The sequence below is a fragment of the Actinorugispora endophytica genome (assembly GCF_004363075.1).
GTDB classification, from domain to species: domain Bacteria; phylum Actinomycetota; class Actinomycetes; order Streptosporangiales; family Streptosporangiaceae; genus Actinorugispora; species Actinorugispora endophytica.
This window is the reverse complement of record NZ_SNYN01000018.1, coordinates 1-100,551: the sequence shown is the minus strand read 5'-3', so window position 1 is coordinate 100,551 and position 100,551 is coordinate 1. Positions and strand designations below refer to the sequence as shown.

The window sequence follows — 100,551 nt, the reverse complement described above, 5'->3', positions numbered from 1 at the left end:
CGGTGGTTTTGTTGACGGTCGTGGGGGGGGTTGGCGGGTGGGGGGCCGGGCGGGGCCCCCCCCCCCCCCCCCCCCCCCCCCCCCCCCCCCCCGGGGGGGGGGGGGGCGGCGCCCCCCCCCCCCCCCCCCCCGCCGGCGCTTCTCGGTACAAGCCCTACTGCGCGATGTCCAACCGCAGCGCCTGGGCCCCCCGCAGGTACACGTGCTGCAGGTCCGCGCGGGGGCGGTCCGTCTCCACGTGGGCCATCAGGCGGACCACGCGGGGCAGAGCCCTCGGCACCGCGATCTCGGTCGCGCACATGAGGGGAACGTCGGTGAAGCCGAGCTTGCGCGCGGCCAGCGCCGGGAACTCCGAGGTGAGGTCCGGGGTCGCCGTGAACAGCACGCTGATCACGTCATCGGTGACCAGCCCGTTCCTGCGCATGACCTCCGAGACCAGTTCGGCGGTGGCCTCCAGGACGAGGTCGCGCTCGTCCGCCTCCACCTGGACCGCACCGCGGACCGCTCGTACCGCCACTTGTCATCCTCCCGATCGCATGGGCTACATCCCTGCGGCAGTGTAGAGCTCGCTGATCTCCTTCGAGGTCAGCGCCCTCATCGTGCCGATCTTCAGGTTGTTGATCCCGATCGGGCCGACCTGGGTCCGCGCCAGGTCCACCACCGGGTGGCCGACGGCCTCCATGAGGCGGCGCACGATGTGCTTGCGTCCCTCGTGCAGGCGGATCTCCACCAGCGCCCGGGGATCGGCGTCGTCCACCACGCGGAAGGAGTCGACCTCGACCGGGCCGTCCTCCAGCTCCACGCCCTCGCGCACCCGCTTGACGACCTCGCGTGTCACCGGGCCCTGCACCGTCGCGATGTAGGTCTTGACGACCTTGTAGCGCGGGTGGGTCAGCCTGTTGGCCAGCTCGCCGTCGTTGGTGAGCAGAATCAGGCCCTCGGTCTCGGTGTCCAGCCGGCCGACGTGGAACAGCCGCTCGTCGGTCTGGCCCGCGTAGTCGGCGAGGGTGGGGCGCTTCTCCGGGTCGGACATTGTGCTGACCACGCCGCGCGGCTTGTTCAACGCGTAGTAGAGCAGGTCGGGGGCGGTCGCGACGCGCATGTCGTCCACCCGGATCTCGGACTTCTCCGGGTCGACCCGCGCTCCGAAGCGCCGTACGATCTGGCCGTCGACGGACACCCGCCCCTCGGCGATCAGCTCCTCGCTGGCGCGCCGGCTGGCCACACCCGCCTGGGCGAGGGCCTTCTGCAGCCGGATGCCGCCGGGCACGTCGACGTAGCTGTCACGCGCGTCGTCGGACGCGTCGTCGTCGCGGGGGTCGTACTCCGCGCGAAGGGCGCGGAGCCGGGCCTGGGCCTTGGCCGACAGGTCGCGCTCGGAGCCGCCCTGGCGGACGGGGGACCGGCCACCGGTGGAACCGCCGCGGGGGCGGTCGTCGCGGCGCTCGAACGAACCGCCCGAACGCGCGCCACCCCGATCATCACGACGAGGACGGTCATCCCGACCGCCCCCAAAGGAACCGCCGCGCGGACGGTCGTCGCGACCACCCGCGCCACCGCGCGAGTCACGGTCGCCGTACCCGCCACGGGAACGGTCGTCACGACGTTCGAACGAACCGCCCGAACGCGCGCCACCACGCGAGTCGCGGTCGCCGTACCCGCCACGCGGGCGGTCGTCACGGTCACGGCCGTAGGAACCGCCGCCACGCGAGTCGCGGTCGCCGTACCCGCCACGCGGGCGGTCGTCGCGGCGCTCGAACGAACCGCCCGAACGCGCGCCACCCCGATCATCACGACGAGGACGGTCATCCCGACCGCCCCCAAAGGAACCGCCGCGCGAGCGGTCGTCGCGACCACCCGCGCCACCGCGCGAGTCGCGGTCGCCGTACCCGCCACGGGGACGGTCGTCGCGGTCGCTGGGGCCACGTGAGCCCCGCCGGTCGTCGCGACCACCGGCGCCACCGCGCGAGTCACGGTCGCCGTACCCGCCACGCGGGCGGTCGTCACGGTCACGGCCGTAGGAACCGCCACCGCGCGAGTCACGGTCGCCGTACCCGCCACGCGGGCGGTCGTCACGGTCACGGCCGTAGGAACCGCCACCACGCGAGTCACGGTCGTCCCGACCGCGCCCGTAGGAGCCGCGCGGGCTGTGGAGGTCGCGGTCGCCGTCGCGGCGCCCGGACTGGTTGGATTCGCCGCGCTCACCGCGCGGGGCGGACCGGCCGCGCTCACCGCGCGCGCCGTGGGGGCCGCTGTTGCCGCGGCGCCCGTCATCATTACGTGTGTTCACCGGTGTCGTCGAGACCTTCGATGTCGTCGGGCAGGAATGGTGCGAGATCGGGGAGTTCGTCGAGGCTCCGCAGGCCGAGCCGCTCCAGGAAGTAACCGGTGGTGCGGTACAGCAGCGCTCCCGACTCGGGATCGTTTCCGGCCTCTTCGATCAGTCCCCTCAGTACGAGGGTACGCATAACGCCGTCGCAGTTCACACCGCGCACCGCTGAGACCCTGCCCCGCGAGACGGGTTGGCGGTAGGCGACCACCGCCATGGTCTCCAGCGCGGCCTGGGTGAGCCGGACCTCGTGGCCGTCGCGCAGGAAGTGCTCGACGGCGTCGGCGCACTCGGGCCGCGTGTAGAAGCGCCACCCCTCGGCGACCTCACGAAGGTCGAAACCGCGTTCCTGCTCGGTGTATTCCCGCGCCATCGCGCGCAGCCGCTCCGCGACCTCCTCCACCGGAACCCCGAAGGCGCGCGCGAGGTCGTACTCCGCGACCGGCTGGTCCACGACCATCAGGACCGCCTCCAGGTCCCGGCGCAGCCGCTCTCGGGGCGGGTCCTCCCCGGTCCCGTCCGTGCTCTGGTTCACGCCGTTCCCCCGTCCTCGTCGTCGCCCGGCTCCCGGGTCCTCCCGTACTCGTCGGCCACCGCGACCTCGCCGTCCCCGCTGCCGGTCCAGGTGACCAGGAGCTCGCCGAGCGGCTCGGGCTGGTCGAAGCCGACGTTGCCCGCCCGGTACAGCTCCAGCAGCGCCAGGAACCGCGCGACGACCTCGAAGGTGCCGGCGCAGTCGCGGGTGAGCTCGGCGAAGGTCAGGCCGCCGTGCTCGCGCAGCGCCGCCACCACCAGCACCCCCTGCTCGGCGACCGAGGTCCTGGCCTGGTGGATGTGCGTGACCGGGACGCTCGGCGGCTCCTTCGGGGTGAGCGCGCGGGCGGCCAGCGCCGCGAACTCCCGCGGGCCGAGCCTGATGAACACGTCGGGGCGGGCCTCGGCGAAGCGCGGTTCCAGGGGCACCGCCCGCGGGAAGCGGCGCCCCTGGGCCGCCAGGCGCTCCACGAAGACCGCGGCGACCTCCTTGTACGCCCGGTACTGCAGCAAGCGCGCGAACAGCAGGTCGCGCGCCTCCAGGAGCGCCAGGTCCGCCTCGTCCTCCACGTCCCCGCGCGGCAGCAGCCGCGCCGCCTTCAGGTCGAGCAGCGTGGCCGCCACCAGCAGGAAGTTGCTCGCCAGGTCGAGGTCCCAGGCGTCCCCGTAGGCCTTGATGTGCGCGATGAACTCGTCGGTGACCCTCGACAGCGCCACCTCGGTGATGTCCAGTTTGTGCTTGGCGATCAGCCCCAGCAGCAGGTCGAAGGGGCCCTCGAAGTTGTCGAGGCGAACCAGGAAGCCGCCCTCGGGCGTCTCGTCGGCCGTCATCGCCGAGGCGGGGGTGGTGCGGTCATGTCACCCAGAGTGCCATCTCCGTCACGCCCCCGCCTCAGTTGTCACCGAGCCGTTGCACCAGCATGCTGGCCTCGCCGTGCTCCTCGAAGTCGCTCAGGAGCACCGCCACGGCCTCCCGCACGATCCGGCCGCGGTCCGCGCTCAGGCCGTGCTCGGCGCGCAGCGTCAGGCGCGCCTGCTCCAGGGCGAGGAGTTCCGCGGCGGAGATGTACACCGTGATCTTCTCGTCGTGGCGCTGGCGGCCGCTGGGCTGCGGCGCGGCGCGCGGCTTGGGCGCGGGTCCGCGGCCCCGCCCGGACGGCTCCCCGGATTCGGGCCGCGCCACCGGTTCGGGCGCGGCGGGCGCCGGTTCCGGAGCGGCGGCGGGCGGCGCGGACGTGGGCCGGAAGAACAGTTCGGCCGCGCCGGGCAGCGTCACGCGTCGTGGACGCTGAGAGGCCACCTGGCGAGCACCTCCTTGGCCAGTTCCCGATACGCGTTCGCGCCCGCCGACGAGGAGTCGAAGCGCGTGATCGGCTCCCCCGCGACGGTCGCGTCGGGGAACCGGATGGTGCGGTTGATGACGGTGCTGTACACCTTGTCGCCGAACCCGTCGATGATGGTCGCCAGCACCTCGCGGGCGTGCAGGGTCCGCGGGTCGTACATGGTGCCCAGGAAACCGTCGATGACCAGGTCCTCGTTGAGCCGCTCCTGGACCTTCTGGATGGTGTCCATGAGCAGCGCGACCCCGCGCAGCGCGAAGAACTCGCACTCCAGGGGCACGATCACGCCGTGCGCGGCGGTGAGCGCGTTGACGGTGAGCAGGCCCAGCGACGGCTGGCAGTCGATGAGGACGACGTCGTAGTCGTTGATCACCGGGGCCAGCGCGCGGCCCAGCATCTGCTCGCGCGCGACCTCGCCGACCAGCTGCACCTCGGCCGCCGACAGGTCGATGTTGCTGGGGATCAGGTCCAGCCCCTCGACGCCGGTCTTGAGCAGGACGTCCTCGATGGTGACGTCGCGCTGCATCAGGAGGTTGTAGACGGTCAGGTCCAGCTCACGCGGGTCGAGCCTGCCCAGGCCCACGGAGAGCGCGCCCTGGGGGTCGAAGTCCACGAGCAGGACCCGGCGGCCGTACTCGGCGATGGCCGCCCCCAGGTTGATGGTCGTCGTGGTCTTTCCGACCCCGCCCTTCTGGTTGCACAGCGCCACGACCCGCGCGGGTCCGTGATGATCGACTGCGACCGGCTCCGGAAAATCCGGCTTCGGTCTGTTTATCGTGGTCAGAGCCGCCCCCGTGCTGCGTGTTTGCCCCCACGGGCTGCTCGCCGACTCGGTCACCGCCGCGTTGTCGGTGGGCGCGGGAGCCCCCGTGTCCACCCCGTCGTATCCGGACCAGCTCACAACCCAGGACCTCCCTACGGACCGGTCGTCCGCACCGGTTCTCGCGAACCGGTTGACAGGCCGTCGGAAAAACTCAATTTGTCGACAGCGTTGCACCGTCGTTCGGCGACTCTAGAACGTCCGGTGCGGGTGAATCAACGCGACACTCGCGCCCGGGGGTGCGCCGCCGCGTACACCTCGCGCAGCCGGTCCACCGTGACCAGGGTGTAGACCTGGGTGGTGGCGACCGAGGCGTGACCGAGAAGCTCTTGAACGACGCGTACGTCGGCGCCCCCGTCGAGCAGATGGGTGGCGAAGGAGTGCCGGAGGGTGTGGGGTGACACATCACTCAGTCCGGCGCGCCCGGCCGCCGCGCGCAGCACCGCCCAGGCCCCCTGGCGGGTGAGTCGGCCGCCGCGCGCGTTCAGGAACAGCGCGGGCGTGCCGCGCCCGGCCGCGGCCAGCCGCGGGCGGGCGCGCACCAGGTACGCCTCCAGCGCCCCGCGCGCGAAGCGCCCGACCGGCACGAGGCGCTCCTTGCCGCCCTTGCCCCGGAAGCGCGTCACGTCCACCTCGGCGTCGCCGTGCCCGGCCGGACGCAGCCGCTCGATGTCGTCCACGTCCAGCCCGACGGCCTCGGAGATGCGCGCCCCCGTCCCGTACAGCAGCTCCAGGAGCGCGCGGTCGCGCAGCGCCCGGGGGTCCTGGCCGTCCCCCACCGCCGCGAGCAGCGACTCGACCTGGTCCAGCGCGATGGCCTTGGGCAGGCGCCTGGCCGGGGTCGGCGGACGGACCTGCCGCGCCGGGTCGTGCCCGGTGATGCCCTCGCGCAGTGCGAAGCGGTGCAGGCCGCGCACGGCGACGACGGCGCGCCCGGCGGAGTTCGCCCCCAGCGGGGGGTGGTCCGCGTCGCCCTCGCGCAGACCGCGCAGGAACGCCGCGACGTCCTCCGCGCGGACCCGGTCGAGGCCGCCGATCCCGCGCGCGGCCAGGAAGCCCAGGTAGCGGCGCAGGTCCCGGCGGTAGGACACGAGGGTGTTGTCGGCCAGGCCCCGCTCCACCGTCAGGTGGTCGAGGTACCCGCGCACGGCCGAGCCCAGCGCGGGCGCGGCCGGGTCCGGCGTCTGCTCGGCCATCGTCGCGGCCTCCCTCCCGCATTCGGGGAGATGATGCCATACCGGACACCCCCGCCCGCGCCGACGCGCCCGGGCCCGCCCCGGGCCGTCCTCAGCCGGCCGCCGGGCGCAGGGCGGCGAAGCCGTCCCGCGCGGCGGCGTGCGCGGCGAGGATCCCGATGACGGTGGCGGCGTTGTGCAGACGGCCCGCCAGGACCGCGGCGGCCGCGTCCTCCAGCGGTACCCACTCGATCGGCATGTCGGCCTCCTCGTGGATCCGGGTGAAGTCCACCTCCTCGTCCGGGACCTTCGTCAGGCCGCGGGCCAGGAACACGTGGATCCGCTCGGTGGAGAAGCCCGACGAGGGGAAGAAGTCGGCGAGCTCGTGCCAGGTGTCGGCCCGGTAGCCCGTCTCCTCCAGCAGCTCGCGCCGGGCGGCGTCCACGGGCGGCTCGCCGTCCACGTCGCGCAGCCCCGCGGGCAGCTCCCACAGCCGGTGCCGGACGGCGTGGCGGTACTGGCGCAGCAGCAGCACCCGGCCCGCGTCGTCCAGGGCCAGCGCGGCGACCGCGCCCGGGTGGACGAAGTAGTCCCGGGCCACGCTCTCCTCGCCGTCGGGGCCGGGCATGCGCACCCAGTCCGTCGCCATCCCGGCCTTGGGGCCCCGGTAGCGCTCCACGGTCCGGTCCACCGGCCAGGAGTCCGGCGCGTCGACGACCTCGCCCATCAACGCTCGACCGATCCCCTGGCGTACCCCAGCGCCGCCTCGACGAGCCCCGCGAACAGCGGGTGCGGGCGGGTGGGGCGCGAGCGCAGCTCGGGGTGGGCCTGGGTGGCCACGAAGAACGGGTGCGCCTCGCGCGGCAGCTCCACGTACTCCACCAGCTTTCCGTCGGGGGACAGGCCCGAGAACACCAGGCCGGCCTCCTCCAGCCGCGGCCGGTACGCGTTGGCCACCTCGAAGCGGTGCCGGTGCCGCTCGGAGACCTCCTCGGCGTCCCCGTAGGACTCCCTCACGATCGAGCCCGCGGCGAGCCTCGCCGGGTACAGGCCCAGCCGCATCGTGCCGCCCATGTCGCGGTCGCCCGCGATCACGTCGGCCTGGTCCGCCATGGTCGCCACGACCGGGTGCTTGGCCTTGTCGTCGAACTCGACGCTGTTGGCGCCTTCGAGGCCGGCCACGTCGCGGGCGTACTCGATGACCATGCACTGCAGGCCCAGGCACAGGCCCAGCAGCGGGATCCTGCTCTCGCGGGCGAACCGGATCGCGCCCAGCTTGCCCTCGATCCCGCGCACCCCGAAACCGCCGGGGATGAGCACGCCGTCCACACCGTCCAGCTCGCTGGCGGCGCCCTCCTTGCTGGCGCAGTTGTCGCTGGCCACCCAGCGGATGTTCACCCGGGTGCGGTGCGCGAAGCCGCCCGCGCGCAGCGCCTCGGTGACCGACAGGTAGGCGTCGGGCAGGTCGATGTACTTGCCGACCAGGGCGATGGTGACCTCGTGGTCGGGCTGGTGCACGCGGCCCAGCACGTCGTTCCACTCGGTCCAGTCCACGTCGCGGAAGGCCAGCCCGAGGCGGCGCACCACGTAGGCGTCCAGGCCCTCGCGGTGCAGCACCTTGGGGATGTCGTAGATGGAGGGCGCGTCGGGGCAGGACACGACGCCGCCCTCGTCCACGTCGCACATGAGGCTGATCTTGCTCTTGAGGCTCTGCGGGATCGGCCGGTCCGAGCGGCACACGATCGCGTCGGGCTGGATGCCGATGCTGCGCAGCGCCGCCACCGAGTGCTGGGTGGGCTTGGTCTTCAGCTCACCGGACGGGCCGAGGTAGGGCAGCAGCGAGATGTGCAGGAAGAAGCAGTTGTCGCGGCCGATCTCGTGCCGGATCTGGCGCGCGGCCTCGAGGAACGGCTGCGACTCGATGTCGCCGACCGTACCGCCGATCTCGGTGATGACCAGGTCCACGTCGGCGGCGTCCATCGCCAGGATGCGGGACTTGATCTCGTTGGTGATGTGCGGGATGACCTGCACGGTGTCGCCCAGGTAGGCGCCCTGGCGCTCCTTGGCGATCACGCTGGAGTAGATCTGGCCGGTGGTCACGTTGGCCGACGCCGACAGCTCGGTGTCCAGGAAGCGCTCGTAGTGGCCGATGTCCAGGTCGGTCTCCGCCCCGTCGTCGGTGACGAACACCTCGCCGTGCTGGAAGGGGTTCATCGTGCCCGGGTCGACGTTGAGGTAGGGGTCGAGCTTCTGCATGGTGACCCGCAGGCCCCGCGACTTCAACAACCGTCCCAGGCTGGAGGCCGTCAGGCCCTTGCCGAGGCTGGAGGCGACGCCGCCGGTGACAAAGAGGTGTTTGGTGCTCGCGGCGGATGCCAAAGTGGTTGCTCCCGTGGTCGTATGGCTACGGATCGCCTTCAAGTGCGACAGGCGACCGTGCGGTGTCCGCAGGCGGCGGGTCGGATCGCCGCCAGATGCCCTGGACTCCACGGGCCACCAGGATAACACCGTCCCTACCAGGTTCTGGCGCCACGCACCAGAACACGGCCTAGGAGGCGGGGAAACCCCCCGCCCGCCCCAGGAGCGCGGGGGGCTCCTTGCCCAGCCTGGACCCCAGCCAGGCGCCCGTCCGGGCGATCGCGCCCGCGTCCACACCCGTGGCGACCCCGCTCCGGTGCAGCATGTACAGCAGGTCCTCGGTGGCGATGTTGCCGGTGGCCGCGGGCGCGAACGGGCAGCCGCCGAAGCCCCCGGCGCTGGCGTCCAGGACCCGCACCCCGGCGCCGTGGGCGGCCAGGGCGTTGGCGTAGCCGGTGTTGCGGGTGTTGTGGAAATGGCAGCGCAGCACCGCCCCGTCCGCCACCGCGCGTACCCGCCGGACCAGGTCCACCACCTGGGCGGGGACCCCGACCCCGATGGTGTCGGCGAGCGCGACCTCCACCGCGCCCGCCTCCGCCGCGCGCCGGGCGACCTCGACGACCCGCTCGGGCGGGGTCTCGCCGTCGAACGGGCAGCCGAACGCGGTGGAGACCGTCGCGCTGACGGGCGTCCCCGCCTCCCGGGCCGCCGCGGCGACGTCCTCGAAGACGTCCAGCATCTCGTCCACCGTGCGGCCCTGGTTCCGGACGCAGAACCCGTCGGTGGCCGGGACCGCCACGTTCACCTCGTCCACTCCTGCGGCCAGCGCCCGGTCCAGGCCCCTGCGGTTGAGCACCAGTCCGATGTAGGAGACCCCGGCGCCGCGCCGGACCCCGGCCATGACCTCCTCGGCCCCCGCCATCTGCGGCACCCGCGCGGGGTTGACGAAGCTGACCGCCTCGATCCGGCGGACACCCGCCGCGACGGCCCGGCCGATCAGTTCGAGCCTGTCGTCGACGGACAGGACCCTGCTCTCGTTCTGCAGTCCGTCCCGAGGCCCGACCTCGACGACCTCGACGCGCTCCGCGTCCATGGCACCCTCCCCGCTCGCCGGAACCGACAGCCCCGCGCCCAGCCTATTGAGGTTCGCCGAAGCCGCGCGGACCCCCGCCGGAACGCGGCGGCGCGGACCGCCGGTTCGGCCGGTCCGCGCCGCCGGTACGGGTCAGCGCAGGGCCAGGGCCGGGCGGACCTCCCAGGTGGTCCACAGCGGCCGGTACCCCATCCGGTGCCAGAACGGGCCCGACAGCGGGTTCATCACCGCGTAGTTCAGCAGCGTGACCGCGATGCCGTGGGTGTCCAGGGCGTGGTGCGCCTGGCTGATCAGGGCCGTTCCGATGCCGCTGCCGCGCTCCTCCTCGGCTACCACTCCATAGCCGATGTAGGCGGCGGGCGCCGCGTTCACGAGCGGGGACACCCAGCGGGCCCGCTCGGGCGGGGACACCCAGATCAGGCCGACCGGGCGGCCGCGCCGCTCCGCGAGCCAGATCCACGACGGCGGGCGGCTCAGCGCCCGGGCCACCACGCGCCGGGTCTGCTCCGCGGTCTCGGGCTGGATGAACACGCCGCCGAAATGCTCCTCGTAGCGGTGCTCCTCCATGACCAGGCTGACCACCGCCGCCAGGTCGTGCATGTCCGCGAGTCTGATGGTGACGTCGCGCTGCGGCAGCGACGGGGGGACCCCCCTGCGTCGCCGGCGCGCGGCCAGCACGGAGAACGGCTGCAGGCCGTGGCGCTGCAGCGGGCGCACCCCGCACACGTCCCGGGCCGGCCAGGTCAGCAGCGCGGCCGACTCCGACCCGGTTCCGCTGGGCAGCTCCTCCAACTGGTCCCGCCAGCTGGTCAGCAGCGAGTCCAGCGCGCCCTCGGGATCGGGGCCGCCCACGAGCGGGGTGATCCAGTGCTGGTCCGGGACTCCCCAGGTCCGGCCGATCTCGCCGGGCTGGTACCAGGAGTAGCGCATGGTCCCGGTGGCCATCGGCCGGCCGGCCTCGTCGCTGACGGTCAGCAGCGGGTTGGTGTTGAGCCGTGGATGCGACGGTGCGGGCAACAGTGGATCGATCTCCGCCCAACGCCTGGCAACCGATCCCACGAGCAGGTCGAACTCGGCTGTACCGTCCGGCGGATCGTCATGCCGCACCCGCGCGACATAGCCGCTCATTCATCCCTCCCTGGCGGCAGCGCGCTCGCGCACGCACCGCTGGTCGCTAGCGCCCCGCCGCTAGGTCTCTCACCAATCACCCAAAGTGGTGTAATGACTACATAAAGAACAGTATCGTTTCGGGAACCCGCTCGCAGGCAATACGCCCGAAGTTTCCGACTTTGTTTTGAAATTGTCGCCGCGCAATCCCGCTTGAGCCGTCTCCCGATACTGAGCGAAACGGTCCAACCGTAACCGAACACCGACAGTGGCGACGGGGGCGGGGCCGGACACCGCCTTCGCCAAGCCTAGGGGCTTCTCCTTGGAATCCTCCCAGAACCGGAGGATGCCGATCGTACTTCGTCAGGCCGCTCCCGAAAACCAGCGCCACCCGACACGGAGCCAGGAATAGGGAAATAACCCTTATGTCCGTTTTGACGGATCATCCGTCGTGGCCCGATGGGCGGCCGGGCGGCCGGATGGTCCTTCCGCACCGGGCCCTGACGCCACGCGGCCTCCGGAGGCCGCCACCGGTCGGGGACGGGATCCCGTCCTCCGATCCGGCAGACGCTCCCGGTCACCGCGCTAGTTCGCCGCGTCCCCGCCCGACTCGACGGTGTTGTTGCTGCCGAGGTTGGTGACGTTCGGCTCCCCGGAGGCGTAGCGGACGGTGTTATCCGACCCCATCACGTTCACCTGGGCGGCCTCGCCCACGCTCACCTGGTTGCCGTTACCCAGGACGGTCACCAGGCCGCACGCGCCGTTGAGGGTGACCGTGGCGTTGTCCGCGGCCACGTTCGCGTCGCGCCCGCCGCAGTCCTCGGTGACCGTCCCCCCGTCCGAGGCCACGTTCACCAGTTCGTCGGTGACCACCGCGCCGCCGTCGGCCGCCCCCGGGCTGCCCTCCTCGCCCGAGATGCCGATCTCGGTGTCGCCGTCGCCGACCGAGACGTCCCCGTCCTCGCCGATCGAGATCCCCGCGCCGTTCTCGTCGCGCAGGTCGATACCACCGCCGCACCCCGCGGCCATGGCCGTGACCAGCACCGTCGTACCCGCCACGGCCAGAATCCGACTCCGCATCCCGACTCCTCCTGTAAGACCACGCCCACCGGCAGCCGGACCGGCTCCCGTACATGAGACTGCGCCCACGGCGGAAAAGTTCCGGAGACCCGGCCTTTACAGGGACCGCACGACGCGGCGGACCCGGCGGGACCCGGCTCAGCCGATCCCCGCCTCCTCCATCCCCCGCAGCTCGCGCTTGAGCTCCTTGATCTCGTCGCGCAACCGGGCCGCGAGCTCGAACTGCAGGTCCGCGGCCGCCTGGTGCATCTGCTGGGCGAGCTGGTCGACCAGCGCCGCGAGCTCGGCCCGGGGCATGTTCGCGATGTTCTCCGGGCGCCCGGCCGCGCCGTGCTTGGCCAGCCCCGGCACCGGCGCCCTCCCCCGGCTCTCCTTGCGGTACCCGCCGCTGAGCAGCTCGTCGGTGTCGACGTCCTCGCGGTTGAGCGAGTCGAGGATGTCCGCGATCTTCTTGCGCAGCGGCTTCGGGTCGATGCCGTGCTCGGTGTTGTAGGCGATCTGCTTGGCGCGGCGCCGGCTCGTCTCCTCGATGGCCGCGGCCATGGAGTCGGTGACCCGGTCCGCGTACATGTGCACCTGACCGGCCACGTTGCGCGCCGCGCGCCCGATCGTCTGGATCAGCGAGGTCCCCGAGCGCAGGAACCCCTCCTTGTCGGCGTCCAGGATCGCGACCAGGGAGACCTCGGGCAGGTCCAGGCCCTCGCGCAGCAGGTTGATGCCGACCAGCACGTCGTACTCGCCCGCGCGCAGCTCGCGCAGCAGCTCCACCCTGCGCAGCGTGTCGACCTCGCTGTGCAGGTAGCGCACCCGGATGCCCAGGTCGGTGAAGAAGTCGGTGAGGTCCTCGGCCATCTTCTTGGTGAGCGTGGTGACCAGCACCCGCTCGTCGCGCTCGGCGCGCACCCTGATCTCGTGGACGAGGTCGTCGATCTGGCCCTCGGTCGGCTTGACCACCACCTCGGGGTCGACCAGGCCGGTGGGGCGGATGACCTGCTCCACCACGTCGCCGCCGACCCGCTCCAGTTCGAACCGGCCGGGCGTGGCCGACAGGTAGACGGTCTGCCCGATCCGCTCGCGGAACTCGTCCCACTTGAGCGGGCGGTTGTCCATCGCCGAGGGCAGCCGGAAGCCGTGCTCCACCAGGGTGCGCTTGCGCGCGGCGTCGCCCTCGAACATGGCGCCGATCTGCGGGACCGTCACGTGCGACTCGTCCACGACCAGCAGGAAGTCCTCGGGGAAGTAGTCCAGCAGGGTGTTGGGCGGTGTGCCCGGCTCGCGGCCGTCGAAGTGCATCGAGTAGTTCTCGATGCCCGCGCACATGCCCATCTGCTCCAGCATCTCCAGGTCGTAGGTGGTGCGCATGCGCAGCCGCTGCGCCTCCAGGAGCTTTCCCGCGCCCTCCAGGTCGGCCAGCCGGGCCGCCAGCTCGGTCTGGATGTCCTTGACGGCGCGCTCCATGCGCTCCGGTCCCGCCACGTAGTGCGAGGCCGGGAAGATGTACATCTGCTCGCTCTCGCCCAGCACCTCGCCGGTGAGCGGGTGCAGGGTCAGCAGGCGCTCCACCTCGTCGCCGAACATCTCGATCCGGATGGCGAGCTCCTCGTACACCGGGATGATCTCGACGGTGTCGCCGCGCACCCGGAAGGTGCCGCGGGTGAACGCCATGTCGTTGCGGGAGTACTGCATCTGCACGAGCCTGCGCAGCAGGTCGTCGCGGTCGATCTCCATGCCCACCTTGACGGTGGCCATGCGGTCCACGTACTCCTGCGGCGTGCCCAGGCCGTAGATGCACGAGACCGAGGCGACCACGATCGTGTCCCGGCGGGTGAGCAGCGAGTTGGTCGCCGAGTGGCGCAGCCGCTCCACCTCCTCGTTGATCGAGGAGTCCTTCTCGATGAAGGTGTCGGTCTGCGGGACGTACGCCTCGGGCTGGTAGTAGTCGTAGTAGGAGACGAAGTACTCGACCGCGTTGTCGGGCAGCATGTCGCGCAGCTCGTTGGCGAACTGCGCGGCCAGGGTCTTGTTCGGCTGCATCACCAGGGTGGGCCGCTGGAGCTTCTCCACCAGCCACGCCACGGTGGCGGTCTTGCCCGTCCCGGTGGCGCCCAGCAGCACCATGTCCTTGTCGCCGGCCTCGGCCCGCCGCGTCAGCTCGGCGATGGCGGTCGGCTGGTCGCCCGCCGGGGTCATCTCCGAGACGACCTCGAACGGGTTCACCGCGCGCTGGATATCGGTCACCGGCCGCATGTCGCTTCAACTCCCCCACGTGGCGTCATAGCCGTCGGCCCCAACCTATCCCCGCCCGGTGACAGAACCCGCTCCCGTCTTCTCCCCACCCCCATCCCCCCCGCTGATCTTGACCTTTTCGGGGTCTCAGAGGCGGTCGAGACCCCGGAAAGGTCAAGATCAGCGGGGGGATGGGGTCACGCCCGTCCGGACCGCGACACACTACCCGCGCGGGGACGCTCGACCCGCTCGGCGCTCCAGCTCCGCCCAGACCTCGGCGACCCGCGCGTCCAGGTCGGCCTCGGTGCCGGAGTTGTCCACGACGACGTCGGCCGCCGCGAGGCGCTCCTCGCGGGTCGCCTGCGCCCTGATCCGGGCGCGGACCTGCTCCTCGGGCATCCCCCGGTCGGCCGTGACCCGCTCGACCTGGACCTCGACGGGGACGTCCACCACGACCACCGCGTCGTACAGTCCGGCGAGGCCGTTCTCGACCAGCAGCGGCACGTCGTAGACCACGATCGCGTCGTCGGCGGCCCGGTCCGTCAGCTCCCTGGTCCGCTCCCCCACCCGGGGGTGCACGATCGCGTTGAGCGCGGCGAGCGCGGCCTCGTCGGCGAACACGATCTCGCCGAGCCGGGGCCGGTCCAGCGCCCCCTCGGCGGTGAGCACCTTCCCGCCGAACTCCGCGACGATCTCGGCGAGCGCGGGCGTGCCCGGCTCCACGACGTCGCGCGCGATCCTGTCCGCGTCGATGACGAGCGCCCCGAGCTCGGCAAGGCGGCGCGACACCGCGCTCTTGCCCGCCCCGATCCCTCCGGTGAGTCCCACTTTCAGCATGGTGGTGATCCTACGGACCCCGCGCGACGGCGAAGGGCCGCCCCCCTGCCGGGGAGCGGCCCTTCTCACGCTGGACGCGCTGTGCTGCGGGGCTGTCAGCCCTCGCCGCCCGCGAGCTTCTCGCGCAGAGCGGCCAGAGCCTCGTCGGACGCCAGGGCGCCGCCGCTGCTCGTGCCGTTCGACGAGGACGACGAGGAGGCGGCGCTGCCGGCGCTCTCCGGCTCGCCCTCGTACGCGGGCTCCTCGGCGGCCTGGGCCTCGGCGGCCTGGGCCTCCTCGACCTGCTTGCGGTGCGCCTCGAAGCGGGTCTGAGCCAGAGCGTACTGCTGCTCCCACTCGTCGCGCTGGGTCTCGTAGCCCTCGAGCCACTCGCCGCTCTCGGCGTCGAAGCCCTCGGGGTACTTGTAGTTGCCCTGCTCGTCGTACTCGGCGGCCATGCCGTACAGAGTCGGGTCGAACTCGGTCTGGTCGGGCGTGACGCTCTCGTTCGCCTGCTTCAGCGAGAGGCTGATGCGGCGACGGTCGAGGTCGATGTCGATGATCTTGACGAAGATCTCGGTGCCGACCTGGACGACCTGCTCGGGGATCTCCACGTGGCGCTCGGCCAGCTCGGAGATGTGGACCAAGCCCTCGATGCCCTCCTCGACGCGGACGAACGCACCGAACGGCACCAGCTTGGTGACCTTGCCGGGGACGACCTGGCCGATCTGGTGGGTGCGGGCGAACTGCTGCCACGGGTCTTCCTGGGTCGCCTTGAGCGACAGGGAGACGCGCTCGCGCTCCATGTCCACGTCCAGGACCTCGACCGTGACCTCCTGGCCGACCTCGACAACCTCGCTGGGGTGGTCGATGTGCTTCCAGGACAGCTCGGACACGTGCACCAGGCCGTCGACGCCGCCCAGGTCCACGAACGCGCCGAAGTTGACGATCGAGGAGACCACACCCTTGCGGATCTGGCCCTTCTGGAGGGTGTTGAGGAACGTCTGGCGGACCTCGGACTGGGTCTGCTCGAGCCAGGCGCGACGCGACAGGACCACGTTGTTGCGGTTCTTGTCGAGTTCGATGATCTTGGCCTCGAGCTCACGGCCCACGTAGGGCTGGAGGTCGCGGACCCGGCGCATCTCGACCAGGGAGGCGGGAAGGAAGCCGCGCAGGCCGATGTCGAGGATGAGACCACCCTTGACGACCTCGATGACGGTGCCGGTGACGACGCCGTCCTCTTCCTTGATCTTCTCGATCGTGCCCCAGGCGCGCTCGTACTGGGCGCGCTTCTTGGAGAGGATGAGGCGGCCTTCCTTGTCCTCCTTCTGGAGGACGAGGGCCTCAACGTGGTCGCCGACGGCGACGACTTCGCCGGGATCGACGTCGTGCTTGATCGACAACTCGCGCGAGGGGATGACACCCTCGGTCTTGTAGCCGATGTCGAGCAAGACCTCGTCTCGATCGACCTTCACGATGGTGCCTTCGACGATGTCACCGTCGTTGAAGTACTTGATGGTCTCGTCGATCGCGGCGAGGAAGGCTTCCTCTGAACCGATGTCGTTGACCGCTACCTGCGGTGTCGAGGTGGCCTCGGTGCTGCTCGTCATGTGTGGGTGGACTCCGGATGCGGACATGGATAGAAGTTGGACACGCTGTGAGAACACACTGATTCGGATTCGACCGATACAGCCAGGTGAATGGTCGACCACGCCGAGGCGCCATCTCCCCGCGGCCCCGAACACTGACCGACCGACTCGCTCCCGGCACTCGGAGCGGACTCCGGGCCGAGCATGCGCATGCGAATCCACAACGCTCCGACCAGACTATGAGACGGAGGCCTCCTGGTCAATCGGAAGCGCCCCGAAACCCCCCGGAGAACGCCTGATTGTTCCCGATTTCGTCATGTTTGAGGATCGGCCGCCATGGGAAGAGCCCTCCGCAGTCTTGACCGGATACCGAACCGCGTGCTAAGTCCGAGCACTTCCCCCGGTGGTTTCTCCGCTGATCTTGACCTTTTCGGGGTCTCAGCCGCTTCTGAGACCCCGAAAAGGTCAAGATCAGCGGAGAAACCACCGCGGACCGGACGCTAGTCGTCGTCGCGGCGGGAGCGGGAGCGTTTGATGTCGGAGCGGCGGCGCTTGGCGCTCAGGCGGCGCTCCTTGGCGCCGCGACCGGGCTTGGTGGCGCGGCGGGCGCGCGCGGGGGGCGCGGCGGCGTCGGCCAGGAGCGCCGCGAGGCGCTCCCTGGCCAGCTCCCGGTTGCGCGCCTGCGAACGCGATTCCTGGACCGTCACCGTCAGCACGCCCGCGACGAGCCTGCCGCCGAGCCGGCTCAGCGCGCGCTGCCGCTCGGCGTCGTCCAGGACCGTGGTGGCCGCGACGTCCAGCGACAGCGCGACCCGCGTGTCGGAGGTGTTCACGTGCTGGCCGCCGGGCCCCGAGGAGCGGGAGAAGCGCCACACCAGCTCGTCGTCGCGCAGCCCGACGGTCCGGCCGCCCGGTCGCGTGCGGTGCATCGCCGCCTCCCCCCTCGTCGTCGTCCGGCGGCCCGGCCGCTCAGTGCGCGGCGTCGTGCCAGTTGGGTCCCACGCCCACCGAGACGGCGAGCGGCACCCGCAGATCATAGGCGCCGGCCATGTTCTCCGAAACCAGTTTCCGCACCGCCTCCAGCTCGCCCGGCGCGACCTCCAGCACGAGTTCGTCGTGGACCTGCAGGAGCAGCCGGGAGGAGTACCCGCCCTCGCGCAGCGCCCGGTCCACGTCCAGCATGGCGACCTTGATGATGTCCGCGGCCGACCCCTGGATGGGCGCGTTCAGCGCCATGCGCTCGGCCATCTCGCGGCGCTGGCGGTTGTCGCTGTTGAGGTCGGGGAGGTAGCGGCGCCTGCCCAGCATGGTGGCGGTGTAGCCGTCTTGGCGGGCCTGGGCCACGACCTCCTCCAGGTAGTCGCGGACCTTGCCGAACTGGGCGAAGTAGTCCTCCATGAGGACCCGCGCCTCCTTGGGCGTGATGCCCAGCTGCTGGGACAGCCCGTAGTCGCTCAGCCCGTAGGCCAGCCCGTAGTTCATCGCCTTGATCCGGGCGCGCGCCTCGCCGTCGACCTGGTCGGCGGCGACGCCGAAGACCCGCGCGGCGATCTCGGCGTGGAAGTCGTACCCCGTCTGGAACGCCTCGATCAGGGCCTCGTCGCCGGACAGGTGCGCCATGATGCGCAGCTCGATCTGGCTGTAGTCGGCGGTGAGGAGCCGCTCGTGGCCCGGGCCGACCACGAAGGCGCGGCGGATGCGCCGCCCCGCGTCGGTGCGCACGGGGATGTTCTGCAGGTTGGGCTCGGTCGAGCTGAGCCGCCCGGTCGCGGCCACCGTCTGGTTGAAGGTGGTGTGGATGCGCCCGTCCTCGGTGACCGTCTTGAGCAGTCCCTCGACGGTGGTGCGCAGCTTCGTCTGGTCGCGGTGCCTCAGCAGGATGACCGGCAGCTCGTTGTCGGTCTGGGTGGCCAGCCAGGTCAGCGCGTCGGCGTCGGTGGTGTAACCGGTCTTGATCTTCTTGGTCCTGGGCAGGCCCAGGTCCTCGAACAGGATCTGCTGGAGCTGCTTGGGCGAGCCCAGGTTGAACTCCCGGCCCACGACCCGGTGCGCCTCGTCCACGGCCTGGCGCACCGCGGCGGCGAACTCGGCCTCCAGTTCCCGCAGGTAGTCGCGGTCCGCGGCGATGCCGACACGCTCCATCCGGGCCAGCACCCCGGCCAGCGGGATCTCGATGTCGCGCAGCAGCGCGGCCGCGCCGCGCTGGGCGAGGTCGGTGTCCAGGGCCAGGGCCAGCTCCAGCGTGGCGAGGGCGCGCGCCGCCAGTGCCCTGCGGGCCTCCTGCCCCTCGTCCCCGGCCTCCCCCGAGATGTCGAGGGTGAGCTGGGCGCCGCCACCCGCCTGCTCTCCCAGCTCCTTGTTGAGGTAGCGGACGCACAGGTCGGCGAGGTCGAAGTTGCGCCGGCCCGGCAGCGCCAGGTATCCGGCGATGGCGGTGTCGGAGTCGACCCCGGCCAGCTCCCACCCGCGCGCGCCCAGGGCCAGCATCGGCCCCTTGGCGTCGTGCAGCGCCTTGGGGGCCGCGGGGTCGGCGAGCCACCGGGCCAGCGCCGCCTCGTCGGCGGCGTCCAGCCGGGCGGGGTCGACGTGGAGGGCGACGCCCGCGGGCAGCGCGACGGCCAGGCCCGTGACGTCCCCGCCACCACTGCCCCAGCTCCCCTCGACGGCCAGCCCGACGCGGGCCCCCGCGGGGACCTCGGCGGCCAGCCAGTCGGCGAGCCCTCCGGGTTCGACCTCCGCGAGTTCGACGGCGAAGCCCTCGTCCGGGGCCGCCTCGACGGTCGGCTGCCCGCCCTCGTCCAGCACCGCGAAGAGCCGGTCGCGCAGCGACGCGGCGAACTCCAGGGTGTCGAACAGCAGGTTGACGCCGTCGCGGTTCCAGCCGTCCATGGTCATCTCGGCGACCTCGGCGCCGACCTCGACGTCGGTGACGAGCCGGTTGAGCCGCTGGTTGCGCAGCACGTCGTCGAGGTGGTCGCGGAAGCTCTGCCCGGCCTTGCCGGTGACCTCGTCGGCGCGGGCCACCAGCTCGTCCAGGGAGCCGTACTTGGCGATCCACTTGGCGGCGGTCTTGGGGCCCACGCCCGGCACGCCCGGCAGGTTGTCGGACTTCTCCCCCACCAGCGCCGCGAGGTCGCGGTAGCGCTCGGGGGTGACCGCGTACCTGGCCTCGACCGCCTCGGGGGTCATGCGGGTCAGGTCGGACAGGCTCTTGCCCGGGTACAGCACCGTGCAGTCCTTCGTGACCAGCTGGAAGGCGTCGCGGTCGCCCGAGGCGATGAGGACCTCCATGCCCGCGGAGCCGCCCCGCACCGCGAGGGTGGCGATGACGTCGTCGGCCTCGAACCCGGCCACCGAGACGCTGGTGACGCCGATCAGGCCCATCAGCTCCTGCAGCAGCCCCACCTGGCCGTGCAGCTCCGGCGGGGTCTCGGCCCGGCCCGCCTTGTACGCGTCGTACTCCTCATGCCGGAAGGTGGGCTCGGAGCGGTCCCAGGCCACCGCGACGTGCGTGGGGCGCTCGTCCCGCAGCAGTTTGACCAGCATCGAGGTGAAGCCGTAGACGGCGTTGGTGGCCTGGCCCGCGCTGTTGACGAACTTGTCGGCCGGAAGCGCGAAGAACGCGCGGAAGGCCATGGAATGGCCGTCCAGCAGCAGCAGCCGCGGGCGCTCACCGCCTTCGCCGGTCGGGGAGGGGCTGGTCTGCTCGGGGGTCGCCTGTGTCTTCACCACATGAGGAATCCTAGGATGCCGGTGGGACATTTTCGCGTCCCCGGCGATCAGCGCCCTGTGCGCGCCCCTTTGCGACCACGGAGAAACCCCCATGACGATGAGCAACGAGGAATCCGCCGACGCCGCCGGCGTCCCGGGCGTCGGCGGCCTGGGCGAGCTGATGGGGCTGGAGATCCTGGAGGCCACCGCCGACCGCGTCGTGGGGCGCATCCCCGTCAAGGGCAACACCCAGCCGTACGGGCTGCTGCACGGCGGCGCCTCGTGCGTGCTCGCCGAGAGCCTTGGCTCGACCGGCGCGATGATCGCGGCCGGGCCCGGCCGCGTCGCGGTGGGCATCGAGATCAACGCGACCCACCACCGCAGCGCCGTGGACGGCCACGTCACCGGTGTGGCCGTGCCGGTCCACCGGGGCCGCACCCTGTCGACCTGGGAGATCGAGATCACCGACGACCGCGGGAAGCGCGTCTGCACCTCCCGCCTGACCTGCATGCTGCGCGACGCCCCCGGGGCCTGACCGGGAGACGTCAGCGGCCCCGGAAACATCGGAGGATCGGATGCCGGGTCTCGGCACCCTCGTCAACGCCGCCGCGATCGTCGTGGGCGGCGGCCTCGGCATCGCCCTGGGCTCCCGGCTGCCCGAACGCACCCGGGCCGTGGTCACCGACGCGCTGGGCCTGGTCGTCCTGCTGATCGCCGCGCTGAACGCCGCCGAGGTCCTCAGCCCGGACCTGGCCGCGGCGGTGGGCTCCGCCGCGCCCACCCTGATCGTGCTGGGCTCGCTCCTGATCGGCGGGGTCGCCGGATCCCTGCTGCGCGTCGAGGACCGCCTGGAGTCCCTGGGCCTCCTGCTGCGCCGCCTCCTGGCGCGCAGCACCGCCGCCGTGGGCGCTCCCCCGGCCGAACCCGGCGCGCCGGCGCCCGTCCCGCCCCCCGACCGCTTCGTCGAGGGCTTCGTCAGCTCGTCACTGGTGTTCCTGGTCGGCCCGTTGGCCATCCTGGGCGCCATCAGCGACGGCCTCGGCAACGGCATCGACCAGCTCGCCCTCAAGGCCGCCCTGGACGGCTTCGCCTCCGTCGCCTTCGCCGCGGCCCTGGGCGCGGGCGTCCTCGCCTCGGCCCTGCCCGTACTCGTCTACCAGGGCGCGCTCACCCTGCTGGGCGTCGCCCTCGGCAGCTTCCTGCCCGACGCCCACATCGCCGCTCTCACCGCCACCGGCGGCCTGCTGCTCGCGGGCATGGCCCTGCGGATGCTGCGCGTCCGCGACTTCCCCGTCGCCGACCTGCTTCCCGCCCTTTTCGTCGCGCCCGTGCTCACCGCCGTCGTGGCGCTTTTCTGAACCGCCCGGGGCCGCTTTTCCCCGCCTTACCCCTTCTTTGTATTTCGGCTAACCGAAGTTCGCGCCGAAGCGCGTCCGAATACGGCAGGGCGCTATTGGGCGACACTCCGTAAAGAGGCGGGCCGCGCTCCGCTTTTCCGTCACGCGGTTGACTACAGGGAAGTAACAGCATGAACCCGAGTCGGCAGCGACCCAGATCATGATCTTCCTGAACCACTCACCCGGCGTTAAGCTCCGCTAAAACCCCCGGTTAAGACAGACCGTCGGAACATGGCGGCCGGGCGTACGTGGCTGTTCGGACGCGTTCACACCGGTTGAATGGAGAAATGGATGCCTAGTAAGAAGGCGTTGGGCTACACCGCCGCGATCGCGGCCCTGGCCCTGGGACTCGCCGGTTGCACCGGTGGCGGCGAAAGCGGCGGAGAGGGCGGCGGTGAGGGCGACGCCCTCCAGTTCGGCTACGTCTTCCCCGAGACCGGCGACCTCTCCTTCCTCGGCCCGCCGCAGATCGCGGGCGCCGAGTACGCCATCGACGAGATCAACGCGGCCGGCGGCGTCCTCGGCCAGGAGGTGCCCGCGATCCTCCCCGGTGACGAGGCCAACGACGCCGCCCAGGCCAACGACGCCGCCGACCGGCTGCTCGGCCAGGACGTCGACGCCATCCTCGGCGCCGCAGCCTCCGGCATGACGATGGCGATCATCGACCGCGTCACCGGCGCCGAGGTCGTACAGTGCTCCGGCTCCAACACCGCGCCGGACCTGAGCACCTACGACGACGGCGGCTACTACTTCCGCACCGCCCCCAGCGACCTGCTGCAGGGCCCGGTGCTCGCCGAGACCATCGTCGGCGACGGCCACCAGAGCGTCGCGGTCGCCTACCGCGCCGACGACTACGGGGAGGGCCTGTCCGCCTCCGTCGTCGAGAGCCTGGAGGCCCTCGGCGCCGAGGTCGTGGCGCAGGAGAGCTACGACCCCGCCGGCACCAACTTCGACTCCGTCGTGCAGGCGGTGTCCAACTCCGAGCCCGACGCGGTCGCGCTGATCTCCTTCGAGGAGGGCGTGCAGGTCATCGCCGGTCTCCTCGAGGCCGACATCAACGCCGACCAGATGTACAGCGCGGACGGCCTCAACGACCCCGAGCTGGGCAACTCCGTCGACTCCGGCGACCCGAGCGTCATCGCCGGGTTCAAGGGCACCGCGCCCGCCGTGGACAACCCCGAGTTCGACGAGGGGCTCCAGGAGTTCGCGCCCGACCTGACCGCCTTCCAGTACGCCCCCCAGGTGTACGACTGCGCCATGGCGGTCGCGCTGGCCGCCGAGGCCGCCGAGAGCACCGACCCGACCGTGTTCGTGGAGCAGATGCCCGCCATCACCTCCGGTGAGACCGAGTGCTCCGCCTTCGCGGAGTGCCGCGACATCCTCGCCGAGGGCGGCACCATCGACTTCCAGGGCGCCAGCGGCCCGCTGGACTTCGACGAGAACGGCGACGTGAGCAGCGCCTCCATCGGCATCTACGAGTTCGGCGACGACGGCGCGCACAGCTTCGCCGACTACGTCGTGGCGACCCCGTAGCGGTTCCGCGACACCCCTGCGCGGGCGTGCCCCGGGTTCCGGTCAGGAACCCGGGGCACGCCCGTGTCCGGAGGCCGCCCGCCGCGCTACCGGCCGGACCCCCAGTGCCTGGTCGGGTCGCGACCGTTCGCGAGGGTCCCGGCGGCGGTCCCGACCCCGGCAAAGACGCGGGGCCCCGGACCGTGAAGGTCCGGGGCCCCGACGGGGAGCGCGTCAGGCCTTGGCCAGCGTCCCCAGGTACAGCTCGATCACGTTCGGGTCGTTCAGCAGCTCCGAGCCCGTACCGGTGTAGGCGTTGCGCCCCTGGTCCAGCACGTAGCCGCGGTCGCAGATCTGCAGGCAGCGCCGCGCGTTCTGCTCCACCATGATCACCGAGACCCCGGTGGAGTTGATCTGCTTGACCCGCTGGAACACCTCGTCCTGGTAGATCGGCGACAGGCCCGCGGTGGGCTCGTCCAGCAGCAGCACCGACGGGTCCATCATCAGCGCCCGGCCCATCGCCACCATCTGGCGCTCACCGCCCGACAGCGACCCCGCCTTGGCCCTGCGGCGCTCGGCCAGCAGCGGGAACAGCTCGGAGACGACCGAGAACCGCTTGGCGAAGATCTTCGGGCGCAGGTAGGCGCCCATCTCCAGGTTCTCCTCCACCGTCAGCGACGGGAACACGTTCTGCGTCTGCGGCACGTAACCCACGCCCCGCTCCACCAGCGCGTGCGCCGGCAGGTTCGCGATGCTCTCGCCGCGCAGCACCAGGCTGCCCTCGCGCACCGGGATCAACCCGAAGATCGTCTTGACCAGCGTCGACTTTCCCGCGCCGTTGGGGCCGATGATCGCCACGACCTCGCCCTCGGTGAGGGTCAGCGTGCAGCCGTTCAGGATGTTCACGCCCGGCACGTACCCGGCGACCATCTCCCGCGCCACCAGCAGGTAGTCGCCGTCGTCCACCTCCGCCCGCTCCTCCGCGTGCTTCAGCGCCTCCTCGCGCGCCCGCTGCTGGGCCTCCACGGCGGCCTCCGCCGCCTCGTCCGGCACCGCGCCCCGGCCGCTCTCCTCGTTCCCGCTCATCGGCTCTCCCCGGTGTCGGTCTCGGCTCCCGGCTCCCCGCCGGACTCGTCGTGCTGGGCGCCCAGGTAGGCGTCGACGACCTGCTTGTTCGCCCGGATGTCCGCGGGGCGCCCCTCGGCGATCACCTGGCCCTGCGCCAGCACCACGATCCAGTCGCTGATCCCCATGATGACGTCCATGTCGTGCTCCACGAAGAGCACCGTCACACCGTCGTCGCGCAGCGCGGTGATGTGCCCCAGCAGCGACTGCACCAGCGCCGGGTTCACCCCCGCCATCGGCTCGTCCAGCATGATCATCGACGGGTTCACCATGAGGGCGCGCGCCATCTCCAGCAGCTTGCGCTGCCCGCCGGAGAGGCTGCCCGCGATGTCGTCCTTCTTCGCCAGCAGCTTGAAGCGGTCGAGCAGCTCCTCGGCGCGGGTCCGGTTCAGCCGCTCGTGCCGCTGCCACACCGGACGCGCGAACGCCCCCAGCATGCCCTCGCCGAACTGGTCCGGCGCCGCCAGCAGCATGTTGTCCATGACCGTGAGCCGCGTCAGCGCCTTGGTCAGCTGGAAGGTGCGGACCATCCCGGCGCGGGCCACCTTGTGCCCGCTCAGCCGGTTCAGGCTCCGCCCCTGGAACGACCACTCGCCCGCGTCCACCCGGTCGAACCCGGTGAGCAGGTTGAACAACGTGGACTTGCCGGCGCCGTTCGGGCCGATCAGCGCCGTGATGGTGCCGCGCTGCACCTCCAGGCGCTCCACGTTCACAGCGGTCAGCCCGCCGAAGGAGCGCCGCACCCCCGACGCCTTCAGGATCGGGTCGGGCTTGGCGGACCCGGGAACCGGCTCCACCCCGGGCATCCGGTCGACGGCGGCGCCGTTCGCGTCACTTGACATTGACCAGCATCTCCTTGCGGTCGCCGATGAGGCCCTGCGGGCGGAACACGATCAACAGCAGCAGGACCAGGCCGACCACCGCGTGCCGCAGCGCGCCCGCGTCCGAGGACTGCAGGAACGGCAGCGCGCCGACCTGGATCAGGCCGCGCAGCAGCTCGTCGACCACGGTCAGCAGGAACCACAGCACGACCGAGCCGATCACCGGGCCGAGCGTGCGCCCGGCGCCGCCCAGCAGCAGCATCGCCCACAGGTAGAACGTCACCTGCGGCATGAACTGGTCCGGGTGGATGGTCTGCTGGTTGATCGCGATCACCACGCCCGCCAGGGCGCCGAACACGCCGCCCAGCACCAGGCTCTGCATCTTGTAGACGAAGACGTTCTTGCCGAGGCTGCGCACCGCGTCCTCGTCCTCGCGGATGCCCTTGATCACGCGGCCCCACGGGCTGTGCACCAGCAGCCACATGACCAGGCAGGCCACGGCCACCAGGCCCCACGCGAACAGCATCAGCCACACGTCGCGCGCCGAGAAGGTGATGTCGCCGAACCCGTAGCTCCCCCTCGGGATCGGGTTCATGTCGTAGAAGCCGTCCGCGAAGCCCTGCAGGCCGTAGACGCCGCCGGTGAGGTCGCGGGCGAACTCCGCGCGGTACAGCAGGCGGGCCACCTCGGCCACCGCGATCGTGCAGATGGAGAGGTAGTCGGCGCGCAGCCGCAGTGTCGGGATGCCCAGCAGCAGCGCCAGCACCACCGCGCAGGCCACCGCGACCAGGAAGCCGGCCCACATCGGCAGGCCGAACGTGTTGACGCTGATGCCGAGCCCGTAGGCGCCGACCAGCATGAAGCCCACCTGACCGAAGTTCAGCAGTCCGGTGTAGCCGAAGTGGAGGTTGAGTCCGATGGCCGCCAGCGCGTAGATCGCCGCGATCGGCCCGATCGCGGTCGTGATGCCGGCGGTCAGGATGTAGGCAAAGTCCATTCGTCCGTCTCCTACCCGACCCGCTCACGACGGCCCAGGATGCCCTGCGGCCGGACCAGCAACACGAGGATCATGATGGCCAGCGCCCAGGCGTTCATCAGCTGCGCCGAGAACCAGAGCGTGGACAGCTGCGCGACCAGGCCGATGACCAGGCCGCCGACCATCGCGCCGTAGGCCGTGCCCAGCCCGCCCAGGATCACCGCGGCGAACATCAGCAGCAGCAGGTGGAAGCCCATCTGCCAGTAGACCGTCTGGTTGAGGCCGTAGAACGTGCCTCCCAGCGCGGCCAGGCCGCCGCCCATGCCCCACACGTAGAGGGTCACCCGGTTCACGTCGATGCCCGAGGACTCCGCCAGGTCCCGGTTGTCCGAGACCGCGCGCATCGCCTTGCCGATGCGGGTGAACTGGAGCATGCACGCCACCGCCACCAGCACGACGACGGACAGCACCACGATCGTCAGGTCGCGGGGGGTGATCGACACCGGCCCGAGCGACAGCGTCTCCTGGAGCTGGAACTCGTCGTAGCGCTGGCGGTTCCCGCCGAACACGACCAGCAGCAGGTGCCGCAGGAGCAGGGACAGGCCGATCGAGACGATGAACATCTGGATCAGCGCGACGTGGCGGGCGCGCAGCGGCTGCCACACGTAGCGCTCCATGCCGATGCCCAGGAGCGCGCCCAGGACCACCGCGATCAGGATCGCCGCGAGGAGGGGGACCTCCCAGTTCCACGACTCGCCGTAGACGCCCACCGCGGTGGACGCGGCCACGCCGAGCAGCAGGACCAGCGCCGGGACCACCGCGGCCACCGCGCCCGGCACCCTGCCGCGCAGCAGCCATCCGGCGCCCGCCGCGAGCAGGCCCGCGCCGAACAGCACCAGCAGCGAGTTGCCGATCCCGCCGGCGCCCGTGCTGAAGATCATCGCCATGATGGCGCCGAAGGTGACCAGGTCGCCGTGGGCGAAGTTGATCATGCGGGTGGTGCCGAAGATCAGCGAGAGGCCGATCGCGGAGATCGCGATGACCAGGCCGAAGATCAGGCCGCTGACCGCGAGCTGGGCCGCCTTGGCGCCGAAGGACACGCCGGGGGTGAAGCCGGGCTCCACGTCGCTCTCGGGGTCGGCCGCGGCGCCCGGGTCGTCCTGTCCGCCGTCCGCGGACTCGGCGGGGGTGGGGGACGCGTCGTCCGCCGTCTCCTGCTGCCCCTCGGGCACGAGGGAGAAGGCGATCAGGCCGTCCCGGCCCTCGCGGACCTGGAACCCCGCCCGCTCGTTCTCCCCGTCGGAGGTGACGAGGCCCTCGGGCAGCGTCTCGGTGTCGAGAACGGCTCGGTAGTCCCTGCCCGGTCCGGGCACCTCTACCCGCGCTCTCCCCTCGGGGTCGGAGGCGGCGGAGCCGATCTCCTCGTCGCCCTGGAACACCGTGACCGTGACTCCTTCGACCGGGTCCCGGTTGTCGTCACGGATGTTCGCGACGATCGCCTCACCTCCCTGGGTATCTGCTACGGCCGCCGCCGGGACCGCCAGGATGGCGGCGATCACGGCGAGCAGCACGGTCACGAGGCGTTTGCGCACGTGCGCTCCCTTGCGCATCTGAAATATCGAAGGGCATGGGCTGGCCCATACACCGTCACTTGCTTTCGGTGGCGCGAGTTTAGCCCGATTTACCCGGTTCCTTCAGCATCGCTAAAGCCACGTGACCCAAACGTCATTGCTTTGTGTGCAACCGTGACACAACCACAACAATCCCGCAGTTGATGTCCGGGCAGCTCAGGACATGCGTGGGGCGCGCCACCGCGTGGTGGCGCGCCCCGCGCCCGTGTTGGGGCGTGTTGCCCCGCGTCCGTATGGTTGGCCTTCCCCGGCTCTACCCCTCGGCCAGCGTCTCGACCACCGTCTCGGCGACCTTGCGCATGGTGAGCCTGCGGTCCATGGAGTTCTTCTGGATCCACCGGAACGCCTCGGGCTCGCTGAGCCCGTGCCTGCTCTGCAGCAGCCCTTTGGCGCGCTCGACGAGCTTTCGGGTCTCCAGGCGCTCGCTCAGCCCCGTGACCTCGGCCTCCAGCGCGGAGATCTCGGCGTACCGGCTGACCGCCATCTCGATGGCGGGCACCAGGTCCGCCTTGTTGAACGGCTTGACGAGGTACGCCATCGCGCCGGCGTCCCGGGCGCGCTCGACGAGGTCCCGCTGCGAGAACGCGGTCAGGATGACCACCGGCGCGATCCGCTCCCCGGCGATCCGCTCGGCGGCGGAGAGCCCGTCCAGGACGGGCATCTTGATATCGAGTATGACGAGATCGGGTTTCAGCTCCACGGCCAGCCGGATGGCGGTCTCCCCGTCACCGGCCTCCCCCACGACGGCGTAGCCGTCCTCCTCAAGCATCTCCTTGAGGTCCAGTCGGATCAGGGCCTCGTCTTCCGCGATCACCACGCGGCTCTGCGTCTGCGTCACAGACAAGAGACTACAGAGATCCGCTAGGATGGTCTGCACCACCCGGGGAGTCCGACACATCCCGGGTGCGGGTTCGTCAGCGGAGAGACGGGAAGACCTTCTCAAACAGAAGGAAAGTTTCTCCCGAAAATGCTTGACAAACCAAGTCAGCCCCGGTATTCCAACTGGCAGAGAAGATTGATTCAAAACCAATACAGTGTGGGTTCGAATCCCACCCGGGGCACACTTCAAGGATTCGATTCCCGGTCACAGCCACCCAGACGGGTGGCTTTTTTACATCCCGGCCCAAGCCTTTGTCCACAAGCGCCAATATTTATCGGACACATGTTCGTCTGGCCAGTGACACTTGACGCATGTACCCCCTCCACCTCCGCCGTCAGGCGGTCGCCATGCACCGCTCCGGGCTTTCCCTCAGCGAGGTCAGCCGACAGACCGGGGTCTCTCGCGCCGCCGTCCGCGACTGGGCCAACCACCCGGAGGCACTGACCGGGCGCGCGGGCGAGACCTGCGCTCGCTGCGCTCCCGTTCCCGCCTTTCCGGAACCGAATCCCGCCTACAGCTACCTGCTCGGCCTCTACCTCGGCGACGGATACCTCAGCTACGCAGGCGACCCCAGGAAAGAGGTCTGGGCTCTGCGTATCTTCTGTTGCGACGGCTGGCCCGGTCTCATCCGCGAATGCGTCGACACTCTCACCGCGGTCCTGCCCGGCCACAGGATCGGCACCGTTCCCAAGACCGGCTGCACCGAGGTAGTGGCCCGCTGGAAGCACTGGCCCTGCTACTTCCCCCAGCACGGCCCTGGAAAAAAACACGAACGCAGAATCGAACTGGCTCCGTGGCAGTGCGACATCGTCGACCGTTTTCCCGAGAACCTCGTCCGCGGCCTGATCCACTCCGACGGCTGCCGGATCACCAACCGGGTCAAGCGCACGGTCGCAGGCCGGGAGAAGTGGTACGAGTACCCCCGCTACTTTTTCAGCAACAGATCCCAGGACATCCTGGAACTCCTCGGGTTCAACCTCGACCGGCTCGGGGTCGAGTGGAAGATGGCCAACACCGGGAACCTCTCCGTCGCCGAGCGCGACTCCGTCGCGTTCCTGGACTCCTTCATCGGGCCCAAGCACTGAGCCCTACCCGCTTGGCGCGACCCCTAATACGGCTTTCGGGTCGGCCGCTGTCCGCAGGCGGTCACATCACGGCCACAACCTGGGTACAACACGCGGGTTTGGTCGCCGCCGAGGGTAGTGGTCACCGATCCTGGAATCACTGGGGTTCTCCAGTTTCCAGGTTTTCCGAGCAGTGCACGGAGGGAGTGCCGGGTGTTCACCGCGGTGGCCGCAGTTCTCGGCTCGCTGGCGATCGGCGCGTGGGTCGTGGTGGCCTGGGCGTCGAACCGCCGCCTGCCGTGGCTGATGGCGCCACTCGCCGCGCTCATCGCGGTGCTCGTCGTTCTGGACCAGGGCGGGTGGGCGCTGCTGCCGATCGCGGCGCTGGCCGCGGGGTCGTTCGCCGAGATGGTGGCGGGGACCCGCGAGGCGCCCACGCTGCGCACCAGGGACCCCGACGCCCCGTTGAGCACCGAGCGGTGGGCGGCGGCGGTGGCCGCGCCGTTCCGGGTCGCGCTGGCCGAGCCGTGGGACGTGGTGGTCCGCCCGCAGCTGCGGCGGAGGTACCGCAAGGTGTTCGCCGCCGAGTGGGGCGTCACCGACCGCGAGAGCCTGCTGGCCGCGGCGGACCGGCTGTGGGCCGAGCTGCACGAGGGCCGCAGCGCGGACCTGCTGGTGGACCTGCGCACGGGGGTCGCGCGCAGTCGCGACCCCGAGGGGGCGCGGGCCGAGCGGGTCCTCCGGCTGACCCCCGACCAGGTGACGCGGATGCGCGCCGTGATCGGCGCGGACGAGTCCGCCGAGCAGGTGGTCATCGGGGCGTACCAGTGGTGGACGTCGGTGCACCTGATCCGGCTGGCCTGCGGCGGTGCGACCCTGGACTGGCTGAGCCCGGTGGAGACGCACGGGCTGCTGCGCCGGGTGGCCTCGGACCTGCAACGCCGGTACAGCGGCTGGGACCAGCTCTCGGCGGCCTTCCACGCGGGTTACCTGCTGTGGAACGGCGGCGGTTCGGAGGACGCGGGGTCGGACCGGGTGTGGGCCGCGATGGGGCTGCTGACCTCCGACCCGTCGAGCCCGTGGAACCTGCTGCCGTGGGACATGCCGTTGGAGCGGGTGACCACCGGGGAGAAGAGCGAGGCGCTCCCCTGATCCCCGTCTTCCTCGGTGATCGTGACCTTTTCGGGGTCTCAGAGGCGGCTGAGACCCCGAAAAGGTCACGATCAGCGGGGGGAGCGCGGGCGGGCCGCTCTCCCCGGGGCCGGTGCGGCTCGGACACCTCGCCGGGGAGTACGGCCTTGCCGCGGTCGCTACCTGCCGTGCGTGATGGCGTCGCCGATGCGGTGCACGCGCAGCATGTTGGTGGACCCCTGGCTGCCGGGCGGGCTCCCGGCGACGATGACGACCTTGTCGCCCTTCTGGTACCGGCCCATGTCCAGCAGTTCGGTCTCGACCTGGCGGACCATGTCGTCGGTGTTGTCCACCCACGGCACGAGGTGGGTCTCCACACCCCAGGTCAGGGAGAGCTGGGCGCGGGTGGCGGTCTCGGTGGAGAAGGCCAGCAGCGGGATGGGGGAGCGGTAGCGGGCCAGGCGGCGCGCGGTCTCTCCGCTGGTGGTGAAGGCGATCAGGGCCTTGGCGCCGATGGTGGCTCCGACCTCGGCCGCGGCGCGGGCGATGGAGCCGCCGACGGTCTCGGGGACGCGGTTGAGCACGTGCGAGGCGCGCAGGGACTCCTGCTCGGCGGCGGCGATGATCCGCGCCATGGTCTGCACGGTCTCGACCGGGTACTGCCCGACGCTGGTCTCGCCCGAGAGCATCACCGCGTCGGCGCCGTCGAGTACGGCGTTGGCGACGTCGGACGCCTCGGCGCGGGTGGGCCGGGGCGCGCTGATCATGGACTCGAGCATCTGGGTGGCGACGATGACCGGCTTGGCCTTGTCGCGGCAGCGCTCGACGGCGCGCTTCTGCACCATGGGGACGTTCTCGAGGGGCAGCTCGACGCCGAGGTCGCCGCGGGCGACCATGACGGAGTCGAAGACCTCGATGATGTCCTGGAGGCGCTCGACGGCCTGGGGCTTCTCGACCTTGGCGATGAGCGGGACGCGGATGCCCATCTCGTCCATGATCTTGTGGACGTCCTCGGCGTCGTCCGGGCTGCGCACGAAGGACAGCGCGATCATGTCGACGCCCTGTTCGAGAGCCCACCGCAGGTCGCGCTCGTCCTTCTCGGTCAGCGCGGGGACGGCGACGGAGACACCCGGGAGGTTGAGGCCCTTGTGGTTGGAGACGGTGCCGCCGATGAGCACCCGCGTGTTGACGTCGGTGCTGGTGGACTTGACGCACTCCAGGACGACGCGGCCGTCGTCGATGAGGACGCGGTCGCCGGGGCGGACGTCTCCGGGCAGGTTCTTGTAGGTGGTGGACACCCGGTGCCGGTCGCCCTGGATGTCGTCGACGGTGACGGTGAACTCGTCACCGGGGTGCAGGTCCACGGGACCGTCGGCGAAGGTGCCGAGGCGGATCTTGGGACCTTGGAGGTCTGCGAGGATTCCGACGCTCCGGCCGCTTGCTTCGGCCGCTGCGCGGACGTTCTCATAGTTGGCGCGGTGGTCCTCGTGGGTACCGTGGCTGAGGTTGAGTCGCGCTACGTCCAGCCCGGCGTCGACGAGCTTGCGGAGGGTTTCCGGGCTCGATGTGGCTGGGCCGAGGGTCGCGACGATTTTCGCTCGACGTGTCACCTGTAACAGTTTAGAGCTTTTCGTGTGTTGATTGGTCTAAACCAAGTTGCGAGTAGGCGTCATCCGACCGACGACGAGGCGAACGCCGCGACCAGAGCTTCGCCGAATACGGGCAGGTCGTCCGGCTTACGGCTGGTGACGAGCCGGTTGGGGCCGTCGGTGTCCACGACGACCGCCTCGTCCACCCAGCGGGCCCCGGCGTTGGCCAGGTCGGTGCGCAGGCTGGGGAAGGACGTCAGGGTGCGCCCGCGGACGGCGTCGGCCTCGACGAGGAGCCAGGGCGCGTGGCAGATGGCGGCGACGGGCAGGCCCGCGTCGAAGAACGCGCGGACGAGGGCGACGGCGCGCTCGTCCTGGCGCAGGAGGTCGGGGTTGGCGACGCCCCCGGGCAGGACGAGCCCGGCGAAGTCGGCGGCCCGCACCTGGTCGACGGTGGCGTCGACGGCGAAGGTGTCGCCCTTGTCGAGGTGGTTGAACGCCTGGAGGAGCCCGGGTTCGGTGGAGACGAGGCGGGGCTCGCCTCCGGCCCGCCTGACCCGCTGCCAGGGGTCGGTGAGTTCGACCTGTTCGGTTCCCTCGGGTGCGGCGAGGAAGGCGATGGTGCTTCCGGTGAGTTCGCTGGCCATGAGGGGCTGCCCCCGTTCGTGTCGCGGTGTCGTCGGTGCTCACCTCCCCCTGCCCCGGCCGGGGCGGGTCATGCCTCGGGCGGCCGGGGCCACGGGATGGTCTCCGTCCCGGGACGCCGACCACCGGAGGGGCGTCCACCGCGGGCGCCGGGTCATCGCGCGGAGGGGACCGGGGACGAGCCGTGGGTGCCGACGCGGCCGTAGGCGCTCAGGACGAGCAGGTGGCGCAGGGTGTCGCTGCCGCGGCGCTCCGCCGTGGGGCCCTCGGCCCAGGGGCGGTTGACCGGCCAGCCGCCGTCGGGCTCCTGGGCGGCGAGGAGGGCGTCGAGGTGGGCGTCGATCTCGGCGTCGGTGAACAGGGAGCGGGCGATGTGGCCGGGGGTGGGCGCCAGGTCCAGCGGCGTGTGGACGTACCCGCGCACGTCCGGGTCGCGGGCGATGACGACGCGGATGACGGGGCTGAGCCGGGCGAACTCGGCGCGGGCCCGGTCACGGTCGGGGACGTGCTGCAGGAAGGTGCACACCGCGGCGGCCTCTTCGGGGTCGGTCCAGTTCAGGGCCCTGATCCGGGTCCAGCAGAAGCTGGTGGCGCGGTCCCGCCAGGGGTTGCTGATGTGGTGCTTGTGCAGCAGCCCGGCGATGGTGGCGGTGGGGTTGAGCGCTCCGCGGAAGTCGTGGTGCTCGCGCCACCAGGGCGCGGTCTCGGTGTGCCGGATGTCGGGCAGGACCGGCGGGACTCCCCCGCCGGGGCGGGTGGCGCCGCCGAGGTGGCGGCAGAGGCCGTTGACGGTTCCGTGGGGCAGGGGGCCGAGTTCGTCGAGGACGCGCAGCGCGGCGGCGTCCGCGAGGGGCTGGCTGCCGTGCCCGCGCAACTCGGGGTCGAGCGCGTTGCCGTACCCTCCGTCGACGTTGCGGTAGGTGTCGAGGACCGCGTACACGGCGTGGGCGGGGCCGCCCTGGAAGTGGTGGGCGAAGCGGTAGCGGTCCAGGAGGCGGGCGCTGCGGGCGATGAAGTGGTCGACGAGGTGGAGCGTGTCCTGGGTCACGGTACTCATGGTGGAAGGGTGCGCGCGGAGCGGACCGTTCAAACCTGCCCGGGGTTTCGGATTCGCCGTCGTTCCTCCAGGTCGGACCGGTTCGCCCGGCGGTGGGCGAGCCAGGCGGCCCCGGCCCAGGACAGGGCGACGGTGGCGGCCGCGGCGGCCTGGGCGTGCGCGGCGTTGTCGGCCGGGTAGACGACGCCGGTGAGGTAGTGGGCGATGAACCCGTCGGGCAGCCCCTGCCGGCCTGCCTGGACGCGGGCCCAGTCCTCGATCCGGGTGAGGGGGCAGGACCAGCCGACGACGGTGATGCCCAGGCCGTAGGCGGCGGCCGCCAGGTGCGGCAGGACCGCCCTGGGGCGGCGCCACGCCAGGAAGCCGCCGCCGACGATGTAGGCGATGAAGGCGAAGTGCAGGACCATGGCCGCCTCGGCCAGGATGTGGTACCCCATACCCCGGACGCTACCCGCGGTGGCGCGGCTCCGACATGGGCGTTCGTACTCAGGTGGGACGGTTGGGGGGAGCGCGGGGCGGGCCCCGGGGCCCGGAACGGCGCGAGCCGGGGCCGCCGCGCGGATGGCGGCCCCGGCTCGTCCTCCCTGCCCGTCCCCGCTACACCAGCGGGCGTGCGGTCGGCGGGATGGCGACCGGCAGGCTGGTGCCGTCTCCCAGGTAGGCGTCGACCGCGGCGGCGGCGCTGCGCCCCTCGGCGATGGCCCACACGATGAGCGACTGGCCGCGCCCCATGTCCCCGGCGCAGAAGACGCCGTCGACGGTGGTGGCGTAGTCGCGGTCGCGCACGACGTTGCCGCGGCCGTCCAGCTCCACGCCGAGCGCGTCGATCATGCCCTCCTTCTGCGGGCCGACGAAGCCCATCGCCAGGGTGACGAGCTGGGCGGGGATCTCGCGCTCGGTGCCGGGCTGCGGTTCGAAGCCCTTGTCGGTGCGCTTGACGTCCACGAGCCTGAGGGCGCGCACGTCGCCCTTGTCGTCGCCGAGGAACTCCACGGTGTTCACCGAGTACAGGCGTTTTCCGCCCTCCTCGTGGGCGCTGGTGACCTTGTACAGCATCGGCATGGTCGGCCATGGCTGGCCCTCGGGGCGCTTCGCCGGGGGCTTGGGCATGATCTCGAGCTGGGTGACCGAGGCCGCGCCCTGCCGGTGGGCGGTGCCCACGCAGTCCGCGCCGGTGTCGCCGCCGCCGATGACGACGACGTGCTTGCCCTCGGCGCTGATGGCCGGGGTGTCGTAGTCGCCCTGCTGCACCCGGTTGGCCAGCGGGAGGTACTCCATGGCCTGGTGGATGCCGCCGAGTTCGCGGCCCTTGGCGGGAAGGTCGCGCCAGGCGGTGGCCCCGCCCGCGAGCACGACGGCGTCGTGCTCGGCGCGCAGCCGCTCGACGGTGATGTCCACGCCGACGTCGACGCCGGTGCGGAACTCGGTGCCCTCGGCGCGCATCTGCGCCAGGCGCCGGTCGATGTGCCGCTTCTCCATCTTGAACTCGGGGATGCCGTAGCGCAGGAGCCCGCCGACGCGGTCGGCGCGCTCGTACACGGTCACGGTGTGCCCGGCCCGGGTGAGCTGCTGGGCGGCGGCCAGGCCGGCGGGGCCCGAGCCGACGACGGCGACCTTCCTGCCGGTGAGGGCCGCGGGCGGGCGGGGCTGCACCCAGCCCTCCTCCCACGCCCGGTCGATGATGGAGACCTCGACGTTCTTGATGGTGACGGCGGGCTGGTTGATGCCGAGCACGCACGCCGACTCGCACGGGGCGGGGCACAACCGCCCGGTGAACTCGGGGAAGTTGTTGGTGGCGTGCAGCCGCTCGATCGCCTCGCCCCAGTCGTGGCGGTGGACGAGGTCGTTCCACTCGGGGATGAGGTTGCCCAGCGGGCAGCCGTTGTGGCAGAACGGGATGCCGCAGTCCATGCAGCGCGACGCCTGGTTGACGACGGTGCCCCGGTCGAAGTCCTGGTAGACCTCGCGCCAGTCCTGGATGCGCACGTCCACCGGGCGATGCTCGGGCAGCTCCCGCTCGGTGATCTTGAGGAAGCCCTTGGGATCGGCCATTTCTCTCTTTCCCTCCTTTCTCGGTGCTGCCGTCAGGACTGGGCTGCGGCCATGATGGCCTCGGCCACGTCGCGGCCGTCGCGCTCGGCTTCGGCCCGGGCGCTCAGGACCCGCTTGAAGTCGCGGGGCATGACCTTGCCGAAGCGCTCGACCGCGAGGTCGAAGTCGGCGAGCAGGCGCTGGGCGACGGTCGATCCGGTCTCGGCGTGGTGGCGGCGCAGGACGTCCTCCAGGAACGCCCGGTCGTCGTCGTCGAGCGGGTCGATGTCGACCATCTCGGTGTTGACGCGGCCCCTGTCGAGGTCGAGCACGTAGGCGATGCCGCCGGACATCCCGGCCGCGAAGTTGCGGCCGGTGCGGCCCAGGACGACCGCGCGTCCGCCGGTCATGTACTCGCACCCGTGGTCGCCGACGCCCTCGACGACGGCGAGCGCGCCGGAGTTGCGCACGCAGAACCGCTCCCCGGCGATGCCGCGCAGGAACACCTCGCCCGAGGTGGCCCCGTAGGCGATGACGTTGCCCGCGATGATGTGCTCTTCGGCGGCGAACTGCGCGCTGTCGGCGGGGCGCACGGTGACGCGGCCGCCGGACAGGCCCTTGCCGACGTAGTCGTTGGCGTCGCCGACCAGGCGCAGGGTCACGCCCTTGGGCAGGAACGCCCCGAAGGACTGGCCCGCCGAGCCGGTGAAGGTCACGTCGATGGTGTCGTCGGGCAGGCCCTCGGCGCCGTAGCGCTTGGTGACCTCGTGCCCGAGCATGGTGCCCACGGTGCGGTTGACGTTGCGCACCGGCAGGTCCAGCCTGAGCGGCGTGCCGAACTCCAGGGCTCCCTCGGACAGCTGGATGAGGGTGTTGTCCAGGGCCTTCTCGAGGCCGTGGTCCTGGACGCGGACCTGGTGGCGGTGGTCGCTGTCCCAGGGCTGCACCTCGTGCAGGATCGGGGACAGGTCCAGGCCGGAGGCCTTCCAGTGGTCGACGGCGGCGCGCGCGTCGAGCAGGTCGACCGAGCCGATCGCCTCGGCCAGGCTGCGGAAGCCCAGGGCCGCCAGGTACTCGCGGACCTCCTCGGCGATGAACTCGAAGAAGTTGACGACGAACTCGGGCTTGCCGTTGAAGCGCTTGCGCAGCTCGGGGTTCTGCGTGGCCACGCCCACCGGGCAGGTGTCCAGGTGGCACACCCGCATCATGACGCAGCCCGACACCACGAGCGGGGCGGTGGCGAAGCCGAACTCCTCGGCGCCCAGCAGCGCGGCGACGATGACGTCGCGGCCGGTCTTGAGCTGGCCGTCGGCCTGCACCACGATCCGGTCGCGCAGCCCGTTGCGCAGCAGGGTCTGCTGGGTCTCGGCCAGGCCCAGCTCCCAGGGGGTGCCCGCGTGCTTGAGCGAGGTGAGCGGGGAGGCCCCGGTCCCGCCGTCGTGGCCGGAGATCAGCACCACGTCGGCGTGCGCCTTGGACACGCCGGCGGCGACGGTGCCCACTCCCGCCTCGGACACCAGCTTGACGTGGACCCGCGCCGAGGGGTTGGCGTTCTTCAGGTCGTGGATGAGCTGGGCGAGGTCCTCGATGGAGTAGATGTCGTGGTGCGGCGGCGGCGAGATCAGGCCCACACCGGGGGTGGAGTGCCGGGTGTCGGCGACCCACGGGTAGACCTTGTGGCCGGGCAGCTGGCCGCCCTCGCCGGGCTTGGCGCCCTGGGCCATCTTGATCTGGATGTCGTCGGCGTTGGTGAGGTAGTGCGAGGTGACGCCGAAGCGCCCCGACGCGACCTGCTTGATGGAGCTGCGCCGCAGGTCCCCGTTGGCGTCGGGGGTGAAGCGGCGGGCGTCCTCGCCGCCCTCGCCGGTGTTGGACTTGCCGCCGAGCCGGTTCATGGCGATGGCGAGCGTCTCGTGGGCCTCCGCGGAGATGGAGCCGTACGACATGGCGCCGGTGGAGAAGCGCTTGACGATCTCCGAGACCGGTTCGACCTCGTCGATCGGCACGGGCTCGCGCACGCCCTCCTTGAGCGTGAACAGGCCCCGCAGCGTCATGAGGTTCTCGGCCTGCTCGTCGATCCGGCCGGTGTACTCCTTGAAGATCTCGTAGCGCCGCGTGCGGGTGGCGTGCTGGAGCTTGAAGACCGTCTCGGGGTTGAACAGGTGCGGTTCGCCCTCGCGCCGCCACTGGTACTCGCCGCCCACGGCCAGGCGGCGGTGGTCGGCGGGGTTGGCGGCGTAGGCCACGGCGTGGCGCAGGCGCGCCTCCTCGGCGAGGACGTCGAAGCCGACGCCGCCCAGGCGCGAGGTGGTGCCGGTGAACGCGCGGTCGACGACCTCGGCGCCCAGGCCGAGGGCCTCGAAGATCTGCGCGCCGGTGTAGGAGCTGACCGCGGACACGCCGATCTTGGACATGACCTTCAGGACGCCCTTGCCGAACGCCTTGACGGTGTTGCGCGCGGCGGTCTCGGGGTCCAGGCCCGGGATGGCGCCGCGCGCGGCGAGGTCCCGGACGGTGGCCAGCGCCAGGTAGGGGTTGACGGCGGACGCGCCGTAGCCCAGCAGCAGCGCGACGTGGTGGCACTCGCGCACGTCGCCCGCCTCGACGACGAGGCCGACCTCGGTGCGGGTCTTCTCCCGCACCAGGTGGTGGTGGACCGCGCCGGTGAGCAGCAGCGACGGGACGGGGGCGTGCTCGGCGTCCGCGCCGCGGTCGCTGAGCACGATGATGTGCGCGCCGTCGGCGATGGCCGCCGACACCTCGGCGCAGATCTCGTCCAGGCGGCGGGCCAGGGCCGCGCCGCCTCCGGCCACCGGGTAGGTGGCGTTGGCGGTGTGCGCGCGGAACGCCGGGTCGCCGTCGGGGCCGCCCGCCCCGACGATCGCGGCGAGCTGGGCGTCCTGCAGGACGGGGGTGTCGAGCACGATGCGGCGGCAGTCCTCGGGGTCCGGGGACAGCACGTTCTCCTCGGCGCCCAGCGCGGCGCTGAGGCTGGTGACCATCTCCTCGCGGATGGCGTCCAGCGGCGGGTTGGTGACCTGCGCGAAGTTCTGCGAGAAGTAGTCGAACAGCTGGCGCGGGCGGCTGGACAGCGCCGCGACGGGCGTGTCGGTGCCCATGGAGCCGATGGCCTCGGCGCCGGTGCGGGCCATGGGGGTGAGGATGACGCGGAGCTCCTCCTCCGTGTACCCGAAGACCCGCTGCTCGTGGACGACGTCCCCGATGGGGGCGGGCTCGGCCTCGGGCAGGTCGGCGAGGCGCACGACGCCGTCGGCGAGCCACTGGGCGTAGGGGTGCTCGGCGGCGAGTTCGGCCTTGACCTCCTCGTCCTCGATGATGCGGCCCTGCGCGGTGTCCACGACGAAGATGCGGCCCGGCTGGAGGCGGCCCTTGCGCACGACGCGCTCGGGGTCGATGTCCAGGACGCCGACCTCGCTCGCGAGGACGACGAGGCCGTCGTCGGTCACCCAGTAGCGTCCGGGGCGCAGCCCGTTGCGGTCCAGGACCGCGCCGATGAGGGAGCCGTCGGTGAAGGTGACCGACGCGGGACCGTCCCAGGGCTCCATGAGCATGGAGTGGAACTCGTAGAAGGCCCGCACCGCCGGGTCCATCTCGGTGTGGTTCTCCCACGGCTCGGGGATCATCATCAGCACCGAGTGCGGGAGCGAGCGCCCGCCCAGGTGCAGCAGCTCCAGCGCGGCGTCGAAGGACGCGGTGTCGGAGTCCTCGGCGTCGACGATGGGGAAGATCCGGGAGATGTCGCCGGGGATGAGGTCGCTGGCGAGGGTGGCCTCGCGGGCGCGCATCCAGTTCCGGTTGCCCTTGACCGTGTTGATCTCGCCGTTGTGCGCGATGTACCGGAAGGGGTGCGCCAGCGGCCAGGACGGGAAGGTGTTGGTGGAGAACCGCGAGTGCACCAGCGCCAGGCCCGAGGCGTAGCGCCGGTCCGACAGGTCGGGGAAGAAGGGTTCGAGCTGCGGCGTGGTCAGCATGCCCTTGTAGGTGATGGTGCGCGGCGACAGGCTCGCGAAGTAGACGCCGACCTCGTGCTCGGCGCGCTTGCGCACACAGTAGGCGTAGCGCTCCAGTTCGATGCCGGTGGCGCCCTCGCTGGGGGTGCCGGGGCGCCCCGCGACGAACAGCTGGCCGAAGAACGGCATGACCTCGCGGGCCACGGGGCCGCAGTGCTGGGGCTCGAAGGGCAGGTCGCGCCAGCCGAGCAGTTCCAGGCCCTCCTCGTCGACGATCCGGGCGACGGCGGCGACGGCCTCCGCGCGCTCGGCCGCCTCGATCGGCAGGAACCCGATGCCGACGGCGTAGGCGCCGGCCTCGGGAAGGTCGAAACCGCAGTCCTCGCGGTAGAGCGCGTCGGGGATCTGGGTGAGGATGCCCACGCCGTCCCCGTCGTCGGGGTCCGCCCCGGAGGCGCCTCGGTGGTCGAGGTTGCGCAGCACGGTCAACGCCTTCTCGACGATGTCGTGGCTGCGACGGCCGGAGAGGTCCGCGACGAATCCGATACCGCAGGCATCGTGTTCGTAGGAGCTGTCGTACAGGCCCTCGGAAGTGGTCATCGCGTTCGGTCGGGCGGACGAACGCCGCACCTGTCCAGCAGGCATCTACCCTCCTGTCGTCTTTCGTCTGAGCTTTGTGAAAAGCGCATTCGGGACGACATTGGCCCTGCTGCGTCGGCTCTGTGACCGCTCTACCCGCACCTTTTCCACGGGGTCAGAAACCTGAAACCCGCGTGACACGCCCTCGTGACATCGGTGCTCTGCCGGGTGGTCGCGGCACTCGCCGGTGACTCACGTCAGCCGGTGGCCCTCTCCCCGGATCGACCGGAGGTCTAGACCAGCCGCCGCCACAGTGCGACGACCCCACCGGGGAGAACCCCCGGTTCGTGCGGGATACCGTGCCCCCGTCCGCTCCGTGGAGCGGCATGCGGCTATTTATCCCGCCACCGGCACCGCAAACCTTCCCTCGGGTCGGAGAGCGGCTTCGCAAGCTTACATGCCCGTAACAGGCGGCCTCGAACTAAGGTTCGCCTAATCGATCACCGCCCCCGCCCTCCCCGCTGGTCCTGGCCTCTTCGGGATCTCGGGGACGGTAGAGACCCGGAAGAGGCCAGGACCAGCGGGGAGGGGTCAGTGGGCGCCGGGCAGTTCCCCGGCGAGGCGGGAGGCGACCGCGTCGAGTTCGAGCAGCCGGTGCAGCGGCAGGTCCATGAGGGTGTGCCCCGAGAGCCACGGCGCGGCCGCCGCGACGCGGGTGCGGGCCCACTTCTTGTTGACGGGGGCGCCCAGGCCGGCCGCGGCCCGGATCAGGCCCTCGCGCAGCGCGGCGGCCACCGAGCCGTGCGCGCGCTCGCGGACGTGGCGCGCCAGCCACGCCCCGGCGTCGTCCGCGACCCCGGGGCCCGGGGCCGCCGCGCCCACCCGGACGACGGTGCGGCGCGGGTCGGGGACCCCCCGCGCGAACCGCACCGTCCGGTCGGGTCCCGCGACGCGGCGCAGGGCCGCCTGCCCCGCCTCGTCGCGCACCTGGGGGGCGCGCGATCCCACCACGACGCTCAGCTCGGCGGCCGGGGCCGCCAGGAGCACACGCTCGGTCAGCGCCTCCCCGCCCGCGGTCAGGTCCACGACCGCGTGGCCGGCGGGCACCGGCGCGGACAGCCAGGCCGCCAGGGGGACCCGGTTGGCCCCTTCCGGCAGCGCGGCCTCGGGCCAGGCGCCCACGAAGGCGTCGGGGGCGGTCCCGGCCCAGACCAGCGGCGCGGTCCCGGCGGTGAGCGCGTCGGCCGACTCCCGGGCGTTCACCCCCTGGCTGTAGATGCGCGCGGCCGCGCGGCTCCTGCTCCCGGCCCGGCCCCCGCCGTCGCCGACGGGGGTGCGCGCGGTGGCGCGCAGCACGTACAGGTCGCTGGCCGCGCCGATGGCCTCGGCCCCCAGGTAGTGGTTGAAGTCCGGCCAGATCGCCTCGACGGCCAGGTTGAGGCGGGTCAGGCGCTCCTGGGTGCGGGCCGCCAACGCCGGGGTTGTCTCACTCGCGCCGTAGGCCACGAGGACCCGCGCGGTCCTGGGTTCGGCCAGGCCTTCCAGCCCGCGGCGCACGAACAGCTCCACGCCTTCGGGGGTGTAGGGCGGGTCGGTGAACACCAGGTCCGATCCGGAGCGCACCGCGGGGGGCAGGCCCAGGCGCAGGTCCGCGAAATGGCAGCGCACCTTCAGGCCGAGCCGGTCCGCGGCCGCGTCGATGTAGGCGAGCATGCGCTCGTCGATGTCCACCACGACCGCCTCCGCGCCCGGGTGCACCAGGGTCAGGGCCAGCGAGGTGAGGTCGTGGTCGCCCACGCACAGCAGGCGCGCGCCGTCCAGGTCGAAGCGCGCGCCCAGGAACACGGCGCGGCGCAGCGCCGTGCGGGCGCTGGCGGCCACGTGGTCCAGGTCCGCGCGCGCGGCCGGGGCCCCGGCGACCAGGCGCTCCAGCTCGGCCTCCGCCGCGGCGTGCGGGGCGAGCAGGTGGCCGACGGGGTCGGCGAGGCGGGGCCGCTCCGCGAGGGGCGCGTAGCGGGAGGGGTCGCGCGGTCGGACGCGGTCGCCGTCGCGCTCCAGTTCGTCGCCCAGGGCGTCCAGGGTCGCGGCGACCACGCGGTGCGCGACCCCGGTGGAGCGCACGAGTTCGCGCGCGCTCCACCAGCGGCCGTCGGACAGGGCCGCCGGGATGAGCAGGACGCGGGCGGCGTCCGCGCCCTGCTCCTTGAGCAGGGCCGACAGCGCGGGAGGAAGGTCGGTCGTCATCGGTGTTCGGCGGGTCTGCGCGGACGGGCCGCGCTCAGCCGATTCCCCCCTGGTCCGCGGTCCCGTCCACGACCCCGCCGGTGCCGTCGGTCGTGGTCCCGTCGGTCGTGGTCCCGTCCGTCGTGGTCCCGTCCGTCGTGGTCCCGTCCGTCGTGGTCCCCTCGGTGGCGGCCCCGGTGTTCTCCAGGAACGCCTCGCGCTCGGTGAGGCGGTAGTAGACCGGCATGTCGAAGCCGTTCAGGGCGATCAGCGGCGTTTCGAGGTTCTCGGTCTCCTCGGCGCTGGTGGAGTCCTCGGACTGCGTCCACAGGACGACCAGGTAGTGGCCGTTGACGGTGGCGGTGGCGGAGCTGTAGCCCGCGCCGAGGGCGTCGAACGGCGCCTCGGTGCTGGGCGGGACCAGGAAGCCGCCCTCGGACCCGGCCTCCTCCCCCTCCACCGGGGCCAGGCCCTCGGCCAGGGTCTGGGACGCCTCGGTGTCGCGGAGCTTGAAGATCGCGGCCACGCCGATGTAGCCGTCGGCGACGTAGCCTCCGCGTGCCACCTGCGAGCACTCGGCGCTCTCCAGCGCGGCCAGGGCCCGGGGACCCCACACGGCCTCGGCGCAGTTGTCGGTGAGGGACTGGGACTCGAGCGCGAAGACGAGGTCACCGCTGGACAGCTCTGCGCTGTCCGCGAAGACCTCGTTCTCGTTCAGCGGCCGGGGGTCCGCCTCGCGGTCGTCCAGGAGCTCGACGGCCTCACCGGTCTCGTAGACCTCGTACCGGGTGGGCGCGGCCGTAGCGGCCTCGGAGCCGCCGGACCCGGTGAACTCCATGACCAGGACCACCCCGAGCGCGACCACGGCCAGGGCCAGCACTCCGATCAGGACGGGCACCAACGGGCCGCGCTTCCCGGCGCGGCCGCCGCTCCTGCGGCGGCGCGAACCCCGGCTCCGGCTCGGACGCTCCTCGGTCGGGCTCTCGGCGGGCTTCCTGCGTCGGCCGGGGGCGCCGGACACGGGCGACTCGGTAGATGACACCTGCGACCTCTTCGATGGGCGGGGACGGGGTTCTGTCTGGACGGGGGCCGCGCGGGGGAAAAGGGGGGCGGCGGCCGCCTCCGGCAAGGATAGAGGACTTCTCCGGACCGGCCGTCTCGGGACGGCCGGGGCCTTCCGGCGGCCGCCCGCGCGGGTGGGGCGGGCGGCCGCCGGCTACTCCTCCTCGCTCGCGTCGCGGACCTGCTCGTACACCATCAGGGCGGCGTCCATCGCGGCGACGTTGAGGGTGGCCATGGAGTCGTCGTCGGAGGGCGCCTCCCCGTCGGCGCGCGCCACCCAGAAGACCGCGACGTAGTGGCCCATGGCCTGGGCGGTGGCCTGGCTGTAGCCGCGGTGCAGCCCGTCGATCCCGTCGTTCATGGGCAGCACGAAGCCGGGTTCGGCGCGCGGGTCCAGGCTCTCCAGGGTGGTGCTCGCGGCGTCGGCGTCGGCGAGGTCGAACAGCGTGAACTGGGCCACGTACTCGCCGTCGGCGTCCTGGTAGACCCCGCGCGCGGCGGAGGAGCAGGAGCCGGTGGACAGGTTCTGGGCGAGCTCGTCGCCCCACACCAGCGAGGTGCAGGTGTCGGTGACCTCGGAGTCCCGCAGGGACAGGTCCATGCCGCTCAGGGAGAGCTCCTGCACCGAGCCGAAGACCTGCTCCTGGGTGAGCGGTTCGGCGTCCCCGGCGCGCTCGGTGATGGGGGCGAAGATGTCCTGCTGGTCCTGGGCGTGGAAGAGCTCGGGCCGCAGGGTGCTGTGCCCGGCGGGCGGCGCGACGATGGGCGCCGGGTCCCGGTTGGCGCTCCCCTCGGGGGCGACCAGCTGGAGGATGAGCACGGCCAGCAGCGCGAGCAGCGACAGGACCGCCATGATCAGCAGCGCGACCAGCACGTAGGTGCCGCGTTTGCGGCGGCTCTGCTCGGCGAGGGAGTACACCATCTGGCCGGGCCGGTCGCCCAGCACGGTGACCTTGCTCAGCGCGGAGGCGGAGAACCGGGAGACCTGGTCGACCGCGCCGGTCCCCGGCTTGGGCCGGGCGGCGCGGCGGGTGCCGCCGGGCGGCGTGTTCCTGGCGCGCGCGCTCTCCGCGCCCTTGGCGTCGGCGGCCTTCTTCGCGGGGTTCTTCCGGCCGCCCCGGCGGGCGCCCTTCCCCGCGGCTCCCCGCCCGGACCCGCCCTGCCGGATTCCGCCCGTGGAGCGGGTGCCCCGCCGGGGCCGCTGCTCCCGGGAGCCGTCCTCGGCGTCGAGGTCGTGGTCGTCGTAGTCGTCCGGGCGGCGTCCGGCGGCGGCCCGGCTGTCCGCGTCCTCGCGTGCGGAGCGGGCGCCGCGTTGTGCGGAGTCGGCGTTTCGCAGCTTCACGTACTCATCCAGTGGGTGCGGGCCCCTCGCGGCGTCGCCGCCGCGAGGGGGATGTGATGGATCAGTCCTGCGGCTCGTCGCCCTCCCGGGGCGTCGGCTCCTCGGAACCACCGTCCTCGGCGTCGCCGTTCCGCAGCGGCCTGGACCCGGATCGCACGGTCGCGTCCCCGTCGGGGAGCGCCTCGGTGGACATCACGGTGCCCGGCTCCTCGCCCGGGTCGGTCCCGATCAGCTGGGTGCCCTCGTCCTCGCCCTCGGGCAACACCCGGGACGAGAACCGGTCGAGCCGGGTCCCGGCCCACACGAAGTAGGCCAGCGCGCCGAGGAAGACCAGGATGGAGGTCCAGTTGTTGAGGCGGAAGCCGAGTATCTCGTTGGCGGGGTCCACCCTCATGTACTCGATCCAGAACCGTCCCACACAGTAGCCCATGACGTAGAGCGCGAACAGCCGTCCGCCGCGCAGCGCGTCACCGTACCGCCGCCCCAGCCAGGCGAGCAGGGCCGCGAGTGCCAGGCACCACAGCGACTCGTACAGGAAGGTCGGGTGGTAGGTGAAGACGCCCGCCTCCATGCCGGGGCGCAGCGCGCCGTTCTCGAAGGGCTCCACCCGCAGCGCCCACGGCACGTCGGTGGGGCCGCCGAACAGCTCCTGGTTGAAGTAGTTGCCCCAGCGCCCGAACGCCTGGGCCAGCGGGATGGTGGGCGCGATCGCGAACGACAGCTGCGTCATCGACAGCCCGCGCCGGCGCGCCACCCACCACACGCCCAGGGCGCCCAGCGGGATCGCGCCCCAGATGCCCAGGCCGCCGTTCCAGATGTAGAGGGCCTGGACCGGGTCCTTGCCGGGGGCGAAGTACAGCTGGTAGTCGCTGACCACGTGGTAGAGGCGGCCTCCGACGAGGCCCAGGAGCACCGCCGGGACCGCCAGGTCCATGATGGTGCCGGGGCGGCCGCCCATGGCCGCCCAGCGCCGTTCGCTCCAGTAGACCGCGGCGACCACCCCGGCCAGGATGCACAACGCGTAGAAGTGGATGGTGAGCGGCCCCAGCTCGATGACGCTCATGCCCGGGCTGGGAATAGCCGCGAGGGCGCGGCCGGTGTCGGCCGCGCCCGCGGTGGTGCTCAACGGAATCGTCATTCGTCCGGATTTTCCTTGGATGGTGAGGAGGAGGGCGATTCGGCGGGCGCCATGGAGTCGTCCCCCGCGACCGGGAGGGTGTCGGGTTCCCCGGCCTCCGCGTCCTCGACCGCCTGGACGAGCCCGTTCACGGTGTACGCCTCGTTGCCCATGAGCACCCCGTTGACGTAGACGGACGGGGTTCCCGCGAAGGCGTTGTCGCCCTCGGAGTACTTGGCGTTCACCGCGGCGGTGGCGTCGAGGAGCTCCCCGACGTAGGTGTCGTCCAGGAAGGTGGCGTCCACGCCGTTGTCACTCCCCCACTCCATCAGTTCGGCCAACCGCATCGTCTGGACGCGGTCGGGGATGTCGGCCTGCGCCTTCGCCGCCAGTTCAGGGTAGTAGTCCGTGACGAACTTCTCGACGACCGCGTCCTCGGCGGCCACCCGCTCGGCGAACGCCGGGTCGGTGATGCCGACCTCCTCGCCCCAGGCGGTGAGGTCCTCGACGGAGAAGCCCTCGGAGCCCTCGGCCGGCTGGTTCTCGAAGAGGACGTCGTTGTACTCGACGAACCTGCCGTGGTCGGCCGCCGCCCGGGCCGCGGCGCCCCCGCGCAGCGAGTTGCTGCTGATCGGGTCGGGCTGGGCCGCGAAGATGCTCACGGGTCGCAGGTGCACGATGGCCCTGCCGTCGGCGGCCAGCTGCTTGAGGGTGTCGGAGTTGGTCTGCTCGAAGTTCCGGCAGGCGGGGCACTGGTAGTCCGCGTAGACCTCCACGACGGGGGCCCGCGCCCCGTCGGCGGCCATGACGACGCTGCCGTCCTGCTGCAGCGTCTGGGGCGCCGTCGCGCCCTCGAACCCCGAGCTGCTCCCCTCCTGGAGCCGCATGACGAGGTAACCGCCGCCCACGACGAGGGCGACGACGGCGACGGCCGCGCCGATGACGGCCAGGAGCTTGTTGCGTTTGGCCCGCTTCTGCTCCTTGATCCGTTCCTGCCTGAGCCGCTCGCGATTGGCCTTCCGCGACGCCTTGCTCATCAGCCGATCACCATTTCCTCGTTGGATCCGTTGTTGTGGCCGGCTCCTCCGGCGCGGGGGCGCGGCCGTGGGACGGCGCCCCGCGCCGCGGAGCCCCGAGAGGACCGGTCCGCGCCCTGCCGGCGGCGGCCCGGTGAAGTTCTACCGCCGCTGGTCCCGGCCCGGGTAGAGGCCAAGGACCCGGTCGACCGAGAAGGGCGAGCGCGGCCAGACCGCGACGAACAGGCCCAGCGCCATGAAGCCGAGGTCGCGCGCGATGTCCAGGCCGTAGGCGGTCTCCCCCTCGGCCACCGGCCCGCCGGTGCCGAAGCAGCCGCAGTCGATGTTCAGCCCGCGCGCCCACGCCGAGGCGATGCCCGCGATGAAGACTCCCATGAGCAGGGCCCCGACGATCCCGGTGAGGCGGGTGGCCAGGCCCAGGACGAGCAGCAGCGCCAGCGCGATCTCGAACAGCGGCAGGGTGTAGCCGATGAACCGGCTCACGTCGTCGCCGAAGAGCTGGTACGCCTGCACCGACTGCACGGACAGGGCGGGCACGATCACCTTGGTGTACCCGGCGTATCCGACCACCCCGGCCAGGGCCAGGCGCGCGGCCAGGGTCGCCCACGGCTGGACGGTCTCCCACCGGGTGGCGGGCCGCTGTCGGAGCTCGCGGTCCCGCCCGGTGTTCTCTTCGGTGTCCGTCGACATGCCTCTCCCCGAGCCTTGACGTGCCCCGCCTGCCTGCGGGGGCCACCCGAACGACACAGAGCCTACTGCGCGTAGCGGCGCGATCACATTTGTTTCGGGGATGGATCGCGGTGCGATCGCAGTCGGTCCAACAGCACGGTAGCCCCCCGATCGCGGTCGGAGGGCTACCGGGAGGTCTTCGGGCGCCGAATCTCACCCGATTCTCACCGAGCCGCCGCCCGCACGCCCTCCCCGAGCTCGGCGGCGAACGCGCGGACCGCGTCCAGGCCGCTCTCCAGGTCGGGGGCGTCCAGGACCCGCTGGCAGAATCCCGCCCCGACGATGACGCCGTCGGCGTAGGCCGCGACCTCCGCGGCCTGGGCCCCGTTGGAGATGCCCAGGCCCACGCAGACCGGCAGCCCGCTGTCGCGGGTGGCCTCGCGGGTGCGCTCCACGAGCCGCTCGGCCGTCCCCGAGACCTTGGCGCGGGTGCCGGTGACCCCCATCAGCGAGGCCGCGTACACGAACCCGCGCGAGGCGTCGCAGGTCAGCTTGAGGCGGGCGTCCGTGGAGGAGGGCGCGACCAGGAAGATCCGGTCCAGCCCCGCGGCGTCGCTGGCGGCGATCCAGGGCCCCGCCTCCTCGGGGATGAGGTCGGGGGTGATGACCCCCGAGCCCCCGGCGTCGGCCATGTCCGCGGCGAAGGCCTCCACGCCGTACCGCTCGATGGGGTTCCAGTACGACATGACCAGGGCCGCCGCGCCGGTGGCGGCGGTGGCCCGCACGACCGCGAGGACGTCCTTGGGCGTGGTGCCCGCCTCCAGCGCCATGCCCGCGGCCCTCTGGATGGTGGGGCCGTCCATGGTGGGGTCGGAGTAGGGTAGGCCGACCTCGATGACGTCGCAGCCGCCGTCGACCATCGCCTGGACGACCCGGACGGAGGACTCGACGTCGGGGAAGCCCGCGGGCAGGTAGCCGATCAGCGCGGCCCGCCCCTGGGACCGGGCCTCGGCGAGCTTGCTCTGCAGGGTGGTCATCGGTTCCGCTCCCCCTCGTCGCCGGTGAGCCCGAAGTAGGCGGCGGCGGTGTTGACGTCCTTGTCGCCGCGGCCCGACAGGCTCACCAGGATGGTGGCGTCCGGTCCGAGTTCGGCGCCGATCTCGCGCGCCCCGGCGAGGGCGTGCGCGCTCTCGATCGCCGGGATGATGCCCTCGGTGCGGCACAGCAGCCGGAACGCCTCCATGGCCGCGGCGTCGGTGACGGCGGCGTAGGAGGCGCGGCCCGAGTCGGCGAGCCAGGCGTGCTCGGGGCCCACCGCCGGGTAGTCCAGGCCCGCGGAGATGGAGTGGCTGGGAACGGTCTGGCCGTACTCGTCCTGGAGCACGAAGGTGCGCGTGCCCTGGAAGACGCCGGGGCTGCCGCCGGTGATGGAGGCCGCGTGGCGGCCGGTGCCCACGCCGTCGCCGCCCGCCTCGAAGCCGTACAGGCGCACCGACTCGTCGGGGATGAACGCGGCGAAGACGCCGATGGCGTTGGAGCCGCCGCCCACGCAGGCCGCGACCGCGTCGGGCAGCGCCCCGGTGCGCTCCAGGACCTGCTCGCGCGCCTCGGCCCCGATGACGTAGTGCAGGTCGCGCACCATGGACGGGAACGGGTGCGGCCCGGCGACGGTGCCCAGCAGGTAGTGGGTGGTGTCAACGTTGGCGACCCAGTCCCGGAACGCCTCGTTGACGGCGTCCTTGAGGGTGCGGCTGCCGATGGTGACGGGGACGACCTCGGCGCCCAGCATGTTCATGCGGGCCACGTTGAGGGCCTGGCGGCGGGTGTCCTCCTCGCCCATGTAGATCACGCACTCCAGGCCCATCAGGGCGCACGCGGTCGCCGTGGCCACCCCGTGCTGGCCCGCGCCGGTCTCGGCGATGACCCGGGTCTTGCCCATCCGCTTGGTGAGCAGGGCCTGGCCGAGCACGTTGTTGATCTTGTGCGAGCCGGTGTGGTTCAAGTCCTCGCGCTTGAGCAGGACGCGCGCGCCGCCGCAGTGCGCGCTGAAGTTGCGGGCGTCGGTGAGCGGGCTGGGGCGGCCGGTGTACTCGGCCAGCAGCGTGTTCAGCTCCGCCTGGAAGGCCGGGTCGGACTTGGCCTCCTCCCAGGCCGCGGCGACCTCGTCCAGGGCGGCGACGAGGGCCTCGGGGCTGAACCGGCCGCCGAAGCGCCCGTAGTGCCCGCCCTCCCCGAGGTAGTCCGGCACGGGATGTGCGTCAGTGTTCATCTGCAGGATCTCCAAAAGCCGCGCGAACTGGCGCGGCGCGCGAAGTGAAGGTTCAGGTCACGGCACGGCGCCGGGAACCCGCGGTCTCCTTCTCAGAGCCCCCGCGGGTTCCCTAGGACCATCGCCCGGTCAGGACGGCGGTTCGCGTGGTCCGGAGCGCGCGCACGGTCAGTGCCTGTCCCGCAGCGCCGGGTGGGCGCCCGCGGTGACGAGGTCGGCGACGGCTCCGCGCGGGTCGCGCCCCATCACCAGGCTCTCGCCGACCAGGACCGCGTCCGCTCCGGAGCTCGCGTAGGCGAGCAGGTCGTGCGGACCGCGCACCCCGGACTCGGCGACCCTGATCCTGTCGTCGGGGATCAGCGGCGCCAGGCGCGCGAAGGTGTCCCGGTCGACCTTGAGGGTCTTGAGGTCGCGGGCGTTGACGCCGATGACGGTGGCCCCGGCGTCGAGGGCGCGCTCGACCTCCTCGGCGGTGTGCGTCTCGACCAGCGGGGTGAGCCCGAGGGACTCGGCGCGCTCCACCAGGGAGACCAGCGCGGCCTGCTCCAGGGCCGCGACGATCAGCAGGACGGCGTCGGCGCCGTGGACGCGCGCCTCCCACAGCTGGTAGGAGCTGACCACGAAGTCCTTGCGCAGCAGCGGCGTCTCCACGGCGGCGCGCACGGCCGCCAGGTCGTCGAGGCTTCCGCCGAAGCGGCGCCGCTCGGTCAGGACGCTGATGAGGCAGGCGCCGCCGTCCGCGTAGTCGCGGGCCAGCGCGGCGGGGTCGGCGATCGCGGCGAGCGCGCCCTTGGACGGGCTGGAGCGCTTCACCTCGGCGATGACCTGGACCCCCGGGCTGCGCAGCGCCGCGACCACGTCCTTGGGCCACGGCAGGGTCGCCGCCCGCTCCTTGAGCTGGTCCAGGGGTGTGGCGGCCTGCCGGTCAGCGAGGTCCGCGCGCACTCCGTCGAGAATCTCGTCGAGCACGCTCACGTGAGAGGGCCCCCTCTTGATGGTCGGCTGGTTGGGGTGAGAGTGCTCACTCCCATCGTGCACACCGATCGTATCCACCCCTGGTGGGACCCTGGTCACCGGCTCCGCACAACGCCCCGATGTCCGTCCCCCCGCTGATCTTGACCTTTCCGGGGTCTCGACCGCTTCCGAGACCCCGGAAAGGTCAAGATCAGCGGGGAAACCCCTGCGGGCCCTAGGTCGGCAGCGCTCCGCCGGGGGCCAGGAACGCCCCGAAGGGGAGGTTGCGCGCGATCCAGAAACCCACGATCCCGGCGAGCAGCGACCACAGCCAGAACGGGTGCACGAGCCTCGGGGGCCGGGCCGGGGGCCGGAAGGACCCGTACACCCAGCGCGCGTAGGCCCACGCCAGGAACGGGAGCGCGGCCACCAGGAAGATGTTCATCTGGGCCGCGCCGACGATGTCGAGGCTGGTCAGAGCGTGCACGGCGCGGGTCGAACCGCAGCCGGGGCAGTACGTCCCGGTGAGCGCCAGCCAGGGGCAGGTCGGGTAGTGCCCCGGCTCGTTGGGGTCGACGAAGTGCACGACCACCAGGCCCGCCACTCCCAGCGCGCCCAACGCCAACGGCGCCGCCGCGGGATGCAGGCGGCGCCGTAGTCGCGCCAGAACCGATGAGTCGGCCATGTCCTTAGTACGTGGAGTACGTCGCGCTCGACGCGGCGAGGACCACGAAGAAGACGATGTAGATCACCCAGAAGATCGCACCCAGGATGAAGCCGATGAGGCTGATGATGCCCATGATCTTGGCGGTGTTGGCCGAGCTCTCGGCGCCCGCGTAGTCGCCGATGCTCCACTTGCTGTTGACCTGGAGGGCGAAGATCAGGCCGATGATGCCGATGACCGTGCAGCCGAACAGGCCCAGGATGTTCATCCACAGGTAGTTCTTGGGGGGCTGGCCGGCCGGCTGGCCGCCGGAGTAGGGGCCGGGGGGCGGCGGGCCGTAGCCGCCGGGGTTGTGCGGGCCGGAGGGCGGACCATAGCTCATAGTCGGTACGTCTTTCCTTACGACGGGTCAAAAGAGGGTGCGCCGCGGCCCGGGGGCAGAACGACCAACGGGGTTCACGGTTGGGAACACGACTCCACATGCGTCGCGGGCAGACCGAATCATGCCAGATTTTCCAGTGAATGCGATATCCAGCCTGAACGGCCATGACCGGTCAGCTCACAATCTACTCACCGCACGGGCCCCCGGACCAGGGCCGGGGGCCGATCCGTTACGCAGCCGTGGCCTTGGCGGGGGCGTCCTCGACCGGCGCGGACGCCAGCAGGGCCTCGTACTCCTCACGGGTCATCGGGACCGGGCGCGGCGCCTTGCGGCCCATGCCGGCCTTCTTCATCACGCCCGCCACCGCGGCGCAGGCGACGCTGGCCACCAGGGCGACCACCGTCCAGGTGACGAGGTTCTGGCCTGCGATGATCGCGGCCCCGGCCACGGCCCAGACCACGATCCAGGAAGCGGTCAGGAACCAGGCGGACAGGGTGTTGCCGTGGTCATCGTGGTGCTCCTCGGCCATCAACGCTCCTTCGGATCTGCGTTCTCATCAGTGGGGTCCGCCCCGCTGTCGAGCGACTTCCACAGCTCGGCGGGATCGTCGGCGCGGGTCGCGCGCGGGGCGCTGTGGCGATCGTACCGGCTGCTCATCGTGGGCCACGCGGTACCCCTGAGCAGGGTGAGCACTCCCCCGGCGAACAGCAGCACCGCGCCCGCGGCGGCCAGTACCGGCCAGGCCGCGGCCAGGGCGACGGGGCCCACGGCGCCCTCGGCGGTGGCCGCCCGCTCGGCCGCGGCCGCCAGTGCCGGGGGCCGGGTGCCGACGGCGACGCCGGCCAGCGCGCCCGCTCCCATGAGCGCCACCAGCAGGCCCACGGCCCGGCGGGCCAGGCCCTTCGTCGCGAACAGCGCGGCCAGCGCGGCCAGACCCGCCCAGCCCAGCGCCGAGGCGACCGGGGCGACCGCCGCGGCGGGCAGCTCGACGGGAACGGGCGCGAGCCCGCCGCCCGTCGCCACCTCGGCGCTCGCCCAGGTCCGCGCCGAGGCGGCGAGCAGCGCGGTGGCCCCGGCCGCGGTGAGCGCGAGCGCGGCCGCGTACTCCCGGCGGCGCACGGGGGGCTCCCCGACGGCGGTCGCGGGGCTCACAGCAGCCGGTCCTCGTCGAAGCAGGTCCGCGCGCCGGTGTGGCAGGCCGCGCCGCTCTGGTCCACCCCGACCAGCAGGGTGTCGCCGTCGCAGTCCAGGGCGACGGAGACGACCCGCTGGGTGTTGCCGGAGGTGGCGCCCTTCACCCAGTACTCGCCGCGGCTGCGCGACCAGTAGGTGGCGGCCCGTGTGGCCAGGGTGCGGCGCAGCGCCTCGTCGTCCATCCAGGCGAGCATGAGGACCTCCCCGGTGTCGTGCTGCTGCACGATGGCGGGCACCAGCCCGTCGGGGGTGCGCTTGAGTCGTGCGGCGATGTCGGGGGCCAGGTCGGGAGGGCTCGTGCTCATGTCCGCAAGCCTACGGCCGCCCCGGCACGGGCGCGCATCAGGACGGGCCCTCCGGCGCGGAGGTCCCGCCGGGCCCTCCGCGTCCCGCCGGACGACGGCTCCGCACCGACGATCTAAGGTGGGTTCGTTCGCGATCGGCGAGAGAAACCAGAGATCGGAGAGCCGTGACCGCCAAGCGACTCGTCGCCGAGCTGTCGGGCAAGGCCGCCGCCCTGACCCGGCTGGCCGACCAACTGCCCCGCCGCGACCCCTACGCGGCGCTGCCCTCTCTCATGGCGGACGAGCCCGCGGCGATCGTGCTGCTGGGGGTGGGCGCCGGGTACTACGCCTGCCAGGCCGCCGCCGGGCGGATGCGCCGCGCGGGACTGGGCGCCTCGGCCGAGTCCGCGACCGCGGCGTTCTCCACCCCCGGCGGGCCCGACACGCTGGTGGTGGCGGTGGCGCTGGGCAGCGGGCGGAGAGAGCTGTGCGAGGCGCTCGAACGCTACGCGCGCTCCTCGGCGATCATCGTGCTGACCGACGAGCCCGAGTCGCCCGAGGCCCGCTACGCCGACGTGGTGGTTCCGCTCATGGCCGACCCGGACGGCAGCGGCCTGGAGTGCGTGGCGTACCAGCAGGCGCTGGCGCTGCTGCTGGTCCTGGCCGCCCGGCTGGGCGCCTCGACACCGGGTGTGGCGACCCCCTCGGCGACGCTGCGCCGCGCGGCCAACGCCGTCACCGACCTGCTGGCGCGCGCCTCCGTGTGGGTTCCCGAGGCCACCGGGGTGCTGGCCGGGCGCGACGGCCTGGCGCTGGTGGCACCCGCCGAGCGGCTGTCCTCGGCCCGCTTCGACGCGCTGGCGCTGCGGCGCGGCCCGGTGCTGGCCGCGCACGCCTGCGAGACCGGGGAGTGGTCGCACACCGACCGCTACCTGGCGGCGATCCAGGACTACCGCGCGCTGCTGTTCACCGGTTCGCGGTTCGACGAGCGCTTCGCCGAGCACCTGGGTGCGCTGGGCGGCTCGTTCGTCGCGGTCGGCGCCGAGGTCCCGGGCGCGGCGATGAGCCTGCGCTACCCCGGCGACGGCGACCCGGACGTGAGCCTGCTCGCCGAGCCCGTGGTCGGCGAGCTCCTGGCCCTGCGCTGGTGGGCCAAACGCCGCGAGGACTAGGGGGCTCCGGCGCGGGGGTGGTTCGGCGCCGGTGCTTCGGGTGGGTCGTTCGGCCTCACGCCACGCGGATCGCGAGGTCACGGCGGGCGGCGACGGCGGGTGCGGGTCGGGGCCGCGCCCATGATGTCCGTCGCGTGAGGGTTCCGTTGACGGTCGTGGGCTTTCCGCCCGTTTCGGGGCCGGGAAGGGCAGAAAGCCCATGATCATTCCGAGCGAGAGCGGAACCGGCCCTCGAACCGCCGCGTCACCGCGCCGAGCGCAGGAACACCTCGACGATCCGGCCGGCGGACCCCCGACGCCGAACCACCCCTGCGGTGGAGACTCCCCGGGGAGTCTCCACCGCAGGGGCCCCGTTCTGGTGGGCGAGAGTCCCCGAATGATCCGTCCACCACGCCCTAGGCGGAGCTGCGCACCCAGGAGGAGTGCAGGTCGGCGTAGACGCCCGGCTCCTTGACCAGGTCGGCGTGGCTGCCGCGTTGGACGATCCGGCCGCCGTCGAAGACGAAGACCTCGTCGGCCGCCTCCGCGGTGGACAGGCGGTGCGCGATCGCGACCGAGGTCCGGCCCCGGGTGAGCCGGTCCAGGGCCCGCTGGATGCGCACCTCGGTGGCCGGGTCGACCGCGGAGGTCGCCTCGTCCAGGACCAGCAGGTCCGGGTCGGCGACGTAGGCCCGCACCAGCGCCACGAGCTGGCGCTCCCCCGCCGACAGCGACTCGCCGCGCTGGCCCACCGGCGTGTCCAGGCCGTGCGCCAGTCCGCCGAGCCAGTCGCCCAGCCCCAGCTCGGCGACCGCCGCGTCGATCTCGGCGTCGGTGGCCTCCGGCCGGGCGAAGCGGATGTTGTCGCCCAGGGTGCTGTCGAACAGGAAGCCCTCCTGCGGCACCATGACCACGCGCGAGCGCAGCGAGGAGAACGCCACCTCGCGCAGGTCCACGCCGTCGAGCAGGACCGCCCCCTCGCCCGGGTCCATGAGCCGGGTCAGGAGCTTGACGAAGGTGGTCTTGCCCGAGCCGGTCTCGCCGACCACCGCCACGCGCAGGCCGGGGCGGATCTCGACGTCGATGTCGTCGAGCACCGTGGGCCCGGACGGGTAGGCGTAGGAGACGTGGTCGAAGCCGACCGAGACGGGGCCGCGCGGCAGCTCGCGCCCCGCGGCGCCGGGGTCGGCGATGTCGGGGGCGGTGTCGAGCACGCCGAGCACCCGGCGCCAGCCCGCGATGGCGTTCTGCGCCTCGTTGAAGATCTCGGTGGCCATCATCATGGGCGAGATGAACAGGGTCACCAGGAACAGGAAGGCCACCAGCTCCCCCGCGCTGAGCGCGCCCGCGATCCCCAGCCACACACCGGCGACGATGATCGCCGAGTAGGCGAAGGCCGCGACGATCTCGGCGAACGGGGACACCGCCATGGACAGTCGCTGGGCCTTGACCTGGGCGCCGCGCGTGGCCAGGACGCTCGCGTCCACGCGCTCGGCGGTGCGCTCCTCGGTGCCGTAGGCGCGGATGACGGCCGCGCCCACGACGGTCTCGCCGATGACGCCGAGCATCTCGCCGGTGCGCTCGCGCACCTTCAGGTACGCCTTGGAGAGCAGCTTCTGGAGCCAGCGCACGCCGAACAGCAGCGGCAGGAAGCTCACCCACACCAGCAGGGTGAGCTGCCAGGAGTACACCGTCATCAGGACGGTGGCGATCAGGAGCTGGCCCGCGCTGATGATCAGCAGGATGCCGCCCCACTGCATGAAGGTGCTGATCTGGTCGACGTCGCTGGTCACCCGGGACACGAGCGCGCCCTTGCGCTCGCTGTTCTGGGTCAGCACCGACAGGTCGTGCACGTGCCGGAACGCCTTGCGGCGCAGGGTCGCGAGCCCGGACTCGGTGGCCTTGTACAGGCGCGCGTTCATCGCGTACGAGCAGAAGGCGGTGACCAGCACCAGGGCGGCGCTCACCGCGACCGCGCGGGCGACGAAGCCGAGGTCGGCCCCGTTCTCGTCGAGCATGCCGTTGTCGATGATCTGCTGCACGGCCATCGGCACCACGATCTTGCCGACGGTGGCGACGAGCGCGAACACGACGGTCAGGGCCAGGCCCTGGGTGAACTCGGGGGAAAGGGCGACGCCGCGGCGCAGAGTGGCCCACGCGGAGTCGGCGGACCGGTGCAGGGCGGAGGGCGTGCCCCCTCCGGCGTCCGCGCCCGCTTCGGCGCGGGGGGTGGCGGACGCGTCGTCGCGGCCGCTGCGGGTGCGCGCCGGGGCGCTCATCGGATGGCCTCCTGGTCGGTGGTGCGGGCGGCGGTGTCGGCCGCGCGCTGCTCGGCAGCCTGTTCGTAGGCGGTGACGAGGCGGTGGTAGCCGGGCGAGCGCTCCAGCAGTTCGGCGTGGGTGCCCCGGTCGCGGACGGTGCCCTGCTCCAGGTAGACGACCTCGTCGGCGAGTTCGATGGTGGCCCTGCGGTAGGCCACCACCAGGACGGTGGCGCCCTCCAGGTCGGCTTCGCGCAGTCCGCCCAGGATCTGGGCCTCGACCTGCGGGTCCACCGCCGAGGTGGCGTCGTCCAGGACGAGCAGCCGGGGGCTTCGCACCAGCGCGCGGGCCAGGGCCAGGCGCTGGCGCTGGCCGCCGGACAGGCTCGCGCCCCGCTCGCCGAGCCGGGTGTCCAGGCTCTCGGGCAGCGCCGCGACGAAGGACTCGGCGCGCGCCAGGCGCAGCGCCGCCCACACGGCGTCGTCGTCGATGTCGGCGCCCAGCGTGATGTTGTCGCGGACGCTGTCGTCGAAGATGAAGGTGCCCTGGGGGACCAGGGCGGTGGCGTTGGAGAGCTCCCCCGGCGCGTACTCGCGGGCGTCGACGCCGTTGACGAGCACCGTGCCCTCCTCGGGGTCGACCAGGCGGACCAGCAGCGTGGTCAGCGTGGACTTGCCCGCCCCGGTGGGCCCGACCAGCGCGGTGACCCGCCCGGGGGCGAGTTCGAGGTCCACGTCGCGCAGGACGGTGGTACGGGCGCCGCCCTCCTCGTGGTGGGACCCGTCCAGGTCGCGGCCGCTTCCGGAGTCGTCGGCGGGTTCGCCGGTGTAGGCGTCGGCGTAGGAGAAGGCGACCCCGTGGGCGCTCACCCGCAGGCCGTCCTCCCCGGTCAGCACGGCCTCGCCGTGGTCGGTGCCCCCCTTGGCGTCGAGCACCGCGCTGACCCGCTTCCAGCCCACGACGCTGCGCGGCAGGTCGCCGAGCACCCAGCCCAGGGCCCGCACGGGCAGCGCCAGCAGGGTGAACAGGTAGGCGATCTGGACGAGGTCGCCCGTGCTGATCGCGCTGTCGGCCAGGCGGACCACGCCGATCAGGAGCACGGCGAGCACACCGAGGTTGGGCAGGGCCTCCAGGAGCGGGTCGAACGCGGCGCGCATGCGCCCGACCCGGATCTGGGCGTCGCGCAGGCGGTGGGCGGCGCGGGTGAACCGCTCGGTCTCGGTGTCCTCCCGGCCCAGGGTCTTGACCACGAGCGCGCCGTCGAAGGACTCGTGCGCGACCTCGCTGACCTGGGAGCGCAGCGTCTGGGCGCGGGTGGCGGCGGGGGTGACCCGGCGCTGGAAGACGACGTTGGCCACGCCCAGCGCGGGGAAGACCACGAACCCCACGACGGCGAGCACGGGGTCGGTGACGAGCATCGCCGCGGCGGCGATCACCAGCATGACGACGCTGCCCACGGCCATGGGCAGCGGCGCGAGCGGCTGCCAGGCCGCCTCGACGTCGGAGTTGGCGTTGGACAGCAGCTGCCCCGCGGGGTGGCGCTGGTGCCAGGACAGCGGGAGTTCGAGGTACTTGCGGGCGACCGCGCGCCGGTGGCGGGCCTGCATCCGGTACTGCATGAGTCCCGCGTAGAGGCGGCGCGCGCCCAGGCCCAGGCCCTTGAGGACCCCGACGGCCATCATCAGGGCCACCGCGGCGACCAGCGCCGCGGTGGTGGTCCGCCCCTGCTCGAAGGCCGGCAGGATCACCCGTTCGGTGATGCCGCCCAGGACCGAGGCCGAGGCGACGTTGACGGCCGCGTGCAGCGAGGCTCCCGCGACCGCGACGGCGAACACCCACGGTTCGGCGCGTATCGCGACCCAGAGGACGCGCATCCCCTCGGTGAAGACCCGGGAATCCACTGCCGGTTTCGCAGTGGTGACTCCCTGTGACATACGTCCCCCAGCTACGTCGGTGGTGAGAAGAACCGCGCGGATGCGGCGGGCGCACCGGCCCAACACGGTACCCGCGCGGTGGGACAGCCCGCCCTGATCGCTTCAGCACGGTGGGCGCGGCGGCTATTCCGCCCCGGTCCGAACCGGCTTGGGGCCACTTGTGGCCTGTACCCGAAAGGGGCGGATGTGCTATGTCCCGACGTGTTCTTTTGGGAACGCTTTCACCGTTTCCGGAGGGAGCCGCGCGTGGCGGCGCTCCCGGGCCACCCGATGCGGGGGCCTCCGACGTGGAGGCCCCCGCCCGGCCGGTCCCTCGTTCTCCCGGCCGGGGGCTTCCGCCGGCCTCCTCAGCGCACCGGGTGGCCCTTCGCCCTCAGGTCGGCCTTGACGTCGTCGACGGTGAACTCCCCGAAGTGGAACACGCTGGCGGCCAGGACCGCGTCGGCCCCGGCGTCCACGGCGGGGGCGAAGTGCTCGACGGCGCCCGCTCCCCCGCTGGCGATCAGCGGCACGGTCACCACCGCGCGCACCGCGCGGATCAGCTCCAGGTCGAACCCGGCCCTGGTGCCGTCGGCGTCCATGGAGTTGAGCAGGATCTCGCCCGCGCCGAGTTCGGCCGCGTGCCGGACCCACTCCACGGCGTCGAGGCCGGTCCCCCTGCGGCCGCCGTGCGTGGTGACCTCGAAGCCGCTGGAGGTGGCGGCGCCCTCGGCGGCGCGGCGCACGTCCGCCGAGAGCACCAGCACCTGGCTGCCGAAGCGCCCGGCGATCTCGCGGATGAGCTCGGGCCGGTCGACGGCCGCGGTGTTGACGCCGACCTTGTCGGCTCCGGCGCGCAGCAGCCGGTCGACGTCGTCGGGGGCGCGCACCCCGCCGCCGACGGTGAGGGGGATGAACACCTGCTCCGCGGTGCGCCGCACCACGTCGTAGGTGGTCTCGCGGTCGCCGCTGGAGGCGGTGACGTCCAGGAAGGTCAGCTCGTCCGCGCCCTCGGCGTCGTAGCGCCGGGCCAGTTCGACGGGGTCGCCCGCGTCCCGCAGGTTCTGGAAGTTGACGCCCTTGACCACCCTCCCGGCGTCCACGTCCAGGCAGGGGATGACGCGCACGGCCAGGCTCATCGGGCCGCCTCGCGCACCGTCGCCAGCGCGTCCTCCAGGGTGAACGCGCCCTCGTACAGGGCGGTCCCCATGATCGCGCCCTCGACGCCTTCGGGCACCAGGGCGGCGATGGCCTTCAGGTCGTCGAGGCTGGACACGCCGCCGCTGGCCACGACGGGCTTGCCGGTGCGCGCGCACACGTCGCGCAGCAGCTCCAGGTTGGGGCCCTTGAGGGTGCCGTCCTTGTTGACGTCGGTGACGACGTAGCGGGCGCAGCCCTCGGCCTCCAACCGGTCCAGCGTCGCGTGGAGGTCGCCGCCGTCGCGGGTCCAGCCGCGCGCGGCCAGGGTGGTGCCGCGCACGTCCAGGCCGATGGCGATCCTGTCGCCGTGCTCGGCGATGATCCTGGCGCACCACTCGGGGTTCTCCAGCGCGGCGGTGCCGATGTTGACGCGGCGGCATCCGGTGGCCAGCGCCGCGGCCAGCGACTCGTCGTCGCGGATTCCGCCGGACAGCTCCACCCGCACGTCGAGCCGCCCGACGATGGAGGTCAGCAGCTCGCGGTTGTGGCCTCGCCCGAAGGCGGCGTCCAGGTCGACCAGGTGGATCCACTCGGCGCCGGCGTTCTGCCAGGCCGTCGCCGCGGCCAGCGGGTCGCCGTACCGGCCGCCGGAGCCGGCTTTGCCCTGGACGAGCTGGACGGCCTGGCCGCCGGCCACGTCGACGGCGGGCAGGAGTTCAAGGGTGGTGGCCATTGTTCTCGGAAAACCTTTCGATCAGACGATGGTCTCGACGTTGCCGCCCTGTGGTGTCCGTTCCGGGGGGCGCCGACGTCAAGACCATCGGTGGGGTGGGGCGCCGCGTTAAAGTGTCGCGACCCAGTTGGCGAGCAGCCGGGCCCCGGCGTCGCCGGACTTCTCGGGGTGGAACTGGGTGGCCCACAGCGGTCCGTTCTCCACGGCCGCCACGAACGGGGCGCCGTGGGTGGTCCAGGTGACCAGCGGCGGCCTCAGGTACGGGTCGGCGCTCTCCATCCCCCAGGAGCGCACGCCGTAGGAGTGCACGAAGTAGAAGCGCTCCCCCTCGTCGACCCCGGCGAACAGCGCGGAGCCCTCGGGGGCCGCGACGGTGTTCCAGCCCATGTGCGGCACGACGGGGGCGTCCAGGCGCTCCACGGTGCCGGGCCACTCGGCGCACCCCTCGGTGGCGGTGCCGTGCTCGACGCCCCGCTCGAACAGGATCTGCATGCCCACACAGATCCCGAGGACGGGGCGCCCGCCCGCCAGGCGCTTGCCGATGACGCGGTCGCCCCTGACCGCGCGCAGCCCCGCCATGCAGGCGTCGAAGGCGCCCACTCCGGGGACCAGGAGGCCGTCCGCCTCCAGCGCGGCGTGCGGGTCCCCGGTGACGGTGACGTCCGCTCCGGTGCGCTCGACGGCGCGTTGCGCCGAGCGCAGGTTTCCCGATCCGTAGTCCAAGATGACGACGCGTGGCTGCACGTGCGAGCACGCCTTTCCTGTGCGAGATGGTCCCGGGCCGCGCTCCGCCGGCCCCGGTGTCCGGGTCCGGCGGAGGGCCCGGTCAGAAGTAGTCGAGGCGCAGGACCCCGCCCGCCACGGCCAGGGCCGCGCAGGCGGCCAGGCCGAGGGCGACGGGCTTCCCGGTCTTCCACAGCGCCACGGTGCCGCCGGCCAGGAGGCCGCCCAGGGCGATCAGCAGGACGCCCCAGAGGTCCTGCATCACAGCGCGCCCTTGGTCGAGGGCACCCCCGTGACGCGGGGGTCGCGTTCGGAGGCGAAGCGCAGCGCGCGGGCGAACGCCTTGAACTGGCACTCCACGATGTGGTGCGCGTTGCGCCCGTAGGGCACGTGGATGTGCAGGGCCACGCGGGCCTGGGCGACGAACGACTCGAAGACGTGCCGGGTCATCGTGGTGTCGTAGTCGCGGCCGATGACCGGGGCCATGTTCTCGGGCTCCGAGTGCACCAGGTAGGGCCGTCCCGAGACGTCCACGGTGACCTCGGCGAGCGCCTCGTCGAGGGGGACCTTGGCGTCGGCGAAGCGGCGGATGCCGACCTTGTCGCCCAGGGCCTCGCGGAAGGCCGCGCCGAGCGCGAGCGCGGTGTCCTCCATGGTGTGGTGCGCGTCGATGTGCAGGTCGCCCTCGGTGCGCACGGTCAGGTCGAACAGCCCGTGCTTGGCGAGCTGGTCGAGCATGTGGTCGTAGAAGCCGACGCCGGTGGAGATGTCGGCGACGCCGGTTCCGTCGAGGTTGATCTCGACCAGGACCTTGGTCTCCTTGGTGGCGCGTTCGACGCGGCCGATGCGGCTCATGGGTTCCTTCGGGTTCTCTGTCTTCGTACTGCGGGCGGGTCCGGTGACGGCGCTGTCACGGGTTCACGGGGTCTCGCGGGGCGTGGCGTCCCGCTCGTCTCAGGCGCGGCCGGTCACCTCGAGCAACGCCGCGCGGAAGGCGGACATTTCCTCGGGGGTGCCGACGGTGACGCGCAGCCACTCGGGCGGTCCGACCTCGCGGATGAGCACGCCCCGCTCCAGCATTCCCTCGAACACCGCCGAGCGGTCCTCGAAGCGGCCGAACAGCACGAAGTTGGCATCGGAGTCGGCGACCGCGAAGCCGTGCCCGCGCAGCCAGTCCACGAGGGCGTCGCGTTCGGCGCGCAGCCGGTCGACCGCGCCCAGGAGCTCTTCGGCGTGCTCCAGCGCGGTGACGGCCACCGCCTGGGTGACGGCGGACAGGTGGTAGGGCAGCCGCACGAGCTGCAGGGCGTCCACGACGGCGGGGTGCGCGGCGAGGTAGCCCAGGCGGGCGCCCGCCAGGGCGAACGCCTTGGACATGGTGCGCGAGACGATGACGCGCGGCAGGGACGGCAGCAGCGACAGCGCGCTGGGGGTGCCCTCGCGGCGGAACTCGGCGTAGGCCTCGTCCACGACGACGACGCCGGGCGCGACGCGGGCGACGGCCTCGACGGTCGCCAGCGGCAGCGCGGTGCCGGTGGGGTTGTTGGGCGAGGTCAGGAACACCACCGACGGCCGGTGCTCCTCGACCGCCGCGACGGCGGCCGCGACGTCCACGGCGAAGTCCGGCGCGCGGGGGACGGGCACCCACTCGGTGCCCGAGCCGCGCGCGATGATCGGGTGCATGGAGTAGGACGGCTCGAAGCCCATGGCCTTCCGGCCCGGGCCGCCGAACGCCTGGAGGATCTGCTGGAGGACCTCGTTGGAGCCGTTCGCGGCCCACACGTTCGAGGTGTCCAGGCCGTGCCCGAGGTAGTCCGCCAGGGCCGCGCGCAGCTTGGGGGCGTCGCGGTCGGGGTACCGGTTGAGACCGGTGGCCGCCGCGGCGACGGCGCGGCCGACCGCCTCGGCCAGGCGCGGCGAGGGCGGGTACGGGTTCTCGTTGGTGTTGAGGGCGGCGGGCACCTCCAGCTGCGGCGCGCCGTAGGGGGTCTGGCCCCGCAGCGCGTCGCGCAGCGGCAGGTCCGCGAGGCCGAAGCCGTCGTGTCCGAAGTCGTTCACGCCTGCTGCTCCTTGGTGGGGATTCGCGCGGTCACGGCCTCGCCGTGCGCGGGGAGGTCCTCGGCCCCCGACAGGGCCACCACGTGGTGGGCGACCTCGGCCAGGGCCGCCCGGTCGTAGTCGACGACGTGGATGCCGCGCAGGAAGCTCTGCACGCTCAGGCCCGAGGAGTGGCAGGCGCAGCCGCCGGTGGGCAGCACGTGGTTGGAGCCCGCGCAGTAGTCGCCCAGGGACACCGGGGCGTAGTCGCCGACGAAGACCGCTCCGGCGTTGCGCACCCGGGCCGCGACCGCGCGCGCGTCGGCGGTCATGACCTCCAGGTGCTCGGCGGCGTAGGCGTTGACGACGGCGAGTCCGTGGTCGAGGTCGTCGACCAGGACGATGCCGGACTGGGGTCCGGCCAGGGCCTCGGCCACGCGCTCGCTGTGCTTCGTGGCGGGCACGCGGACGGCGAGCTCGGCCTCGACGCGTTCGGCGAGCGCCTCGGACGGGGTGACGAGCACCGAGGCGGCGACCACGTCGTGCTCGGCCTGGCTGATCAGGTCGGCGGCGACGTAGCCGGGGTCGGCGGTGTCGTCGGCGAGGACGGCGATCTCGGTGGGCCCGGCCTCGGAGTCGATGCCGATGACGCCCTTGAGCAGGCGCTTCGCGGCGGCCACCCAGATGTTGCCGGGACCGGTGACCAGGTCGGCGCGCGCGCACTCGCCCGCGCCGTAGGCGAACATCGCCACGGCCTGGGCGCCGCCCACGGCGTACACCTCGTCCACGCCGAGCAGGGCGCAGGCGGCCAGGATGGTGGGGTGCGGCAGCCCGCCGAACCCGGCCTGCGGCGGGGAGGCCACCGCCAGGGAGGGCACCTCGGCCTCCTGGGCGGGCACGACGTTCATCACGACGCTGGACGGGTACACGGCGCGGCCGCCCGGCACGTACAGCCCGACCCGGTCGACGGGGACCCAGCGCTCGGTGACCGTGCCGCCGGGAACGACCCGGGTGGTGGTGTCGGCGCGGCGCTGGTCGCGGTGGACCAGGCGGGCGCGGCGGATCGACTCCTCCAGCGCGGCGCGCACCGCGGGGTCCAGGTCCCTCAGCGACGCCTCGATGGCGTCCTGGGGGACCCTGAGCCGGGTGAGGCGGACTCCGTCGAAGCGCTCCCCCAGCTCGATCAGCGCGTCGACCCCGCGATGGCGCACGTCCTCGCAGATGGGACGGACCTTCTCGACCGCGGACGCGATGTCCAGCTCGGCGCGCGGCAGGGAGTCGCGCGGGTCGGCGGGGTTTCCTCGGAGATCGATTCGGGAGATCACGCCCCTCATTCTAGGGGCGGGCCCCACCGACCAGCGGCGCGGCCGACGGACACCGGCCGGCGCGGGGCCGGGGCGGGGCGGGACGGGGCCGCCGGGGCCGACGGAAAACAAGCCTTTCCTAACTTTGGAGCACCTAACCTAATTTGAATTAATAAAGGCTTGCCTAAGCGATCGAAATTACCTTCGCAATAATCGCCGATTCTTTATCCTTGGGCTATTGTCGAGGCATGACTACGAGCACCGACCACGGCCTTTCCAAGTTCCACCGGCTCCTCGTGGAGCAGCTCAGACACGAGTTCACCGCGTCCCAGCAGTACATCGCGCTGGCCGCCTGGTTCGACAGCCGGGACCTCCCCCAGCTGGCCCGCGTCTTCTACTACCAGTCGCTCGAAGAGCGCGACCACGCCATGATGATCCTGCGCTTCCTCATCGACAGCGACGTGCCCGCCACGATTCCGGCCACGGACGAGATCCGGAACGAATTCGACACCCCGCGCGACCTGGTGGCGCTCGCCCTGCGCCAGGAGCGCGCGGTCACCGACCAGTTCCACCTGCTGGCCAAGACCGCGCGCGACGAGAACGACTACACCGGCGAGCAGTTCCTCCAGTGGTTCCTCAAGGAGCAGACCGAGGAGGTCGCCAAGATGTCCACGCTGCTGGCGGTCATGGACCGCGCCAACGGCAACATGTTCGACGTCGAGTCCTTCGTCGCCCGCGACATGCCCGACACCTCCGGCGGCGAGTCCGACGCCCCCGCGACCGCGGGCCCGGCGACCTCCTGAACCCCGCTGGTCCCGACCTTCCCGGGGTCTCGGAGGCGGTGGTGACCCCGGAAAGGCCAAGATCAGCGGGGAGGGGACGGGGGCGCGGAGGGCGTCCCGCTTTTGCGGGCATACTTGTACGGTGTCCAGCAGGCTTCCGCTCTTCCCCCTCGGGTCGGTCCTCTTTCCGGGACTGGCCATGCCGCTGCGCGTGTTCGAGGACCGCTACCTGCGGCTGGTGAACGACCTGCTGTCGCTCCCCGCGGACCGGCCCCGCGCGTTCGGGGTCATCGGGATCGAACTCGGCCACGAGGTCGGCGAGCACACCGTGCGGCAGCTGGCCCAGGTCGGCTGCGTGGCCGAGATCAGCACCGTGCGGCAGCGCCCGGACGAGGGCTTCGACCTCCTGGTCACCGGCGTGGAGCGCTTCCGCGTGGCCGAGCTCGTCGAACCCGACGACGACGTCCCGTACCTGCGCGCGGAGACCACTCCGCTGCCCGACGAGGTGGGAGACGACGCCGAGGGCTGGGGTGAGCGGGTGGCGCGCCGGTTCGCGCTGTACCGCGAGCGGCTGAACGGCGTCGGAGTGGCCTCCGGGACCCCCGGGGAGTTCCCCGAACCGCCCCTGCCGCGCTCCTACTCGGTGGCCGGTGCGATGATCCTGGACCAGAGCGACAAGCAGGCCCTGCTGGAGGCCGAGCACGCCGCCGCCCGCCTGGAGCTGGCCGCGGAGCTGCTGCGCCGGGAGAACCGGGTGCTGTCCTCGCTCCGCCTCCTGCCCGCGGGCCGGTTCCTGCGCCACGAGGTCAACCTCAACTAGTCCGTCGACGAGAAGCGAGCAGCAGTGAGCGGTAAGGGAACCCCCGCCACGGTCGCGGCCGGACGCGGCGGGGCCGACTTCGCCCTGCACCCGTACGAGGCCCCGGGGACGGGCTCCTACGGCGAGGAGGCGGCCGACGCCCTGGGCGTGGCGCACGAGAGGGTGTTCAAGACCCTGGTCGCCGAGGTGGACGGCGCGTTGACCGTGGGCGTGGTCCCGGTCGCGCGCAAGCTCGACCTCAAGGCCCTCGCCGCCGCGGTCGGCGGCAAGAAGGCCCGGATGGCCGATCCCGCCGCCGCCGAGCGTGCCACCGGCTACGTGCGCGGCGGCATCAGCCCGCTGGGCCAGCGCAGGCGGCTGCGCACCGTGGTCGACGAGTCGGCCCTCGGGCACGGGACCGTCTACGTCTCGGCCGGGAGGCGCGGCCTGCAGATGGAGCTGGCGCCGGCCGAACTGGTCCGGCTCACCGGTGCCGCGACGGCCCCGATCGGCATCGGGGGCTGACCTCCGCCGCGTCAGCGGGTTGGGGCCGTCCGGCACCTTTTCACACGCCCGAAACAGGCTTACCGTTTGATCGACAACCGGTTGGCGCGGGGCGCGTGAAGGAGGCCGCGATGGTTGCCGCGGTCGTGTTGGGAACGGCGTCGTACTTCCTCATCGTCACGGTCTGCTATGTGGCCACCCGGATCGGTTACGGCAGGGTGCGCGCGTCCGGGCCGCTGCGCCCCGCGGTCGGGCCGGACGACCTCAGCCCGTACGAACTGGCCATGCTCGCGGGCGGCCGGAAGCGGGTGGGCGAGGTCGCGCTGGCCGAGCTGTTCCTCACCGGACGGATCGTGGCGCGGGGGCACGGCGAGGTCGCCCGGGCCTCCGCGGGCTCCCCCGGTCCGCGGCCCGCTCTGTCGGCGACGCCGTTCGTGCGCGCGCTCGACGCGCGGCTCCAGCACGACCGGCCGCTGCCCGCCGACCGGTTGGCGGCCTCGGCCGCCCGGGGTGACGCGGCCACCGCCACGCTGTGGCGGCTGCGCAGGCTCGGGCTGTTCCTCGCCCCCGAGCGGTTGCGCGCGATCGCCCTCGCGCGCCGGAGCGCGTGGGTCTCCCAGGCCGCGGCGGGGGCCTCGGGGGTGCTGTTCGCGGGGGGCGCGGTGCTGTGGTCGGCCTCCCTGGCCCCGGTCCTCGCCCCCGTCACCCCGGCGCTGCTCGCGCTGCTGCTGGCGTACCCCTTCCTGCTGCACCTGGGGTACCGGTGGGCCTGCGGGGTGCAGGGGCTGGTGGGCGCGGCCGCGCTGGTGACGGCGGCGGGCGCGGCGGCCGGGCGCTTCACCGGCGGGCCGCTGCTCGCGCTCGCGCCGTTCGCGGGCTGGTTCGCGGTGTACACGGTCTACCGGTGCACCGGCAGCAGGCTCGGGCCTCGCACGACCGCCGGCGACGCCGTGCTGGCCGAGACCCTCGCCGACCTCGCCGACCGGCGCGATCCCGGCCTGGACGGCCTGCTGCGGCTGACCGCGCTGCTGGGGTTCCGGCGGCTGTGCGGGCACTCGTTCGGCGCCCTGCGCGACACGCCCGTGGCGCGCGCGCCCCGCCTGGCCCGGCTGGCCGCCTTCGCGGCCGCCTGCGGACGCTCCCTCGGCGCCCCCGACCGGGGCCTGGGCGGGGACTTCGCCCGCGACGGGACCTGCGGCGAGTGGGGCGAGTGGGGCGGCGACGGCCTTCCCCCGCCTCTCCCCGAACCGCCCCGGAGCGGCCGCGACCGCCGGGGCCCGTCGGAGGAGCGGCCGTGAACGCCCCCACCGGGGAGCCCTCCGCGGGGAGGCGCCCGGTTCGCGGCCGTCGCAGGGGCCCCGTCGACGACCGCGGCGTCAGCGTTCCGCGGCCCCCGTCTTGGGGACGCCGGCGTCGAGGCCGTCGGCGGGAGCGGGGTCGTCGAGGTGGGGGAGGTCCTCGCGCCAGACGCTGACCGCGTCGAACAGCCCGTACTGCAGGACCGTGGCGAAGGGCCACAGCAGCAGCGCGCTGTGCGAGCGCAGCGCGAGCCCCGCCTGGACGACGTCGCCGGGCCGGGCCAGGGTCAGGGCGGCGTGGGCGGCGCCCGCGTCGAGGCCGGCGCCCGTCAGCCAGGCGGTGAAGGAGCCCGCGAGCGTTCCGGCGGCCAGCCCGACCAGGACGGGCAGGCGCAGGTCGACGCGGTGCCTCCGGGCCAGGCCGTACTGCGTGAGGTAGCCGAGGTAGCCGGTCAGCAGCCCCGCCGCCAGCATCATCAGCGCGTAGTGGCCCTCCCCCGCGAACCCGGCCTCCGACAGCGGGTAGTAGGCGACGCCCCCGGAGGTGGCGGTCACCTCCGCGCGCGGGGCGACCAGCCACCACAGCACGCCCAGCGGCACGCCCAGGATCGCGACACCGCCGAAGACCACCGCTCCAGCGGCGAGGTTCCGCTCGGTCACCGGCTGCCCACCCGTCCACTCTCGCGTCTCTTCGGCCTCCCCGAATGTATCTCCTGGCCGAAGCGGAAAAATCACTGGAAAGCGCCGTGTCGCGCGCTCACAATGGCGCGATGACGACCACCGAACCGCACGGGGCGCCGCGGCCGCGGCCCCGCACCGCTCCCCCGGTCGCCGCCGACGAGCGCACCATGCTCTCCGCGTGGCTGGACTGGCACCGCGCCACGGTCCGGCGCAAGTGCGCCGGGCTCGCCCCGGGCCCGGCCCGCTCGGCCCCGCTCCCGGCCTCGCCCCTGACCTCGATCGGCGGGGTGGTCTCCCATCTGCGCTGGGTCGAGCACTTCTGGTTCGAGGTGACGCTCCTGGGCGGGCGCGACGAGGGGCCGTACAGCCCCGAGGACCCGGACGCCGACTGGCGGCTGGGCGGCGGGCGCGACCTGGACCTGCTGCTGGACGAGTACGACGCGCAGTGCGAACGCTCCCGCGAGATCGCAGCCCGGCTCGAAATGGGCAGCTCCGCGCGCCGCTCCCGCCGGGGCGGGCCGCCGGTGACGCTGCGCTGGGTGCTGGCCCACCTGCTGGAGGAGACCGCGCGCCACAACGGCCACCTCGACGTGCTGCGCGAACTCGCCGACGGCACGGTCGGAAGGTGACCGCCGACCGCGCCGCGCGAACGGGTCCGCGCCCCTCACCGGGCGGCGGGCCCGTTCGCGTTTCCGCGTCCGGCCCGGAGCGAACCGTTGACCCCGACCGATTGCCGATATATCTTTAGCGATACCGATAGCAGTAAAGCTATCGGTATCGCTGACGAGAGGAAAAGCCGATGAACGCCATGGCGATGCCGTGGAACTGGGCGGACGACTCCCGTTCCGGCGCGGGCCGCCCGAACGAGGCCGGCCGGGAGCAGCCGCGGGGGCCGCGCGGCGGCAGGAGGCGCCGCTGGGAGCGTGGCATCACCCACTGGATGGGGATGGGCGGGCCGCACCCCGGCGGCTTCGAGCCTCCCCGCCCCCCGCGTCCGCCGCAGCCGCCGCGCGGCCCGTGGGGGTTCGGCCCCGGCGGACCGATGGGCGGACCGCCGTTCGGCGGGCCGGGCAACCCGTACGAGTTCTTCTTCGGCGGCGGACGGGGCGGCCGGGGCGGGCGCGGTTCGCGCGCCCGGCGCGGGGACGTGCGCACCGGGATCCTGCTGCTGCTGGCCGAGGGGCCGATGAGCGGCTACGAGATCATCAAGGAGGGACGCGAGCGCAGCGGCGGCGCCTGGCGGCCCAGCCCGGGTTCGGTCTACCCGATGCTCCAGCAGCTCCAGGACGAGGGCCTGGTGGCTCCGGCGCGGAGCACCGGGGAGAGCCGCCGGCGCCCGTTCGAGCTGACCGAGCAGGGGCGGGCCCACGTGGCCGAGCACGCCGCGGAGCTGACCCCGCCGTGGGAGAGCGCCGCCCGGGAGTACGACTCCTCGCACGCGGACTACGCCGAGATCGCGTCCCTGGCCGCGCAGCTGTCCGCGGCCGCGGTCCAGGTCGCCCAGGCCGGCACCCCTGAGCAGCTCGAACGGGCCAAACACCTCCTGGCCGAGGCCCGCAGGGGCGTGTACCGGATCCTCGCCGAGGACGACACCGGCGGCGTCGACCCCGCCTGACGCCTCCGCGCCGGACCGCGTCCGGCGCGGGCCCCGCGCGGCCCCTTCGGGAGACGGGACCGCGCGGGGTCCTCCCCCGGCAGGGCGGCCGGGGGAGCCGACTCGGGGCACGGCACTTCCGAAAGCGCTGCGCCGGGAAGGCCAATAAACCGGGATTAACCAGCGAAAACGACATTCCGCCGGTGCGCCCGAATCCCGCCGGAACGCCCCAATGGTCGGAAGACAAAACAGAACCGACTTTTTGACCTGGTCTGTTGCCACACGCCCGTTGAACCCTCTAATGTTACGTCCGCTTGCGGGGCGCCCCTGGAGGACGCCCGTCTGGATACGCGGCTCGACAGAGGAGAGATGGCTTATGCAGGAAAAGAAGAGCAAGCAGAACAAGCGCAAGGAATACTCCGCCCCCAAGCTCGCCAAGATGGGCGAGTTCAAGAAGTCCACCGGCTGGCAGCAGGGCAGGGGCTTCGAAGTCCTCTTCTTTCTCCCCCGGATGATTTGACGGATTCAGCAGCCCCCCGAAGCTGAATCGCATTTTCCCAGGAGGAACCGTGGTCGGCCGCATCGGATCGTATTTCGTCGTGCTACCGAGTGGGAGCGCTCCCGGTCTCGCGGCCGACCACTTCCCCTCCGCCGGCCGACTGGCCGATCACCCCTCGGGCGATCCCTGGATCGTCGGCTCGCTGCCCGCCGACCAGTTCACGGCCGTCGCGGTCGGGGAGCGCCGCCTGGCCGTGATCGGGCGCTGCCCGGTCGGCGCCGACGGGCTCCGGGCCGAACTCGCCGGGCTCGACGACGTCTCGGGACTCGACCGGATCGCGCGTACGCTGCCGGGCAGCTTCCACCTCGCCGCGGTCGTGGGCGGGCGGACGCGGGTCCAGGGAAGCGCCTCGGGGACGCGCCGGGTGTTCCACGCCAGAGTGGGCCCGGCCACCGTCGCCGCCGACCGCTCCGACGTGCTGGGCGGCGCCCTGGGGACCGACCCCGACCCGGCGGTCCTGGCACTGCGGATGCTCGACGCCCTTCCCCACCCCCTGGGGGAGAAGTCCGTGTGGCCCGGTGTCGAGCCGGTCCCCGCCGACCACTACCTCGAACTCGGCGAGCGCGGCGGGAGCCCCCGGCTGGTCCGGTGGTGGCATCCCCCCGAACCCGAACTCGGCCTGGCCGAGGGGGCCCGCGCGCTGCTCGACGCCCTGACCGACGCGGTGGACGCGCGCACCCGCGACGGCCTCGTGGTCAGCGCGGACCTGTCCGGCGGCCTCGACTCGACCCCGCTGTGCGCGCTGGCCGCGTCCGGCCCCGCCCGGGTCGTCGCCCTGACGATGGCCAGCGGCCTCGCCACCGACGACGACCTCCACTGGGCGCGGATCGCCCTGCGCGCCCTCCCCTCGCTCGAACACGTCGTGTACCCCGCGCGGGAGCTGCCCGGCTTCTACGCCGGCCTGTACGACGTCCCCGCGCGCATGGACGAGCCGTCCGCGGCGTTCATGAGCACCGCCCGGACCCTGGCCCGCCTCCGGCTAGCGGGCGGGCACGGCTCCCGCCTGCACATGGACGGCCTGGGCGGCGACCAGCTCCTGATCGGCGAACCGGCGCTCTACCACGACATGCTGCGGGAGCGCCCGCTCGACGCGCTGCGCCGGGTGCGCGTCCACCAGCTGCTGGGAAGGCTCCCCGCGGGCCGGACCCTGGCCTCCCTCGCCGACGGCCGGAGCCATCGGGACTGGTTCGCCGCGGCGCGCCGCGGGCTGGCCACGGGCGAACCGGTCCGCCGGTCGATGTTCGGCTGGGAGAGGCCCGTCTCGTTCGGCCCGTGGTTCACCGCCGAGGCCAGGCGGAGCGTTCTCGACCAGTTCGACGAGGCGCTGGAGTCCCTCGACTCGCTGGCCCCGACCAGGGGGCGCCACGCCGACCTGGCCGCGATCCGCGCCGGCGCCCGCGAGGTCCGGCTGATCCACCAGGCCGCCGAGCCGGGCGGCCCGGTCGGGGAGTCGCCCTTCTTCGACGACCGGGTCGTGGAGGCGTGCCTGCGGGTGCGTCCGGAGGAGCGGATGACCCCCTTCGAGTTCAAACCCCTGATGAAGGCGGCGATGGCCGGGATCCTGCCCGCCGAGTTCCTGCGCCGTCGGACCAAGACCGACGGGGCGCCGCTCGCGGCGGAGGGGTTCGGCGACCAGGACCGCAGGATCTCCCGGGTCTGGCGGGACTCCCGCCTGGCCGGACTGGGGGTGCTCGACCCGGAGTCGATATGGGAGGCGGCGTCCCGTCCGCCCTCCGTGGACAACCGCGACTGGGGTGTGGACACGACGCTCGCCGTCGAGCTGTGGCTGCGCTCCCGGGACCGGACCGGGAATGGAACCGGCGATGGGAAAGGCAGTGACTGAGGTGCGACTGCGTCCGGACGTCTCCGCGACCGACACCGACTACGGCATGGTGCTGCTGGACGGTCGGAGCGGCGGCTACTGGCAGCTCAACGACACGGGGGCCGAGATCGTCCGGCGGCTGCTCGACGGCGGGGCCCCCGACGAGGTCGTCGGGTTCCTCGTGGCCGAGTACGAGGTCGGCCGGAGCGACGCCGAACGCGACGTGCGGGAGCTCGTCGACGACCTGCTCGCCTCGGGGATGGTGATCCGGTGAGCTTCCACGTCGTGCCCGAGCGGGACGGCGTCAGGCTGTCCCCCGCCGCGAACCTGACCGCGCGCTGCGCCGTGGGCCTGGCCAGGGTCCTGTCGGGCGGATCCCCGGCCCGGATCCGATCGGTCCTGGAGCGGCTGCGGCGCGGCGCCGCGCCCGCCACCTACGCGCAGGCCAAGGCGGCCCGCGACGCGGTGCTGGCGGTCAGCCTGCGCTGCGCCGGCCCCGAGGCGTGCCTGCCCCGCTCCCTGGCGGTGGCGCTGGTGTGCAGGTCCCGCGGGGTGTGGGCGACCTGGTGCGTCGGCGTGCCCAGGCGTCCCCCGTTCGGGGCGCACGCCTGGGTCGAGGCCGACGGCCTTCCCGTCGAGGAGGGGGTGGGCCCCGACCACTACAGTCGCCTGTTCGCGGTCGACTGATCCGCGCGACCGGCCCGGAGCGGACGCCCCGTCCCGCTGGTCCCACCGGCGTCAGGACCGGCGGGACCAGCGGAGGGACGGTCCCGCGCGTCCCCGGGCCGGGCGGGAGGGGACGAGTCCGCCGACCGCCTCCGCCAGCTCCGCCGCAGCGGGCCTGCGTTCGGGGTCGGTGGCGAGGGCCGCCTCCACCAGGGGCAGCAGCATGTGCGGGGTGCCGCGCAGGTCGGCGAGGCCGTTGAGGACCCGCATCGCGGTGTCCCGCACCGTTCCGGAGCCGAAGGGGCGCCGCCCGGTCGAGGCGTAGGCGGTCATGCCGCCCCAGGCGAAGACGTCGGCGGAGGGCTGCGGCACCCGCTCGCGGAACTGCTCGGGGCTGATCCAGCCGGGGGACCCCAGGATCTCGCCGAGGCCGGCGGTGACCGGCTCCTCGACCGCCCGCGCGATGCCGAAGTCGAGCACCCGCGGCCCGTCCGGGGACAGGATGACGTTGTCGGGCTTGAGGTCGCGGTGCACGATCCCGGCCCTGTGGATGGCCACCAGCGCCTCGGCCAGGCCCGCGGTGAACTCCAGCAGGACCGCGCCCGCCATCGGGCCGTCGGCGTCGACGAGCTCGCCCAGGGTCGGTCCCGGCAGGTAGCGCATGGCCAGCCAGGGACGGGGCGCGCCGACGTCGGCGTCGACCAGGGCCGCGACGTACGCGTCGTCGACGCGGCCGAGCAGGACGGCCTCGCGGGCGAACCTGGCGCGGTGGACGGGGTCCTCGGCGAGCTCCGGGTGCGGGGTCTTGACCGCGACCAGGTCTCCCGCCGCGTCGATCGCGGTGTGGACCACGGCCGCCCCGCCCGCCCCGATCCGCTCGACGACCCGGTACCCCCCGATCTCCCCCGGGGGCGGCTCCCCCTCGGATCCCGGGCTGTTCCACACCGGGTAGGGAACCGTAGCGAACTCAGCGGAAACCGTCATCAAAGACCCCCGGAGCGCAAAAGCAGTCAGGTGTCGCCTACCGGCCGCTACTTCCCAAACCGGCTGCTTTTCTCACCTGCGCCCCGGGAAAACCGGGGGCGCCACGCCGACGCCCGGGGAGCCTCCCGCGTGGGACGGTTCGCGCACCGGTACGGCGGGCCGGCCTTCCGGCCTCGCGCCAGGCGGATCGCGGCGGGCGGGGCCGGAGGGCCGCGCGTGCCCGCCGGACGTCCGTGACGCGGCGGTTCGCGGGCCGGTCCCGCCCCCGCTCGGAATGACCACGGGCTTTCCGCCCTTCCCGGCCCCGAAACGGGCGGAAAGCCCACGACCGGCAACGAAGCCCCCGCGCCGGAGACTCCCTCAGTCCTCCGCGCGCCGCTCCAGGCGGTCCACGTCCAGCTCCGGGTCGCAGAAGAGGCCGCCCACGGTCGGGCGTTCGGGGTCGAGGTCCTCGGCGGGCGCCTCCCCCTCCCAGTCGGCGGCGAACACCTCGGCGTCGTCCTCGGGCTCGTACCCCAGGGAGCGGGCCGCCTCGAGGGACCACCAGCGGCGGGTGTTGTCCGAGACCCCCCACACCACGCGGAAGCCCGGCTCCGGCGCGGACAGGCAGGCCTCGACGAGGCGGGCGCAGTCACCGGGGGACAGCCAGGTGCCCAGCCCGTGCCGGCCGAGCGGCCGCGGGCCGCAGTAGCCGATGCGCAGGCACACGACGTCCATGCCGTAGCGGTCGGCGTATAGGCTGCCCAGCGACTCCAGGGCCGCCTTGCTCACCCCGTAGAAGGTGTCGGGACGCGGGAACAGGTGGTCGGGGGCCGCTCCCCCGGAACGGGGGTGGAAGCCCACGGCGTGGTTGGAACTGGCCAGGACCACGCGGCGCGCCCCCGCCCGGCGGGCCGCCTCCAGCACGACGTAGCCGCCGTGGACGTTGGTGTGCAGGACGTCGTCCCAGACACCCTCGGAGCTGCGCCCGGCCAGGTGGACCACGGCGTCCGCGCCGTCCGCCGCCTCGGCCATGGCCGCCGGGTCGGTGACGTCGCCGGTGACGGCCTCCTCGTCCTCACCCGGTGTCAGCGGGACGAGGTCGTGCAGCCGCAGCACCCGTCCCGGCCGGGCCATCCGGGGCCGCAGCAGGGTGCCGATCCGGCCCCCCGCACCGGTGATCAGGATCCGCTCGGTCACGGCCGCCGCCTCCCTCTGGAGTCAGGAACGCCTGGTCAGCAGGACGAACAGCGCGAACGCGATCACCGGGACGGTGAGGGCGGCCGCGATGGTGTTGAGGCCCCCGAAGCCGAAGACCGCCAGCAGGACCCCCGACAGGGCTCCGCAGGCGGCGCCGCCCGCGTTCATCAGCAGGTCGGACAGGCCCTGGGCCGCGGGGCGCTCGTCGGGGCGCAAGGCCTCGGCGAGCAGGGTGGAGGCCGAGACCAGGCCGAAGGACCAGCCCAGGCCCAGCAGGACGAGCCCGGCCGTGATCGCGGCGGGGTCGTGGCCGGACAGCGCGGAGACCGCGGCGGAGACGACCAGGATCAGCTGGCCCGCCAGGAGCACGGGGACGCGGCCGAACCGGTCGGCGAGCCAGCCGACCAGGGGGGAGAACGCGTACATCCCGGCGATGTGCAGGCTGATGGTGAGGCCGATGACGGTGAGGGCGGATCCGCCGTGCTCCATGTGGACCGGGGTCATGGTCATCACCATGACCATGACGGCGTGGCTGGCGACGATGGCGGCCAGTGCCAGCAGCGCCCTCGGCGAGGCGGCGACGACGGCGAAGGAGGCCGCCAGGCCCGTCCGGCGGGGTTCGGTGTCGCCGGGGGCTCCGGGGTCGCCGCCGTCGGCGAGGCCGCGGGCGGTCAGGAGCGGGTCGGGGCGCAGGAGGACGGCCGTCAGCAGGCCCGCGAGCACGAACGAGACCGTGGAGAAGACGAACGGGCCGAGCAGCGGTTGCAGCCCCAGTGGTCCGGCGACGAGCGCGCCCGGCCCGGTGAGGTTCGGTCCGGCCACCGAGCCGACGGTGGTGGCCCACAGCACGACCGAGAGGTCGCGGCCGCGGGTCCGGTCGGTCGCCAGGTCCGCGGCGGCGTAGCGGGACTGCAGGTTGGTGGCCGTCGCGGCGCCGAACAGGGCCATGCCGGACAGGTAGAGGGGGAAGAGGCCCGCCTGCGCGCCGGTGATCGCGACGAGTCCGCCGGCGGCGGCCGCGAACCAGCCCAGGCTGAGCGTCGGCCTGCGGCCCCGCCTGCCCGCGGCCGCCGCGAGGGGCAGCGCGAACACCGCGGCGCCCACGGTGGACATGGTGGTTGCCATCCCGGACCAGGCCTGCGATCCGGTGAGGTCCTGGGCGACCAGGCCGCCGACCGAGAACGCCGTGCCGATCCCGATGCCGCCGATGGCCTGGACCGCCATGAGGACGAGCACGGTGCGCCGCTGGATCCGCTCGGCGGCCTGCGGGGTGACGGCCCCGCCGCCGACGCGTTCGCCCATCGCCGTCATCCGCCACCGTCCATCGGACCCCCGTCGGAACTCATTCGTCCTACCTCTGCCAGAACCCAGTCTCCTGCCTCTGGAGCCCGCCGGGGAAGTGAGATCCGCGCCACCCCATTTCCCGGTGGTCTCGGCGCCGATGAAACCTCCCCTGTTCGGCGTGTCTTTACCGACCCCGCCCACCTGCGTGGATGACACTATGTGACGACCCATGTCCAGAGAGACGTGGATGCGGCGGCCGGACCGGTCGGAACACTCATTGCAGGGAGAAACCATGATCAAACGCACCAAGCCCGGCAAGGACGGGCAGGTGAAGGTCACGTTCTCGCTTCCGGAACGAGAACCGGAGGGCGCGGTGTCGGTGGTCGGCACCTTCAACCAGTGGGACCCCCACGCCCACCCCCTCAAGCCCCGCAAGAACGGCCAGCGCACCGCCGTGGTGACCGTTCCCGCCCAGAGCACGCTGCACTTCCGCTACCTGGGCGACAATGGCGTCTGGTTCGACGACTCCGAAGCCGACGCGGTAGACCCCGAGGGCAGCCGCCTGCACCTGTGACGCGCCCGGGGCCGCCCGACGGGCGGCCCCCTGACGGCGGCGCGGACCTGGTCAGCTCCCGGGGAGGGCGATCTTCACCATGACGGCGGTGCCCTCCGCGGTGATCTCGCCGTTGTGGCGGATCTCCCCCGAGACGAGCACCTTGCGGCGCTCGACGCCGGTGACCCGCGAGGTGACGGTCAGCGGGGCGTTGAGCGGGGTCGGCTTGCGGTAGTTCACGTCGAGGTTGGCGGTCAGGCTCGCACCGCCCGCCGTCGCGGCGACCTCGCCGAGCGCCTGGTCGAGCATCGCGGCGATCCAACCGCCGTGCACGAGTCCGGGCGGGCCCTCGTAGAGGCCGACGAGGGTGACCTCCCCGGACAGGCCCTCACCGTCGGGACGCAGCTCCAGCGGCGGCGCGATGGGGTTGAGCGGGCCGTTCACCACGTTGGCGACCGTCCCGTAATCGATCCGGCCGTCCGGCGCGACCTGGGAGAACATCGTGCCGAGAGGGCGGCGGCGGACGTCGAGCCGCTCACTGAGGTCGGCGACGACGCGGCTCGCGGCGGCCAGTTCGGCGGCGTCGGCCCCGGTGTGCGCGACGGTGTCGGCGAGCGTTCGGACCTGGTCGACCAGGGCCAGCAGCTCGGTGGGGAGCGCGTCCCGTTCGACCACTGTGAACCCGAAGTCGGCCGGATCGGGCAGTTCCGAGACCGGCTGTACATCGACCGTCATGGGATTCTCGTCAGACCTCTCGTCGAGATGGGGGGCGACGCGGAGCACCGTGCCCGGAAGCACATGTTACTCGCAGGTAGCTTCTCGGGGCGCACCCCCACGGCCATACCGAGTGAGACTCGGATAACACCGCGGGCACGCCGGCCACCGGAACGCGGCCTTTCGGCCGCCCCGACCCTATCCACCCTTTCCGGCGTCCCACCCCCCGGCCCCCCGCGGACCAGGCGGCCTTTCCCCTGTCCAGTGCGGTCGAGGAGGTTCCCGGAACCCCGCGGAGCCGGCGAAGAGCTCAGCGGGCGGAGGGCCCCGGGAGTCGTTTGCGCATGCCCCGGTGGGGGATCCCCGCGTCGTCGAACACCTCGCCGTGGGCGGTGTAGCCGAGCTTCTCGTAGAAGCCGAGCGCGTGGGTCTGGGCGTGCAGCTCGATCGCGCCCAGGCCGAGCCGCGCGGCCCGCTCCTCGATGGCGCGCACGATCGCCGCGCCCGCGCCCGTGCCCCGGACGTGCCGGAGGAGGGCGAGGCGGCCCAGCACCCCCTCGCCGTCGGCCACCACCAGGCGGCCCGTGCCCACCGGGACGCCGTCCAGCAGGGCCAGGAAGTGCTCGGCGGCGGAGTCGCGGACGTCCCACTCCTCCTCGATCGGGACGTTCTGCTCGGCGACGAAGACCGCGCCCCGGATGACGAAGACGGCCGAGCGCTCGGGCTCGCTCTCGGCGATGACGATTTCCAGCACGCCGACGACGATAGCCCAAACCCCCCATCTGCGAGAACGCCCCGCGCCCGGTCCTATGCTGAGGGGCATGGCAGCCGCATCGCCGGAGAAGGCGCGCTACTGGCGCCATCCCGGACTTCCCCAGGTGGACCTGCTGCGCGCCCGCTACGTCCGGCACTCCTTCGGCTGGCACACCCACGACAGCTACGTGGCCGCGGTGATCGAGTCCGGGGTCGAGGAGTACGGCTACCGGGGCGGCACCCACCGGGCGGGGCCGGGGACGCTCGCCCTGGTGGACCACGGCGAGCCGCACACCGGCCACGCCGGGGTGCCCGAGGGGTGGAGCTACCGGGTGCTGTACCCGAGCCGGGAGCTGATGGTCGAGGTGGCCGCCGAGGTCGGCATCACCGGCACCCCCTCGTACGCGGAGTCGGTCGTGGACGACCCCGGGGCCGCCGCCCGGGTGCGCGCGGCGCACCTGGCGGCCGAACGGGGCGACTCGCTGATCGCCTCCACGCTGACCCGCGCCGCGCTGGGCCTGCTGCTGCGCAGGCACGGCCGCGACCGCCCCCGGGCCGCCGCGCCGCGCCCCGCCTCCGCGCGGGCCGTGGCGCTGGCCGCCGAGACCCTGCGCGCGCGCCTCACAGACCCGCCCCGCCTGGAGGAGCTCGCCGCGGCGGCGGAGGTCTCCCCGTTCGCCCTGCTGCGCGCCTTCCGCGACGTCCACGGCCTGCCCCCGCACTCCTGGCTCACCCAGCGGCGGGTGGAGCGCGCCCGCGCCCTGCTGGCCCAGGGCGTCGCCCCCGGCGAGGTCGCCGCCCGCGTCGGCTTCGCCGACCAGGCCCACCTGACCCGCCACTTCAAGCGGAAGGTGGGGGTCCCGCCGGGCGCCTTCCAGCGGGGCGTCCTCCAGGAGCGCGGCGACCGGGAGGCGTGGCAAGGGCCCTACCGGTGCGAACCACCGCAATATCGTTCAAGACGGGACGACCCGCCGCGACTAGGTTCGCCCGTGTGAACCAATCCGCTTCCTTCTCTCCTCCACTCCCGGCCCTGCTGGGCCGACCGCCCGTCCGCGACGGCCTCGGGGTGGGGCTCGCCGTGGGGTTCTCCGGGCTGGCGTTCGGCACCTCGGCGGTGACCGCGGGGCTGTCGGTGGCGCAGGCGTGCGCGCTCAGCCTGCTGGCGTTCACCGGCGCCTCCCAGTTCGCGCTGGTCGGGGTGGTCGCCGGCGGCGGCAGCCTGGTCGCGGGCGCGCTGGGCGCGCTCCTCCTGGGCGGGCGCAACACCCTGTACGGGCTGCGGCTCGCCGACCTGCTCCAGTTCCGCGGCGCGCGGCGCGCGGCCGCCGCGCACGGGGTGATCGACGAGACCACGGCCGTCGCGCTGGCCCAGAGCGGACGCTCCGACGCGCGCGCGGGCTTCACCGCCACCTTCGTGACGCTGTTCGCGCTGTGGAACGCCACCACGCTGGTCGGCGCGCTGGCGACCGAGCGCATCGGCGACCCCGCCGTCTTCGGGCTGGACGCGGTCGGGCCCGCCATCTTCCTGGCCCTGCTGTGGCCCAGGCTCAGGGAGGGCGGGCGCACCCTGGCCGTGGCGCTGCTGGGCGCGGCGATCGCGCTGGCCGCCACCCCGTTCCTGCCGCCGGGCCTGCCGGTGCTGCTGGCCTCGGTCGCGGCGCTCGTCACCCTGTTCCCCCGCCGGACCGGTCCCGCCGGGGGAGGCGCCCGATGACGCTCTGGATCACCGTCCTGGCCACCGGTGTCGGCTGCTACCTGCTCAAGTACGCGGGGCTGGCGGCCCCCCGCAGGCTCCTGGACCACCCCCTGGTGAGCCGGTTCGCCCTCATCGTGCCGGTGGCGCTGCTGGCCGCCCTCATCGCCCTCCAGACCGTCGCCGACGGCGACCGGCTGGTCCTGGACCTGCCCAGGCTGGGCGGGCTGGTCGCGGCCGTCGTGGCGCTGCTGCTGCGCGCGCCCTTCCTCCTGGTGATCGTGGCGGCGGCCGGGACCGCGGCGGGGCTGCGCGCGCTCGGCGTCGGCTGATCGGGACCCGGCGCGGGTGGGTAGACCGGCAGCGAGCAGCCGGACCTTGCGACGACGGAAGGACCCACCCGTGCCCCACGCCCCCGCGCCCCCGACCCCAGCCGCCGAACAGGTGGTCGACGTGCTGGCCGCCGCCGGGATCCGGCGCTGCTACACCGTGCCGGGCGAGAGCTTCCTGGAACTGACCGACGCCCTGGCCCGCCGCCCCGGCATGACGCTGGTGTCCACCCGCCACGAGGGCGGCGCCGGATTCATGGCCGAGGCCGAGGCCAAACTCACCGGCGTCCCCGCGGTGGCCGCGGCCACCCGGGGCCCCGGCGCGGCGAACCTGGCGGTGGGGGTGCACACCGCCTTCCAGGACTCCACCCCGATGGTGGTCCTGCTCGGCCAGGTGGAGACCGGCCACCTGGGCCGCGAGGCGTTCCAGGAGGTGGACCTGGCCGCCTTCTACTCCCCCATCACCAAGTGGGCCACGACCGTCACCCGCGCCGACCGGCTCGCCGAGACCACCGCGCGGGCGGTCCGCACCGCCGTGTCGGGCCGCCCCGGCCCGGTGGCCCTCGTCGTGCCCGGCGACCTGTTCGGCCGGGTGGTCCCCGCCCCCGGCCCGCTCCCGCTCCCCGGCGCGGGGTCCGGCCCGGCCCTCGCCGAGGCCGACGCCCACCGGATCGCCGCCTGGTTCGCCGCCGCCGAGCGCCCGGTGATCGTCGCCGGAGGCGGCGCCCGCGGGGCCCGCTCCGCGCTCGTGGCCGCCGCCGAGCACTTCCGCGCGGGCGTCTACTCGGCGTGGCGCCGCCAGGACGTCTTCCCCAACGACCACCCCCTCTACCTGGGCCACCTGGGCCTGGGCTGCCCCCCGGGGGTGCTGGGCGCGCTGGAGGAGGCCGACGCGGTGCTGGTGGTGGGGTCGAGGCTGAGCGACGTCACCACGCAGGGCTACCGGCTGCCCCGGGACGCGTCGCCCCCCGTCGTCGCCCAGATCGACGTCGACCCCGCCCAGATCGGGGCGTCCGTCCCGATCTGGGCGGGGGTCGCGGCCGACGCCGGGAACGCGCTGCGCGCCCTGGTCGAGGCTCCGGCGACGGCGCCCGAGCGCGACTGGGGCCGCGCCCGCCGGGCGTGGGTGGACTCCACCGCCCCGCCCCTGGGCGTCCTGGAGCACCCGGGCGGGCTGCTGCACCCGTGGGCGGTCGTGGAGACCATGCGGCGCGTGCTGCCCGACGACGCCGTGGTCACCAACGACGCGGGGAACTTCGCGGCCTTCCTGCACCGGGGCTGGTGGTACCGCCGGCCCCGCACCCAGTTGGCCCCCACCAGCGGCGCGATGGGCTACGCGGTCCCGGCCGCGGTCGCCGCCAAGCTGGCGCGACCGCACCGGACGGTGGTCGCGGTGGCCGGCGACGGCGGCGCCCTGATGACCGGACAGGAGCTGGAGACCGCCGTCCGCCTGGGCCTGTCCCTCGTGGTGGTGGTCTTCCAGAACGGCCTGTACGGCACCATCGCCATGCACCAGGCCCGCGCGCTGGGCCGGACCGCCGCCGTGGACATCGGCGGCCCGCTGGACCTGGCCTCCTACGCCCGCGGCCTGGGCGCCCGCGGCGCGACCGCGCGCACCCCCGCCGAACTGGAGGAGGCCCTGGCCGCCGCGCTGGCCGCCGAGGGGCCCACGCTCGTCGACTGCCGCACGGACCCCGACGTGATCGGGCCGGGGGCGACCCTGTCGGGGCTGATGGCGGGAAAGAGGTAGGCGCGTGCCTCTTCGGTACGGGTCCCGGCTACCAAGAAAGTGGCAGTCGGGCCCGTACCGGCCCTTCTTTCCCCTGGTTTCGACGCGGCTTTCATCTGGCGGGCCGAGTATCGGCGGGAACCCCCCGCGCCGTCCCGACGTCAAGGAGCCCGTCATGACCATGGCCCCCGAGGCGCCCGCCGCCTCCCCCGCCGTCCGCGCGCCGTCCCCTCCCGGGGCGGCCCCCCGGCGCGTCCCCTCGATGGTGGAGCGGACCGTCGAACTCCAGGAGACCAAGGAGGGGGTGCTCCAGGGCCCCGACCCTCGCGCGACCGAGCGGCAGCACGCCAAGGGCAAGCTGACCGCCCGCGAGCGCGTCGACCTGCTCCTCGACGAGGGGTCCTTCGTCGAGGTGGAGGGCCTGCGCAGGCACCGCGCCACCGGCTTCGGCCTGGAGGACCGGCGCCCGCACACCGACGGCGTCGTCACCGGCTGGGGGACGGTGGACGGCCGCACCGTCTTCGTCTACGCCCACGACTTCCGCGTCTTCGGCGGCGCGCTGGGCGAGGCCCACGCCGCCAAGATCCACAAGATCATGGACCTGGCCGAGTCCGCGGGGGCTCCGCTGATCAGCCTGAACGACGGCGCGGGGGCGCGGATCCAGGAGGGCGTGACCGCGCTCGCGGGTTACGGCGGCATCTTCACCCGCAACGTGCGGACCTCCGGCGTGATCCCGCAGATCAGCGTCATGATGGGCCCGTGCGCCGGGGGCGCGGCCTACTCGCCCGCGCTCACCGACTTCGTCTTCATGGTGGACGGGACCTCCCAGATGTTCATCACCGGCCCGGACGTGGTGGAGGCGGTGACCGGCGAGCGCATCACCCAGGACGGCCTCGGGGGCGCCCGCGTGCACTCCACCGTCAGCGGGGTGGCGGCGTTCTCCCACCCCGACGAGGAGAGCTGCCTGGAGGACGTCCGCTACCTGCTGTCGTTCCTGCCCTCCAACAACCAGGAGGAGCCCCCGAGGGAGCCGACGGGCGACCGCGCCGACCGCCGCACCGAGCGGCTGCTGGACCTGGTCCCGGCCGACCCCTCGCGCCCGTACGACATGCGCGCGGTCATCGAGGAGGTCGTGGACGACGGGGAGTACCTGGAGGTCCACGCGGGATGGGCGGGCAACCTCGTCTGCGCGCTGGCCCGCATCGACGGCCAGGTGGTCGGCCTGGTCGCGAACCAGCCGATGGTCACCGCCGGGGTGCTGGACATCGACGCCTCGGAGAAGGGCGCGCGCTTCGTCAACACCTGCGACGCCTTCAACATCCCGCTGGTCACCCTGGTGGACGTGCCCGGCTTCCTGCCGGGCGCCGACCAGGAGCACAACGGGATCATCCGGCACGGCGCCAAGCTGCTGTACGCCTACTGCTCGGCCACCGTGCCACGGGTGCAGGTCATCCTGCGCAAGGCCTACGGCGGCGCGTACATCGTGATGGACTCCCGCTCGATCGGGGCGGACCTGTCCTTCGCCTGGCCCAGCAACGAGATCGCGGTGATGGGCGCCGAGGGCGCGGCCAACGTGGTGTTCCGCAGGGAGATCGCCGCCGCCGAGGACCCCGGCGTCCGCCGCGCCGAGCTGGTCGACGAGTACCGCCAGGAGCTGATGCACCCCTACTACGCCGCCGAGCGCGGGCTGGTGGACGACGTCATCGACCCGGCCGCGACGCGGGCGGTCCTGGCCCGCTCCCTGGCCGCGCTGCGCCGCAAGCAGTCGCCCGCCCCGTACCGCAAGCACGGCAACCCCCCGATGTGAGAGGCGGACCCACCATGCGGGACGTACCGTCCGACCCGCCCCGCCCGGTGTTTCGGGTGGTGCGGGGAAAGCCCGACGACGTCGAACTCGCGGTGCTCCTCGCCGTCCTGGCCGCCGCCGCGGGCGGCGCGGACGACGGCGGGGCCCCGCCTCCCCCGCTCCGCCCCGCCTGGGCCCGACCCGCCCGCTACCGCCCCCCGGCCGCGTGGGGGTGAGGCGGCCTCCCCGCCGATCGTGGCCCCTCCGGGGGCTCGACCGCTTCTGAGACCCCGGAGGGGCCACGATCGGGGGGAGGCCGGCGGTGCTCAGGCCGCCCGGGGGGAGGGGGCGCCGGTGAGGATGCGGTGGTGGAGGCCGCGCAGCTCCTCGGACGGGCCGACGCCGAGTTCGGCGTCGAGGACGGCGCACAGCTCGTGGAAGGCGCGCACCGCGTCCGCGCGGCGGCCCGAGCGTTCCAGCGCCTCGATCAGGCGCGCGTGGAACCACTCGTTGAGCGGGTGGTCCGAGACCAGTCCGCGCAGCTCGGAGACGAGTTCGCGGTGCGCGCCGAGCCGCATCTCGGCCTCGATCCGCTGCTCGACCACCTGGAGGCGCAGCTCGTCGAGCCTGCGCGCCTGGCCGCGCAGCAGCGGGCCGGCCGACGCGTTCTCCAGGGGCCGCCCCCGCCACAGCTCCAGGGCGGCGCGGGCGTTGCGGGCCGCCTCCGCGTGGCGCCCCTGCCCGAGCAGGGCGCGGCCGGTTCCGGCCATCCGGGTGAACACCTCGGAGTCGAGCCGGTGGGGTTCGGCGCGCAGCAGGTAGCCGGAGCGCCGGGTCGCGAGCAGCTCCTCGCCCCGCCGCCCGGCGGCCCCGCCCAGGAAGCGCCTCAGGTGGTAGACGTGCGTGCGCAGGGTGGTCACCGGGCGGCGGGGCGGGTCATCCTCCCAGAGCTCGTCGACGAGCGATCCGACGTCCACGGTCCGGCCGAGCCGCAGCAGCAGGACGGCCAGCAGGCTGTTGACCTTGGGCCCCCTGGGTTCGTGGACCGCTCCGTCCACGGTCATCCGCAGCCCCCCGAGCACGGAGAACCCGATCTCCACCGGCACCATCCGACTTCCCTCCCGGTGGGCGGGGGGCCGACGCCGCCCCGCCCTCGAAACGACGGCGGGAGCGTCCCGGGCGCGGCGGCCAAAGTCCGCGCCGGGACGCTCCCCTGTCAGAGCGCACGCCCTCGCGGTGTCAGTCCGCGAGCGCGGGCTCCCGGTCCTCGTCCCCGACCGCCTCCGCGTCGCCGGACTCCCGCGCCCCGGGCGGCGTGCCGCCCATGAGCGCGCCCACGGCGACGGCGCCCAGCAGCGACATGGCGGCGACGGCCCACAGCGCGACGTGCATGGCGTCGGTGTAGGCGGCTCCCGCCAGGCCGACGGCGTCGGCGGCGCCCGCGGGCGCCGCCGCGACGGCTCCCGCCATGTCGCCCTGGAGCAGCCGGTCCGTCATCGCCTGTGCGTCGCCGCCGCCCAGCTCGCCCGCCAGTCCGCTCCGGGTGACGGTCGCCAGCACGGCGCCGATGACCGCGATGGACACGGCCTCGCCGGTCAGCCGCATGGTGTTGAACATGCCCGCCGCCATCCCGGCCCGGGCCGGTTCCACCGAGGAGACGGCGGCGCCGTCCAGGATGGCCAGCGAGATGCCGAATCCGGTGCCGATGGTGAGGAGCGGCCCGGCCAGCACCGGCACGCCCAGGCCGGGCTCGATGACGGTGAGCCAGGCGCTGCCGCCCGCCACCAGGAGCATGGTCAGCACCAGCAGGACCCGCTGGGAGACGCGGCCCGCGACGAAGCCCACGAGCGTGGGGACCACCAGCGTGGGTCCCGTGAGCAGGACCAGCAGGAGTCCGGCGTGCTGGGCGCTGACCCCGTCCACGGACATGAAGTACGGCGGCAGCACGATGAGCAGCGCGACGAACCCGAAGGCCAGCAGGATCGGCATCGCGCAGATCGCCAGGAAGCGGGGCCGGCCGAACAGCGAGACGTCGAACATCGGCCGGGCGACGCGCCGCTCGATCAGCGCGAAAGCCGCCATGAGCACGACGAACAGGACCAGGGCGCCGATGACCAGCGGGTGCGTCCAGCCCAGCTGCCCCCCTTGGACCAGGGCCAGGACGAACAGCGACAGGCCCGCCGTGAAGGTGACGGCGCCGGCCCAGTCCACCCCGGCCGCGTCGGGGTCGCGCGACTCCCTGAGCAGCGGGACCGCCGCCAGCACCGGGAGCAGGACCAGGGCCGCCGCGAGGAAGAAGCCGCGCCAGCCGCCGAGCGAGGTCACCAGCACCCCGGCGACCAGGGGGCCGAAGGCCAGGCCCACCCCGATGGCGGTGCCGAAGAAGGCGAAGGCCCGCATGCGGGCCTGGCCCGTGAAGGTCTGCGCCAGGACCGCGCTGCCGCCGGTGGTCGCGGCGGCGGCGCCGATCCCGGCCAGGACCCGCGCCCCGACCAGGACGGCCGTGTCGAAGGCGAAGGCGGCCACCAGCATGGAGGCGCAGAACAGCGCGACCCCGCCCGCGAACATCCGGCGCCGGCCGGTCAGGTCGGCGAGGGAGCCGGTGATGGCCATGAAGGCGGCGAAGGTGAGGAAGAAGGCGTTGACCACCCACTGCGCCTCGGCCAGTCCCGCGTCGAGGTCCCCGCTGATGTCGGGGATCGCGACGGACGCGCCGGTGGCGGTGACCGGCACGAGCACGATCGCGCCGCACACCACCGCCAGCGTGAGCATGGGCCGGGGGCGGCGCCTGGACGGCTCCGCGACACTGGACGTCATATTCGGACCCTTCGTTAACACAGAAGACTTTTAAGGGTAAGGACCCTGATAGCTAGGGCAAGGGAATCAGAGTCGGGAGATAACGTCAAGGACAAGGTTCTGTTTCGCATAAGGATTCTGATAGCTTAGCGATGTCGACCGAGACCGACGGGGGATGCGGATGGACCTGGGAGAGCGAACCGGCCACACCGCCGAAGCACGCGGCGAAACACCGAACCGGCCAACAGGACAGGCCCTGAGCTGCGACGAAGCCGCCCTCACCAGTCACCGGCGGTTCGCTCGGAACCACCGCGCAACAGACGCTACGCCTGGACCGGTCTCGGGTGGTATGGCACTACAAGGGCCCCCGACTGTTGCTTTGGAGACATCAGACCACCTCTTCGGTTGAACCGTCCGACCGTCCGTAGCCCCGCCTCGGTTAGCGTTCTGGCGCAGCGATCCCCCGGCGAGCGCGGTCCCGGACAGTACCGCGAACGCGCGTCCGACCCCTTGCCCCGGTGTCGCCTCGAAAGATCTCCGCATCCGACGACCGACCCCGTCGACACCGACGGGCGAGAGGTGTGTGTCATGACCGATCCGGTAATGATCGTGGGCGCCGGCCCCGTGGGCATGGTGCTGGCGTGCGAGCTCCTCCAGCAGGGCGTCCCCGTCCGGCTGATCGACGCCGCCCGAGGGCACTCCGCGCACTCCAGGGCGACCGTCATGTGGCCGCGGCTGCTGGAACTGCTGAACCGAACCGGCCTGAGCGACCGCCTGGTGCAGAGCGGGCACCGCCTGGACGGCGTCGCGTACTTCTCCAGCGGGCGCCCGCTCGGCACGGCCTGGATGAACCGGCTCACCGACACCCCGTACCCGTTCGCGGTGGGGATCCCGCAGAGCACCACCGAGGAGATCATCGAGGAGCGCCTCGCCGAGCTCGGCGGGAAGATCGAGCACGGGACCCGGCTGGTCGCCCTCTCCGGCGAGGAGGGGCCGCGCCCCGCCGTCGTCCTGGAGCACTCCGACGGCGCCACCGAGGAGGTCGCCCCCCCGTGGCTGGTCGGCGCCGACGGCGCGCACAGCACGCTGCGCAAGCTGCTGGGCATCTCCTTCGAGGGCGAGCAGTTCGACGTGAGCTTCGCCATCACCGACGCCGAGGTGAGCGGCCCGGTCCCGATGAACGTGGTGAGCTACTGCTACACCGAGAACGGGAGCCTGGCCCTGGGCCCGCTGGGCTCGAACGTGTGCCGGGTCGCGGTGAGCGTGCCGCACCCCGAGGACGACACCCCGCCCTCGCGCGAGTTCTTCCAGTCGATCGTGGACGAGCGCGCCCCCGGGCGCAACGTCCTGGGCGAGCTGCGCTTCAGCACCACGTTCCGGGTGCACGCCAGGATCGCCGAGCGGTTCCGGGACGGCCGCTTCCTGCTGGCCGGGGACTCCGCCCACATCATGAGCCCGGCCGGCGCGCAGGGCATGAACACCGGCCTGCAGGACGCCGTCAACCTCGGCTGGCGGCTCGGCGGCGTCCTACGGGGAGCGCTCCCAGAGGACGTTCTGACCGGTTACGACCGGGAGCGGCGGGGCGCCGCGCACACGGTCGCCCGGTCCACGGCGCGCCAGACCCGGTGGGGGATGTTCCGCAGGCCCGCCCAGATCGCGGTGCGCGACGCGGTCTTCCGCACCGCGACGGCCACCGGGCTGGTGCAGCGGACCATCGCCCCCCTCATCGCGCAGACCGACGTGCGCTACCCGCCCGCGGACGCCGCGCCCGCCGCCCGCGGGCGGCGCCCGCTCCCCGGCGTCCGGCTCCCCGTCCTGCCCACCGCCCTCCCGCCCGCCGGGCGCGCGGCCGGCCCCGACGGCCGCGCGTGGGCGCGGGTGGCGGCGGACGCCCTGACCGTGCTGCTGTGGCCCGGACAGCGGCCCCGACCCGGGTGGGCCGGGACCGTGTCGGCGGTGCGCGCCGCGGCGTCGGACGCCGCCGTGGTCGAGGTTCCCGCCGGGGACGGCCCGTTCGCCGCGGTCCTGGGCGGCGCCCCGGCCGTCGCGGTGGTGCGGCACGACGGCCACCTGCTGGCCTCGCTCGCCCCCGAGCGCTCCGCGGACCTGCCCGGCGTGCTGGCGGCGCTGCGCCTGCGTCCCGAGCCCCTCACCGACCCCCTGACCCCGGCCGCCGCGACCGCGGCCCGGACCGCCTGACCGAGACAGAGAGCGAGACGCATGATGCGGACACGGACCTTCACCCCGGCCGGCCGGGAGGTGGGCGCTGTCGGCCTGGGATGCATGGGCATGAGCTGGGCCTACACCGAGTCCCAGCGCGACGACGACCGCTCCGTGGAGCTGATCCGCACCGCCCTGGACCTGGGCGCGGATTTCCTGGACACCGCCGACGTGTACGGCGACGGCCACAACGAGGCGCTCGTGGGCCGCGCCGTCGCGGGGCGGCGCGAGGAGGTGTTCCTGGCGACCAAGGCCGGCCTGGTGGTCGAGGACCTGGCCACCAAGTCCATGCGCCGCGACGCCTCCCCCGCCAGGCTGCGCCGGGCCGTGGAGGCGAGCCTGCGCAGGCTCGGGACGGACGTCATCGACCTGTACTACCTGCACCGCGTCGATCCCGCCGTCCCGTTGGAGGAGACCTGGGGCGCGATGGCCGAGCTGGTCCGGGAGGGCAAGGTGCGCCACCTGGGCCTGTCGGAGGTGTCGGTGGGCGAGGCCCGGCGGGCGCACGCGCTGCATCCGGTGGCCGCCGTCCAGTCCGAGCTCTCGCTGTGGACCCGGACCGCTCTGGGCCGGACCGCCGAGACCGCCGACGCGCGCTTCGGGACCCCCGGCACGGCCGGCGGGGGCCTGGAGGGCCCCGGCGGCGACGTCGTGGCCTGGTGCGCGGCCAACGGCGCGGCCTTCGTGCCGTTCGCCCCGCTGGGGCGCGGCTTCCTGACCGGGGCGGTGACCGCGGAGACCTCCTTCGAGGAGGGGGACTTCCGGGCCGCCAACCCGCGCTTCGCCGCCGGGGCCCGGACGTCGAACCTGCGGATCGTCGAGGTCCTGCGCTCGGTCGCCGAGCGGCACGGCGCCACCCCGGCGCAGGCGGCCCTGGCCTGGGTGCTGGCCCAGGGCGACCACGTCATCCCGATTCCGGGGACGAAGCGGCTCGAATACCTGAAGGAAAATGTGGCGTCGGCCACATTCGACCTCACCGAAAAGGACATCGCACAATTGGACGGCGCCCCGGACCCGATCGGAGGCCGTTACTGAACTTAACGAAATAACCACCGGATCAGCCCGAGGGTTGAATTGTCCCGAGGGCTGGTTCACCAGGTCCCCATATGGATCAGCGAATGTAACCGGAGGTTAATTTCCTCCGCCGACAAAGTTGACGCCGACACATTCCCCCGAAGTGTCCCGGTTTACTGATATTGTCCTTGCCGTGACATGAAATAGGAGGAAGAGACTCAGCCAGGGTCTTTTCTCGTCCGATGTTCAGATCGCGATACGGAGGCCCTCATGGGGGAATCGAACCTTGGAATACCGATATTGGGCGAGCGACTGGAGGAATCCGTCACCGCCCTTCTCGACCGCTACCTGTCAGCCCTCTGGGAGGACTCCAACCCCCTGGGCATGGTTCCCGAGCGGTGGCTGGCCGCGCGCGACCACGCCCGGCTGATCCTCCTGGACTGCGCCCGCGCGCTTCGCTCGGACGGCGCCCCTGCGCCCGCCCCGCAGCTCGGCCCCGCCCTCTCCCCCGCTCCTCGGCACCTCCCCCGGACCCGGCTGGTGGACGTCCTGCGCGCCATGTCGACGCTGACCGACCTGACCCTCGAACGGCTCGCCGAACTCGTCGCGTCCCTGCCCGCCGAGGAGCGCCACCCGGCGCTCGCCCGGGCCGCGGCCGAGCTCAACCGCGCGACCGCGCTGCGCGTCCAGGCCGCGGCCGCGGCCCACGAGGACCAGCTGCTGCGCCAGGTCGAGCAGGCCAACACCGACCACCGCAGCCGGCTCGCCGGGGAGATCCACGACCGCATCGGCAGCAGCCTGGCGCTGGCCTTCTGCCACCTGGCGCTGTACCGCGCGGAGACCGCGGCCGGCCGCGGCGCCGACGACCGCATCACCGCGCTGGAGCAGTCGCTGCACGAGGTCGTCCGGTTCACCCAGCGCGTCGTCTCGGGGCTCTCCCCCGACGAGCTGATCGAAGGGCTGGACGCCTCGCTCCGGCACGACGCCTCGATCCTCAACCTGCGCGGGGTTCCCCTGCGCATCGAGGTCTCCGGGGACGAGGGGCGGCTGCCCGCCCGCCACCGCGAGGAGCTGTTCCTGGTCCTCCGGGAGTTCCTGCGCAACTCCTTCGCCCACGCGTCGCCCTCGTCCGTCGGCGTGGCGGTCCGGATCCTGCCCGGCCGCGTCGACGCGGACGCCGAGGACGACGGCCTCGGCTTCGACCTGCTGCACGCGGCGTCCGCCTCGCACGGCGGCCTGCGCACGATGCGCCGGCGCGTGACCGAGCTCGGCGGCGCCTACCTGCTGACGAGCAACCCGGGCGAGGGGACGCGGATGCGGCTGTCCGTTCCGCTGCCCCTCCCGTCCCGGCCCCCGGCGGCGGCGCCCCCACCCGTCCCCGCCGAGTACGCGGGCAACCGTTGACCACCCCACCGGAATCCCCTGACCAGGCAGGAGAACATGTCCAGCATCCGTATTCTGCTCGCCGACGACCACACACTGCTGCGCAACGCCCTCACCGAACTACTGCACATGGAGAACGACTTCGAGGTGGTCGCCGTGGCCGGGGACGTGTCCGAGGCCCTCCGGCTGGCCGCGCTGCACCAGCCGGACGTCGCTCTGCTGGACATCCAGATGCCCGGGAACGAGCAGCCCGCGGCCACCCTGCACCGGTTCCGCCAGTCCGCCCCGCGCATGCAGGTGCTGGTGCTGACCATGTACGACGACGCGCGGCTGGCCCAGGAGCTGCTGCCGCTGGGCATCCGCGGCTACCTGCACAAGTCGGTGACCGGCGGGGCGCTGGCCGCGGCGGTGCGCTCGGCGTCCACCCCCAACGGCACCGTCACCCTGTCGATGTCGCCGGCCATCCTGTCCGCCCCCTCGCCCAGGGGCCCGCTGTCGCCGCGCGAGGAGCAGGTGCTCCAGCTCGCCGCCCGGGGGCTGAGCAACCACCAGATCGCCCGGCGGCTGGAGATCACCGAGGGGACGGTGAAGCGGCACATGAGCAACATCTTCGACAAGCTCGGCGCCCAGTCCCGGGTGGAGGCCGCCAACATCGCCGTCTCCCGGGGCCTGATCGCCTCGCCGGTGGCCCCCTCCCAGCCGCGGCACACCGCGGCGCGGGGGCCGGTCATGTCCGGCTGACCAGGGCAGCGGCGACGGGAACGGACCCGCTCCCGCAGCACCCTCCGCCGGGGCCGCGCACCCGGCGGGGCGCGCGTCACCCCAGTGTCCCCGCCACGGCGCGCAGGGCCGCGAAGCCGTCCCACACCTGCCGGTAGGCGATGTGGACGGGACAGGGGGCCGCCAGCAGCCCGTCGGCCTCGAACCGGGCGAACAGCGGCGCGTGGCCGGCGCCGAGCCGCCGGAGCATCCACGCCGACTCGCTGTGGCGCAGGACGAGCGCCGTGGAGGTCTCGCCCCCCGGGAACGCGGCCTCCCCGCACACCTTCACCCCCGCCGGCACCAGCCACCCGACCGCCAGCGACCGCTGGACCGCCAGCACCCGCCGCGCCTTCGTGCGGACCAGGTCGAACGGGGCGCGGGTGGGGCACGGCGCGGCCGGCCCCGCGTCCGGCCCGCCGCGCAGGCACTCCCCGCACACGTGCGCCGAGACGACGTCCCACTGGTCCAGGACCTCCATGTCCTGGCGGGACAGGGGCGGATGGGGCACCGCCCCGGCCGCCTCCAGGGGACGGCACACGCGGTCGACCCCCACCGCGGTCACCGCGCCCCCTCCGGGACGTCCTGGTGTTCGGGTCGGGGAGGGATCGGGGACCCACACGCCCGGGACGGCTTACGCATGTCGTTCCTTCCTGCAGAACTGGTGGTGTGCGGACGGCGCGCCGGGACGTGTCCGGCGGTCCGGTCCGGACGGCTCGCGGCCGCCCGGGGCGGGGCCCGCGAACCGGTCCTCGCGGGCGGGCGGCGGGCCCGCCGCCCGCCCGCGAGGCCCCCGCGCGCCGACGCGTGTCGGCCTCCCCTCCCTTCAGGGAGGGGAGGAGGTCAAAGGCCCATCCCGATGCCGCCGCCCACCGGGAGGACGGCGCCGGTGACGTATCCGGCGGACTCGCTCGCCAGGAACCGCACGGCCGCGGCCACCTCCTCCGGGGTGCCGGTCCGGCCCAGCGGGGTCATCCTCATCAGGTCCGCCATCCGCCGGTCGGACAGCGCGCTGGTCATGTCGGTGTCGATGATGCCCGGCGCCACCAGGTTCACCGTCACCCCGCGCGACCCCAGCTCCCAGGCCAGGGAGCGGGCCATGCCGAGCAGCGCGGTCTTGGCCGCCGCGTAGTTGGTCTGCCCGGGCGACCCCAGGAAGCCCAGCGCCGAGGAGAGCAGCACGATCCGGCCCCGGCGGGCGGGCAGCATCGCGCCCGCGGCGGCGCGCACGGTGCGGAACGCCCCCATGAGGTTGGTCTCCAGCACCTCCTCGAAGGCCTCGTCGCCCATCCGCAGCATCAGGGTGTCGCGGGTGATCCCCGCGTTGGCGACGAGCACCTCGACCGGCCCCTGCTCCTTGGCGACCAGCTCGAACGCCTCGGTCACCGAGGCCTGGTCCGTCACGTCGCAGCGCACCCCGAAGAACCCCTCGGGCGGCTCCCCCGAGCGGTGGCCGACGGCGACCCGGTCGCCGTCGGCCGCCATGGCCCTGGCGACCGCCAGGCCGATTCCCCGGTTGGCTCCGGTGACGAACACTGAACGGGACATCTGCTTCTCCTTGGGGTGGTCGTGCGCCGCCGCGGGCCGTCGGGCCCGGACGGGGGTTCGGTGACCGCGGCGCCGGCGGCGCCGCGAGCGGGAGTGCCCGCCGGACCGGGGCGGGCCTAGGCGAGCGGGGCCTGGACCACCAGGCAGGACCAGGTGAACCCGGCCCCGGCGCTGAAGACGAGGGCGAACTCGCCCGGGGCGAGGGTCCCCCCGTCCACCAGCGCGGCCAGGCCCGCGGCGGCGTCGCCCGCTCCCAGGTGGCCGGTCTCCCGGCCCAGGTCCACGGGTTCGGCGTCGAGGAGCCCGGTGAGCAGCGGAAGCCAGGACTCGCGCAGGACCTTGGCCCCGAACCGGGGCAGCACCGCGCACCGGATCCGCTTGTCCAGGCGGTCCAGGCCGGCGTCGCGCAGCGCGTCCGCGACCACCGCGCGCACGGCCCGCCCGTTGGCCTCGTCGAAGGCGGTGCGCCCGTGCTCGCGCAGGTAGGCGCGCTTGGTGGCGCGCATGTCGATCCGGTCCCGGTGGGTGCGGGCCGCGTCCGAGAACGGGTCCGCGCCCCGGTGCATCGCCTCCAGTTCCGGCGCGGCGACCGTGGCGACCGCGCGCAGCAGCAGCGCGTCGTCCGCGCCCCCCGGCGAGCGCAGCAGCACCGCCGTCCCCGCGTCCCCGTAGGCGACCCCGTAGTCGGCGGTCCAGCGGTCGAAGCCGGGAGGCACGAAGCGGTCCGCGGTGGTGACGAGCGCGTACCCCGGCCCGGGGTCGGCCAGCAGGCGCGCGGCCGCGAGTTCGACGGCGGCGGCGCCTCCGTTGCACACCTGCCGGACCCCCACGGGCAGGGCGCGGTCCGCGCCGAGCACGCGGGCGATGTAGTGCGGCGGGGACCACAGGTCGTGCCCCTGGTAGTACATCCAGGCGTGGTGGAGCAGGCCGATCCGCTCCCCCGCGACCCCGGCCGCGTCCAGTGCCGCGCGCGCCGCGCGCACCGCCATGTCCGGCGCCGACACCCCGCGCGCCTCGGGCAGGCGGGGATGCGCCAGGTCCCGGAGCGCGGCGGTCCGCGCCCGGTCGCCCCCGGCCGCGGCCTCCACGGTCGAACGGCCCTCGGGGAGCCACAGCGCTGCCGTCACAACGCCGACTGGGCGGTCGAGTCTCACAACTGGGCCTCCTTGTGCGCGATGAGTCGCCGAACCGGCCGCGGGGTCCTCGGCCCCGGACCGGAGTGTTCCGGCGGGGCTCCGCAAAAGGCCCGGTCGAGACCTCCGAAAAGATTATGGAAGACAGGAGCCACCACTTTTAATTCCACTTCGGATGCAACCCGATGTGACTTTGGAGAACCTTGCGACGGCACCCCCCGAGCGCATTTGATTACCAGAGCGGCGCCCCGGGCGAAGGACTTCCGGGAAGGGCCGCGCGAACCAGTCGAGCGGACTCCAGTGAGGAAACAGAAATGAGCGGGAACACCATTTCCGAGGACCTGCGCCAGAAGGTGCACGCCATCATCGCCGACGTTCTCGAGGTGGACGCCGGCGAACTGGTCGAGACCAGCAGCTTCTCCGAGGACTTCGGGGCGGACTCGCTGATGAGCATCGAGATCTTCTCCCGCTTCGAGCGCGACCTGGGGATCACGGTCCCGCAGGAGGAGCTCGTGGACCTGGACGACCTGCCCACCGTCTACGAGCTGGTCGGCAGGCACGCCCCGCAGGAGGCCGCGAGTGTCTGAGTCCCGGCCGCGCCGCGTCGCGGTCACCGGCCTCGGCGCGGTGAGCAGCCTGGGCCTGGGCGCCCGGGCCGTCACCGAGTCGATCCGCCGGGGCCGCAGCGGCATCGGGCCCATCGAGCAGTTCGACTCCGCGGGGTTCGAGCGGGTCCTCGCCGGAGAGGTCCGCGACTTCCGTCCCGGGGACCACCTCGACCGCATCGATCCGGACCAGTGGGGTCGCAGCGGCCAGTTCGCCGCCGCGGCCGCCCGCATGGCCGTCGGCGACGCCGGCCTCGACCCGGAGGAGCTGTCCCGCTCCCGGGCGGGCAGCAGCTTCGGCACCACCAACGGGGAGTCGGGGGTGCTGGGGGAGCTCTCCTCCGAATGGGTCCGGGGCGGCCTGTCCTCGCTCTCCCCCGAACTGGTCGGCCGGGCCGACGCCGGGCGGATCGGCGCGGCGGTCAACGCCGAACTGGGCCTCACCGGTGAGGCCCAGACCGTCGGCACCGCCTGCGCGGCGAGCAACTACGCCATCGGCTACGGGTACGACCTCGTGCGCAACGGCGAGGCCGACTTCATGGTCTGCGGCGGGGCCGACGCCTCCAACCGCGCCACCCACGCCGGGTTCCACCGGCTCGGCGCGCTGGCCAAGGACGTCTCCCGGCCCTTCGACGCCCACCGCGACGGAATCGTGACCGCCGAGGGCGGCGTGGCCCTGATCCTGGAGCCGCTGGAGTCGGCGCGCGAGCGCGGCGCCCGCGTCTACGCGGAGCTGCTCGGCTACGGCATGACGTGCGACGCGCGGCACATGACGAACCCCGACGCGGCGTCGATCGCCGAGTGCATCCGCGGCGCGCACCGCGACGCGGGCGTCAAGGCCGAGGACGTCGACTACGTCTGCGCGCACGGGACCGGGACCCCGGCGAACGACCGCACCGAGGTCGCGGCGATGCGCGAGGTCTTCGGCGACCGCCTGCCGCCGGTCAGCTCCATCAAGTCGATGCTGGGGCACACCATGGGCGCGGCCGCGGGGTTCGGCGCGCTCGTCTGCTGCATGGCCGTGCACACGGGGTTCCTGCCGCCCAGCGCCACCGTGCGCGAGGTCGACCCCGCGCTCGGCCCCGGCCTGGACTGCGTCCCCGGGACCGCCCGGGAGGCGCGGCCCCGCGTGGTGCAGAACCACGGGTTCGCGTTCGGCGGCAACAACGCCATCACGGTCTTCGGAGAGGTGGCGCAGTGAGCGGCACAGTGCTGGACATCGTCGGCTGCGGTGTGCTCAGCGCCGCGGGCAGCGGCCTGGACGCGCTGGCCGAGGCCCTGGAGGGGCGCCGCGCCCCGGAGCCGGACCCCGCGGACGCCCCCGGCGGCGAGGAGTTCCCGCCGCTGCGGGTGCGCGCCGTGACCGGCTTCCGGCCCGCCGAGCGGCTGGGCGGCAAGGGGCTGAGCCGGCTCACCCGGACCGACCAGATGGGGATGGTCGCGTGCGGCCAGGCCCTGGAGCAGCTGGACGGCCTGGACGACGACGCGCGGCGGCGCACCGGGGTCGTCCTGGGCACCGGCGCGGGCAGCGTCCGCCGCCTGGGCGAGTTCACCCGGGACACCTTCGTGCAGGAGCGCCCGTACATGGTGAACCCGTCGCACTTCCCGGGCACCCTGATGAACTCCTGCGCCGGGCAGACCGCCATCAGGTACGGGCTCACCGGGGTCAACTCGACGCTGTCGGGCGGCCCCACGGCGGGGCTCTCGGCGCTGCGCTTCGCGCGGAACGCCCTGGCCAACCACCGCGCGGACCGGCTGCTGGCGGGCAGCGTGGAGGAGCTGAGCGCGCAGTCCGCGTGGGCGTGGCACCGCACCGGCGCCCTGGGACGCGACGTCGCCGTCGGCGAGGGCTGCGCGGTCTTCGTGCTGGAGCGCGGCTCCGACGGGTCCGCCGGCTCCTCAGGGACGCGGCCCCTGGCCCGGCTGCTCTCCTGCGAGGCCGGGTACGCCGACCCGGGTGCGGGCGCGGCGGCCCTGGGCCGCCGCCTGGCCGACTGCGTCCGGGACGCGCTGGAGAGCGCCTCGGTGACCGCGGAGGACGTGGCGGTCGTCGCGCCGGGCGCCGCGGGGCGCTTCGGCTGGGCCGCCGTCGAGGAGCGCGCGCTGCGCTCGGCGCTCGGCACACCCGGGCCGCGCCGCCTGCCGGTGCACCGGGTCCTGGGCGAGACGCACAGCGCGGGCGCCTCGCTCCAGCTGGCCTCCGTCCTGGCCCACTGGCGCTCCGCCGACACCGCCGAGCGCGTCGGCCTGGTCACCTCCCTGGGCCCGGACGGCCAGGTCGGCTGCGCGGTCGTCGAACGCGCCGGGACGGCGGCCGGCTAGCCCCGGCCGGAGACGTTCGCCGGACCCGCCGGGTGGACGCAGGAGGCCCCCGGAAGACCCGCCGCGCCCCACCGTCCGGGGCGCGGCGAGACCCCACGACCCCTTTCTGGAGACATCCCATGGACACCCTCACCACCCCGTCCGCCACGGCCGTCGCCGAGGCGGCCGCGCTGGCCTACGACCAGACCGTCCCCCGGGGCATGGTCCACCGCTGGGCGCTGTCGGAGGTCTTCCTGACCGACTCCCACGGCGTCGACGAGACGCGCTTCGCGTCCGCCGCGCAGCTTCCGCAGAGCCACGCCTATTACGGTGACCACCCGGACCCGCGCTGGTACGACACCCTGCTGGTGCTGGAGAGCTGCCGCCAGGCCGTGACGCACGCCGCGCACGCCTACCAGGGCGCGCCCGCGTCCACCACCTTCATGGTGACGTCCTGGTGGCTGGAGCTGACCGACCCCGACGCGCTGGCCCGCGGCGAGCGCCCCGGGCAGCTGCGCATCGACGGCGACGTCACCCGGCGCCAGGCGCGCGGCGGCAGGCTGCGCCGGGTCGCCTTCACGATGGACCTGACACTGGACGGCTCCCCGCTGGGGCGCCTCGGGATGGACGTCAGCTGCACCCCCACCGACCAGTACCACCGGCTGCGCGCGATGCAGCGGGGCGGCGCGGTGCCCACCGCGTTCACCCTCGGCGCCGAGCCGGCGGGCGAACCACTGGACGCCGCACTGGCCGGGCGCCGCGACCCGGTCAACGTCGTCCTGGACGGCGTGCGGCGCGCCGGGGATGGTCTGGAGGCGGAGCTGAGCCCGCGCAGCTTCCGCAACCGCAGCATGTATGACCACCCCTACGACCACGTGCCCGCGATGGTGTTCAGCGAGGCGGCCCGCCAGTCCGCGCTGCTGCTCGCGGGGCCCGGGTCCGCGCCGAAGCGCGCCGTCAGCCTGCGCGGGGACTTCCGCAAGTTCGCCGAGCTGGACCAGCCCGTCCACCTGACCACCCGGCCGGTGGACGGGGCCGACTCGCCCACCTGGCGCACGGCCGCCGTCCAGCAGGACGCCGTGGTCGCCGAGGTGACCGTGAGCCTCGGCTGACCCCGCCCCCTTCCACCGCACCCGTCCACCGACCCCCTGGAGACCCCGTGCCCACCGCCCCGGATTCCCCGTCGGCCGTCGCGTTCTTCGACGTCGACGAGACCCTCGTCACCATCAAGAGCATGTTCGACTTCTACGACTACTTCCTGGAGGCCATCGGCCACACCCCGGCCGAGCAGCAGCGGCTGCGCGACGACGCGCGCTCGCTGCTGCGCCCCGGCATGCCGCGCAAGGAGGGCAACCGGCTCTTCTACCGCAGGTTCGCCGGGTACTCCGAGGCGGACGTGGCCGCGCACGGGCGGGCCTGGTTCGAGCGCCACCTGGCGGGGGGCCGCCTGTTCAACCAGGACGTCCTGGCGGCCCTGCGCCGGCACACCGAGGAGGGGATGACCACCGTCCTGGTCTCGGGCTCCTTCCGGGCCTGCCTCGACCCGATCGCCGCGTACTCCGGCGCCAACGTCGTGCTGTGCACCGGGCTGGAGACGCGCGACGGCGTGTACACGGGCGAGGTGGTGCGGAGCATGATCGGCGACGCCAAGGCCGACGCCGCCCGGTGGGTGATGCGCGAGCGCGGCGTGTCCTACACGGACTGCTACAGCTACGGCGACCACACCTCGGACCTGGAGATGCTGCGCCTCGTGGGCAACCCCGTCGTGGTCGGCGACAACCCCGAGCTGGTGGCCGAGGCCGTCCAGAAGGGCTGGCGCCGCCTGGCGGGCACCCTCGTCGCCTGACGCCCCGCCCACCCGAACCGCCCGGCTCCCGGGGGCGGGCCCGTCCGCGGCGCCCCGCCCCCGTAACCGAAGAGACGAAGGAGAGGCGCGCCGCCGCCGTGCGTAAAGTTCTCATCGCCAACCGGGGCGAGATCGCGGTGCGAATCGCCCGCGCCTGCCGCGACGCCGGCCTGACCAGCGTCGCCGTCTAC

The 100,551-nt window shown here is 73.1% G+C and carries 95 protein-coding genes and 1 tRNA gene; 34 read left to right on the top strand and 62 right to left on the bottom strand.

Annotated elements, in window-relative coordinates; genetic code table 11:
* Positions 1–154 precede the first annotated feature (154 nt).
* The 17 genes from aroH to polA all read right to left on the bottom strand — a co-directional run bounded on the left by aroH (position 155) and on the right by polA (position 20,199).
* Positions 155–517, bottom strand: a complete 363-nt coding sequence (aroH, locus tag EV190_RS17890) for a chorismate mutase (protein WP_133742732.1) — start codon at positions 515–517, stop codon at positions 155–157.
* 24 nt (positions 518–541) lie between these two features.
* Complete coding sequence (locus EV190_RS24440; protein WP_341770563.1) at positions 542–1,270, bottom strand: pseudouridine synthase; 729 nt, start codon at positions 1,268–1,270, stop codon at positions 542–544.
* A gap of 1,006 nt (positions 1,271–2,276) precedes the next feature.
* Positions 2,277–2,864 (bottom strand): SMC-Scp complex subunit ScpB, encoded by a 588-nt coding sequence (gene scpB / locus EV190_RS17880; protein ID WP_243742647.1) that lies wholly within the window; start codon positions 2,862–2,864, stop codon positions 2,277–2,279.
* A complete protein-coding gene (locus tag EV190_RS17875) occupies positions 2,861–3,694 on the bottom strand; it encodes a segregation and condensation protein A (RefSeq protein ID WP_133742730.1) in 834 nt (277 codons plus the stop codon). The genes scpB and EV190_RS17875 overlap by 4 nt, the downstream gene beginning before the upstream one ends.
* 61 nt (positions 3,695–3,755) lie before the next feature.
* On the bottom strand, positions 3,756–4,163 hold the full coding sequence (locus EV190_RS23760) for a hypothetical protein (protein ID WP_208113223.1): 408 nt from the start codon (positions 4,161–4,163) through the stop codon (positions 3,756–3,758).
* Complete coding sequence (locus EV190_RS17865) at positions 4,136–5,104, bottom strand: ParA family protein (RefSeq protein WP_133742729.1); 969 nt, start codon at positions 5,102–5,104, stop codon at positions 4,136–4,138. Before EV190_RS17865 ends, EV190_RS23760 begins: the two co-directional genes overlap by 28 nt.
* Before the next feature lie 134 nt (positions 5,105–5,238).
* Complete coding sequence (locus EV190_RS17860) at positions 5,239–6,219, bottom strand: site-specific tyrosine recombinase XerD (RefSeq protein WP_133742728.1); 981 nt, start codon at positions 6,217–6,219, stop codon at positions 5,239–5,241.
* A gap of 91 nt (positions 6,220–6,310) precedes the next feature.
* The gene (locus EV190_RS17855) at positions 6,311–6,925 is read right to left on the bottom strand and encodes an NUDIX domain-containing protein (protein WP_133742727.1); all 615 of its coding nucleotides are present in this window, start codon (positions 6,923–6,925) and stop codon (positions 6,311–6,313) included.
* Positions 6,925–8,577 carry a CTP synthase gene (locus EV190_RS17850; protein ID WP_133742726.1) on the bottom strand — a complete coding sequence of 551 codons (1,653 nt, stop codon included), beginning with the start codon at positions 8,575–8,577 and terminating at the stop codon, positions 6,925–6,927. Before EV190_RS17850 ends, EV190_RS17855 begins: the two co-directional genes overlap by 1 nt.
* A gap of 169 nt (positions 8,578–8,746) precedes the next feature.
* Positions 8,747–9,649, bottom strand: coding sequence for a hydroxymethylglutaryl-CoA lyase (locus tag EV190_RS17845; protein WP_133742725.1), 903 nt, complete (start codon positions 9,647–9,649; stop codon positions 8,747–8,749).
* Between the two features lie 132 nt (positions 9,650–9,781).
* The gene (locus EV190_RS17840; protein ID WP_133742724.1) at positions 9,782–10,777 is read right to left on the bottom strand and encodes a GNAT family N-acetyltransferase; all 996 of its coding nucleotides are present in this window, start codon (positions 10,775–10,777) and stop codon (positions 9,782–9,784) included.
* 564 nt (positions 10,778–11,341) lie between these two features.
* Complete coding sequence (locus EV190_RS17835) at positions 11,342–11,836, bottom strand: DUF3060 domain-containing protein (RefSeq protein WP_133742723.1); 495 nt, start codon at positions 11,834–11,836, stop codon at positions 11,342–11,344.
* A gap of 138 nt (positions 11,837–11,974) precedes the next feature.
* Positions 11,975–14,083, bottom strand: coding sequence for an excinuclease ABC subunit UvrB (gene uvrB / locus EV190_RS17830; protein ID WP_133742722.1), 2,109 nt, complete (start codon positions 14,081–14,083; stop codon positions 11,975–11,977).
* A 201-nt stretch (positions 14,084–14,284) separates the two neighbouring features.
* Entirely contained in the window at positions 14,285–14,899 is a 615-nt protein-coding gene (coaE, locus tag EV190_RS17825) for a dephospho-CoA kinase (protein ID WP_133742721.1), read from the bottom strand.
* Between the two features lie 95 nt (positions 14,900–14,994).
* Positions 14,995–16,488: a 30S ribosomal protein S1 gene (gene rpsA / locus EV190_RS17820; protein ID WP_133742720.1), complete on the bottom strand. Its 1,494-nt coding sequence runs from the start codon at positions 16,486–16,488 to the stop codon at positions 14,995–14,997.
* A gap of 479 nt (positions 16,489–16,967) precedes the next feature.
* On the bottom strand, positions 16,968–17,396 hold the full coding sequence (gene arfB, locus EV190_RS17815) for an alternative ribosome rescue aminoacyl-tRNA hydrolase ArfB (protein WP_133742719.1): 429 nt from the start codon (positions 17,394–17,396) through the stop codon (positions 16,968–16,970).
* 40 nt (positions 17,397–17,436) lie between these two features.
* Positions 17,437–20,199: a DNA polymerase I gene (polA, locus tag EV190_RS17810; RefSeq protein ID WP_133742718.1), complete on the bottom strand. Its 2,763-nt coding sequence runs from the start codon at positions 20,197–20,199 to the stop codon at positions 17,437–17,439.
* A gap of 91 nt (positions 20,200–20,290) precedes the next feature.
* On the opposite strand from polA, the gene EV190_RS17805 reads away from it, so the two are divergent.
* The 3 genes from EV190_RS17805 (at position 20,291) to EV190_RS17795 (ending at position 23,108) form a co-directional block, all read left to right on the top strand.
* On the top strand, positions 20,291–20,713 hold the full coding sequence (locus tag EV190_RS17805) for a PaaI family thioesterase (protein ID WP_133742717.1): 423 nt from the start codon (positions 20,291–20,293) through the stop codon (positions 20,711–20,713).
* 40 nt (positions 20,714–20,753) lie between these two features.
* The gene (locus EV190_RS17800; protein ID WP_133742716.1) at positions 20,754–21,536 is read left to right on the top strand and encodes a DUF554 domain-containing protein; all 783 of its coding nucleotides are present in this window, start codon (positions 20,754–20,756) and stop codon (positions 21,534–21,536) included.
* Between the two features lie 330 nt (positions 21,537–21,866).
* Complete coding sequence (locus tag EV190_RS17795) at positions 21,867–23,108, top strand: ABC transporter substrate-binding protein (protein ID WP_133742715.1); 1,242 nt, start codon at positions 21,867–21,869, stop codon at positions 23,106–23,108.
* A 213-nt stretch (positions 23,109–23,321) separates the two neighbouring features.
* Here EV190_RS17795 and EV190_RS17790 read toward each other — a convergent pair whose 3' ends face one another.
* From EV190_RS17790 to EV190_RS17770, 5 genes are all read right to left on the bottom strand, one after another.
* Positions 23,322–24,173, bottom strand: a complete 852-nt coding sequence (locus tag EV190_RS17790; RefSeq protein ID WP_133742714.1) for an ABC transporter ATP-binding protein — start codon at positions 24,171–24,173, stop codon at positions 23,322–23,324.
* Entirely contained in the window at positions 24,170–25,054 is an 885-nt protein-coding gene (locus EV190_RS17785) for an ABC transporter ATP-binding protein (RefSeq protein ID WP_243742646.1), read from the bottom strand. Before EV190_RS17785 ends, EV190_RS17790 begins: the two co-directional genes overlap by 4 nt.
* Entirely contained in the window at positions 25,044–26,030 is a 987-nt protein-coding gene (locus EV190_RS17780; RefSeq protein ID WP_133742713.1) for a branched-chain amino acid ABC transporter permease, read from the bottom strand. Before EV190_RS17780 ends, EV190_RS17785 begins: the two co-directional genes overlap by 11 nt.
* 11 nt (positions 26,031–26,041) lie before the next feature.
* Positions 26,042–27,619, bottom strand: a complete 1,578-nt coding sequence (locus EV190_RS17775) for a branched-chain amino acid ABC transporter permease (RefSeq protein ID WP_243742645.1) — start codon at positions 27,617–27,619, stop codon at positions 26,042–26,044.
* Positions 27,620–27,893: 274 nt separating this feature from the next.
* Positions 27,894–28,457 carry an ANTAR domain-containing response regulator gene (locus tag EV190_RS17770; RefSeq protein WP_133742738.1) on the bottom strand — a complete coding sequence of 188 codons (564 nt, stop codon included), beginning with the start codon at positions 28,455–28,457 and terminating at the stop codon, positions 27,894–27,896.
* Positions 28,458–28,627: 170 nt separating this feature from the next.
* Here EV190_RS17770 and EV190_RS17765 point away from each other — a divergent pair.
* From EV190_RS17765 to EV190_RS17755, 3 genes are all read left to right on the top strand, one after another.
* Positions 28,628–28,701, top strand: a tRNA-Leu gene (locus EV190_RS17765).
* 130 nt (positions 28,702–28,831) lie between these two features.
* Positions 28,832–29,605 (top strand): helix-turn-helix domain-containing protein, encoded by a 774-nt coding sequence (locus EV190_RS17760; protein WP_133742712.1) that lies wholly within the window; start codon positions 28,832–28,834, stop codon positions 29,603–29,605.
* A gap of 192 nt (positions 29,606–29,797) precedes the next feature.
* Entirely contained in the window at positions 29,798–30,736 is a 939-nt protein-coding gene (locus tag EV190_RS17755; protein WP_133742711.1) for a DUF1266 domain-containing protein, read from the top strand.
* Between the two features lie 158 nt (positions 30,737–30,894).
* Here EV190_RS17755 and pyk read toward each other — a convergent pair whose 3' ends face one another.
* The 20 genes from pyk to hisI form a co-directional block, all read right to left on the bottom strand.
* A complete protein-coding gene (gene pyk / locus EV190_RS17750) occupies positions 30,895–32,325 on the bottom strand; it encodes a pyruvate kinase (protein ID WP_133742710.1) in 1,431 nt (476 codons plus the stop codon).
* A 59-nt stretch (positions 32,326–32,384) separates the two neighbouring features.
* The gene (locus EV190_RS17745; RefSeq protein WP_133742709.1) at positions 32,385–32,951 is read right to left on the bottom strand and encodes a type 1 glutamine amidotransferase domain-containing protein; all 567 of its coding nucleotides are present in this window, start codon (positions 32,949–32,951) and stop codon (positions 32,385–32,387) included.
* A 152-nt stretch (positions 32,952–33,103) separates the two neighbouring features.
* The gene (locus EV190_RS17740; protein ID WP_133742708.1) at positions 33,104–34,006 is read right to left on the bottom strand and encodes a prenyltransferase; all 903 of its coding nucleotides are present in this window, start codon (positions 34,004–34,006) and stop codon (positions 33,104–33,106) included.
* A gap of 29 nt (positions 34,007–34,035) precedes the next feature.
* On the bottom strand, positions 34,036–34,443 hold the full coding sequence (locus EV190_RS17735) for a DUF2784 domain-containing protein (RefSeq protein ID WP_133742707.1): 408 nt from the start codon (positions 34,441–34,443) through the stop codon (positions 34,036–34,038).
* Between the two features lie 160 nt (positions 34,444–34,603).
* Positions 34,604–36,058, bottom strand: coding sequence for a glutamate synthase subunit beta (locus EV190_RS17730; RefSeq protein WP_133742706.1), 1,455 nt, complete (start codon positions 36,056–36,058; stop codon positions 34,604–34,606).
* Positions 36,059–36,090: 32 nt separating this feature from the next.
* Positions 36,091–40,653: a glutamate synthase large subunit gene (gltB, locus tag EV190_RS17725; RefSeq protein WP_133742705.1), complete on the bottom strand. Its 4,563-nt coding sequence runs from the start codon at positions 40,651–40,653 to the stop codon at positions 36,091–36,093.
* A gap of 525 nt (positions 40,654–41,178) precedes the next feature.
* Positions 41,179–42,831 (bottom strand): bis-aminopropyl spermidine synthase family protein, encoded by a 1,653-nt coding sequence (locus EV190_RS17720; RefSeq protein WP_133742704.1) that lies wholly within the window; start codon positions 42,829–42,831, stop codon positions 41,179–41,181.
* Positions 42,832–42,865: 34 nt separating this feature from the next.
* Positions 42,866–43,852 carry a hypothetical protein gene (locus EV190_RS23515; RefSeq protein ID WP_166655501.1) on the bottom strand — a complete coding sequence of 329 codons (987 nt, stop codon included), beginning with the start codon at positions 43,850–43,852 and terminating at the stop codon, positions 42,866–42,868.
* A gap of 174 nt (positions 43,853–44,026) precedes the next feature.
* Positions 44,027–45,214: a hypothetical protein gene (locus EV190_RS17710; protein WP_243742644.1), complete on the bottom strand. Its 1,188-nt coding sequence runs from the start codon at positions 45,212–45,214 to the stop codon at positions 44,027–44,029.
* A gap of 61 nt (positions 45,215–45,275) precedes the next feature.
* Positions 45,276–46,352: a prolipoprotein diacylglyceryl transferase gene (gene lgt, locus EV190_RS17705; protein WP_133742702.1), complete on the bottom strand. Its 1,077-nt coding sequence runs from the start codon at positions 46,350–46,352 to the stop codon at positions 45,276–45,278.
* On the bottom strand, positions 46,349–47,368 hold the full coding sequence (locus EV190_RS17700) for a DsbA family protein (RefSeq protein WP_133742701.1): 1,020 nt from the start codon (positions 47,366–47,368) through the stop codon (positions 46,349–46,351). Before EV190_RS17700 ends, lgt begins: the two co-directional genes overlap by 4 nt.
* A gap of 141 nt (positions 47,369–47,509) precedes the next feature.
* On the bottom strand, positions 47,510–48,058 hold the full coding sequence (locus EV190_RS17695) for a MauE/DoxX family redox-associated membrane protein (protein WP_133742700.1): 549 nt from the start codon (positions 48,056–48,058) through the stop codon (positions 47,510–47,512).
* 203 nt (positions 48,059–48,261) lie between these two features.
* Entirely contained in the window at positions 48,262–49,074 is an 813-nt protein-coding gene (gene trpA, locus EV190_RS17690) for a tryptophan synthase subunit alpha (protein WP_133742699.1), read from the bottom strand.
* On the bottom strand, positions 49,071–50,306 hold the full coding sequence (gene trpB / locus EV190_RS17685) for a tryptophan synthase subunit beta (RefSeq protein WP_133742698.1): 1,236 nt from the start codon (positions 50,304–50,306) through the stop codon (positions 49,071–49,073). Before trpB ends, trpA begins: the two co-directional genes overlap by 4 nt.
* A gap of 168 nt (positions 50,307–50,474) precedes the next feature.
* Positions 50,475–51,281, bottom strand: coding sequence for an indole-3-glycerol phosphate synthase TrpC (trpC, locus tag EV190_RS17680; RefSeq protein WP_133742697.1), 807 nt, complete (start codon positions 51,279–51,281; stop codon positions 50,475–50,477).
* A 214-nt stretch (positions 51,282–51,495) separates the two neighbouring features.
* Positions 51,496–51,945 carry a DUF2752 domain-containing protein gene (locus tag EV190_RS17675; protein ID WP_133742696.1) on the bottom strand — a complete coding sequence of 150 codons (450 nt, stop codon included), beginning with the start codon at positions 51,943–51,945 and terminating at the stop codon, positions 51,496–51,498.
* 4 nt (positions 51,946–51,949) lie between these two features.
* Positions 51,950–52,306 carry a CD225/dispanin family protein gene (locus EV190_RS17670; protein ID WP_133742695.1) on the bottom strand — a complete coding sequence of 119 codons (357 nt, stop codon included), beginning with the start codon at positions 52,304–52,306 and terminating at the stop codon, positions 51,950–51,952.
* A 229-nt stretch (positions 52,307–52,535) separates the two neighbouring features.
* Positions 52,536–52,835 carry an HGxxPAAW family protein gene (locus EV190_RS17665; protein WP_133742694.1) on the bottom strand — a complete coding sequence of 100 codons (300 nt, stop codon included), beginning with the start codon at positions 52,833–52,835 and terminating at the stop codon, positions 52,536–52,538.
* Positions 52,835–53,458 carry a Trp biosynthesis-associated membrane protein gene (locus tag EV190_RS17660; protein WP_243742643.1) on the bottom strand — a complete coding sequence of 208 codons (624 nt, stop codon included), beginning with the start codon at positions 53,456–53,458 and terminating at the stop codon, positions 52,835–52,837. Before EV190_RS17660 ends, EV190_RS17665 begins: the two co-directional genes overlap by 1 nt.
* Positions 53,455–53,805 (bottom strand): phosphoribosyl-AMP cyclohydrolase, encoded by a 351-nt coding sequence (gene hisI / locus EV190_RS17655; protein ID WP_133742693.1) that lies wholly within the window; start codon positions 53,803–53,805, stop codon positions 53,455–53,457. Before hisI ends, EV190_RS17660 begins: the two co-directional genes overlap by 4 nt.
* Positions 53,806–53,969: 164 nt before the next feature.
* On the opposite strand from hisI, the gene EV190_RS17650 reads away from it, so the two are divergent.
* Positions 53,970–54,956 (top strand): SIS domain-containing protein, encoded by a 987-nt coding sequence (locus EV190_RS17650; protein ID WP_133742692.1) that lies wholly within the window; start codon positions 53,970–53,972, stop codon positions 54,954–54,956.
* A 395-nt stretch (positions 54,957–55,351) separates the two neighbouring features.
* On the opposite strand, the gene EV190_RS17645 is transcribed toward EV190_RS17650, so the two are convergent.
* The 9 genes from EV190_RS17645 to hisD form a co-directional block, all read right to left on the bottom strand.
* Complete coding sequence (locus EV190_RS17645) at positions 55,352–57,214, bottom strand: ABC transporter ATP-binding protein (protein ID WP_133742691.1); 1,863 nt, start codon at positions 57,212–57,214, stop codon at positions 55,352–55,354.
* Positions 57,211–59,130, bottom strand: coding sequence for an ABC transporter ATP-binding protein (locus EV190_RS17640; RefSeq protein WP_133742690.1), 1,920 nt, complete (start codon positions 59,128–59,130; stop codon positions 57,211–57,213). The genes EV190_RS17645 and EV190_RS17640 overlap by 4 nt, the downstream gene beginning before the upstream one ends.
* A gap of 347 nt (positions 59,131–59,477) precedes the next feature.
* Complete coding sequence (hisF, locus tag EV190_RS17635; RefSeq protein WP_133742689.1) at positions 59,478–60,248, bottom strand: imidazole glycerol phosphate synthase subunit HisF; 771 nt, start codon at positions 60,246–60,248, stop codon at positions 59,478–59,480.
* Entirely contained in the window at positions 60,245–60,982 is a 738-nt protein-coding gene (priA, locus tag EV190_RS17630; RefSeq protein WP_133742688.1) for a bifunctional 1-(5-phosphoribosyl)-5-((5-phosphoribosylamino)methylideneamino)imidazole-4-carboxamide isomerase/phosphoribosylanthranilate isomerase PriA, read from the bottom strand. Before priA ends, hisF begins: the two co-directional genes overlap by 4 nt.
* 108 nt (positions 60,983–61,090) lie before the next feature.
* Positions 61,091–61,726, bottom strand: a complete 636-nt coding sequence (hisH, locus tag EV190_RS17625) for an imidazole glycerol phosphate synthase subunit HisH (protein ID WP_133742687.1) — start codon at positions 61,724–61,726, stop codon at positions 61,091–61,093.
* Positions 61,727–61,808: 82 nt separating this feature from the next.
* Positions 61,809–61,967, bottom strand: a complete 159-nt coding sequence (locus tag EV190_RS23510) for a hypothetical protein (protein WP_166655500.1) — start codon at positions 61,965–61,967, stop codon at positions 61,809–61,811.
* Entirely contained in the window at positions 61,967–62,560 is a 594-nt protein-coding gene (gene hisB, locus EV190_RS17620) for an imidazoleglycerol-phosphate dehydratase HisB (RefSeq protein ID WP_133742686.1), read from the bottom strand. Before hisB ends, EV190_RS23510 begins: the two co-directional genes overlap by 1 nt.
* 99 nt (positions 62,561–62,659) lie before the next feature.
* A complete protein-coding gene (locus EV190_RS17615; RefSeq protein ID WP_133742685.1) occupies positions 62,660–63,763 on the bottom strand; it encodes a histidinol-phosphate transaminase in 1,104 nt (367 codons plus the stop codon).
* The gene (hisD, locus tag EV190_RS17610) at positions 63,760–65,067 is read right to left on the bottom strand and encodes a histidinol dehydrogenase (protein ID WP_243742642.1); all 1,308 of its coding nucleotides are present in this window, start codon (positions 65,065–65,067) and stop codon (positions 63,760–63,762) included. Before hisD ends, EV190_RS17615 begins: the two co-directional genes overlap by 4 nt.
* A gap of 227 nt (positions 65,068–65,294) precedes the next feature.
* Between hisD and EV190_RS17605 the strand changes: the two genes are divergently transcribed.
* The 4 genes from EV190_RS17605 to EV190_RS17590 all read left to right on the top strand — a co-directional run bounded on the left by EV190_RS17605 (position 65,295) and on the right by EV190_RS17590 (position 68,429).
* Positions 65,295–65,849, top strand: a complete 555-nt coding sequence (locus tag EV190_RS17605; protein ID WP_133742683.1) for a ferritin — start codon at positions 65,295–65,297, stop codon at positions 65,847–65,849.
* A gap of 121 nt (positions 65,850–65,970) precedes the next feature.
* The gene (locus tag EV190_RS17600) at positions 65,971–66,648 is read left to right on the top strand and encodes an LON peptidase substrate-binding domain-containing protein (protein WP_133742682.1); all 678 of its coding nucleotides are present in this window, start codon (positions 65,971–65,973) and stop codon (positions 66,646–66,648) included.
* A gap of 24 nt (positions 66,649–66,672) precedes the next feature.
* Positions 66,673–67,152, top strand: coding sequence for a Cys-tRNA(Pro) deacylase (gene ybaK / locus EV190_RS17595; RefSeq protein WP_133742681.1), 480 nt, complete (start codon positions 66,673–66,675; stop codon positions 67,150–67,152).
* Positions 67,153–67,262: 110 nt separating this feature from the next.
* Positions 67,263–68,429 (top strand): TIGR04222 domain-containing membrane protein, encoded by a 1,167-nt coding sequence (locus tag EV190_RS17590; RefSeq protein ID WP_133742680.1) that lies wholly within the window; start codon positions 67,263–67,265, stop codon positions 68,427–68,429.
* Positions 68,430–68,507: 78 nt separating this feature from the next.
* On the opposite strand, the gene EV190_RS17585 is transcribed toward EV190_RS17590, so the two are convergent.
* The gene (locus EV190_RS17585) at positions 68,508–69,089 is read right to left on the bottom strand and encodes a hypothetical protein (protein WP_133742679.1); all 582 of its coding nucleotides are present in this window, start codon (positions 69,087–69,089) and stop codon (positions 68,508–68,510) included.
* A 110-nt stretch (positions 69,090–69,199) separates the two neighbouring features.
* On the opposite strand from EV190_RS17585, the gene EV190_RS17580 reads away from it, so the two are divergent.
* The 6 genes from EV190_RS17580 (at position 69,200) to EV190_RS17560 (ending at position 73,772) form a co-directional block, all read left to right on the top strand.
* Positions 69,200–69,739: a DinB family protein gene (locus EV190_RS17580; RefSeq protein ID WP_133742678.1), complete on the top strand. Its 540-nt coding sequence runs from the start codon at positions 69,200–69,202 to the stop codon at positions 69,737–69,739.
* A 170-nt stretch (positions 69,740–69,909) separates the two neighbouring features.
* Positions 69,910–70,725: a PadR family transcriptional regulator gene (locus EV190_RS17575; RefSeq protein WP_133742677.1), complete on the top strand. Its 816-nt coding sequence runs from the start codon at positions 69,910–69,912 to the stop codon at positions 70,723–70,725.
* 355 nt (positions 70,726–71,080) lie between these two features.
* Positions 71,081–71,224: a keywimysin-related RiPP gene (locus EV190_RS23505; protein WP_166655499.1), complete on the top strand. Its 144-nt coding sequence runs from the start codon at positions 71,081–71,083 to the stop codon at positions 71,222–71,224.
* A 79-nt stretch (positions 71,225–71,303) separates the two neighbouring features.
* A complete protein-coding gene (locus tag EV190_RS17570) occupies positions 71,304–73,106 on the top strand; it encodes an asparagine synthase-related protein (RefSeq protein WP_243742641.1) in 1,803 nt (600 codons plus the stop codon).
* Complete coding sequence (locus EV190_RS17565) at positions 73,099–73,359, top strand: lasso peptide biosynthesis PqqD family chaperone (RefSeq protein WP_243742640.1); 261 nt, start codon at positions 73,099–73,101, stop codon at positions 73,357–73,359. The genes EV190_RS17570 and EV190_RS17565 overlap by 8 nt, the downstream gene beginning before the upstream one ends.
* Complete coding sequence (locus EV190_RS17560; protein WP_133742674.1) at positions 73,356–73,772, top strand: lasso peptide biosynthesis B2 protein; 417 nt, start codon at positions 73,356–73,358, stop codon at positions 73,770–73,772. Before EV190_RS17565 ends, EV190_RS17560 begins: the two co-directional genes overlap by 4 nt.
* Positions 73,773–73,823: 51 nt before the next feature.
* Here EV190_RS17560 and EV190_RS17555 read toward each other — a convergent pair whose 3' ends face one another.
* The 3 genes from EV190_RS17555 to EV190_RS17545 form a co-directional block, all read right to left on the bottom strand.
* Positions 73,824–74,735 carry a serine/threonine-protein kinase gene (locus tag EV190_RS17555; RefSeq protein ID WP_133742673.1) on the bottom strand — a complete coding sequence of 304 codons (912 nt, stop codon included), beginning with the start codon at positions 74,733–74,735 and terminating at the stop codon, positions 73,824–73,826.
* A 360-nt stretch (positions 74,736–75,095) separates the two neighbouring features.
* Positions 75,096–75,914 (bottom strand): NAD-dependent epimerase/dehydratase family protein, encoded by an 819-nt coding sequence (locus tag EV190_RS17550; RefSeq protein WP_133742672.1) that lies wholly within the window; start codon positions 75,912–75,914, stop codon positions 75,096–75,098.
* A 21-nt stretch (positions 75,915–75,935) separates the two neighbouring features.
* On the bottom strand, positions 75,936–77,225 hold the full coding sequence (locus EV190_RS17545) for an MFS transporter (protein ID WP_133742671.1): 1,290 nt from the start codon (positions 77,223–77,225) through the stop codon (positions 75,936–75,938).
* Positions 77,226–77,490: 265 nt separating this feature from the next.
* On the opposite strand from EV190_RS17545, the gene EV190_RS17540 reads away from it, so the two are divergent.
* Complete coding sequence (locus EV190_RS17540) at positions 77,491–77,772, top strand: isoamylase early set domain-containing protein (RefSeq protein WP_133742670.1); 282 nt, start codon at positions 77,491–77,493, stop codon at positions 77,770–77,772.
* 51 nt (positions 77,773–77,823) lie between these two features.
* On the opposite strand, the gene EV190_RS17535 is transcribed toward EV190_RS17540, so the two are convergent.
* Together EV190_RS17535 and EV190_RS17530 are read right to left on the bottom strand one after the other, a co-directional pair.
* Positions 77,824–78,486, bottom strand: a complete 663-nt coding sequence (locus EV190_RS17535) for a PaaI family thioesterase (RefSeq protein WP_133742669.1) — start codon at positions 78,484–78,486, stop codon at positions 77,824–77,826.
* 289 nt (positions 78,487–78,775) lie between these two features.
* Positions 78,776–79,219: a GNAT family N-acetyltransferase gene (locus tag EV190_RS17530; RefSeq protein WP_243742639.1), complete on the bottom strand. Its 444-nt coding sequence runs from the start codon at positions 79,217–79,219 to the stop codon at positions 78,776–78,778.
* 67 nt (positions 79,220–79,286) lie between these two features.
* Between EV190_RS17530 and EV190_RS17525 the strand changes: the two genes are divergently transcribed.
* From EV190_RS17525 to EV190_RS17500, 6 genes are all read left to right on the top strand, one after another.
* A complete protein-coding gene (locus EV190_RS17525) occupies positions 79,287–80,213 on the top strand; it encodes a helix-turn-helix transcriptional regulator (RefSeq protein WP_133742667.1) in 927 nt (308 codons plus the stop codon).
* Positions 80,210–80,932, top strand: coding sequence for an AzlC family ABC transporter permease (locus EV190_RS17520; RefSeq protein WP_243742638.1), 723 nt, complete (start codon positions 80,210–80,212; stop codon positions 80,930–80,932). The genes EV190_RS17525 and EV190_RS17520 overlap by 4 nt, the downstream gene beginning before the upstream one ends.
* The gene (locus tag EV190_RS17515) at positions 80,929–81,243 is read left to right on the top strand and encodes an AzlD domain-containing protein (RefSeq protein WP_133742666.1); all 315 of its coding nucleotides are present in this window, start codon (positions 80,929–80,931) and stop codon (positions 81,241–81,243) included. The genes EV190_RS17520 and EV190_RS17515 overlap by 4 nt, the downstream gene beginning before the upstream one ends.
* 70 nt (positions 81,244–81,313) lie before the next feature.
* Positions 81,314–82,990, top strand: a complete 1,677-nt coding sequence (locus EV190_RS17510; RefSeq protein WP_133742665.1) for a thiamine pyrophosphate-dependent enzyme — start codon at positions 81,314–81,316, stop codon at positions 82,988–82,990.
* Positions 82,991–83,231: 241 nt separating this feature from the next.
* Positions 83,232–84,776, top strand: coding sequence for an acyl-CoA carboxylase subunit beta (locus tag EV190_RS17505; RefSeq protein WP_133742735.1), 1,545 nt, complete (start codon positions 83,232–83,234; stop codon positions 84,774–84,776).
* Between the two features lie 14 nt (positions 84,777–84,790).
* Positions 84,791–84,991: an acyl-CoA carboxylase epsilon subunit gene (locus EV190_RS17500; RefSeq protein ID WP_133742664.1), complete on the top strand. Its 201-nt coding sequence runs from the start codon at positions 84,791–84,793 to the stop codon at positions 84,989–84,991.
* Positions 84,992–85,081: 90 nt separating this feature from the next.
* On the opposite strand, the gene EV190_RS17495 is transcribed toward EV190_RS17500, so the two are convergent.
* Both EV190_RS17495 and EV190_RS17490 read right to left on the bottom strand, forming a co-directional pair.
* Positions 85,082–85,864 (bottom strand): AfsR/SARP family transcriptional regulator, encoded by a 783-nt coding sequence (locus EV190_RS17495; RefSeq protein WP_133742663.1) that lies wholly within the window; start codon positions 85,862–85,864, stop codon positions 85,082–85,084.
* A 130-nt stretch (positions 85,865–85,994) separates the two neighbouring features.
* Positions 85,995–87,572, bottom strand: coding sequence for an MFS transporter (locus tag EV190_RS17490; RefSeq protein ID WP_133742662.1), 1,578 nt, complete (start codon positions 87,570–87,572; stop codon positions 85,995–85,997).
* Positions 87,573–88,139: 567 nt separating this feature from the next.
* On the opposite strand from EV190_RS17490, the gene EV190_RS17485 reads away from it, so the two are divergent.
* From EV190_RS17485 to EV190_RS17470, 4 genes are all read left to right on the top strand, one after another.
* Complete coding sequence (locus EV190_RS17485) at positions 88,140–89,750, top strand: FAD-dependent monooxygenase (RefSeq protein WP_133742661.1); 1,611 nt, start codon at positions 88,140–88,142, stop codon at positions 89,748–89,750.
* Positions 89,751–89,774: 24 nt separating this feature from the next.
* Complete coding sequence (locus EV190_RS17480; protein ID WP_133742734.1) at positions 89,775–90,806, top strand: aldo/keto reductase; 1,032 nt, start codon at positions 89,775–89,777, stop codon at positions 90,804–90,806.
* Positions 90,807–91,085: 279 nt separating this feature from the next.
* The gene (locus tag EV190_RS17475) at positions 91,086–92,189 is read left to right on the top strand and encodes a sensor histidine kinase (protein WP_133742660.1); all 1,104 of its coding nucleotides are present in this window, start codon (positions 91,086–91,088) and stop codon (positions 92,187–92,189) included.
* A gap of 36 nt (positions 92,190–92,225) precedes the next feature.
* Positions 92,226–92,909, top strand: coding sequence for a response regulator (locus EV190_RS17470; RefSeq protein ID WP_133742659.1), 684 nt, complete (start codon positions 92,226–92,228; stop codon positions 92,907–92,909).
* A gap of 76 nt (positions 92,910–92,985) precedes the next feature.
* Here EV190_RS17470 and EV190_RS23500 read toward each other — a convergent pair whose 3' ends face one another.
* The 3 genes from EV190_RS23500 to EV190_RS17455 all read right to left on the bottom strand — a co-directional run bounded on the left by EV190_RS23500 (position 92,986) and on the right by EV190_RS17455 (position 95,629).
* The gene (locus EV190_RS23500) at positions 92,986–93,492 is read right to left on the bottom strand and encodes a hypothetical protein (RefSeq protein WP_166655497.1); all 507 of its coding nucleotides are present in this window, start codon (positions 93,490–93,492) and stop codon (positions 92,986–92,988) included.
* A 278-nt stretch (positions 93,493–93,770) separates the two neighbouring features.
* Positions 93,771–94,475: a 3-oxoacyl-ACP reductase FabG gene (fabG, locus tag EV190_RS17460; RefSeq protein WP_133742658.1), complete on the bottom strand. Its 705-nt coding sequence runs from the start codon at positions 94,473–94,475 to the stop codon at positions 93,771–93,773.
* Between the two features lie 116 nt (positions 94,476–94,591).
* Positions 94,592–95,629 (bottom strand): 3-oxoacyl-[acyl-carrier-protein] synthase III C-terminal domain-containing protein, encoded by a 1,038-nt coding sequence (locus tag EV190_RS17455; RefSeq protein ID WP_133742657.1) that lies wholly within the window; start codon positions 95,627–95,629, stop codon positions 94,592–94,594.
* A gap of 293 nt (positions 95,630–95,922) precedes the next feature.
* Here EV190_RS17455 and EV190_RS17450 point away from each other — a divergent pair, with 293 nt between their 5' ends.
* The 6 genes from EV190_RS17450 to EV190_RS24355 form a co-directional block, all read left to right on the top strand.
* Positions 95,923–96,195 (top strand): acyl carrier protein, encoded by a 273-nt coding sequence (locus EV190_RS17450; RefSeq protein WP_133742656.1) that lies wholly within the window; start codon positions 95,923–95,925, stop codon positions 96,193–96,195.
* Complete coding sequence (locus EV190_RS17445; RefSeq protein ID WP_133742655.1) at positions 96,188–97,414, top strand: beta-ketoacyl-[acyl-carrier-protein] synthase family protein; 1,227 nt, start codon at positions 96,188–96,190, stop codon at positions 97,412–97,414. The genes EV190_RS17450 and EV190_RS17445 overlap by 8 nt, the downstream gene beginning before the upstream one ends.
* A complete protein-coding gene (locus EV190_RS17440; RefSeq protein ID WP_166655496.1) occupies positions 97,411–98,535 on the top strand; it encodes a beta-ketoacyl synthase N-terminal-like domain-containing protein in 1,125 nt (374 codons plus the stop codon). The genes EV190_RS17445 and EV190_RS17440 overlap by 4 nt, the downstream gene beginning before the upstream one ends.
* A gap of 119 nt (positions 98,536–98,654) precedes the next feature.
* A complete protein-coding gene (locus tag EV190_RS17435) occupies positions 98,655–99,626 on the top strand; it encodes a ScbA/BarX family gamma-butyrolactone biosynthesis protein (protein ID WP_133742653.1) in 972 nt (323 codons plus the stop codon).
* Between the two features lie 47 nt (positions 99,627–99,673).
* Positions 99,674–100,360, top strand: coding sequence for an HAD-IB family hydrolase (locus EV190_RS17430; protein ID WP_243742637.1), 687 nt, complete (start codon positions 99,674–99,676; stop codon positions 100,358–100,360).
* Between the two features lie 98 nt (positions 100,361–100,458).
* Positions 100,459–100,551: biotin carboxylase N-terminal domain-containing protein (locus EV190_RS24355; protein ID WP_133742652.1), on the top strand; the 93-nt coding region annotated here is incomplete at its 3' end.

Bases quoted from the DNA above. Each gene is read 5' to 3' on its own strand.
- EV190_RS17735 (WP_133742707.1), bottom strand. From the start codon at position 34,443: ATGGGGTACCACATCCTGGCCGAGGCGGCCATGGTCCTGCACTTCGCC.
- trpA (WP_133742699.1), bottom strand. From the start codon at position 49,074: ATGACCACCCTGCAGAGCAAGCTCGCCGAGGCCCGGTCCCAGGGGCGG.
- hisI (WP_133742693.1), bottom strand. From the start codon at position 53,805: ATGAGCACGAGCCCTCCCGACCTGGCCCCCGACATCGCCGCACGACTC.
- EV190_RS23510 (WP_166655500.1), bottom strand. From the start codon at position 61,967: ATGCAGGACCTCTGGGGCGTCCTGCTGATCGCCCTGGGCGGCCTCCTG.
- EV190_RS17545 (WP_133742671.1), bottom strand. From the start codon at position 77,225: ATGACGGCGATGGGCGAACGCGTCGGCGGCGGGGCCGTCACCCCGCAG.
- EV190_RS17780 (WP_133742713.1), bottom strand. From the start codon at position 26,030: ATGGACTTTGCCTACATCCTGACCGCCGGCATCACGACCGCGATCGGG.
- EV190_RS17745 (WP_133742709.1), bottom strand. From the start codon at position 32,951: ATGGCCAGCGAACTCACCGGAAGCACCATCGCCTTCCTCGCCGCACCC.
- rpsA (WP_133742720.1), bottom strand. From the start codon at position 16,488: ATGACGAGCAGCACCGAGGCCACCTCGACACCGCAGGTAGCGGTCAAC.
- priA (WP_133742688.1), bottom strand. From the start codon at position 60,982: ATGGCCACCACCCTTGAACTCCTGCCCGCCGTCGACGTGGCCGGCGGC.
- EV190_RS17790 (WP_133742714.1), bottom strand. From the start codon at position 24,173: ATGAGCGGGAACGAGGAGAGCGGCCGGGGCGCGGTGCCGGACGAGGCG.
- EV190_RS17435 (WP_133742653.1), top strand. From the start codon at position 98,655: ATGGACACCCTCACCACCCCGTCCGCCACGGCCGTCGCCGAGGCGGCC.
- EV190_RS17525 (WP_133742667.1), top strand. From the start codon at position 79,287: ATGGCAGCCGCATCGCCGGAGAAGGCGCGCTACTGGCGCCATCCCGGA.
- uvrB (WP_133742722.1), bottom strand. From the start codon at position 14,083: ATGCGGCCGGTGACCGATATCCAGCGCGCGGTGAACCCGTTCGAGGTC.
- EV190_RS17490 (WP_133742662.1), bottom strand. From the start codon at position 87,572: ATGACGTCCAGTGTCGCGGAGCCGTCCAGGCGCCGCCCCCGGCCCATG.
- EV190_RS17495 (WP_133742663.1), bottom strand. From the start codon at position 85,864: ATGGTGCCGGTGGAGATCGGGTTCTCCGTGCTCGGGGGGCTGCGGATG.
- EV190_RS17580 (WP_133742678.1), top strand. From the start codon at position 69,200: ATGACGACCACCGAACCGCACGGGGCGCCGCGGCCGCGGCCCCGCACC.
- EV190_RS17450 (WP_133742656.1), top strand. From the start codon at position 95,923: ATGAGCGGGAACACCATTTCCGAGGACCTGCGCCAGAAGGTGCACGCC.
- EV190_RS17860 (WP_133742728.1), bottom strand. From the start codon at position 6,219: ATGGCCGAGCAGACGCCGGACCCGGCCGCGCCCGCGCTGGGCTCGGCC.
- EV190_RS17675 (WP_133742696.1), bottom strand. From the start codon at position 51,945: ATGGCCGACTCATCGGTTCTGGCGCGACTACGGCGCCGCCTGCATCCC.
- EV190_RS17875 (WP_133742730.1), bottom strand. From the start codon at position 3,694: ATGACGGCCGACGAGACGCCCGAGGGCGGCTTCCTGGTTCGCCTCGAC.
- EV190_RS17505 (WP_133742735.1), top strand. From the start codon at position 83,232: ATGGTGGAGCGGACCGTCGAACTCCAGGAGACCAAGGAGGGGGTGCTC.
- EV190_RS17555 (WP_133742673.1), bottom strand. From the start codon at position 74,735: ATGACGGTTTCCGCTGAGTTCGCTACGGTTCCCTACCCGGTGTGGAAC.
- EV190_RS17515 (WP_133742666.1), top strand. From the start codon at position 80,929: ATGACGCTCTGGATCACCGTCCTGGCCACCGGTGTCGGCTGCTACCTG.
- EV190_RS17835 (WP_133742723.1), bottom strand. From the start codon at position 11,836: ATGCGGAGTCGGATTCTGGCCGTGGCGGGTACGACGGTGCTGGTCACG.
- arfB (WP_133742719.1), bottom strand. From the start codon at position 17,396: ATGCACCGCACGCGACCGGGCGGCCGGACCGTCGGGCTGCGCGACGAC.
- EV190_RS17760 (WP_133742712.1), top strand. From the start codon at position 28,832: ATGTACCCCCTCCACCTCCGCCGTCAGGCGGTCGCCATGCACCGCTCC.
- EV190_RS17485 (WP_133742661.1), top strand. From the start codon at position 88,140: ATGACCGATCCGGTAATGATCGTGGGCGCCGGCCCCGTGGGCATGGTG.
- EV190_RS17805 (WP_133742717.1), top strand. From the start codon at position 20,291: ATGACGATGAGCAACGAGGAATCCGCCGACGCCGCCGGCGTCCCGGGC.
- EV190_RS17700 (WP_133742701.1), bottom strand. From the start codon at position 47,368: ATGAGCAAGGCGTCGCGGAAGGCCAATCGCGAGCGGCTCAGGCAGGAA.
- hisF (WP_133742689.1), bottom strand. From the start codon at position 60,248: ATGAGCCTGGCCGTGCGCGTCATCCCCTGCCTGGACGTGGACGCCGGG.
- EV190_RS17640 (WP_133742690.1), bottom strand. From the start codon at position 59,130: ATGTCACAGGGAGTCACCACTGCGAAACCGGCAGTGGATTCCCGGGTC.
- EV190_RS17845 (WP_133742725.1), bottom strand. From the start codon at position 9,649: ATGGACGCGGAGCGCGTCGAGGTCGTCGAGGTCGGGCCTCGGGACGGA.
- lgt (WP_133742702.1), bottom strand. From the start codon at position 46,352: ATGACGATTCCGTTGAGCACCACCGCGGGCGCGGCCGACACCGGCCGC.
- EV190_RS17800 (WP_133742716.1), top strand. From the start codon at position 20,754: ATGCCGGGTCTCGGCACCCTCGTCAACGCCGCCGCGATCGTCGTGGGC.
- EV190_RS17720 (WP_133742704.1), bottom strand. From the start codon at position 42,831: ATGACGACCGACCTTCCTCCCGCGCTGTCGGCCCTGCTCAAGGAGCAG.
- EV190_RS17795 (WP_133742715.1), top strand. From the start codon at position 21,867: ATGCCTAGTAAGAAGGCGTTGGGCTACACCGCCGCGATCGCGGCCCTG.
- gltB (WP_133742705.1), bottom strand. From the start codon at position 40,653: ATGCCTGCTGGACAGGTGCGGCGTTCGTCCGCCCGACCGAACGCGATG.
- coaE (WP_133742721.1), bottom strand. From the start codon at position 14,899: ATGCTGAAAGTGGGACTCACCGGAGGGATCGGGGCGGGCAAGAGCGCG.
- EV190_RS17785 (WP_243742646.1), bottom strand. From the start codon at position 25,054: ATGTCAAGTGACGCGAACGGCGCCGCCGTCGACCGGATGCCCGGGGTG.
- EV190_RS17695 (WP_133742700.1), bottom strand. From the start codon at position 48,058: ATGTCGACGGACACCGAAGAGAACACCGGGCGGGACCGCGAGCTCCGA.
- EV190_RS17855 (WP_133742727.1), bottom strand. From the start codon at position 6,925: ATGGGCGAGGTCGTCGACGCGCCGGACTCCTGGCCGGTGGACCGGACC.
- EV190_RS17605 (WP_133742683.1), top strand. From the start codon at position 65,295: ATGACTACGAGCACCGACCACGGCCTTTCCAAGTTCCACCGGCTCCTC.
- EV190_RS17730 (WP_133742706.1), bottom strand. From the start codon at position 36,058: ATGGCCGATCCCAAGGGCTTCCTCAAGATCACCGAGCGGGAGCTGCCC.
- trpB (WP_133742698.1), bottom strand. From the start codon at position 50,306: ATGAACACTGACGCACATCCCGTGCCGGACTACCTCGGGGAGGGCGGG.
- EV190_RS17645 (WP_133742691.1), bottom strand. From the start codon at position 57,214: ATGAGCGCCCCGGCGCGCACCCGCAGCGGCCGCGACGACGCGTCCGCC.
- EV190_RS17540 (WP_133742670.1), top strand. From the start codon at position 77,491: ATGATCAAACGCACCAAGCCCGGCAAGGACGGGCAGGTGAAGGTCACG.
- EV190_RS17840 (WP_133742724.1), bottom strand. From the start codon at position 10,777: ATGAGCGGCTATGTCGCGCGGGTGCGGCATGACGATCCGCCGGACGGT.
- EV190_RS17740 (WP_133742708.1), bottom strand. From the start codon at position 34,006: ATGAGTACCGTGACCCAGGACACGCTCCACCTCGTCGACCACTTCATC.
- hisB (WP_133742686.1), bottom strand. From the start codon at position 62,560: ATGAGCCGCATCGGCCGCGTCGAACGCGCCACCAAGGAGACCAAGGTC.
- fabG (WP_133742658.1), bottom strand. From the start codon at position 94,475: ATGTCCCGTTCAGTGTTCGTCACCGGAGCCAACCGGGGAATCGGCCTG.
- EV190_RS17480 (WP_133742734.1), top strand. From the start codon at position 89,775: ATGCGGACACGGACCTTCACCCCGGCCGGCCGGGAGGTGGGCGCTGTC.
- EV190_RS23505 (WP_166655499.1), top strand. From the start codon at position 71,081: ATGCAGGAAAAGAAGAGCAAGCAGAACAAGCGCAAGGAATACTCCGCC.
- EV190_RS17670 (WP_133742695.1), bottom strand. From the start codon at position 52,306: ATGAGCTATGGTCCGCCCTCCGGCCCGCACAACCCCGGCGGCTACGGC.
- EV190_RS17590 (WP_133742680.1), top strand. From the start codon at position 67,263: ATGGTTGCCGCGGTCGTGTTGGGAACGGCGTCGTACTTCCTCATCGTC.
- EV190_RS17470 (WP_133742659.1), top strand. From the start codon at position 92,226: ATGTCCAGCATCCGTATTCTGCTCGCCGACGACCACACACTGCTGCGC.
- EV190_RS17665 (WP_133742694.1), bottom strand. From the start codon at position 52,835: ATGGCCGAGGAGCACCACGATGACCACGGCAACACCCTGTCCGCCTGG.
- EV190_RS17500 (WP_133742664.1), top strand. From the start codon at position 84,791: ATGCGGGACGTACCGTCCGACCCGCCCCGCCCGGTGTTTCGGGTGGTG.
- EV190_RS17575 (WP_133742677.1), top strand. From the start codon at position 69,910: ATGAACGCCATGGCGATGCCGTGGAACTGGGCGGACGACTCCCGTTCC.
- EV190_RS17535 (WP_133742669.1), bottom strand. From the start codon at position 78,486: ATGACGGTCGATGTACAGCCGGTCTCGGAACTGCCCGATCCGGCCGAC.
- EV190_RS17775 (WP_243742645.1), bottom strand. From the start codon at position 27,619: ATGCGCAAGGGAGCGCACGTGCGCAAACGCCTCGTGACCGTGCTGCTC.